This window comes from Chitinophaga sp. RAB17, assembly GCF_052114225.1.
Taxonomy (GTDB): domain Bacteria; phylum Bacteroidota; class Bacteroidia; order Chitinophagales; family Chitinophagaceae; genus Chitinophaga.
In genome coordinates this window covers 1-90766 of record NZ_JBFREI010000021.1, presented here as the reverse complement: position 1 = coordinate 90766, position 90766 = coordinate 1, and the positions used below count along the sequence as shown (strand labels likewise).

Below are 90766 nucleotides of genomic sequence, written 5' to 3'. Positions count from 1 at the left end.
TCTTCCAGTTGATCCATGAAAATAACAGTGCCGGCGTAGTTGAATGCAGGATCAATGGTCGCCTGTGTGATGAATAACGGGGCGCCGCTATCTTCCAGCATATAGCTGATACGGTCTGCCGGATAATCGGGATCCATAGGAAGATAAGCGCCACCTGCCTTTAATATCCCCAGCAGGGCGGCGATCATGTCGGGGCTTCTGTCCAGCAGTACTGCGATAATAGGATTTTTAGCTGTTGGCAGCTGTGTCCTGATAGCAGCAGCTACCTGGTTGACTTTTGTATTTAGTGCTGCATAGGTCATTTGATGGTTGTTCCATACCAATGCAGGTGCATCCGGAAATTTGTTAGCCTGTTCTTCAAATAGCTGATGCAAACATTTATCTGTTGGATAGTGGGCGAATGTATTGTCATTGCCCGTCAGCAACCTCTGTTCTTCCACGGCGGTAAGGATGTTGATGTCCGCCAGTTTTTTGTCGGGTGATGCGGTGATCTGCTGTAGCAGATTTACATAGTGTTGCAGGAGCGCGTGAACAGTTGCCTCATGGAAAAGATCGGTACTGTATTCAAGACTTAATCCAATATGTGGCCCGGTTTTAACACCTTCCATCAGCAGGTCAAACTTGCTGGTGTCGTAAATATCTTCTACGGGGCTGAGGATGGCGTCTGCCAGCTGCAACTGTTCTTCTTCCTCATGCCGGAAAGCAAACATGATATCGAACAGCGGATTGCGGCTCATATCTCTTTTCAGTTCCAGTTGTTCTATCAGGAATTCAAAAGGATACTCCTGATTTTTTAAGGCGTCTACACTGGTTTGTTTTACTTCGGCGAGGAAAGCTTTGAACGTCTTTTGGCCGGAAGGATAAGATCTCAGCACCAGGGTATTGATAAATACGCCCAATACTTTATCCAGTTCGGCCCTGGTACGGCCGGCTACCGGTGTACCGACTACAATATCTTCATTTCCGGAATACTTATATAGTAATACCTTGAAAGCCGCCAGTAATAACTGGTTGATGGTACAATCCAGTTGTGTGCTGCGTGTATGCAATTGTCGGGAGAGGTGTTCCGGCAATGCAAACTGTATTCTTTTCCCATTAAAGGATTTGAGTGCGGGTCTAGGGTAATCAGTTTGTAAAGAGAGCACGGGTGCTTCCTCTGAAAACTGTTGTAGCCAATATTTTTGCTGGTCCTGGATGCTGTCGGAAGCAAGGATATTATTTTGCCATACCGCAAAGTCTTTGTACTGAATGGTTAAAGGCTCAAGACTTCCGCCGTTATAAAGCTGCATCAGTTCTTCCATAAATACGGCAGCAGAAATACCATCAGAGATGATGTGATGCATATCGAAGAGGAACAGTTGTTCTGCATCGCTGAAATCATATACATGGGCTCTCAGCAATGGTGGCGCTGAGAGGTCAAATGGGCGGATGAATGATTGTATCAGCTGCGTTTGTGTTGTTACTGCTGCTTTTGTATAACCAATGTGGAAAGGCATCGCCGCCTGTATGATTTGCACGGGCATGCCATCCCTCATTTCAAAGGCTGTTCTCAGCGCTTCATGTCGTGCGATCAAATCCGTAAAACATTTTTCCAGGCGTTGGATATCGATTCTTCCTTTTACCCTGAATGCGCTTGGTATGTTATAACTGTTTTCTGAACCTTCGATCTGGTGCAGCAGGTATAAGCGTTTTTGGGAAGAGGACTGGGCATAAAACGGTTGAACCGGGGCGGGTTGAATCTGTTCTACCTGCTCTTTTTGATGGGTGTCGATATAGGCAGCCTGTTCTTTTACAGTAGGGTTTTTAAAGAACAGGTTTAATGGCAGGCTTACCTGGAATGTTTTGAAAATTCCGGCTACTGCATTCACCGCTTTCAGCGAGTGGCCACCGAGTTCAAAGAAATGATCATGCAAGCCTACTCTTGGAACGTTCAATAGTTTCGTCCACAACGCTGCCAGTTGTATTTCTGTAGGCGTTACCGGTGCTTCGTAACCGGCAGAAGAAAGGTCTGTTTCTTCAGGAACAGGTAATTGCTTTCTGTCTATTTTTCCGTTGCCGGTCAGCGGGAAATGGGTCATCACCATAAAGAAGGCGGGAACCATATAGTCTGGAAGGAAAGCCGCCAGATGCTTTCTCAGATCCGCTGTTGTTATCTCTTCCTCACTGATCACATAGGCGCATAAATATTTATCGCCGGCAGGATCTTCCCTGTCTATTACCAGCGTGTCTTTTACGGCATCGTGTAACAACAGTTTGTTTTCTATTTCTCCCAGCTCTATGCGGAAGCCCCTTATTTTTACCTGGTGATCTATTCTGCCGAGGTATTCAAAATCGCCACCTGGCAGCATTTTAGCCAGGTCACCGGTGCGGTATAATTTTTCTCCCCCAATATATGGGTGATCAATAAATCGTTCGGCTGTGAGTGCTTCTCTGTTGAGATAACCCCGGGCGAGTCCTGCGCCACCCACACATAATTCTCCTGCCACTCCCTGGGCGACCAGCTGTTGATCCTTATCCAATACCAATAAGGAAAGGGTGGGGATAGGTTTCCCGATATTGCTGGTATTGAGATGGATTTCTTTTTGTGTAATCTCTTTATACGTAACATGCACCGTTGTTTCGGTGATGCCATACATGTTAATCAGCTTGCAGTCAGGGTATTTTTCGGGCCATCCTTTGAGCTTTCCGGGCTTGAGTGCTTCGCCTCCGAATATCACATAGCGTAGGCTCAGATCCGCTGCTGGTTGCTCCATTGCTGCAGCCAGCAGGTGATAGAAAGCGCCAGGTGTTTGATTGAGTACGGTTACCTGTTGTTGTTGTAATAGCTGTAAGAAGTCGTTGGCATTTTGTGCAATGATTTTAGGAACAATGACCAGCTTGCCGCCATAGAGCAAAGCGCCATACATTTCCCATACAGAGAAATCGAAACAATAGGAATGGAAAAGTGTCCAGGTATCTTTTTCAGAGAAGTCGAACAGGTTTTTATCGTTGAATAAAAGTCTGACCACATTCCGGTGTTCAATCATTACGCCTTTAGGCTGACCGGTGGATCCGGAAGTGTAAATGATATAGGCAAGGTCCTGCGGCTGTACGTCAACAGGTATGAAGTCGGTTTCTTCTTCCAGTTGATCCATGAAAATAACAGTGCCGGCGTAGTTGAATGCAGGATCAATGGTCGCCTGTGTGATGAATAACGGGGCGCCGCTATCTTCCAGCATATAGCTGATACGGTCTGCCGGATAATCGGGGTCCATAGGAAGATAAGCGCCACCTGCCTTTAATATTCCCAGCAGGGCGGCGATCATGTCGGGGCTTCTGTCCAGCAGTACCGCGATAATAGGATTTTTAGCTGTTGGCAGCTGTGTCCTGATAGCCGCAGCTACCTGGTTGGCTTTTGTATTCAGTGCTGCATAGGTCATTTGATGGTTGTTCCATACCAATGCAGGTGCATCCGGAAATTTGTTAGCCTGTTCTTCAAATAGCTGATGCAAACATTTATCTGTTGGATAGCGGGCAGACATATTGTTGTTTCCCGTCAGCAGGCGTCGTTTTTCCTCTATTGTGAGGATGTTGATATCTGCCAGTTTTTTGTCGGGCGATGCGCCGATCTGCTGTAACAGATTTACATAATGCTGCAGGAGGGCTTGAGCTGTAGCCTCATTGAAAAGATCGGTACTGTATTCAAGATCCAATTCAATATTGGATCCGGTTTTAACGCCTTCCATCAGCAGGTCAAATTTACTGGTGCCGCAAATATCTTCCACGGGACTGAGGATGGCGTCTGCCAGCTGTAGCTCTTCACCTTCATCATACCGGAAAGCAAACATGACATCGAACAGGGGATTGCGGCTCACATCTCTTTTGAACTCCAGCTGTTCTATCAGGAGCTCAAAAGGATACTCCTGGTTTTTTAAGGCGTCTATACTGGTTTGCTTTACTTCGGCGAGGAAAGCTTTGAACGTCTTTTGGCCGGAAGGATAGGATCTCAGTGCCAGGGTATTGATAAATACGCCCAATACATTGTCCAGTTCTGTCCTGGTACGGCCGGCTACCGGTGTACCGACTACGATATCTTCATTCCCGGAATATTTATATAGCAATACCTTGAAAGCTGCCAGTAGTAACTGGTTGATGGTACAACTCAGTTGTATGCTGCGCGTATGTAGTTGCCGGGAGATGTTTTCCGGTAATGCAAGTGTTATTCTGTTCCCGTTAAAGGATTTTGTTGCCGGTCTTGGGTAGTCAGTTTGTAAAGAGAGCACAGGCGGTTCCTGTGAAAACTGCTGCAGCCAATAGTTTTGCTCCTCCTGCATGCTCTCCGAAGCGAGCATATTATTTTGCCATACGGAAAAATCTTTATACTGAATGGTTAGAGGCTCGAGGCTTTCCCCGTTATAAAGCAGCTCCAGTTCTTCCATAAATACCGCATCAGAAATACCATCAGAGATGATATGATGCATATCGAAGACGAGCAGTTGTTTCGCATCGCCGAAATCATATACATGGGCTCTCAGTAATGGGGGCGCCGACAGATCAAACGGACGGATGAATGATTGTATCAGCTGTGCTTGTGCTGTTGCCGCTGCTTTTGTATAACCAACTCGGAAAGGGGTAGCAGCTTGTATGATTTGCACGGGCATGCCATCCCTCATTTCAAAAGCTGTTCTCAGCGCTTCGTGCCGTGCTATCAAATCCGTAAAGCATTTTTCCAGGCGTTCAATATCAATCCTTCCCTGCACCTGGTAGGCGCTTGGCATATTATAGCTGTTTCCTGCTCCTTCGAGCTGTTGCAACAGGTACAAGCGTTTTTGAGAAGAAGATTGTGGGTAGTAATCTCTTTCCGGGATCTTTACCAGTTCCCGCGTGGTAACAGACTGTTTGTTGTCCAGGAGTGTGGCTACATCTCTTAATATGGCAGCACGGAATACCTCACTGAACACCAGCCGGATACTGGTATGTTTATATACGATGTTAATAAACTGCCCTACTTTCAGGCTATGCCCGCCTAACTGGAAAAAGTTGTCGGTAATGCTCAGATGTGGTATGCCCAGTAAATCCTGCCATATGCTGGCGACTAATTTTTCATGCGCTGTTTTTGGAGCTACATATACCTTGTCCGATTCCGTTATCACGGTATCCAGCAGGGCTCTTTTATCCACTTTTCCATTGATGGTGAGCGGAATATTTTTCACGATGAACATCCTGTCCGGTATCATGAAGTGCGGCAGGGTTTTCCTGAGAAACCTGTACAGTGTGTCTGTTGTCGTGTTATCTTTGGTGACTACGAAGGCATACAATGCTTTTTCATTCCGGCTCAATTCTTTTATCACCACTGCCACATTTTGTATCGCTGTATGAAGGGTGAGCGCTATTTCAATTTCACCGGGTTCTATGCGATGGCCTCTTATTTTCACCTGGTCGTCTGCTCTTCCCAGGTATTCGATATTGCCGTCAGACAGCCAGCGTCCGATGTCTCCGCTGCGATATAGTAGTGTATCCTTTTCAAAAGGAGAGGGGATAAATTTAGTGGCTGTTAATGCCGCATTATTTAAATAGCCTTTTGCCAGGCCTGTTCCGGCAATATAAATTTCACCCGGAACGCCGGCAGGCATCAGTTGTTGTTGCTCATCCAGGATATACACCTGCATGTTGCTGATAGGCTTTCCGACAGGTACATTCCTGCTGATATTTTTTGTTTCCTTGAAAATAGTCGTGCATATACTGCACTCTGTGGGACCATAGGCATTGACGTATTCCTGTTCGTCCCGGAGGTTTAATTCCAGCCGTGGTATGGCAGGTTCGCCGGCGCTGATAAGCACCCTTACTTTAGCTAATGATGCCTTATTAAGATTACGCAGGTAGGAAGGAGGTATTATCAGCGCTGCAATTTCGTTTTCACTCAGGAAATTGGAGAAGCGATCGAAATCAGCAATGACATCTTTTGATGCAGGGTATATGGTGGCGCCGGCATATAACGGCATGAACATTTCCAGCACGGAGCCATCAAAAGACAAAGAAGCAAACAACAGGAAATTTTCAGCAGACTTGATATTAATCTCCTTTAAATATTCCATCACCGTATTCAATGCTCCTGCATGTTTTATCACCGTACCCTTTGGCTGACCGGTAGAGCCACTGGTGTATATAATGTAGCTGGTATCATCGGGCGTATTTACCGGGAGCGGATTAAGCGGGCTTTCTCCGGAATACACTGGTTTGTCGATGTAAAGAAGATCGCCATCGAATGTGGGTGCTTCAATATTGCTTTCAGTCAGCAATAATTTGGTGCCGGAATTTTCCAGCATAAATTTTATTCGTTCTTCCGGATAAGCAGGATCGATAGGGAGATAGGCGGCCCCTGATTTAAGAATGCCCAGGATGGCAATAATCGCATTCGCTGATTTGGGGATGAGGAAGGCGACGATTTCGTTGGGCTTTACTTTATAAGTATTCCGGAGATAATGTGCCAACGTATTGGCTTGTGTGTTCAGACTGGCATAAGTGAGCTGTTGTGTTTCAAATACAACGGCCATATTTTCCGGGTATGAGGCAGCTGTTTTTTCGAATTGCGTCACCATTGTTCCCGGGTATGTTGCGACTCCGCATGGCTGATTAAGCAACGCAGCTTTTGCTGTGGATGTTATCACCGGCACCTGGTCAATAGTTTGCGTGGGTGACTGGATCAGGGTGGCCAACAGCGATTGGAATTGCCCGAGGAACTCATCTGTATAATATTCATCCCAGTGGCCAATATTAAAATCAAAATTTACGGTGACATCTTCTGTCTGTGATTCCCGTATAAATATGGCTAGTGGCGATTTTTCCGCATGATGTGATACAACGGCGGTTGCTGTTTCGAAGTTATTAAACCGGGTATTGTAGTTTACTTTTTCGAAAGAGATGGTAATGTCAAAAAGTGAATGCAAATCCGGTTGTTTGGACTTTGCTATCCTGATGATTTCGTCAATCGGGAATTGCTGATGTACCATGTCCTGCCGGAAAGCATCCCGGATTTGAGGCAGTAGCTGCTCAAAGGTAAGGGAGGAGGCATAACTCATCCGGAAAGGCAGCACGCCTACAAACAGGCCGAGGGTTTCCAGGAATGCGGCATTGTCCCTGTTCCGTACGGGTACACCGATAACGAGATCATTGTTGCGGCTGATTCGTGAGAAATAGGTGTAAAATATGCCCAGGAAAACATGGAAGGTGGTAACATTATTCCGGGAGGCCAGCAAACGTATGCTTTCGTAAAACTGTTTGTCTATCGACACTGATTTCCGGATGCTGCTGATCAGGAACTCCTCTTTTTTGGTGTCCCGGATGCCTGCAGAGAGTTGGGGAGGTACTGTTGAAAACCGCTGTTCCCAATATGTTTTGTCCTGTGTGAATGTGGATGAGTGTGTATACGCCTGATCTGCCCGTACATAGTCGAGATAGGAAAACGTGGTATCAGAAGAAACAGGTGTACCTTCTGACAGCGATTCATATATGGCTGAGAGTTTACTGACCATCAGCGGAATGCTCCAGCCATCCACAATTGTATGGTGCATTTTAATATACCAGCAATAGGAAGTAGCTGATTGTTTTAGCAATGCAAAGGTATACAGCTTGTTTTCAGTGAATGGCAAAGGCGAAACAGATTGCCTGTTCATCCATTCCTGGCAGGCTTTCTGGCTATTTTCATCGTTTGAAAAATCCAGGAAAGAAAAGATGGAGGCATCAGCAGGAACAGTTGGTTTTATCAAAAGCCGGGGTATGCCGTCTATCTCTTCAAATCCGGAGCGGAGTACATCATTTTGCGCAATTAGTATATAGATGGATTTTTCGAATAAACTAACATCTATACTTCCGTGTATGTGCGTATACACACATACATTGTATATGGCGGATTGCAAAAACAGTTTCTGTTCAAACCAGATGGCTCTTTGGTTAGCAGGAAGGGAAAACATATCTAAAAATTTGACACAAGTGACTATAATAGTGTAAATCGGAATTCTAAAAAGTGATAAAAAGTTAAGTCTGAATTAAGTTTAAGAACGATGTTTTTTGTTATTGCTGGCATTCATACAAAGAGGAATTCATATCTCTTATCATTGTTGACATCTGTTTGGGAAGTTGTCACTGATTAAATGGAAAACAAGGTCATTTTGAGTGTTGAATCGCCTTTGATAAAACAACTACTTAACTGTTTAAAACAGGTTATAACCATCACTTTTCAGCAACAGGAATATCATTCAAAGTTATGTTCAGGTACAAAAACAATCCCGGCGGAAGTAATTGTTTTTTGTTTGTCAGTAAACGGTTTATTGCTGAGTTTATTGGCAATGTTCCCGATTAGAGAACAGGGAAAATATACTATAAATGCATTTCACCTCTTTTTATGATGCACAGGCATTTCTACCTAATTTAAAAATTAAATGAGTTAAACAATAAATGCAAAAAAGATTGTAATCCAGCTTACTTAGCTAACTAAGTGTTGGATGGAAAGCAAATAGATAAATAGAACACCACAATATTAATGATTATCAGGTCTGGGCTTCATTTCGTTGTGATTTTTACAGTAAAAGTTTTCAATAATTAGTTGATCCTGCGCTTGGTGGCGTGCCGGGCATAACAAAAATCAACTGCATGTTCCGTGTTAACGAGATATGTTACTACCTGGATAGTATTTCGATTTCTAAATGTAAAATTTTTTGTTGGAAGAAAAAATTGTCTTCATTTCTTTATAAAGTTTTTAACAATGATATATTGATGATCACTGCATTAGTCTTGCAATTTGTGCATAAATATATTTTGAGCGGCATGAATTTTAAATTGTTACAACATCCAAAATGGCGCTTTTACGTTATAGGCGGAATTGTTCTATAGTGCTATATTGCTGCAGTGAAAACACAGGTGTGAGGAATATAGCTTTATAATAAATCCTTTTTACACGGAAATAGAAAAAGGTTACACCAGCACGATCTGAGAAGTGTAACCTTTACGTTGATAATATTTTTTCAATGCATCTCTCTGTGTGGGTTATTGATAGAGGTAGTTCAACGCAATGATATCATTGCTATTAAACGTACGGTTGCCACCATTGGAACAGGCAAGCATCCATGAATCTGCATCGGGTGAACTTGGTGTTCCCGGAATATAAACGGCGCCAACGCCGCCGTCACCTTCATCTATCGGATCACCACCACAACTGTAGGAGCGGTCCATGTAGTCGGTATGACGCATACCAATGCAATGTCCTATTTCATGTTGAATAACGGACCCTACATATTGTACATTAGGATTGCTACCATATGCATCAGGGTGTGTATTCATTTGCACAAGGTTGTACGGATCTCCGTTATCAGTAGGGAAACCAGACGAACCTAACGTGATATAACCACCGCTGGGGCCTTCGTAAAAGCCTTTAATAGTAATATCAGCTGTGCCGCTGGTGATGCGCTGAAATTGTATCCGGAGATTCAGCGCATTGTAACGTTGAATCGCCAGGTCGGTTCCCTGCACAAACGCGGTGCCCAGGTTACTAACCTTTACCTTGATAACACGTGGTAAGCCATATACCGTGTTATCTGTGTTGTATTGTTCCGTTTTGGCTACTCTTACCTTACGGGTAACATCTTTCTTTGAAAGGTCCTTTGTACTCAGGAAAATATCTCCTTCTACAAGGTAGCCATCGTTTACTGCATGTACATTTCTGGTACTGAATCCTTTCGCTTTTATTTGTGCTAAAACAGCGTCAGGAACATTGGGTTTTTCACTACCACTTTGTTTATTATCCTTTTGACATGAAATGACGAAGGATGCTGCCAGAAGGCAGATGAAAAATAATGCTGCTTGATTTTTCATTGATTGAGATTTTGGGTTTTTAGAATATGATCGTGCCTGCATGAAAAAAAGAGATATACGCACAGCTATATGGATAGCCGGTGTCAGGAAAAATTAATGAAAGGAAATGCTCAGTAAGCAATAAAGAAAGCCGATAGGCATATATGCCCGCTAAATGAATCCATCTTTTTTCTGTTGGTGAAATCCAATCCTGTACAGTGATTTGGGTCTACTGTGGGTTACAAAAGTTTACTTAAAGATGATGGTTTAGTCTCTCAGATTTTGTTGTAAATAGTAAGTATCGTTCAGGCAATATTACGGCTTTTGTTTCAGCCACATTTGTGTGGTCGTTAATTTAATGGAATTTTAATGTGCTACTGCAGGATTTTTTTGTCATCAGCTTAATAATAGCGGGTAGGCATCTTTCCTGATTTCATATACAAAATTCAATTTGGAAGCTTCTCCGTAATAGGCAATGTTTTCGGTAGCTATTTTGTTGGCGCCCAATCTGCCAATAGCGATCTGGGAACGGATGTTTTCAGCGCCAATGTGGAAATGCACTTTATCTACATATTGGAAGATGTAGTCCAGCATCAGCTTTTTGACGATGCTGTTGATACCTGTTCCCCAAAATCTGGTACCATAAAAAGTATAGCCGATCAGTATACTTTTCTCCTGCTCATTATAGTCGTAGAAACGGGTGCTGCCTGCTATTTCTCCTGATTTTTTATCTATGATTTTAAATGCACCTTTGCTGAGTATGGCGCCATCAAAATAAGTGAGGAAGACTTCTCTTTTCCAGCGGTCTTTATTGGGATGTTGTTGCCATATTGCTTCGTCAGCAGCTACAGCATACAGCGCGTCAAAGTCGGCTGCTGTTAAGGGTAACATCAGGGCGGTATCATTTTCTAAAATAGGTTGTATGGAGAAATTTATCATCGATAATTTATTTTTTCCGCACAAAATTACAATTAAGCCGTAAGAGCTGAGTAGTCCAGGGGGAATAAAACGGATAGTCCAGTGCTGGTAATGTAGTGTTGCCAAACATACTTACCCGGTCTTATTAAGATGTAAAAATATAGGTAATAACACGGCATCCCCTCAGAAAGAATGGTGAATATGTAAATTTATTGTTACATTCATCTAATCTCAAAAATCTTTCTTTATGTTATGGACTTTACTAATCGGTGGCATTGCAGGATGGCTTGCCGGTAAATTAATGCGTGGTGAAGGGTTTGGTGTGATTGTAGACATCCTTGTGGGGGTTGTTGGCGGTTGGCTGGGAGGCTGGGTGTTTGGCAAACTGGGCATCCATGTGGGAAATGGATTCATTGGCTCCCTGATCGTAGCATTGATAGGATCCGTGATTCTTATCTGGCTCGTACGTCTTATTAAAGGTAGATAGCCTTTTAAAAGATATTTACGGTACAGCACTCACCGGTGTAACACTGGTGAGTGCTGTTATATATTGCTTTACCTCGTACTGATTTCTACTTTACCTCCATTCCTGAACAAATCATTCGGCACAAAATACCCGTTAAGTTGTTGCCCGTTTACTTTGATCCCTGTTAAATTTCTACCTTTCCCCGGTTTCGATATCGTGAGCAATTTACCACCCGCTGTTTTCCATTTCACTTCATCAAAAAGCGGCACCGTGACAATATATTCCGGATCAGTAGCGGAGAACGGATACAATCCTAATGCACTAAATACATACCAGGAAGACATTTCACCTGCATCATCCATGCCGCAGAGCGCAATACCATCATCGCCGATACCGTATAAAGTATTTAAGATGGTATCCAGGATATGCTGGGACTTTTCAGGTTTCCCAACGAAATAATATGCAAAAGGCGCTTCATGATCCGGCTGATTACCATGGCAATACTGACCTATCATTGTTTCCACATTCCGGGCAATATATCGGGAATTCCAGGGAACGGTGAACAGGGAATCCAGTTTGGATTCAAATACTTTTGCACCACCATATAAGGCCACTAAACCGGGCATGTCGTGTGGCGCAAAGAAAGATACCTGCCAGGCGTTGGCTTCTCTATACATGTATTCGTAATAAGGGTATTGCGGATTAAAGGGGGTAATCCAGGAACCATTTTCCAGCCTGCCCCGCATAAACCGGGTAGATGAATCAAATACATTTTTGTAGTTTTTGGACCTGGCCATAAGCATCCTGTAGTTGGCGGTATCTCCCAGCTTTTTGGCAATCTGGGCAACAGAGTAGTCATCATAGGCGTACTCCAGTGTTTTGGACACACCCGCTTTCCCTTTTGTTTCTACGTGAGGATTCGTTACATCCGGATCTGAAATAAACCCTTTTTCAATATACTCCCTGATAAATGGTCTGGCACCGGCTTCTACATTGGCGTTCTTCAGCAGTATTTCATAAGTACCTTTGATATCAAAATTATCAATGCCTCTCAGGTAAGCACCTGCAATAGAGGAGGCGCCGTGATCACCATGGAAAAAAGTAGGGATGAATCCTCTTTTATCTCCCACATCTTTCATGGACTTAATCACATCCAATGTTACCTGCGGGGTGATCAGGCCCAATAGCACATCTTTATTCCGGTAGGTATCCCACAGCGAAGGCTCTGTGTAATAGTTGAAATCAGCTTTCACTACATTATGTTTGGCATCGGTAAATGCGCCGTTTGCATCGCTGCGTAATGCGGGCCATAGGAATGACCGGTACAAACAGGAATAGAGCATTACTTTTTGTTTCTCTGTGCCACCTTTTACCTGTATGGATGACAACAGCGCCTCCCATTTTTTAGTGGCTTCGTTGCGGATGTCGGCAAAAGATTTGCGACCGATTTCTTTCTCCAGGTTTTCCTTTGCATTGGCCATGCTTACGAATGATATGCCTATTTTCACCTCTACAGGCCCGGTACTGCCATCCACTAAATGCACCACGGCATAACCATCGTTGTTACCTTTGTTTTTCAGTTCTAATTTTGCAATGCCCGTGTTCAGGAGTGCATAAAAATAAATTCTTTCTCCCGCCTGCTGATAGCCCTGTACAGCATTGTTACCCGCTTTTTCAATATCCCAGCCGTTGACCCTGTTGTTGGCTTTGGCCAGGTCAAAAAGAATTTGCCGGTCACTATTATTTTTATATTCATATTGGTGATAACCGCATCTTAAGGTAGAAGTAAGATTTACATTCACATTGTAATCATCCAGGTACACCTGGTAAAATCCGGGTGCAGAACTTTCTTTTTTATGGGAGAAGTGTGAACCAAATTTTTCACCCGGATTTGAAACTGGCAGGATAGGAATATTACAAAGATTCCAGTGCCCTTTGTTGGTATGTGTAAAGCCAAAAATGAAGTTATCCTCATATTGGTATCCTGCGCCGGATCCATAGGCTGTTATGGGGCTTAGCTGTACCATAGCATTGGGAAGGGAGCTGCCGGGAAAAGTAAGTCCTGCCCATGATCTCCAGCCCTGTGGTAATTCATACCCTAAAATTTTTGGATCTGTCAGTGGTGCGGTGCCAATAAAAGTATTTACATACTTCGTATAAGCCGTTTTGGTCTGGCTGTTAGCTGTTGCCGCAAACAGCAATAACCATAAAATGTGGAATCCCTTGATAACTTGCTTGTTCATGTTTGGTAAATAGTTTTGTGGCTATCTCAAATATATAAGTACCTTATTGAGTGTCTTACACACACTGTATGTGATTGCTAAACCGATTTAGGAACCGATAAATGTATTCAAAAAAAAGTATTAATCAAAGCTATTATTGTGGAGTGGGATAGGCGTAAAAGCAGGTCCGCAATTATTACCGGAATGATGAACTATCTTGAGCGGGATTTTTTCACCATAATAATAACCCATGAAAAAAGTTTACCAGCCTTTACTGCTACTGTTTTTATCAGCCGGTTTTCTTTCCTGTAATAACAATAACGGTGGTAAAACCACGGAGGCAGCCCAGGAAGCATTGCCTGCTTTTGCGGATTCCCGGAAAGGATTTGTTACCAAATTGACGCAGCACAATAAAATGGATGTGCCGGTACCCCAACCACCGAAGGAGCTGTTTTCCATTGTGGCCTATCCGTCTGATATTGGCAACATGGAAGCCTATCTTGGTAAAATACCGGACAGCGGGAAATTACATCCGGCCATTATCTGGATCAGCGGGGGCTTTGGAAATGATATTGGTGGGGTCTGGGAGGAGGCTGATCCGGAAAATGATCAGACGGCCGGTGCATTCAGGAAAGCGGGTATTGTGATGATGTATCCGGCTCAGAGAGGTGGTAATCGGAATCCGGGGTATGATGAGTCGGGTTTTGGTGAAATTGATGATATACTGGCCGCCGCTGATTTTCTCGCTAAACAGCCCGGGATAGACTCTAATCGTATTTACCTGGGTGGCCATAGTACTGGTGGCACAAAGGTATTGCTCGCAGCGGAATGTAGTAAAAGGTTCAGAGCGGTATTCAGCTTTGGACCGGTACAATCCTATGATAGCTATGGACCGGAGTCCTGTACCTTTAACACGCAGGATAGCAAAGAGTCACTCCTCAGGTCACCGGCTTCCTGGCTTTCCTCATTACAAACGCCGGTATATGTTTTTGAAGGAGATGGACAGGGTAATATTGAGGAGTTACGCGCCATGAAAAAGAAGGCAGCAGCAGGACAAAATAAGTATACCCATTTTTATGAAGTGAAGAACAAGGATCATTTTTCCGCCCTGCAGCCGGTTTGTAAAATTGCTGCACAGAAAATTCTGGAAGATGATAAACCGGGAGCTGTAAATATGGATTTTGAAGAAGAGATCGCAGCTATTCAATAGGTGCACCTGGAGGAGAAGACGTTGAAGGTTGCCTTAAGGTGAGCTTTACGCTGTCGGTAGACATAGGGCACTTTATTTACGGGTAATTTAGTATTAAAAATGGGTAATCCGGTGTTCATCTCCTATTAAAAGAAATCTTATTTTAGGCTATTCATGACCATGAGCAGCAAAGAACAGGATTATTATTCTTTTTGGGCACTGGGAGATCTTGCCGCATTTAAACAGATGATGAAGGCTTTCAGCCCTTCATTAAAGTATTTTGCGTGTAGTATCGTAGGAAATGAAGCAGAAGCGGAAGAGGTGGTAGCAGATGTGTTTATCAAAATATGGCAACAAAGAGTGGACATTACCCCACCTGATAATTTACAATACTATCTTTTTAAAGCTATAAAAAATACCGCTCTTAATTACCTCAAAAGTAATGGCCGCAGAACCACCCACTATGCGGCCTGGGAAGTACAGGTAAGCCGCCATGGCGTCCAAAGTCCGGAAGACATACTCATAAGCAAGGAGCAGCTGGACCATATCCGGTCCGCCATTCAGTCTTTGCCCCCGCGTTGCCGGCAGATTTTCGTACTTGTAAAAGAAGAAGGCTTCACCTATGAGCAGGTAGCCGCCCTGCTCGACCTTTCAAAAGCCACGGTAAATGTACAGATGACGATTGCCCTGAAGAAAATATGGTCGGCACTGGGACCCAGCATCAAATATTCCTACTCCTAATTTTTTTACCCCCGCTTAATTGTTTTCTCTTTTTGAGTTGTCTTATTAGAGAATTGATCAAAAAACTATACTTTCTGTAAATGCCCAAACGGTTATCGGAGCTATTGGCCCTGCACTGGAGCGGAGAAATTTCCGCCGCGGAAAAAGCGGAACTGGATGAATTGTTATTGCAACATCCTGGCGACTGGCTGAAGGCCGGCCAGATGGAACAGCTTTCGTTCAGAAAGGTGTCTGCTTTTGATGAGGAAGATGCGGATAGGCTGGTAGACAGGGTAAGCAGTTTTATAGAAGAGGAAAGCCGGGCGCAGGCATCTGCCAGGCCGGTGGCTGAAAGACGTCGCTTTATGGCCCGCAAATGGCTTGTATCGCTATTAGTCGTTGTTGGTTGTGCCGGCGGGTTACTGACATATTATTACAAACAGTCACCCTTTGCCGGATATAAAATAGTAACAACAGATGCCGGTATGAAAACGAGGATCCGCATGGCAGATGGTAGTACTATTCTGCTCAACGCCGGCAGTACTTTGCGGTATCCGGAAAAAATGGACAAAGCCTTCAGAGAAGTATATCTCACTGGAGAAGCTTATTTCGATATCAAACACGCTGCCAGCCGCCCTTTTATTATACATGCGGAAAAAATGGATGTTCGGGTGCTGGGAACTTCTTTTAATATACGTTCTTATAAAGAGGAAGATTTTGAAGAAACAGCGGTGATCTCCGGAGCGGTAGAAGTAGTGGTAAAAGAAGGGCAACAGGTATTCCGGATAGCACCCAACGAAAAGGTATTGCTGAGAAAGGCGTCTGCAGAAAAAGACACGAAGGGAAATGCCGTGAATACGGCTACCACACAAGGAAACATCGTTATTGAACGTCAGCCATTATCCCCCATTTCATCCACAGACAGCAGCCGGGTGCTGGAAACAGCCTGGATAAACAATCAACTGATATTTCAAAATGAAACATTGTCCGCTATTGTGCAAAGGCTCGAACGCTGGTACGGTGTAAAGATCATCATCCGCGATCCGCAGCTGGCGGCATTAAGATTCTCAGGCCGGGCCGATAATGTGCCCATAGAAAAACTATTAAACATCTTACAGGAAATTCAACCATTCAAATATTCCATCCAGGATGATATAATAACGATTAACTAAACCTACCAATATGAATAACAGGATCATTATTGGGGAGCGACCTCCCTAGCGGGTTTACTATGCCGGATATTTCCAGCCATTGACCACTAAAGCATTCCACATTTATTGAGTCTTAATAAGAACTTTCCAGGTTATGAAAATACCAACGAAGCAAACAACGTTTGAGCTGCCATGTTATGGAAGAAAACTGCTACTAATGTTTAAATTCACCGGCGTGTTGTTGGGGTTATTTCTCCAGGCATCCGCATCAGGATACTCGCAAAACACCATTTCCGTTTCCTTTGTAAAGGCAGATGTAGAAAAGGTTTTCCACTATCTCGAAAGAAAATCGGGGTATACGTTTTACTATAGCAATACTGCCATAGAAAAATTGCCGAAACTCAGTCTGACCATGGAAAAGGCAGATATTCGGGATGTGCTGAATGAAATATCCCATCAAACAGGACTGCACTACGCTATCATGGATAATAACATGGTAGTGTTTAAAAATGCTGCTGACCAGATCCGGACAAAGAAAATCACCGGTAAAGTACTGGATGAAAAAGGACAGCCTTTACCCAATATTACAGTGCAGGTAAAAGGCACTACCACAGGCGCCTTAACCACCACAGATGGTCTGTTCTCGCTGCAGGTGCCCGATAATGCCGTCCTGGTAATATCCGCCATCGGCTTCCTTAAACAGGAAATCACCGTGACCGATCAAACTGCGCTGACAATTATCCTGAAAGAAGATGTAGCCGGCCTGAATGAAGTAGTAGTGGTGGGATACGGTACCCAGGAAAAACATAAACTCACCAGCGCCGTGGCCACCATCTCAGGTGCTGATTTGAATAAACGCGTGGCTACCAACCCTGCTTCGCTGCTCCAGGGGCAGCTGCCGGGTTTACAGGTAACACAGGGCTCCGGTGAGCCCGGAAATGAAAACGTACAACTGCGTATCAGGGGGATCAGTACTTTCAGCGGCGCCGGCAACGACCCATTGGTGGTGATTGATGGACTGCCCGGTAGTCTGAGTGCATTAAACCCCAATGATATCGAATCAGTTTCCGTACTGAAAGATGCGGCTTCCGCCGCCATTTATGGTTCCCGCGGCGCTAATGGTGTGATTGTCGTTAAAACAAAAAAAGGCAAGAATGGCTTCTCGCTTACCTACGGCTATAACCTGGGTATTTCCAAAGCCGCAAAACTGCCGGACATTATTTCCAATTCGGCGGAGTATATGCAACTCTCCAATGAGGCAAGAGCTAACTCCGGGTTAGCTCCGATCTATACCCAGCAACAAATAGACCTGTACAAGAATGCAACAGACCGCGTGAAATATCCCAACCACAACTGGCTGAATGATATTTTCCGCACTGCTTACACACAGAACCATTATCTGAATATGAGCGGTGGTAAAGATAATACCACCTACAGTTTGGGCCTGGGCATCAGCAATCAGCCCGGTGTATTGATCGGGTTCGACTACAAAAAATATACACTTGATCTTGGCCTCAGCTCCAGGGTTAATAAAAGAGTGACTATTGGTACCAATGTACAGATGCGCTATGCCGACAGAAAATATCCTGAAAACGGCGCAGGGGACATGTTCCTCTCCGCGCTGGCACAGTCACCACTCTATCCCGCTTCCAGCGATGGAAAGTGGATCAAAAAAGGCTATTCCAATGAGTTAGGCAATAAGAACCCCGTAGCCATCGTGGGAGAAGATGTGAGGGTGAGAACCAATGATTACTATGCACAGGGTAATTTGTCGCTCGATGTGGATATCGTAGATGGACTGAGATGGGAGAACAGGGCCGGTATGAACTACGACAACTACAAATACAATGATTTCAGACCTACCGTACCTACTTATTATTATAGTGATATGAGTCCTGCCGGGTTGCTGGATGATGGTACACCCGGACTAAGCGTAGGTAATTCAGGTTATATCTATACCGTATATTATTCCCAGTTTACTTATAAGAAGAAATTTGGGGTACACAATCTTTCTGCCCTGGCAGGTTTTCAACAGGAACAGAATAAGGCTGACACCCTGAATGCCAGCCGCACACAGTTTCCCACTAACCTGCTGAGAGAACTGAATGCCGGACCTTCAGAAGGACAGGCCAATAATGGGACCTCCGGTCAATGGGCCATTCGTTCATTTTATGGTAATGCCAACTACGATTATAAAGATAAATACCTGTTTGGCGCCAGTGTTAGATACGATGGTACATCAAGACTCCCGTCAGATACTCGCTGGGGTTTATTCTATTCCTTTTCCGGCGCATGGAGAATGTCGGAAGAAGCATTCCTCAAACAGGCTTCCTGGATCAACGATCTTAAATTACGCGCTTCCTGGGGACAGTTAGGGAATCAGAACATCGGTACATATCCTTATCAGTCTACACTGGACAACAGACCTTATGTATTTGGCTCCAGTGTTAGCACCGGCTTTAACGGCAGCCAGCTGATAGATCCGGGGCTTACCTGGGAAACCACCCGGGTACTCGATCTGGGTATTAACCTGACAGCCTTTGATAACAAACTTACGTTTACCGGCGACTGGTTTAATAAATACACCTTTGATATCCTGCGCACTTCCCAGGTGCCGCTATGGCTGGGCTTAGCGGCGCCCACTGTGAATAATGGCGCCGTGAGAAATAAAGGGTTTGAATTAAATGTACAGTACAATGACCGGATCGGGAAGAATTTCACCTGGTATATAGGCGCCAATTTACAGCGTTATAAAAACGTATTGGAGGAATTTGGTAAAAGACAGATCGATGATCATACGATCCGGGAAGAAGGACATGCCCTGGATGAATATTACATGTATCAATGGGATGGCATTTTCCAGAGTGCAGATGAAATTGCAAAATCACCCAAGCAGCCGGTGGCAGCTACACCGGGTGATCTGAAAATAAAAGATGTGAATGGCGATGGTGTGATTGATGACAAAGACCGTACCTATACAAAAGGAAAGTATCCTTCCTTCCAATATGCGGTGAACCTCGGCGCTTCCTGGAAAAACTTTGATCTGAGTGCGCAATTATATGCATCTGAAGGACAGAAAATCTATGTAAACGGATGGGGTATAGAACCTTTCAGACAAGGATCCGTTCCCACCACCGACTGGCGCAACCGCTGGACACCGGAGCATCCCAGCACCACTATGCCTAAAATTTATGTAGCAGATGGATATCAACCGGTACAGTATTATGCTTCTACCTACTACCTGAAAGATGCTTCCTTTATAAGGCTCAGGAATGTGCAGCTGGGATATAATCTGCCTGCTGCCAAAATTGCCAGGGCAGGTATCAAATCACTGCGGATATTCTTTACGGCAGATAACGTATTTACCATCAGCAAATTCCCGGGCCTTGATCCGGAACGCGTAGGAGACGGTAGCTATGTTACCTATCCGCAAACAAAAACGTACACTTTCGGCGCCATGGTGCAGTTTTAATTTCTTCCTGTTAAATGATTCAGTTATGAAAAAATATCAGCAATACTTACTTTTAATTGCGGGTGCAGCAGTCATGATATTCAGCGGATGTAAGAAAGTGCTGGACGTAATGCCACCTGATAAACTGGCTTCTTCGTTGTTCTGGAAAACACCGGCGGATGCAGATCAGGCACTCACTGGCTTATACAACTATCTCTATGCAAATGGTGGCGGTTATGCTACCTCACAGTTTTCCGTTTTTGCCTGGGATAACTTTACAGATGATTCTTACGGACAATATAATTACGGCGGAGGGAACAATGCACTCATTTCGGGTATTACCCCTCAATCCGGCGATTTTGTAAATGTCTATTATGTAAATAGCTACCAGGCGATCGCTGCTGCCAATTCATTCCTGGCGAATGTTGGAAAAGTACTGACCGGTGATAAGCTCACCCTTTATAAAGGGGAAGCCTATTTCCTCCGGGCATTTAACTACTTCTGGCTGGCACAGCTCTATGGCAATACCGTTATTATCACGGAGGATCCGTTTACCGTGGATTATACCTCTTCCCGCGCCAAATCCAGCAGGGAAGATGTGTTGAAACTGGTGCTGACAGACCTGGATGCTGCCATCGCCGCACTGCCCGATGCTGCTTATCGTGACGGACATGCCGTGAAAGCCACTGCACAGGGATATAAGGTAAGGGTGCTGTTGTTCCAGAAAAAATATGCCGAAGCAGCAGCACTGGCAAAGGAGATCATGACAGCTAATAAATTCGGTCTCAATGGCAGCTATGCCGGCAATTTTTATAAACCGGATCAGAACAACAGTAAGGAAATCCTGTTTTCCGTAAGATACCAGCGCCCGAATATCCTGCACCAGGATGTGGCTATTGCAGTAAACCTGCAACGCTGGAAGGGCGAACAGGGTACACAGGACCTGATCGATGAATATGAAGCAGCAGATGGTAAAGACACGGCTTCTTCCGCTGTATATGTTAAAGGCAAGCCTTATGAAAACAGGGATCCCCGCATGCGGCTCACCTTCTTTTTCCCCGGCGATACCAAAGCACAGGGATGGCCCTTTACCGGTGCATTGTCCGTTGCCACACCTGGCAAAGACAGCTGGACAACCGGTTACTATGCTGTGAAAAAATGGCTAGATCCCAGCCTGGTGGATCCTGATTATGGCACTATAGACGACAACGATTTTGTATTGCTGCGTTATGCAGATATCCTGCTGATGTATGCAGAAGCACAGAATGAAGCAGCAGGGCCGGATGGTACCGTGTATGCGGCCATCAAACTGGTCAGGAACCGGAGCAATATGCCGGATCTTCCTGCGGGATTATCTCAAACGGATATGCGTACACGTATCCGGCATGAAAGACGCGTGGAATTTGCACTGGAAGGGCTCCGTTATTTCGACTTGAGAAGATGGGGGATTGCCACACAAAAACTAAATGGATTTGTGCCTAATCCATTACAACCTACTATTAAAACAAAGTACCAGGATAATTACGAATTCTGGCCTATTCCACAAACGGAAATAGACCGCAATGAACCGCTGCTGTTGCAGAATCCGGGATACTGAGGACCGTGATTAAATAGCAAACGCTGTAAAATAATGAGTCATCATTGTTTTACGGCGTTTGTTGTTTAAGAAAAGAGAAGCCATATTATAATTAAGAAGTCATCCGTCTTTGAAGTATTTTTGCAGACCAAACCGATTGTCTCAAATACATAAAGCCGGAAACTATGAATAAAAGAATAGCGCTGGTGACCTATCAGCAACAGGCACGATATACTGCAGGAGTCACCGTGAATGAAGATGAACAATTGCTGAAATTTCTACAGGAGAAAGGACTCGACATTACTTCTGTTGTCTGGAATGCGCCGGAAATAAACTGGCAGGAATATGATGTGGCCATTATAAAATCACCGTGGGATTATCATGATCAGATTGATACATTCTATGCCTGGTTAAAGACCACGGAGCAAGCTGGTGTCCAGCTATTGAATTCCGCTGAAATGATTGCCTGGAACAGTAACAAAAAATACCTCCTTGAAATAGCTGCCGCCGGATTACCTATCATCCCCAGCAAGCTGATTGAAAAGGGTGAATCACCAGACTGGAAGTCTTTTTTTGGGTTGTGGCATACCGATAAAATTGTGGTGAAACCCTGTGTAAGCGCTGGCGCCAAAAACACGATGCTGCTTACTGTGGAGGGAATCGAAGAAAAACGTGACCAGCTGACTGCCTTATTGCAAATTGAAGATTACCTGGTACAACCCTATCTGAACGAGATTGAGGAAGGAGAGTGGTCCTTTGTTTTTTTCGGTGGAGTGTTTAGCCACTCAGTATTAAAAACACCCAAACAAGGTGATTTCAGGGTACAACATTATCATGGAGGCACCATCAGCACAGTGCCAACTACTGATATATTTATTCATAAAGCCGAAGCCTACGTAGATCATTTTGGGAAAGGCTCGTTATACGTAAGGGTAGACGGCCTTATCAAAGAAGGCGAGTTTTACCTGATGGAACTGGAAATGATTGAACCCTATCTGTTTCTGAGTACTGCGGAAAATGGGTATGAAAATTACTATAAAGCATTGATGACATTACTACAATAGGGCAACTGCAAAAGAGGCGCTTTCCTGATGAAGAAAGTGCCTCTTTTGTATACATCACTTTTTGTTCGTATGCTTTGCTGCATTTCTTTCATTCATCAGGAGTTGTACCATCTCCCGGAGTTGTTTGATTTCTTTATCCTGCTGAATAACATACAGTGTAAGCTCTTCAATTTTCTGCATGTGTTTTTGTTGCATGTCGCCAAGATCCAGTCCATCTTTTTCAACTTCTATGGCGGCAGGTATTCCCGGCAGGTGTTTATCTTTTAAAATCTGTTTTTCCAGTTCCGCCAGTGATGGTAATACATAGTGTTCATCAAAAACAAAATCTGCCCAACCTGTTGTGGTCACTTTTACTCTCATGGCAGTAATAGTTCCCCTGACAGCCAGTTCTGTTTGTGGTTTGGAAGTATTGATACCCACTTTGCCGTCGTCCATGATGGTAAATCTGTTGGCACACATACCACCTGCTGTGCACTCTTTATAATCATAGTTCCAGAATTGGAGACTGTTACCATATCCGGAGCCGGCCATATTGTAAATACTCCATCGCTGGCCTTGTCCGAGTGCAGTTTTGAGTGGATTAATCAACGAAAGATATCCGCCTATCTGGCCGACAGAATCTACCCGGGTGCTTGTCAGGGCACCATTATTAGCCAGTATATTACCGGCTACCTCGAGCCTTTGTGTAGGGGTGGATGTGCCAATACCTATTTTGCCGGTGACTTCGTAAATGGGAGGGTTCTGTTGCGCATGCACAACAAACGGAATTGCTGCAAAGAGCAGGGTTACAAAATATTTCATAGTAGGATGTTTAGTATCACAATGGTACAAAAAAAATGATGATCTCTTTTTATCAAGATGATGATAACTGCATATGCAAAAAAAGTAGCCGTCTAAAAGTGATACAGTTTTCTATTTAGTTGATTTACATTAGGAAGATAATTTTTTCAATACTACCTTCCTGTTTTAAAATCCTATAACCGGATGTTTGACCTTGATAACATGGCGGCAAAAAATGTATTGCATTACATTCATTCGCTCACCCTTTATACAGATAAAAACTGGGAAGTGCTGTATCCGGCACTCAGCATTGTGGAATTCAAAAAAGATGAATACCTGCTGGAAACCGGGAAGGTATGTCAGTCGCTGTTTTATATCAGCAAAGGCTGTTGCAGGGCTTTTTACGATAAAGATGGGAAACATATCAACACCGCTTTCTTTTTTGAAAATGATATAGCCACCAATATCAACAGCTTTGCCCGGGGCGAAGTATCCGCGCATGCTATTCAGGCAATGGAAGCGCTAACCGCGGTGAGGTTTGATAAGCAGCTGTTGTATGCCGCAGCCATCATAGATCCGGATATTGAAACGCTGGGCAGGAAATGCCTGCAGGGGATTGCGGCGAGGCAGGAACAACATGCCGCCATATATAAACTCATGACAGGACTGGAACGATACGAATACATGGAAGAACACTTCCCGGAGGTAGTACAACGGGTATCATTAACACAGTTGTCTTCCTACCTTGGCGTAGCCAGGGAAACGTTGAGCCGTATCCGTGCCCGAAGAGGATAAGGAATGCTTTGTGACGAACGTCACAGATTAATCTCCCGGAATCGCGCGAATTTTACACCACGATAGGAACTTTAAATTTAAAAACATGAGTGTAGCAACAACCACCAACGCAAAAGAAACGGTATTGGCTTTTATTAAGGCATTGAACGATGAAGATTTTACAGCAGCCCGGCAATATCTGCAGGATGATTTTACTTTCACGGGCGTGCTGGGTAGCCGCAACGGGGCAGACACCTACCTGACGGATATGTCGCGTATGAAATTTAAATACACGGTTAAAAAAGCATTTGCAGACGGCCAGGATGTGAGTCTCTACTATGACGTTAATATGGGCGACAAAACCATTTTCTGCAGCGGCTGGTATGAACTGGCAGATAATAAAATCAGTAAATTCCGGGTAATCTTCGACCCCCGCCCGCTGCTGGATAATCCGGCACAGTAAGTATAAATAAGTATTAACAGCGGCAGCTCTTTAAAGGAGCGCCGCTGTTTGTTTTAGCGCCCGGCTGGTTAATTTCTCCATTTATCGCTGAATTATTTTATACTTGTAAAAATAGTGAACAATGAAAGTCAACCTGTTTTTCCGTTGTGGGAAAAAACTACTCTTTGCCGGCATCTGCCTGTTTTCAGGTATCCTTTCCAATGCGCAGTCCCGGAATAATGCATTGCTGTTGGATGGCAACGATAATAATCCTTGTATAGGCATGGACATTATCCGCCGGCAATGGACACTGGAAGCCTGGATTAAAGGGGATGACAACAACTGGAAAGACAAGGAAGCGATTATAGGAGGAGGGGAGTATGCAGAATACCCTAACATTGACAACCTACCCCTGATGCTCAAAAATGGGCATCTGTATTGTGCTAAGGCGAATATTACGGCGCCGGAAGTACTGGATAACAAATGGCACCACGTAGCTGCTACGTGTGACGGTAGCGAAACCAGGTTATATATTGATGGTAAAGAAGCAGGCAGCGCAAAAGTCGCGGTAGATATCCTGCCGGGTGCCATCGGCACTAATGACCAGGACTCCAGCACCTTTGGCGGCACCATTGATGAGGTCCGTATCTGGACCACTGCCCTTGCTCCGGCAACGCTCCGGGAATGGATGTACCAGCCGCTTACTTCCCGTCACCCCAATTTCAGGGCACTGAAAGGATACTATACTTTTGATGATATGGCCGATGATGTTTGCCTGAACCTCGTAGGAAAAGGCCACCAGGCATATCATATGCGGAATACCCGTAAAAAATACAAGGGGAAGCTACCACTGGCCGTTCTGGTGAGAAATGATAACCCGCTATTTGTAACACCCTCCAACAAGCAACAGCTATTTAATGCCGTGACCATTCAAAGTGAGTGGGATGCTGATCAGGGCAGCAAAGGCGATGCAATGCTAAAACTACGTATAGTGGTCAACGGTATCACTGCTCCGCTGAAGTTAACAGCATTGCAACTGGACTTATCGCATGCCTCCACTATCAAAGATGTGGCAGCCGTGCATGTTTATGAGGCGGGGCAAACGCCCCGTACTGCCGCTGGCAAAGAGCTGTTTGGATCTGGAAAAGCGCCGGTCCGGAAAATGATTTTTACTTTGCCTCCGGCAGATGGATATACGCTGAAAGACGGGGTGAATTATTTCCTGGTGACCTTCGATGTGAAGCGGGATGCTATGCCCGGTGATACCCTGCACGCGGCAGTGGCTTCTTTTTCATTGAATGGGGTTAAGTACACACCGGAAGAAGCGCCTTCCAATATTGTGAAAACAGTGGTGGCATCCTCCGCTACTAATCCGCATATCGTGAAGTTATTACAATGGAATATCTGGCATGGTGGTGTACATGTGGGCAACAATGGGCCGAACCGGATCAAAGAACTACTTGTTAAAACAAATGCGGATATTATTTCCATGCAGGAAGCTTATGGTTCCCAGCAGATGTTGCGGGACTCCCTGGGATTCCAGTTGCAAACATCTGCTCCCGGCGCTAACCTGGCTCTTTTCAGCCGGTATCCGCTGGTTGCACATCCCTCCAATGATAAATTTAAATCCAACACTGCTACCATTCAATTACCCGGCAACCGGAAAATACTGATGGGCAACTGGTGGTTGCGATATGCTTATAAACATGAGTATACTGATTTTTATCCCACACCCGGATATAATACGGCTGATTGGGTGGCAGAAGATAGTGAACTGGCGGAAGCGGATGCACGTAAAAATATGGAACAGGACATAGACCCGGTTTGGCAGGCTGATACTACATTACCCGTTATCCTGGCCGGGGATTTTAATTCCGGGAGTCACCTGGATTGGACCGGCAGAGCGGCATTCCTGCATTATGGATATGGCCCGGTGGAATTACCTGTGTCAAAGCTGATGCTGGGAAAAGGTTATGTGGATAGCTACCGCGAACTTCAACCGGATGAAGTCACGCATCCTGCAGGTACCTTTGCCGCTATTTATGGACATCTGCAAACTTCCAGGATAGATTTTATTTACTATAAAGGGCCGCGCATTAAGGCGGTATCTTCCAAAATTATCAGAACAGCTCCAGAGATAGATGATGTATGGGCTTCCGATCATTCGGCAGTATTGACAGTGTTTGAACTGCGGTAGGCAAAAGGAAAAAGGCATAAAGCCAAAAGCTATTGAAGCGAATGATCCGGGCGAATATTATTTTCCGCTTAGATCATTCGCTTCAATAGCTTTTGGCTTTATGCCTTTTGCTTTCCGCTTCTACTAGAAGCCTGGATTATTGGGTAAAAGATTCGGGTTCACGTCCAATTCCTGTTTAGGAACTGGGAACAACAAATTCTTTTCCGCAAAAGTGGCATTAAACACGGTGGTATGTCCGATGAAGTTATCCCAGTTGCCGGTAACATCATTATGTACTTTCCGGGTTCGGATCATATCGAACCACATTTTATTTTCAAAGCACAGTTCGAAGTACCGCTGCAGCCATACTTCCTGTTCAAAAGCGGTTTGCGACATGCCCGCAGGTAAAGGTCCCAATGTCGCACGATCGCGGATCGCCTTCACATATTTAAGGGCATCGGCGTTAGGCCCGCCTTCTGCACGGTTAGACGCTTCTGCATACATCAGGTATACATCGGCGAGGCGATATATGGTAAAGTTAAGATCAGACTTGGCTGTATTTACCACTGCCAGTGAATCAAAGAATTTGTAGATGTACGTATTCTTGAAAGTAACCGTATCGGTGCTGTTCATCTTTCTATACTTGGTATAGAAAAATTGTCTCTCCTGTACACGCTTATCTCCTGCAGGGAATGACTTTATAAACTGAGGGGTAGGATATACGGATCCAAATTCATCAGAATATTTGGAGATGCCTGCATAGTTGGGAATGGTGAGGGGCGTCAGCGGATTGGTTGAAGGTACGGAGGCCGCATACTGCACCTGGAAAATGAATTCACCGATGTTTTTATTCTGCGGATTAATCATATCCGTATAAGTGTTGAAAAGTGTAGCGCCACTGTTGGCGATTACCGCTTTGGAAGCTGCTGCCGACAAGGCATAATACTGATTGCCGCCATTGATAGCTGCACCTGCATAAGTGAGATATACATCAGCCAGCAGGGTTTGTACTAAGCTCATGGTCACACGACCGGTATTGTCTTTCCATGGCAATGTTGATTTTGCCGCTTCTACCAGGTCCGGAATAATGATACTGTCGTAGATGGCTTTGGCAGGCGTACGTGACAGGTTCAGATTGTCGGGGGTAGGTACGGTGGGCACCACTGTTACCTTAGGAACAGCGCCATACAGTCTTACCAGGTAAAAATAATACAGTGCACGCAGCGTCCTGGCGGCAGCCAGCTGGTTAGTAGTAGTGGCAGCGGGTTGTATGGCCTTCGGAATGTTCTGAATGGCCAGGTTACACGCGCCTACACCGAGGTATAAACGTTGCCACCAGGTGTCTACATAAAACGAGGTGATGTTGTAGCTGAGATTCTGGAAGTTGATAAAACCTGTTTGCCCAAGATCACTGTTGGCCTTACCAGTCATAAACTCCATCAGGTTGTAGGTGTTGCCTCCGTAAGAAGAAGGTTGACCCCAGATTAAACCCGGGAGATTCTGATAACAACCATTTGTAAAAGCGGTGGCCACTTTGGGGCTGGTAAGATCAGCATCCGGCGTGAGGAAGTTAGTTGGTTTTTCTTCCAGGAATTTTTTGCAGGAGCAACTGAGCAACACCAGCAACGCGATTAATATATGTTTTGTCGTTTTCATTTTCAGATTTTTTAATTCACTAAAATGATATCACATCAATGGTTAAACGCAAAGCTGCTAAAAGTTAAGGTTTACACCCAGGTTCCACACGCGGGGGCGTGGATAAGGGAAGAAGTCAATGTTCTGAGAGAAGCCAACGTTGGCGCCATAGGTGCTGTTAAATGTATCTACTTCCGGATCGTAACCAGTGTATTTGGTGATCAGGAAAAGGTTTTGCACGCTGGCGTAAATACGGAATTTGGTGATATGACTTCTTTGCATGAAAGCGTCCGGGAACGTATAACCGAGTGTAAAGTTCTGGCCACGGATATAAGAACCATCTTCTACCCACCAGGTATCAAAGTGAGAATCCTGTGTGAATTTATAGCTGCGTACCTGTGCAATGGAGGTGTTCTGGTTATTAGGAGTCCACGCATTTAACACGGTAGCCAGACTGTTTGCCAGTGTTTGACGGTCTTCTGTAGAGTGTTTAAAGGTAGCGGCTGTATTTACACCCTGTACGAAGCGTATATCACAGGTAAGATCCCATCCTTTGTATTTGAAATTAGTACTGAAGGTACCTGTCCACTTAGGATAGGCCCGGCCTATGATGCTATAGGATGGATTGCCATTGGCGTCATAAATATACTTTCTGTCGCCGGGCAGCAGGGAGTGTTTGGCTGCTTCTGCTGCTTCATCAGAGCTGTAGGTGCCCAGCCTGGTCATGCCATAGAAGGAACCAATAGGTTGACCTACCCGCAATACGTTTGTCTGACCCAGGAAGTTTGGTCCGGGGAAGATATCCGCATTACCATCATTGAGGTTTAATATTTTGTTTTTGTTGGAAGCGAAAATGAAATTAGTGGTCCAGGTAAAGTTGGAGTTTTGAATATTCACGGTATTCAGACTTACTTCAAAACCTCTGTTTCTCACAGAGCCTACGTTTTTGTATACATTCGCATTGAACATGCCGGCCGACCATGGAATAGGCGCTGCCAGTAACAGGTCTTTGGTGGTACGGTTGTAGTAATCTACGCTCAGGTTAATACGGCTTTGTAAAACAGACAATTCTATACCTGCATCCACCTGGTTGGATTTTTCCCATTTAAGATTTGGGTTACCGATATAACCGGGTACTAATGTGGGTTGATTGGCACCACTTAACACCGTTTGGTCAGGTCTGTACTGTGCAAAGTTCTGGAACTGACCGATTTCCTGGTTACCGGTAAGTCCGTAGCTGGCGCGGATCTTTAAGTTGTTGATAAATTTGCTGTGTTTCAGCCATTCTTCTTCTGATACACGCCATGCAGCGGCAACAGAAGGGAAGAATGCAAATTGTTTACCCGGACTGAATTTGGAAGAACCATCATATCTGCCGGTAGCGGTAAACAGGTATTTGTTGTGCAGGCTGTAGTTAACACGTCCATAATATGAGTTCATGTCCCAGGGGGTAGTCAGCGAGGTGGCATTGGAACGTACAGATCCTGCTGCCAGGCTATTCCACTGGAAATAATCAGACAGGAAGTTCTGGGTTTCTACGAGGTCATTTTCTCCTGAATATTTGATAAAGGAGAGACCGGCTACTGCATTTAAAGAGCTGTTATTTTTGAACTGTTTGTTATAAGTAAAATAGCTTTCTGACTGCCAGTATTTATTGTAGTCATTGGTAATTCTGGCTACACCACCCTGATCCTGTGACAGGTGAGGTAAATCACCTGCAGAGTAGTAGTTGGCTTTGTTGCTGACCAGGTCATAACCAAAATCTGTTTTAAAATCCAGCTCTTTGGTAATGTGGAACAGCAGGTAAACATTACCCAGTGTATGTTGCTGATTGTTCAGTGTATACCGGTTCTGCGCAATATGTACCGGGTTGGGACCTCCTTCCAGACCGGCAATATCATTATTACCAGCCCAGGTGCCATCAGGATATCTCACAGGTACAATAGGTACTTCTTCTGTTACCATCCTGGCTACGTTCAGGGAGCCGTTACCATCGGAAATCAATCGCTGTTTGCTGGAAATAATATTCAGGCTACCGCCTACTTTCAGCCAGTCTTTTACATCATTGTCAAAGGTGAGCCTGGCAGAATATCTTCTGAACCAGGATTCTGTCATTAAACCATTCTGATTCAGGAAGCCAAGAGAGGCACTGTACAGCATTTTGTCATTACCGCCCTGGAAGTTCAGCTGGTGGCTGGTAGACACGGCTGGTTTGTATACTTCTTTTTCCCAGTTGGTATTATAAATGGGTTTGTCGTTGGCATCAAACAGCAATGGGAAATTCTGATGATTGAGTGCTGCCGGCGGAGCCCAGGTGCCATGTGCCGGGTCAAATTTGGTGGCATTGACAAATGCTTCGTTATATACTTTTACAAATTCATCTGAATTCAGTGTTTTAAGATGTCTGGACAGGGTGCTTACGTTCAGGTCGCCCTGGTAGCTTACCTGGGTAGGGCCGGGTTTACCGCGTTTAGTGGTGATCATGATCACACCATTCGCACCTCTGGCACCATAAATGGCAGTGGAAGATGCGTCTTTCAATACTTCGAGGGAGGCGATATCATTAGGGTTGATGGCATTACCATCCACACCCGCCACTCCATCTACTACATAGAGTGGATCGAGGGAGGAGTTGACAGAGCCGATACCCCTGATACGTACTTTTGCTGCCTGTCCCGGAGCACTGCTGTTAACGTTTACATCCACGCCGGGTACTTTACCCTGCAATGCCTGTGAAATGTTGGGTACTGGTGCATCCATGATCTGTTCTGCCTTGAGAGAGGTGACGGCGCCGGTCAGATCAGATTTTTTTACGGAACCATAACCAATCACCACGAGATCATTCAGCGTATTGGCCTGTTCCGATAATACTACGTTGATAACAGTTTGGTTGCCTACTTTCACTTCTTTCGTAGCAAATCCTGTAAAGGAAAATACGAGGACTGCATTAACATCGGGTACTGTTACTGTGTAGAAGCCTTTGGCGTCTGCGATGGTACCTTTTACGGTACCCTTAATGGCCACCGTAGTATTAGGGATCTCGCTCCCGTCGGCAGCATTGGTGACCTTGCCACTTATTTTAATCTGGGCCATAGCATGCATGGAGAGTAGTATACATGCAAGCACATAAACAAGTTTTGTTTTCATAACAAGTCTTTAGAGATGATGGAATAATAGCCGGTAAATCGTTCGTTTAGTTGATAATGTGCGTGGGATTACAGTGCACATGGAAACCCCACCTTTACAAGTTGATTTAGCGTTGAATCATAGAAATAACAAGTTTTTTGTAATAACAAGTTTTTTAATTCAGATAGATCTGGTTGAATAATGAATAATAAATGAACAGCCGTAATTGTTTACTATCTGTTATTTACCGCCCATTTTGTTGGGTGATAGCATCGGGTAATACGCCTGCTTCTCCTCTGAAATTTCCTGAACCTTTGGGTGTGCCTGTCTTAACGTTGTACCATTCGTTGAAGTCCTGATGAGCAATGACGTAATTCGTCATGGGTTTAAGCTCATCAACAGCTTCGCGTATAAATCCATTTTTTATGAGGGTTTGTATCATTCGGTTGTTAGGCCATATATGGTCGCCTGCGTGTTGATAAACACCCGGATATGGTGACGCCAAAGCCCCGTCCATGCCTTGCAAAATCGTTTTATCACTGAGGGCTAAAAAAAAGAGACCCTTATTGCCGGTAACTGGAAGGTATTGGAATGCCTGGGACTGTACGGTATCCGGTTGGCTGTCTCTAAGAGTAGACGCCCCTGGGACCGTTTGTTGCTTATTTTGAGCATGCGTGTTTTCCGTGAAGAAAACAGGAAGGGTAATACCTGCGATTATGGGAATCAAGTTTTTCATAATGTGGCCCCGGATATTATGTACAAACATAGAAACATTAAAGTATTAATGCAAGAAAAGTTTTTCACAAGTGTGGAATATTCTTTTTAGGCATTAATGAACTGATTATAACACTTATAAATGCCAATTGTTTATTTAATTTGAAAAAATGACATCGATGTCATTTTTTTCTATGACCATACATACATACTAAAATAAGGGGGCTGAAAATTGTTTTTCTAGTTATTTTCCAGTTGCTTTGCAGGCATGAATTTGAGTATAGATCATAAAAATCCTCTACCCCTTCATATTCAGGCTGAAAACCTGTTGAGAAACATGATCAAAGATCCACAATACGCCGGTGGAAAATTTTTACCTAATGAAGTACAGTTAGCAAAACAACTGGCTATTTCCCGATCTACATTGCGTCATGCTTTAAATAAACTTGTATACGAAGGGTTACTGACCCGGAAAAAGGGAGTAGGTACAAAAGTAGCAGAAGCAGCCATCAGCTCTAAATCAAAGAACTGGTTAAGCTTTACGCAGGAAATGACAGCCCGCGGAATTTCTATAAAAAATTTCGAGCTGCATGTTACCTGGGTATTGCCGGATGAAACAATTGCTAACTTTTTTGAAATCAGCCCTTCCAAAAAAGTGCTGAAGCTGGAACGCCTGAGAGGCAAAGCGGAAGGACCTTTCGTTTATTTCATCTCTTATTTCCATCCCCGCGTAGGATTAACAGGAGAAGAAGATTTTAAACGGCCGCTATACGATATCCTCGAGAAAGATTACATGACGATCGCCACTTTATCCAAAGAAGAAATCAGCGCTAAAACGGCCGATAAATTTATTGCCTCCAAACTGGAACTGGAAGCCGGCAGCCCCATTCTTTTCAGGAAACGGTTTGTATACGATCAGGGCGAACGCCCCATTGAATACAACCTGGGCTATTACAGGGCCGACAGCTTTGTGTATACAGTTGAAAGCAGAAGAGACTAGCCTCATTTCTCTTATTGAAGCGTTTTATTTTATGGCGTATGCGTTATCCATTTAACGCCTGCATTTGTTGCGCCCCATAACGTGCTCCTGATACAGCACCAGCAGAGAAGATAGCCTCCATAGCAGCCAACTCCGCAGCAGATAACTTCACTTCCTGTGCAGCTATATTTTGTTCCAGATTTGTTATTCTTGTGGTACCTGGTATGGTAATAATATCCGCTCCCTGTGCCAATACCCAGGCGATTGCCAGCTGCGAAGGGGTACATCCCTTTTGTTGCGCCAGCTCCCGCACTTTTTCTACCAGCAGGAGATTTTTGTTGAAATTATCTCCCTGGAAACGTGGCATATGTACCCGGTAATCTTTTAAATCTTCGGGTGTACGGATAGTGCCACTCAGCAACCCCCTGCTTAAGGGTGAATAGGCCACCAGACCTATACCGTTGGCGCGCAGCATGGGTAATACTTCGGATTCAATATCCCTGCTCCATAAGGAATATTCTATTTGTAATGCAGCAATGGGATGAACCTGATGTGCTCTGTTGATCGTAGCAGCGGATGCTTCCGACAAGCCCACATAACGGATAATACCTTCCTTTACCAGATCGGCCAGTGCCCCCACGGTTTCTTCTATAGGTACCTTCGGATCTACCCTGGCCGGCGTGTACAAATCAATGTAATCTGTTTTCAGTCGCTGCAAGCTATACAATACGGCATTCCGCAAATAATCCGGGCTGGCATTCACCGGACCAAAACCAGGCTGCCCGTTTTTACCCGGTACACGCTGTACGCCCGTTTTAACACTCAGAAATGCTTTATCCCTTTTGCCGCGGATTGCTTTGGCGATCAGTTCTTCATTATGTCCCATCCCGTAAAAATCTGCGGTGTCGAGGAAGTTGGCTCCCAGCTCCAACGCTCTTTCAATGGTGGCGATGGAAGTGCTATCTGCGGTATGTCCGTATACACCGGACATACCCATGCAGCCCAGTCCAATTGCAGTTACGGATGGTCCGCCTTTTCCGAGTTCTCTTGTAAGTGTTTTCATGATCTGTTGTTTTTAACAGCACAAAGATCGTTGACCCAACCCGGGGAAGACTGGACGGATCATCTTAACCACCGGACAAATCCTTTATTTCAGCTGTAAAGGCAGAAACAGTTTTACCTGTCACCTTCCGGAATAACCGGGAAAAGTAATCCGGATCATTGAATCCAAGGTCAAAAGCGATTTCTTTAACAGATCCTTCCGCATAGTATATCTTCCGCTGTGCTTCCAGTATCAGGCGGTTGTTCACAAAAGTTTTGGGAGAAACCCCTGCATAGCGGGTCACTATATTGTACAATGCGGTGGTATTGATGCCCAGTTGCCTGGCAATGGTAGCCACAGGTGGCTGTTCCGGGAGATCCTTTTCTACCATCAGTTTGAAGTCAATATATTTTTTGAGTTTATCATCCATTCTTCCCTGTTCCGGATCCTGCAGGAAATAGGCATGGTTGATTTCTGTGAGCAGGGTATCCAGGTGGGTAAGAATAAGCTGGGCAGGTGTGTCTTTAACGGAGAGATGTTGTGCCAGCATCTTAAAAATCCACTCCAGTCGTTCTGCGGCAGCAGACGAAAAAATAATATGTTGCTGGTGGAGGGGATTTACGAGGAATGGAAATGCCTTTGGTAACATCGACAAACAATGTTGGTCAAAGCTGAGCTTAAAGTATTCCATTGCTTCGGAGGGGGCCTGGCTGGCTGGTGGCAGCTGGTGGATCTGGTGAGGTAACACAAATAAGAGGTGCCGCGGACGGAGGGCATTTTTTTGCAGATCAACCAGGTGGGTAGCGCTTCCTTTCAACAGGAACATGAAGAAGTAATGCGTTTTGCGATGGGGTTGTCTAAACCGTTCTTTCACTTCTTCCGTTAAAAATCCCATTTCGTGGGAGCTAAGGCGGATAGCGAGTTTTTCGTGTTGTTTTAATTCATCCAGGAAATGTGAGATGTCGTTCAGCATCGTTGGAGCAGATAAGTACGATGCAAGATTAAGCATAAAATGTTATCAACAGTACCGGCTTTGGATAAAGCCGGTACTGTGTTGATTATTATGGCTGCGGAGCTGCTGCTACATCTCTGGTAACAACAGGCCATACACCCGGCGCCGGGAAGCTAACGCCTTTGTTGGCGCCTCTTACACCTGCGTCCTGTCCGAAGTAGTACAGTGGCCAGCCTTTATAGGTCAATTGTTTTTTACCAAATACAGTGATGCTGCCAAACAGTGTTTTGTCGAGCGTAGAAGGCACAACGATCTGATCTGTTTCATAAATAGGCCACACTGCATTATTAGAGAAATCTGCTTTTGTGAATTTATTGACATTGAATTTATCAATGCTGAAAGCATAGAGGGTTACACCTTTACCATCGGTGAAGTAGAGTGTTTTACCGGTACCTTCTGTATGGTCCGCCAGGTAGTTTTTACCGTCTGCACCTACCAGCTGTGCATTTACCAGTTGTATGGAGTAGTCTGTTTTGGCTACAAACCACACGTTATTTACTGCTTCTCCTTTAGTTTCCCCTGCGGCCTCGCGCACATTGGCGCCATTTACGTTAGGTGCATAGTAATACAGCGGCCATCCTTTGTAGGTAGTTTGTTTTTTGCCGTCTGTAGTGGTAATGGTGTTGAAATCCTTGATATCTAAACCTGCGCCCAGTGCGGCCTGTGCCAGATTGTCTCCTGCATAATAAATAGGCCATACCGCTGCACATCCGCCACTGCAGTGATTGGCGCCATCGAAGTCGTTGGAGAAATAATAAAGCGAATTACCGTCCACATCGGAGATATGCGCGCCAAGTGTAGCGCTGGTGCTGAGTTGTACTACTGGTTTAGGTGTTGGTTTATCCGGATTATTGTTGTCATTTCCGCCGCAGGCGCTGAAAACCACAATGCCGGCCACAGCTATCCATGAGAATAAGGTGTTTGTTACGCAGTTCATGCTGATTAAAATTTTTGATAATGAAAGATAAATACGCAATTGCCTGCCGTTGGTCAGCAAGGTTTGGCAATCCGGTACGCATCCTTATTCGCAAAAAACAGGGAAAAGGTTGCCGCGGCAGAAAAATAATTTTAGGATGGTCAGGGTAAATCCGGTATAAATTCCAACGCCATTATTTAAAACCGCCCCACTCCCCATAATCCGCTAAATTTGCAGCCATGGTAAACGAAAGCTACTACCTGCAGCAATATGAATCACAGGAAAGCCATACCCGGCTGGTGATGGATGTGATGTCTGTGTACCTGTATCCACTGGAAACATTCACCATTACAGATGCCGTAAACCGGGTAAAAGAAGTGAAGGGGACGGAGATCAGCGTGATACTGAAGCACCTGGTGACCACCGGGCTGGCCATCAAAAATGTAACGGGTAACTACGCGTTGATACCGGAACTGAACTTTTTACTATTTCCGAAAAATATAGGTCAGCCGCAATATGTTGTCCTGAAGGGCAGATCCCGCCATGCTATTCATGTTTTTTATAGTGCGAATGCACGTTTGCAGGACCTGCAACAACTACTCACCGCTTATTTTACCGGCGACCGCTTTTTATTATCTGCTCCTGTGAAAAGGCTGGAGCTGGAACTGGATGAATACCAGCCGTACTTATCCTACCTGTTGTACTTCCCGGCATATGCGGAGCTGTTGCCCTTTTTCAGCCAGGAAAGTGTAAACAGTATGGCTTCCTATGCATTGAAGTATAACCTGCTGAAAATGCCGCCGGTAGCTGAGCTGGAAGCATTTCGTCAGCAATATGCGGTCGGTTTTCCGGAGTTGTCTATCCTGCAGGGGCATTTTAATTTGCCTGCGGAAGATACATCTGCCGATGATTTATACGCCCGGGCAGTCACATTATTGTATAGCGGTGAACCGGAAAAAGCCCTTGCGCAGTTTGAAAAAGGAATCAAACGGCAACGGCAGTACGATAAGAAAAATACCCTGCCTTTATCCCCGGTATTTTCTTTTTATTATGCATTTACATTGGCGGTATTGCCTGGTGAAAAGGTGAACCCGCTGATCACAAAAATAGTAGCCGCCTACGAACGAAAGCTGTTGCCCACTTTTACACCAGCCGTTTGCCTCTTGCATTTTCACGCGGGGCGCAAAGAAAAAGCAGATAACCTGTTATTGATTTTGCTGGAAGGCGGGGAAAGCAAATTGTTGAGCTACCTGGCGGTACTATGTTTGCAGCTGCTGCATCCCAAAAGCAGATTATTACGCACCTTTGGTCCACTGGCAGGCCATCTGCTGAGCCTGGGTATGGAGCGCCACTACCGGCTACTGACCTACGAATATTTATATTTATTTAAGGGAGATGATTACGCAGGTTATGAAAGTCAGTTCCAGGAAGCTGCTGTCATCACCGGTCATCCGCCGGTATTTTCACAGATGGAGCAAACACCTGACTGGGAGCGGTTGCTGAATACATTATTGGGGGCAGATAGCCATCTTACAAAAAAAGAAAAAAATGTAGCGGTCTCCCGGTTAATCTACCTGATAGATTTTGATCACTATAAAATACAACCGGTACTGCAAACTTCGCAGGGAGCAAACACCTGGAGCGCCGGCAGAAATGTGGCATTGAAGAAGCTGAAAGATGGAAAGGCGGAAGCCATGACTGATCAGGACTTTCGTATAGGCAATACCGTACAGAAAGATCATTACTATAATTATGATGGCGAGTCGTTTTCTTTTGCAGAAACCGTATGGCAGGAAATTGCAGGGCATCCGCTTTTATTTTCCGCAGATGATCCCACTATTTCCGTGGAAATTGTAAAAGCACAGCCGGAGCTGAGTGTGAACAAAAACGGTCATGGATATACGTTTAGTGCCAACATAGCCGACTATATCAGTGAAACGGTGTTTGTAAAGGAAACCAATACCCGGCTGAAAGTGATCAGTCTTACTGCCCAGCAGCGGCGGTTGTTGCAAACACTGCAACAGATACCGCTGGTGCCGGCTGCAGGAAAGGATAAACTCATACAGGTATTAAAAAGCATTGGTGCGCATCTGACTATCCATGCGGACATGGGAGATATTGCTGCCAACATCAATAAGCGACCGGGCGACAGCCGTATTGTAATACAGCTGCTGCCACTCGGAGAAGGGCTAAAAGCGGGAATATATGTAAAGCCATTTACGATGGATCCGCCTTATTGCAAGCCAGGTACGGGCGCACATAATATCATTGGCATCAGTAATGGAGAACGCTGGCAGGCCATCCGGGATCTGGCCAAAGAGAAAAGTAATATCACTGCGTTGATGAACCTCATCCAGGGTGCTATTGCACAGGATCTTTCCGATGATACCATCATTTTTGAAGATCCGCTGGACTGCCTGCAACTACTGGAAATCATCAAAGAACACCCGGAGCTTGTGAGGGCAGAATGGCCGGAAGGCGAGCGTTATAAAATCAGCCACCAGGCAGGCTTTTCTCACCTGAGTATTTCACTGAAAGAAAAGGACCACTGGTTTATGTGCGATGGAGATCTGAAGGTAGATGAAACTACTGTGCTGGCGCTGAAAGACTTACTGGATACCACGCGTACCGTTAAGAAAAGATTTATTGCCTTACAGAACGGCGAATACCTGGCACTAACAGCCGACTTACGCAGACGCCTGAACGAAATGTCCAGTGTTGCGAAAATAGACCGTAGTACCGTAAGCATACAACCTTTTGCGGCAACGGTGCTGGACGAATTGCTGGAGCAGGCAGGTAGTGTTACCACAGATGCTGCCTGGAAAGCCTTCTCCCTCAAACGCAGTACTGCCATGGAATTGGTAGTGCCGGTACCAGTTACCCTGCAAACAACGCTGCGGCCCTACCAGGAAGAGGGCTACCGTTGGATGACGCACCTGGCCGCCTGGGGAGCCGGTGCCTGCCTGGCAGATGATATGGGGCTAGGTAAAACCATCCAGGCCATTTCGCTGCTCCTGCACCGGGGGCAGGAAGGTGCTGCGCTGGTCATCTGTCCCGCTTCTGTGGTGAGCAACTGGAGCAATGAAATAAACCGGTTTGCCCCCTCATTGAATGTAATATACCTGCACAATGGTAACAGGGCTGCCCTGGTAAAAGGCGCCGGTTCTTTTGATGTGGTCATTACTACCTATGGTTTGCTGCAGGCAGAAGAGCAGTTGTTATCTTCCGTGAAATGGCCTACCATCGTGCTGGACGAAGCGCATACAATTAAAAACTTCCAGACAAAAACATCTAAAGCTGCTATGTCGCTGCAGGCAGGATTTAAACTCATGCTAACGGGGACGCCTATACAAAATCATATGGGAGAGATCTGGAACCTGTTTAATTTCCTGAATCCCGGGTTACTGGGCACACTGGACCATTTTAATAAACAGTTTGTATTCCCGTCTGTACGCAATCCGGAAAGTACGGTGAAGCAGCATTTGAAAAAGCTGATTGCGCCATTTATCCTGCGTCGTACCAAAACCGGTGTGCTGGATGAGTTGCCACCTAAGACAGAGATCGTGAAGCTGGTGAGTTTGTCGCCGGACGAAGCAGCCTTTTACGAAGCCCTGCGCCGCAAAGCCCTGGAAAATATCAAGGCACAGGAGGGCAGTATGGCACAACAACATATCCGTGCACTGGCAGAGATCAGCCGCCTGAGAATGGCCGCTTGTAACCCGCAAATGGTGGATGCAGAAACAGATATTGCTTCTTCTAAATTAACTGTGTTCCGGGAAATTGTGGAAGAGCTGATCTCCAATAATCACCGGGCGCTGGTGTTCAGTCAGTTTGTAAAACACCTGGACCTCGTGAGGGAAGCGTTGAATGCCATGGGTGTTACTTATCTCTATCTTGATGGCAGCACGCCGATGTCGCAGCGGGATAAGCTGGTGAAAGATTTCCAGGCTGGCAAAGGGCAGTTGTTCCTGATCAGCCTCAAAGCAGGTGGGCTGGGGCTTAATTTAACCGCAGCAGATTATGTGATTCATATGGACCCTTGGTGGAACCCGGCTATTGAAGAGCAGGCCTCCGACCGCGCACATCGTATCGGGCAAACCAGGCCGGTGACTATTTACAGGCTGGTAGCGCAACATACGATTGAAGAAAAAATCATTGAGCTGCATAATAGTAAAAGAGATCTTGCCGATCAGCTGCTCGAAGGCAGTGATCAGTCAGGCAGGTTAAATGCGAAAGAGTTGCTGGAATTGATTGCGGACAGAGATGAGTAGCCAACGATGCCTTAGAAAGGCGAGGGACTGATACTCGTCCAGCCGCCATCAATGATCAGGCTTTGGCCGGTAATATGCCGGGCCATATCTGATACCAGGAAAAGGGCTGCATTGGCAATGTCGAGTGTAAATGCCGGTCGCCCCATTGGTGTTAATGTGGACCAGGTTTTTTCATAGGCAGGATCATCCAGCGTACGTTCTGTGAGCGTAGCACCGGGTGCAATAGTGTTCACCGTAATTTTATAGGGAGATAGTTCTATCACTAAATTTTTAGCGAGCATTTCAAGCGCGGCTTTACTCATGCCGTAGGCGGCCAGGTCCTTATGTGCCTGATGGCCGGTAACAGAAGACATGAACAGGATGGCGCCGCCCAGTTCCTGTTGTTTCATCCTGTTGGCGGCTGTTTGTGCGAGGAAGAAAGTACCACCCAGGTTTACCTGCATGACCCGGGAAAAAGCGGCGGGTGTATAAGTAAAGAAATCGCCAAACAGGGTGATGCCTGCATTGGCAATGACAATATCGATGCTGCCGTAGCGGGTAACGGCAACATTGACCATTTTTTGTATGAAGCTTACATCGCTGGAATCACCCGGCATGGCAATGCAAATACCTTTATCGCTGGTGATGGTATCGGCGGCGTTGTTAGCCAGCGTTTCATCGATATCGTTCAGTATTACGATGGCGCCTCTTTGTACCAGTTGTTTGCATATTTCAAATCCAATCCCCTGGCCTGCGCCGGTAACGATAGCTACTTTATTTTCGAATTGCATAACGGGTGTTTTGCGCGTTTTATTAATGGGAATCCCTGGTAACTTCGCTGCCGGAGCTACCTTTCAGGAAATCGAGGTCCGCGCCCAAATGGGCTTGTTCTACATGCTGTTGGTACAGCTGCACATACCCGCGGGTAGATTGCGGATATACTGCTTTCCAGGATGCTTTTCTGCTGTCAATTTCCGCCGGTGTAATGTCTGCATGGAGGCGGCGGTTATGCACATCCAGCGTAATCATATCTCCATCGCGGATAACGGCGAGGGTGCCACCGGTAGCAGCTTCCGGCGATACGTGCAGTACGACGGTGCCAAACCCGGTGCCGCTCATGCGTCCGTCGGAGATGCGTACCATGTCGGTAACGCCTTTCGCCAACAGTTTGGCCGGCAAGCCCAGGTTGCCTACTTCCGGCATGCCGGGGTAGCCTTTAGGGCCTACATTTTTAAGCACCAGGATACTGTTTTCATCTACTTCCAGTGCAGGATCATCGATCCGTTTTTTATAATCGTCAATGTCCTCAAATACGACTGCTTTGCCGGTATGTTGCATCAGATGCGGGCTGGCAGCAGAGGGTTTGATCACCGCACCCTGTTCACAGATGTTTCCTTTTAGCACCACGATACCGGAAACGGCGTTGAAGGGACTGTCCAGCGGGGAAATAACTTCTTTATTATAGCTGACTGCATTTGCATAATTGGCGCCGATGGTTTTGCCGTTGGCAGTGATACAATCCTTGTGCAGATGATCGAGCAGGATGTTGATCACGGCCGGAAGTCCACCGGCATAGTAAAGATCTTCCATAAAATAACTCCCCGATGGTTGCAGGTTAGCAATCAGCGGGATGTTGGCGGAAAAGGTATCCATGTCCTGCAGGTTCAGTTCTACCCCAATGCGTCCGGCTATGGCCAGCAGGTGAATAACAAAGTTGGTAGAGCCACCTATGGCGGCATTTACGCGAATGGCATTTTCAAAGGCTTCCCTGGTAAGGATATCTGACAAACGCCTGTTTTCGCGCACCATTTTCACGATTTCAGCGCCGGAGAGTTGAGCCAGCACTTTGCGAGCAGCGTCCGGTGCGGGAATAGCGGCGTTTTGTGGCAGGGAAAGCCCGAGGGATTCTACCATACAGGCCATCGTGGAGGCGGTACCCATTACCGCGCAGTGACCGTCGCTGCGGCACATGCCGGCTTCTGCCAGCATGAGTTCTTCGTTGGTCATCCGGCCGGCTCTTACATCTTCACTGAACCGCCAGATATCACTGGTGCCGATCTGATGGCCCCGGTGTCTGCCGGTGAGCATAGCACCACCGGAAACAACAATCGTGGGTATATTCACACTGCAGGCGCCCATTACCAACGCCGGCGTGGTTTTATCACAACCGCATAATAATACCACCCCATCCAGCGGGTTAGCGCGGATGGATTCTTCCACATCCATACTTACCAGGTTGCGGTATAGCATCGCTGTGGGCTTGATCAGCGTTTCACCGAGCGACATCACCGGGAACTCCAGCGGATAACCGCCGGCCTCCAGTACGCCACGCTTTACAGCTTCGGCCAGCTCCCTGAAATGTGAGTTACAAGGTGTGAGCTCCGACCAGGTATTACAAATGCCGATAATGGGTTTTCCTTCCAGCTCATGAGCGGGGATGCCCTGCTTTTTCAGCCAGGCGCGGTAAATAAAACCGTCTTTGCCTCCACGGGCAAACCAATGACTACTTCTGAGTGAGTGTTCCTGCTGCATAACGGGAAAGGATATAGAATAAGATACAATTATTTACGGATTCCGAAATTTACGCATTTTGAATTTGTAATGCAATGCCAAAGCAGGGCATCCGGGAGATATGACTATTCCGCTTTTGCCACCTTACTACCCGCAGAGATACCGTTTTCATTAATCGCCACAATGGAATAATAGTAAGGCTGCTGTTTATCCATTCCTTTAAAGTAATACTCGTTGGCATTATGCACCATTATACAACCATATAATTTATCCGGTGCAGTACCGAAGTAGATGTTATAAGCATAGGCATTGTCTACTGGTTGCCATTTAATCCAGGCACTGCGTTTATCCTTCTCCGTGCGTAGCACTATGAATGACTTTACGGTGTCCGGCGTTTGGCCGTTGCCGTTACCAAATACGCGCAATCCGCTGATGGCAAATTTTCCTCCTGGCATATGTATATTTTCCAATCTAACATACCTGGCTTTTACCGGCTTCGGTAAAGCAATGTAGTCGTGGGGCACATCCGTTTTATTCTGACTTTTATCTGCCAGTACCTGCCATCTTTTTCCATCTGTTGAATAACGGAGTATATACTGATGATAGATATCCAGCTGTTTGCCCATGAAAGGAGCATCCTGATCGGCGTAGTTGATCTGTATGGCGTTTACGGTACTTACGGCGCCCAGATCGCTTTGTATCCATTCGCCCTTGTTGCCGGTAGCAGCGCTCCAATAGGTTTTAATGTTTTCGTCCACTGCATTGTCAGGGAGATAGCCTCCGAGTGTGGACGATACGGTTACTGGTTTATTATAATTCAACAGCATCCAACCGGTAAAGGAGGGGTCCATGCGGAAGTCAGTATGTCCGTTTACGTTAGTATCGCGTGGAATACGGTGTGGATAATCTCCGAAGGCGGTGTTACTATATAGCACATCGTCTTTATCAAAACCTGCGGGCCACAGGCCCAGTCTTCTTTCAAAACTGTTTTTTACAGATATCACGGTAGTGGATACATGCCACCAGTTGCCGCTGGTATCCTGGAAGGTGCTCCCGTGACCGGCGCCACGGGCGAATCCTCCTGGTTTAAAGGAAAAAGGATTATGCGCCTGCGGAATAAAAGGCCCCAGCGGATGACCACTCACTACCACGCCATCGGCGTAGCCACTGAATTCTGTTCCCGGTGCTCCATATTGCAGGTAATATTTTCCATTATGTTTAGTCATCCAGGCGCCCTCTATAAACGGATCCAGGAAAGTGTTATCCATGTATTCGCCAAATCGTTGCCAGCCGTATCGTTCATCGTTCAGGAGGTATAACTCTTTCCTGGCGCCTTTCAGTTGCAATGTTGTCCTGTCCACTTCTCCGCCATAAAGCGGATAACTGTTACTGCTGCCATTGTATTGGTACAGTCTTCCATCGTCATCCAGGAAAAAATCGGGATCCCAGCCTCCTGCTGCGAATGAGTCTACCGCCGTTTTCCACTGATTGCCTTTGGGGTTGGTACTCATCCAGATCGGGAAATCACTGGTATAGGTAGAGCCAAATACCATCATCGTATCGCCCATCACCCAAACTGCCGGCGCACATAATTCATCGTATACATGATGCCAGGGCTGCAGGAATTTACGGGAAATGAAATGCCACTGCGTAAGGTCATTGCTCCACCAGTAACCCCATTGATTGGTAGAAAAAAGATAGTAATCGCCTTTGTATGTAACGATGACAGGATCGGCAGTAGCCCTGTGTTTTCCCCATTCCGTAAAATTAGGAATGGGGCAGTAGCCATAGTCAATATTCATCGGGTTGCAATAGGTGGTTTGTGCGTATAGCCATTCCTGTGATAGCAGACATATTACCAATAGCAGAAGGTATGCTCTCATATATTTATTTTAATTGCGGACTAGTAAAATCCAGTTTTTTTAATCCGGTTTGTATTTCCGGGCAGCTCATAAAAAGCTGCCACAACAAACCGCTGCGGTAATTCTCTATCATCGCAATGATCGGCCCCTGGTCAATGGCCAGGTGTGAGGAAGCGTACCATTGCTGTGTTTCATTAAAAGCATCTGTAAACCCGTATTGGCGCCATATTTTTTTCCCCAGTTTGTAATAAAAGTATTTCAGTGCCTGCATGGAATATTCCGGTGTGTAAGGAAATGCAGATAAGGCAGCACTAGGAGTAATGGTACCAAAGTCGTTTTCCGGTGAGTGTGCATTGTAGCCATCATAGGTATCGCTGGCGGTGAGTCCCCAGCAATCAGCACTATAGCCTTTAAACCCCTTTGGGTTACGTATGCAGTATTCCCGGTTGATCCGTGTATGGTTGGTACTCTGTTCCCAATAGTCGGCGTAACGATCTTTTAATCCGCGGGGATCAAGTCCCAGGAAGGAATAATGTGAAAAGAAAAGCGGGCCGCCAAAATCAGATCCCAGCGGCAACCGTATTCCGAAAAATTCTTTGCCGTTGAGGAAAGATCTGCCGCTGGCCCATCCCTGATGATACACACTCGCTTTCACGGGATAGGTGGGGGAAGATGCTGCCAGCACATATGTCAGGAGGCATTCGTTCCATCCCTTGATTTCATGGTTCATACTCCATCCGTTGTTGGGACTCCAATGCCAGTACAATACACTTCGCCCATCACGTGTATACCAGTCCCATTCTACTTCCTGCCAGGTAGCGTTGATTTTATCACGTAGTTCTTTTTCGCGGGGTGTATTACGGTCAAAGTATTGCCGCGCGGTTAAGAGTCCTTCAAACAGAAAGGAAGTTTCTACGAGGTCGCCGCCATCATCTTTCCTGCTGAAGGGGATGGTTTTTCCTGTGCGGCCGTTGAGCCAGTGAGGAAATACGCCGTGATAGTGATCTGCTTTCCGTAAAAAATCAATGATGGTCAGGAGCCTGTTCAGCGCTGCTTCGCGGGTAATCCATTGACGAGAGGTGGCTACGACGATGGCCATTACGCCAAAGCCGGTGCCACTGGTGGTCACTACGTTATCGCCATCATCGTGCGCGCTGTTACTACTACGGTCCCGGACCATACCTGAAACGGGATGACCGAAGTCCCAGAAGTAGCGGAAGGTTTGTTGTTGCACCAGTTCCAGCAATGCCGTATCAGAAAGGCCCTGCCGGATGGCAGACCTGTTGGGTGTTTGCTGTTGTGCCTGCGCGTGATACGCGAACAGGCACAACAGGATAATATATTTTAATGATTGCATTCTTTGCAGTTTATGGTCCTTAATATCCTGGATTTTGTGTCAGTTTGCCTGCGCTCACGTCTATTTCATTTTGCGGCACCGGCCATACTTCGTTTTTACCACGTACAAAGCCCAGTGGTCCGAGTACCTCTGGTGCACGTCCCTGACGGATCACATCAAAATAGCGGTCGTTCTCCATCGCGAGCTCCACCCGTCTTTCACGCCAGATAGCATTGCGTAAGGCTACTTTTTCTGTTACGGTTACATCGGGTAATATACCGGTTAAACCATTTCTGGCGCGTAGTCTTACGGCATTGAGGGAAGAAAGGGCTTGTGTGGCATTTCCCAGTTCATTGGCGGCTTCAGCGTTCATCAGTAGTACTTCTGCATAACGGATGACACGGATGTTTTGATCGGCGCCTTCTTTATAACCACTGACGAAAAGTTTAAAAGGTACATATGATTTCTGGTTAAACCGGGGATTTACACCAACAGGTGAAACCGTATCTTTTTCCGGCGTGATTTCGCCACGGAAGATGATGGTGGCATCACGTCTGGGATCACCAGGTTCATAGGCATTGACGAGGTTAACGGTAGGGACATTAAAACCCCAGCCGCCGCCTACCTGTTCTTTTACACCCTGTATCTGGGAGTATTGAGAATTGGAGGCATCTGCATTTCCGGGAATCAGTTGTGCCTGTATTTCAAAAACAGATTCAGGTGCATTTTCATTCGGAATACGGAATAGCTGTTCATAATTTGGGAAGAGCGTATATCCCAGTTGCATCACCTGGTTCGTATAGTTAAGTACATCAGACCATTTCTTTTGGTACATCGCCACTTTAGCATGTAACGATAATGCTGCTCCTTTGGTAGCGCGTCCTTTGTCGGCAGCCGGATAGCTGACAGGCAGTACGGTTGCAGCTTCCGTGAGGTCCTGTTCAATAGCCGTCCATACTTCTGCTGCGGGTGTTCTGGCGATATTGTATTCATCCGGTGTTTTTGGAAGATGTAACCGTAGCGGAACATCACCAAACGCGCGCACCAGCCTGAAATTGGCATAGGCCCTTACGAACTTAGCCTCGGCAAGGTAGCGGGTTTTCAGGGCGGCGTCCATGTTAATATTGGGGATGTTATCTATCACCTGGTTACAGAAATTAACTTCCTGGTACTGTCCCTGCCAGAACTCCAGGATCTGTCCTTCTGTGGGAGAGGCGCTGAAATTGTCGAAGTTGGTGAGGAAGCTGGCATCAGAAGGTGTGCTGCCTTTTTCTGTATCATCAGCACCCAGACTTTCGATGGCGAGTGCAGCGAAGCCTACCTGTTTCCATTCACGGAGATTGGCGTATATGGCATTCACACCTTTGGTCGCATCTGCTTCTGACTGCCAGAATTGTTGGCTGGGCTGCTGACCCTGTGGTGGCACATCCAGGAAACTTTTTCCGCAACCGGCTGCCATCGCTAAGAGGACCGGCATCAAGTAAACGGCTATACGCAATTGGTAATATATGTGGTTATTTTTCATGATCGTAGTGATTTGGTTAGAATGTGACGTTTACACCGAAATTATAGGTGGCGTATAATGGGTACACACTGTTGTCGATGCCAACGTTGTTAGGTGTGCCACCAATTTCAGGTGAAAATCCGCGATACCTGAAAAAGTTAAAGGCATTCTGCGCATTCAGGTACAGCCGGAGATTTTTCATCTTCCATCTGTTGATCAGCTCAGTTGGAAAACGGTAACCTAGCTGAATGTTCCTGATCCGGAAGTAACCGCCGCTTTCTACAAAGAAGGAGCTGGGCAGATAGTTTTGCCTGCCACCGATGAAGGCGGAAGGATAGGTGTTGGATGTACCTTCCCCGTGCCAGCGCTTATCATAAAAATCCTTTGTGAAGTTCTCATTGCCAAAGCGTAATCCAATGTTGGCGTTATATACGTCTACATCTGCCACACCCTGGAAGTCAACTGCCAGATCAAACTGTTTATAAGAAAAATAAGTATTGATGCCATAGGTATATTTCGGGTTTGGATTACCCAGTGCTACCCGATCATTAAAATCTATTTTTCCATCCGGTGTGCCATGTGAGCCGCTCACATCGCGGTATTTAAAGTCTCCGGCCCTGGCATTCGGCTGGGCAGAGGCTGCGGCTTCCGCATCGGTCTGAAAAATTCCATCTACCTGGTAACCAAAAAACTGGCCTATGGGCTGACCTACAAGGGTACGTGTTCCCAGCGCTCCTCCTGTGGCAGCGCCACCGCCGCCATAAATAGGATTATTACCACTTTCAACAGACAGCACCTTATTGTTATTGATACCCAGGTTGGCGCCGATCGAATAACTGAAATCTTTATTGCCAGGTTCATCTTTCCAGTTTACCGTAAATTCCCAACCCCGGTTCCTGATATTGGCCTGATTGGTAATGATAGTGCTGGATTGGGTACCTACCGATCCGGGGAAGGGCACATTAAAGATGGCCCGTTGTGTTTCCCGGTTATAAAAGCCTGCCTCCACATATAACCTGTTTTGTAATACGCTGGCTTCGAGGCCTACATCGGTACCTACTGCTCTTTCCCAATATGTTACCGGTGCCACAACAGAATTGATACTGGCGCCCGTGTTGATGATGCCACCGAAAATAGCCGTCAGGTAGGGGTCCTGGGCTACCCTTAGCACAGATACGTTGGAAGGAATAGAAGCATTCCCGATTTTACCCCAGCTGGCACGCAGTTTCAGGTTGTCAAAGATGTTTGTATTTTTCAGAAAAGGTTCCTGGCTGATCACCCATCCGGCACCTATGGAGGGGAAATATCCCCATCGCTGGTCACCGAAGAATTTGGAAGAGCCATCTGCACGAATGGACGCGGTCAGCAGGTATTTATTTTTGTACGCATAATTCAAACGGCCAAAATAGGAAGCCACGGTGTAAAGATCTCCTTCATCTTTCACCTCTCTTCCGTCGGCATTCCCCAGTCGAAGATAGCGGTCTCCTTCGCTGTTATTGGGTACATTCTGTGCGGAAGCAATGAGTTTATAGAGCTTATATTGCTGGGCCGACTGACCGGCGAGTACACGCAAATCATGATCGCCGAATTTGTTTTCGTATGTCAATGTATTTTCCACGATCCAGTTGGTACGGTCGGTAGCCGTACGCATTAATGTACTGACATTATTCCGCTGTACAACGGTAGCGGCATACGCCGGTGTATAATTGCGGATAATACTATCGCCATATTCGCCACCGGCGCTTGCATGAAAAGTAAAATGTTTCGCAAAGCGCAGATCCGCATACACGCTTCCTGTAACTACATGTCTTTTCGAGGTTTGGTCGTAGAAGTCCAGCGTTACCTGCGGGTTGTTGGCCGCGCCACTACCCAGATTATATTTACTGGGATCACCGTAAGAGCCATCGGGATTATGCACCGGCACTATGGGTGCGGAATTGTATAATTGTCCGAAAATGGCATCGGGCACATCATTGGAATTATATACAGCGGCAGTCACGGTATAACCTATTCTCAACGGCTCAAATACCTGAAAGTCGTTTTGTAGTCTTGCGGTTACCCTGGTAAAATCATTTGTTTTTACGATGCCTTCCTGTTTAAGGTAACCCACAGAAAAACTATAGGTAGATTTTTCTGTACCTCCACTGATAGATAACTGGTGATTGGTGATCATGGCATTTCGCAGCTCCTGGTCATACCAGTTGGTGCCTTCGCCGAATTCATCCGGATTCAGCAGGTTGGGTTGATTATTCTGTTTACTTAGTTCATTGATGAGGATGGCATATTCATGGCCATTGGCCATTTTTACTTTGTTGGTAACACGTTGGAATCCGACAAAACCATTGTAGTTAACTGCCGGTTTGCCTGCTTTCCCTTTTTTGGTAGTGATGAGTACTACGCCATTGGCGGCCCGGATACCATAAATGGCTTCACTGGATGCATCTTTCAGGATACTCATATTTTCGATATCTCCCGGGTTTAAAAAGCTGATATCATCATACCAGACACCGTCTATTACGTAGAGTGGATTGGGGCTGCCATAGATGGTACCGGCGCCCCGGATTTTAATATTGGGTGCTGCACCGGGCTTGCCGCTGTTAGTGATCTGCACACCGGCGACTTTTCCCTGTAAACCGCTGATGGCGTTCGGGGCAGGTTGTTTGGATATTTCTTCTCCTTTTACCTGCGAAATGGCTCCGGTAATATCCACTTTACGTTGTACACCATAACCTACTACCACTACCTGTTCTACCTGGGTAACAGATTCAGACAGGGCAATATCGATGACCGTTTGATTGCCAACAGGCACTTCTTTATTGGTATATCCAATGAACGTGGCTACCAGCGTAGCATTGGATGGAGCTAAAATGCTGTAGGTGCCATCGTCCCTGGTGACTGTTCCGCGGGTGCTGCCTTTTACTGCGATCGTTACTCCAGGTAAGGGCGAACCGGAGCTGCCTCCTGTAACCTTACCGCTGATTTTTATGTCCTGCGATTGTGCTGCAGTCGTTTGTAGCAGGATTAGGAAGAACGACAAAAAAAGGAGGATGGCTGCGCGCATTTTCTTGTGGGCATACAAATTGCGTTCAATGCCGGTTAACGTTTTTTTCATACGTAGAAATTAAAATGTAAAGGCAATAACATTGCTGCTGCTGTTGAGGAGCAAGTTGTTTGGGTTTTTTCCAGGTGAATAATACACTATCTGTTGGCCTTAAGAGCTGTTGTAAACAGGTGCTATCATATACAGGCGTTTAACAATGATGTAAAAACGAGCCTTCCGTGCTGCCCGTTAGAAATAGGTCTTAACTTTTGTATTGAGTTTTCTGTAAAGGGTTATAATAGGATTACACTAAAAATACGTTAATAACGTTTACATGGAAAATTAGAAATGCTGTCGGTTAGCACCATATGCTGTGCCAGTTATTTAATATGTAGTAAAATAAGATAGTGACCACCCAATTACAGGGGTCTTTGTACATTTATAACGCTGGCCAGGTAATACAAAATTTTTTTGCCATCTAAATATGCTCGTATGAAACCCCATTTTTTTTCTCTTCTGATAGCTGGTATCATTGGTTTATTACCACTTCATGCACAAATACCGGCAACAACCGCCAAAATGAATGCCTTCGTTAGTGGGCTGATGAGTAAGATGACCCTGGAAGAAAAGATTGGTCAACTGAACCTGCTTACGCCCGGAGGAGGTGTGGCTACTGGCGCTGTGGTGAGTGCAGATGTAGAAACAAAGATCAGCAAAGGTCAGGTAGGTGGCTTATTTGGGGTAATTGGTGTGGAAAAAATCCGTAAGGCGCAGCAACTTGCTGTGAGCAGGAGCCGGCTCAAAATTCCATTGTTGTTTGGATCAGATGTGATCCACGGATATAAAACCACTTTTCCCATTCCGCTTGGATTATCCTGTAGCTGGGATATGGCGTTGATTGAACATAGTGCGCGCCTGGCAGGGATAGAAGCCAGTGCCGACGGATTATGCTGGGTATATTCGCCTATGGTGGATATTGCCCGTGATCCACGTTGGGGACGGGTAGCAGAAGGCTCAGGAGAAGATGTTTACCTGGGTTCAAAAATTGCGGCAGCTATGGTGCGGGGCTACCAGGGAGATGATCTTGCCGCTAATAATACCGTGATGGCCTGTGTGAAACATTTTGCCTTATATGGTGCAGCAGAAGCCGGAAGGGATTATAATACCACTGATATGAGCCGCATTAAAATGTATGAATATTATCTCCCCCCATACAAGGCAGCTATTGACGCAGGCGCTGGTAGTGTAATGACATCATTCAATGAAATTGACGGCATTCCCGCTACTGCCAATAAATGGCTGATGACAGACCTGCTGCGGAAACAGTGGGGATTTAAAGGTTTTGTGGTAACAGATTATACTGCTATCAATGAAATGATGGCACATGGTATGGGAAATCTGCAAACGGTATCGGCGCTGGCATTGAATGCCGGTGTAGATATGGATATGGTAGGAGAGGGTTATCTCACTACATTACCACTATCACTGCAGCAACACAAGGTCACACAACGACAGATTGATGATGCCTGCCGCCGTATCCTGGAGGCCAAATACAAACTTGGATTGTTTGAAGATCCTTACCGTTACTGTGATGACAACCGCGCGGGGCAGGAAATTTTAAGTGCAGATAAGAAAAAGGCTGCCAGGGAGTTGGGCGCCCGTTCCTGCGTATTACTGAAAAATAGTCAACAGGTACTTCCGCTGAAGAAATCGGGCACTATTGCGCTGATAGGACCGCTGGCCAATAACAAAAATAATATGCTGGGTACCTGGGCGGTGAATGGCGATCCGCAGGCTGCCGTGCCTATACTGGAGGGTATAAAAAGTGCAGTAGGTAACAGTGCGAAAATATTATTCGCCAAAGGCGCCAACATTAGTGATGATAGCGTTTTTGCCAAGAAAGTAAATGTATTTGGCGAGCGGATTGATATTGATCCCGCATCCGCGGAGCAGCTCCGGGCGGAGGCAGTAGCTACGGCCAATAAGGCCGACGTAATTGTGGCGGTGGTAGGAGAAGCATCGGAGATGAGCGGCGAAGCAGCCAGCAGATCCGACATAGGATTGCCGGGAAGTCAGCAGCAATTATTACGTGCATTGGCGCAAACCGGTAAGCCCCTGGTAGTGGTATTAATGAGTGGTCGTCCATTAACACTGACTACTGAAAATGATCTGGCTACCGCCCTGCTGGAGGTATGGTTCCCGGGTATAGAAGCTGGCAATGCAGTAGCCGATTTACTATTCGGTCATTATAATCCGTCAGGGAAATTGACTATGAGCTTTCCCCGCAATGTTGGGCAGATTCCCATTTATTATAATCACAAAAATACCGGCCGCCCTCAGGGAGATGGTCCTACTGAAAAGTTTCATTCCAACTACCTGGATGTAGCCAACGATCCGCTGTTTCCTTTTGGATATGGTTTGAGCTATACCTCCTTTAAATATGACCACCTGAAATTGGATAAGGCAACAGTTGGTCTTAAAGACAAAATGGACGTTTCTTTTACCCTCACTAATACCGGCGCTTATGCCGGTGAAGAAATCGTGCAGTTATACCTCCGGGATAAAGAAGCTACGATAGCAAGGCCCGTAAAGGAATTAAAGGATTTTAAAAAGATCCGGCTGGAACCTGGAGAAAATAAAACGATTCATTTTACGGTGGATAAAGAAAAACTTTCTTATTTCAACAGCAACCTGCAATGGATGGCGGATCCGGGTATGTTTGAAATAATGATTGGCTCTTCATCCGCTGATATACGTCTGAAAAGTGAATTTGAGCTTCGGTAAAATGGAGTGATTGAATTTCTAATGCCATATAAAAGCAGTGAGATTTGTTAATCCCTTCTTTCTCTACATGATAACTAGGTTATCATTTAACAGATGTTTATCACACACAGCGATAAAAGTTCAGATTTTATTATGGAATTTTAACGGCATTGCATCTGTACCCAACAACCTGTATTTAACCACAATGAAAAAAATTATAGGATTTATCCTTTGTCTGCTCACAACGCAACTCTGTCTGGCACAGCAGGCTGCCGTAAAAGGAAATGTGGTAGACACCCTTAATCGCGTTCAATTATCACACTCGGTAATCGCCCTTCTCGATGCCAAAGATTCTATACTAGTCAAGTTTACACGAAGTGACGAAAAAGGCCACTTTGAGCTAAAGGGCATTCCGGCAGGCAACTATGTGTTGCTGATTAGTTATCCTGCCTTCGCAGACTACGTAGAGCCTTTAACGTTATCTGACACTTCACTGGTGCATCTGGATAAAATTATGCTTACGCAGCGATCCCGGTTGTTGCAGGAAGTAGTCATCCAACAGAAGGTAGCCGCTATCAAAATGAAAGGAGATACCACCGAATTTAATGCGGCCAGCTTCAAAACAGAAGCCAATGCCTCTGTGGAAGACCTGCTGAAAAAGCTGCCTGGTATGCAGGTAGATAATAAAGGACAGATCACTGCAAAGGGTGAAACCGTGAAAAAAGTATTGGTAGATGGAGAAGAATTTTTTGGAGATGATCCTACGCTGGTCACCAAAAATCTGCGGGCAGACATGGTCGATAAAGTACAGTTGTACGACAAGAAAAGTGATCAGTCTAATTTTACCGGGGTTGATGACGGAGAAAAAACCAAGACAATTAATATTCAGCTGAAGGAAGATAAGAAACGGGGCTATTTCGGTAAACTGGCTGCAGGCGCAGGAGATCAGGGTTTCCATAACAGTGAGGCCATGGTAAATGTATTCAGAGGCAAACAAAAACTGGCGGCGTTTGGGATTGTGTCCAACACCGGCAAGGTGGGTTTGAACTGGGGGGACCGGGAGAAGTTCGGATCCGGTGGTGGTGAATTGTCGGTTAATGATGACGGTGACTTTGAGTTCAGCGATGACGGAGGTGAGCCTGACAGCTGGGCGGGACGATACCAGGGTAATGGGTATCCGCTGGTGCAGACCGGTGGCTTACACTATGGCAATAAATGGGATAGGGACCGGCAGAACGTAAATGCCAACTACAAGATCATGAAATTGTTTGTGGATGGCAGCAGGAACACCGTTTCACAGGACTTATTGAAAGACACTACTTACTACAATAATTCTTCTGAGCAGTTTAGAAATAGTATTCTTCGTAACCGCCTGAGTGGGAGTTATGAAAACCAGATTGACTCCAGCTCTTCTATCAAGCTAATGGTAGACGGTGGACTGGATCATAAAATATCCAGCACATTCAATACTGCCGAAGTATTGGCGAATAAGGATATGGTTAATAACAGTCAGCGGAAAACGTCTTCGGTGTTTGATATTGGAGGGGTGAACTCCAGTATCTTATGGCGCAAGAAACTGAAGAAAAAAGGACGTACCGTTTCTGTGTTTTTTGCAGAGAATTATAACCGTACCAATGGAGAAGGGTTGTTGGATGCGCAAACCAACTTCTATAAGATGGGGCGTGTAGATTCGGTACAAAATACCGATCAGCGTAAGACAACGAATAATGAAGCCATCAGTATCAATAGTAACATTACCTATACAGAGCCATTGTCAAAAAGTTCATCACTGGTGATTAATTACGGTATTAATTTAGATAACAACCATTCCAATAAACTTTCCTTTAACCAGAACAGCGAAGGGAAATATGTCATGATGGATTCGCTGTACAGTAATGATTATGCATTTAATATTCTTACCCATAAGGGCGGTTTGAGCTACGCCTATACGAAGAAAAAAGTGCGCATTAATATCGGTAGTAATGTGGGACTGACCAGCTTTCAACAAAAGGATATGTTCAGGGATCATCAGCGGGATCGCAGTTTCGTTAACTGGTATCCGAGGGCTCTCCTCCGGTATAATATAACCCCGCAGCGCCGCTTATCATTCACCTATAACGGCTCTACGCAGCAGCCGGGCATCAACCAGCTGCAACCGATCCTGGTAAATGATGATCCGGTGAATGTGGTGATAGGGAACCCGAATCTGAAACCTTCTTTTAATAATAACTTTGATGCCAACTTCTCCGATTATAAGGTCATGACGAACCGCGGTATCTGGGTGAACATGAGCTATTCGACTACCAGTAATGCGATCAGTGACCGTAGTATACTGGATGCAAACGGTAAAAGAACCACACAGGCCGTTAACGTAAATGGTAATAGTAGTGCCAGGTTCTATTCAAATTTTAACTGGAAGATTGTGCCGCTGGATCTGAGAATAGGTACCGGGGTAAATGGAAGTCTCAACAGGAATGTGAACTACGTGAACGACGTATATAACGTGACAAAATCCGGGAACGTTGGTTTAAATTTATTTGCATCCAAAGAGAAGGAAAAGAAATACGAGGTATATCTGGATGCCAGCGCTAATTACAATAGCAGTGTATCTTCTGTGCAAAATACGCTGCGTACCAATTACTGGACTTATAATCTCAATCCCAGTACAAATATCCACCTGCCACTGAAGTTTCAGTTGCATGCAGATATGAACTGCATGATCCGTCAGAAAACGCCGGTATTTACCAGTAATAACAGCGTTGCTATCGTCAATGCATCTGTTGCGAAAAAATTTGGAAAGAAAGAATTGGTAGAGATCAATTTTTCCATGAGTGATATCCTGAATCAGAACATAGGATTTGAAAGATCGGTATCTACCAACAGGATTACGCAGTCTACCTATAGTACTATTGGCCGCTATGGCCTGCTGTCTTTTATCTGGAATTTTAACAAATTAGGCGCTGCAGCGCCCAAAGAATAGTTGCTATGAAAAACATTTGTAAGAAAATAAGTCTACTCACCCTCCTCATCGTATCTGCTTTGACGATGCAGGCGCAGCATACTATTTTTCTGCAGCAGGGACGTATTGAATATGAGAAGCGGTTGAACATGCATGCCAGGATGAACCAGATGAGCAATGGTGAAGAGGGATCCTGGATGGATGGTTTGAAAAAGGGGATGGATCAATACCAGGTCACCTATTTCGATTATTCGTTTGCCAACAATACTACTTTGTATAAGCCGGGAAGGGAAAATGAAACGGCCAATAAGAATCCTTTCTGGGGGGAGGGGCCTGCAGAAGAGAACGTGGTGTATTCCAGACTGGATAGTATGCAAAGTATTTCACAGAAGAAAGTATTTGAGCAATTGTTTGTGGTGAAGGATACTATCCGCCCCATCCGTTGGAAGATTACGGATGAAACCCGTAAAATAGCCGGGTTTGATTGCCGGCGGGCCAACGCCGTTATCATGGATTCCATTTATGTGGTGGCATTTTATACCGATGCCATTGTTACACCGGGAGGGCCGGAGTCGTTCAGTGGACTGCCGGGAATGATTCTGGGGGTAGCGTTGCCGCATGAGCATATTACCTGGTTTGCGATCAAAGTACTGGTAGATGATATTAAAGAAGGTGCCCTAAAGCCACCGGTCAAGGGAAAGGAGGTCAATAATAAGGAGCTGAATACCACTATCAGTAAAAGCATCGGTAAGTGGGGGAATTGGGGAAAGGCATATATTAAAGCGATTTTGTTATAATTGCAGCTGATAGCTGATCATTTAATGCAACGGATACACAACATAAGAGCGCTTTATTCCCCTGTTCAGCCTTGTGTGAAGCAGGCGGCAGGGGAGGTGGTGTACCGGGAGTTTTTACCGGATGTAAGGTTGCAGGATTTTATTTATTGTTACTGGCAGCTGAAAACCGAATATCCGTTAACGGCGCCTTATCATTACCGCGTAGTGGCTGATGGCTGCATAGATATCTTTTTTGAGCTGCATGACCCGCAGCATCCTGTTGTAATGGGTTTCAGTGATACCTATACGGAATTCCCGCTGGGCCCCACGTTTAACTATGCAGGCATCCGTTTTCTGCCTGGCATGTTTCCGCAGTTGTATAGGGTAAATGCCGCTGAATTGGCCCATCAGGAGGCCCTTTTGGAAGATGTAGCCCCTGTGGGGTACCATTTTCTGAGAGAAGGACTACCTGGACATCCAACGGTAACGGCCATAAAATCGATGCTGGATAAGCACTTCCTGGTACTTCTCTCAAAAACTGATATTCATGCAGACAGCAGGTTCTATGAATCCATAGACCTTATCCTGCGTACATCGGGTGCGGTGAGCATAGAAAAGGAGGTCCCCCAGGGTATCAGTTCGCGGCAGTTGCGGCGTTTGTTTGCTGAATATATCGGTGACACCCCTAAAGCTTTCAGTAACGTAGTCCGGTTTCAGCAGATTTTACAATCTTCTCCTGAAGTGCTGAAAAACAGGTTGTACCTGGACGCCGGCTACTATGACCAGGCGCATTTCATTAAGGCATTTAAGCGCCTGTACGGCCTTACGCCATCCCAGGTCTTCGAAAAATAACTTTGTCCGATTTTTACAATGTTGGCGCCTGCGCGGATAATAACTTTGCTGTCATAAAATTTCAAGGAAATGAAACGATGGCTGTTATTACTGACTTTTTCTTTTTTTATATCCCATCTTTATTCACAAACAAAACCGGTTAAGATGAAATTGAATGCGGGCATCATTACTTCGAAAATAGCGGAGAGTAAAAAGTTTTATACAGATATATTAGGCTTTGGGGTTACGTTTGAAAACGACTTTTACCTGTTGTTGCATACCCCGGATAAGTCTTCTGCTATTAGTTTTTTATTGCCGGAACATGCTTCTCAGCAGCCTTTGTTCAGGTCTGCCTTTAATGGGAAAGGGGTATACCTGACCATAGAGGTAGAGAACGTAGACGAGTGGTATCAGCAGTTAAAAGCCAAAGGAGCGCATATTGTGATCGATATCCGTAATGAGCCGTGGGGAGACCGGCATTTCGCTATACAGGACCCTAATGGGGTAGGAATAGACCTGGTGACCTATTCACAGCCATAAGGTGCGTTAACATAATTTTAAGATAAAGAAATCATAAAAAGGAGCCGGTTGGCACCAAAGAGGAATCATTTTTGTTTTATGCCAGGTAACTAAAAATTTTAACCATGGCAAAGCTAAGCAAGGACACAGTAAAACAAGAAATTCAGGAACTGGCCATCGGTAACTATAAAAGTTATCCTGCCGATTATGAAGAAGCGCCGGCAGCGGTTTCGGAGAACATCCAGTCATTGGCAAAGGGTTACTGGGACAGCCGCGAGTTCAAAGAAGTAGCGCGTGATGAGCGGTTAGGAATAGACCTGGAAGACTATAAGCACTGGACAAAAGAGGCGTATGATGCCTTTATGGAAGCCAATCATCAATCTATGAATTGATTCCACCACACATTATTATTACAAGGATAGCCCCGGCACCCACGTGCCGGGGCATTTTTTTGTAATCTGCAACTATTTGAGGAAGCTGGTTGTTTAACTATAACGGTGGATTCACTGCCATATAAATGTAGTGGGCACTACACCTGCTTGGTGATTTAAATCTGCATCTACACCTCTTTTGAGCTGGTGTTCGTAACCCCCTGATTGCATTGGGCCAGTGGCTGAACCTGCCATTAATCCTAAAATTTCAGCGCATGAAAAAGTTTGTATGTTTGTTGGTGATCCTGGGTGCCGCCTGGCGGTTGTGTGCTCAGAGTGCCCCTATTGCGGCGGTTGTTATACAGGATGAGGACCTGGTGACACAAATCTTTGGCAAGAATAAAGAGTCGCTCCTGGATGATTTATTGCAGATATCTCCGGTAGAAATGCAGGCGTTTCAGTCCACTTTCCTGGAGTATGAAACGGAAAAAAGCCCCTGGTTAGCGGAGCGTATTGCTTTACTGAGGATGTATAATGAAGAGTTTTCTTCTCTTGACGAGCGTAAAATGAATTCGCTTACCAGGCAAATCATTAACAACGACCTTGAATTCGGACGTTTACAAATGCGCTATTTCAGGCGGATGAATAAGCTGTTGGGAGCTACCAGGGCAGCCAAATTCTTCCAGCTGGACAATTACCTGGAGCAGTCGTCCCGCGTATTTTTACAAAACAAGCTACCATTTATTAAGGAGCTGGAAACAGGCAGGCAGGCGTTTTCGCACGACAGCAAGCCGCTTACCAGCAGGTAGCCATGGGTGCTATACCGCTTCTTCTATAAAGTCTTCGCTACGTGGAATGGCTTTGAATTTTTCGAGCAAATCTGCCGGGAGTCCGGTAAGCTTACGTTTACGGGTATCTATCCATGCCCCGTCTACGAGTACGGTAGCGGATTTGGTACCATCTCCCCGGAAAATTTCATGTTTAATGGACCAGCGGGAGGCATCTGTTCTGCACTTTGTCAGTTCGCAGGTGACCTGTACTTTGTCGTTGGCGCCAATTTCCCGGTGATAGAAGAGTTCTTCGCGGAAGAGGATGGGGCCTATTTGTAGTTGTACGAAATGGGCAGCATCGAGGCCTATTTTATCCAGCATGGTTAACCGTGCCTGGGCGGCAAAGTCGGCATAGGCCGAATGCCGCAGGTGCATGTTCGCGTCTATCTGTGACCATAATACGGGTCCTTCAAAGAATATGTTCATCTTTAAATTTACGAAAAAGCCACATAAAATAATCGTGGAAGGGCGTCGCATATAATAGAAATATCTACCTATAACGACTATACGTAAAAATAATCGGCCGGGAATACCTGTCAGGGAAGCGGCTGTTAACGAAATTTTTCAACAAAAAAAAGTAAAACAAATTTTTTTAGAAACATTTCCTTTTATACTTTCGCAGCCTGGAGAGTTGGCAGAGCGGTCGATTGCGGCAGTCTTGAAAACTGTTGACTGTAACAGGTCCCGGGGTTCGAATCCCTGACTCTCCGCAAAAAGCGAAACAAAATTCAATATTGGATTTTGTTTCGCTTTTTCATTTTTAAGATGGTGTGTATCAGGTGTTTTCAATTTGAAGAGTGGGTTCGATAGAGATGTTTTGTATCAGGATTTTTCCGGATCATCATTTCTGACAGCCTTCTTGTTTTTGCTTATCTGTATCGCGTTTTATATCCTTAACTGCTTTTAAATTGTACACAGTTGATACTGATTGATTGACAACATTGCCAATCAGCATATCAGCAGTTAATATTGGGTTGGTGCTAAGTATTAGTTTTAGTAGTTTCCTCTTCTCAGGAAGGCTTGACTTTTCTAGTACTATGCTTAATTGGGAGAGCTCGAGAATAAGCTCATATTGAGTCTTTGTCTGGATTTTATGCCTTTTAGCAACGTTTTGTAATTCAATCCCCATTGTACTAATTCTCTTTTCACAATCTTTTTTTATTAAGAATTACTACTATATTAGCATTTTTAGAAAACTAATTGATAGTTCAGATCAATATGAAAAATAAAGCAGTAAAACTGTTTTATGATATGTAAAGGTCAGTTAACTGCAATCAGAAGAGACTGGATAGCTAATCCAAAATAAAGTAAAAATAATAAATGAAAATATTTTTAAATTTCATAGTTCTATTTCTGACATTTTTCAATTGTCTAGCCCAACAAACAAAAAAAGTAAAAACGGAAGATTTAAAAAGTATCTATAACATTAAAGATCATGTTTCTGTAAAGACCAGAGACGGAGCTACACTATCTTTAATGGTTGTAAGAAAAAAAGGGGATAAAAATCCTAAACCTGTAATACTTCAATCTACTATTTATGTTAGAGATACAGGCAGAGATATTGCATCACTAAAGAAATCTGTAGATAATGGTTATGTTGGTGTTATTGCATATGCAAGAGGAAAAAGATTTAGTCCGGACAAAATATTTCCATACGAAAATGACGCAAATGATACTTACGATGTTATTGATTGGATCAGTAAGCAAAAATGGTGCAACGGAAGTATTGGTATGTATGGCGGCAGTTATAATGGATTTACACAATGGGCCGCTTGCAAAACCCTACACCCTGCCCTTAAAACAATTGTACCTTCAGTAGCGGCACGGCCAGGCCAAGGGTTGCCTGTAGAAAATAATATTTTCGTAAACCCAAATTACGAATGGTCATTTTACGTTGGGAATAATAAATATCTAGACACTATAGCCGGAAATGACAGACAGCGTTTCAGAAAAATGCAAAACAAATGGTGGGAAACAGGAGTTGCCTACAAAAAATTAGACAGCATAGATGGTGTTCCTAACAAATGGTTTCAACGATGGATAAGCCATCCATCTTTCGATAGTTATTGGCAAAAAATGACGCCATATAAAAAAGATTTTGCACAAATAAAAATTCCGGTTTTGGCGTTTGACGGTTATTATAACGATGGACAAAGCTCAGGTTTGTACTATCTAAGAGAGCTTCAAAAGTATAGTCCGGAAACACCTGTTTATCTTATCATTGGACCTTACGGACATTTTGGTACGCAAAGAGGCGGAGAACCTGTTTTATATGAATACGAGGTAGATCCAGTTGCGTTGTTCGATATCAATAAAATTACCTATCAATGGTTTGACTATATTCTAAAAAATGGCACTAAACCGGAAATTCTAAAAGACAAAATTAACTATGAGGTAATGGGGGCCAATGAATGGCGAAGTGCTCCATCGATTGATAAAATGAATGATAGTTTTTTAACGCTATATTTGACCGATGATAAGTCTGGTAGATTCTATTCTTTGAATCCAAAGAAACCCGTTGAAAAAAGTTATTTATCACAAGAAGTTGATTTTGCAGACAGAGAGAAAACAAATAACGATTATTATCCTGAACCCATTATTCGTAAAGAAATTGATACAGCTAACGGATTTAATTTTATTAGTGAACCTTTAAAAGAACCAATTTTAATAAATGGCTCTTTTTTAGGAGAAATCAAAGCAAGTATCAATAAAAGGGATATGGATATTGGCGTGACATTATATGAGGTAATGCCAAATGGAGAGTATTTCCATTTATCTTATTTTATTGGACGGGCAAGTTATTCAACTGATATTACAAAAAGAAAATTGCTAAAACCAAATGAAATTGAAACTATTCCATTCTCTAATACGCATTTGGTAAGCAAACGATTAAGTAAAGGGAGTCGATTATTAATTTATCTAAATGTAAATAAAAACCCGTTTTCTGAACTAAATTATGGGACAGGAAAAACCGTATCTGAAGAAACGATAAAAGATGCCCAAGAGCCATTAAAAGTTAAATGGTACAATGATAGTTTTGTGAAAATTCCTATATTAAGAAACTGATTACTTAACATTGTTTGCTATCTATCAAATTGTAAGATCAGCCTTTCGATCGCCACCGATCTACGTTTAAAGATGAGTTTTTGATATATTTTAAGGAACTTGCTGCTGAAGGAATCACAGGCAACAACATCAAAAAAATTACCCTGCTTTTAAATTCAAAGAAATAGCCAGGTAAGGAATAGCACAGCAATAGGATTACGACAGGATGTATAGGTATTTGCGACAATTGGATGGGCAATTTTCCCGATTGTTTTTTTTGATCTTTGTGTATGCAAGGGATTAGGAGTTCATTGAAATTTTCAATGACTTGATCATAGCCTTAATAAATAATCGGTGGCATTTAGTGTACCAATTTATTGGAAGACAAATACATTAATGATTTATGCAACAATACAATATTAACTGGTTGAAATTTAGTGTGGGAGTTATCATTAGCCTGGTGCTTTCGCTAAGTGTTCATATTGTAATGCTCCAGGGCATGAATATAGCCTTTCCTGATTTTACAGTTATTACCGCACCTTACAAATTCTTCACTCGCGTGGTTTCAGTCCTGGGTTTGATGTTTTTCTGGGAATTGGCTGATAAGAAAGTGGGAGGAGTTATTGCAAAAAAATGGGCCTTGCTGTTTATTATTGATGCTATGTTAACAGAAAGCCTTTTTAGGGGACCATTTATGAACGGTTATTGCAGCCATTCGATAGGCTTTATGTTGATAAAAAATATCCCAAACTTACTGGCGATAGCTGTAATGTGTGGACTAATAGTTTTCTCCGCTCCCAGGCTAACTAATTTTTTTCTTAAATTTTGGGTTGCAGCTGCCATAGCTGCTATTTTCATGTTTGTTGCGAGTCCATTACTTACAGCAGCCTGGAAGCCGGTAATGAACCTGATCGCTCACCTTGCACCTACAGATGAATGGTGTAAATTGCCTTATGGTCCCGATGTGCTCATACCTTCCTATATCAGCTTTATTGAACCTGTTATGGCTTGCATGATAATGGCTATTCTAACCTGGGATAAACTTTCACCAACAAGATGGTTAAAGTATTTGCTGTTCACTTTAATAATATTAGCTATAAAAAATCAATTGTTTATGCCGATATTTTACGCAATATTGGGCAAAGACAATCTTATAATAAATCTGGCAAGCGAGGGACAATTTACTCTGGAAGTTATTATTTTAGCCATAACTACTGGTTTTACCTTTGAGTGGAGCTTAAAAAGATAGAATAGGTCAGGATTTTTTTGGACGCACGGACAAACATTTAATTTATTTATTGGAATAGAGGATGGATGCGCGAAAGGTACTTAATGTTTAATGTAAAAGGATTGACTAAAAGCACCATTAGCGGCTATATCCCATGCTTCTACCCTAACCCATGTCCTGTTGCTCAGTTTAGTTTTAAACTGTAGCAACTGAGATCCAAAAGCCTGCGTTTTTGTGAGATCGATCTTTTCCCTATATACTTTAGCTCCATCGCCTGATATTATTTCTACAAAATTCATTGGAAAGGTCCAGCTTAGTTTAAGCTTAATATTTGCAAAACCAGCATTATCGAGTTGTAATGTTTCACCTGAGCGTTTCCCGTTTATAGTTAATTCAGGAATTAACACCTCTCCTGTGCTTCCAAAAAACTTACCTTGCTGCATCGTATTTACTACCGGGTACCATCCATTGTTAAACTTTGGCAATGAATCCATCATCAGGTAGTTGACATTTAAATGTGCGTACATCTCATTTTCCGGAGTAATAGTAAAAAGATCTGCTTCGGTAATAACAGTTTTCTTAAGGTTCCAGTTATTCATGTCGTCCATCAGGTCCAATACCCGCTTACCAAGTTTTGGTTCAGACAAATCAGCAGGCATAGCCTTCCAGGCAGCGCCCATAAAATGATCCGATTTAAAGAAGGTTTCGTCCTTATATTCATCCGGTGCATTAACAGACCCCTTTGTGCGGGCATGTGCTGTCCATGCAAGTCCGTTTTCGTCTTCAAGAAGTTTCAGCATGTCATTTTTATCACCAATATGATAAATCTTGCCATATTGAGGGTGGTTTTCACTGAAAGGAGCATCTTTTTTACGCGACATAATCCAATAAACAGGCCTGGGGAAAATTGCCAGCCAATGACCACCAAAAAATTCATTGGGCTCCTCTCCAGGCAGTAAAAGAAGTTTGTTATCGGAAAGTCGTTTACATTGCTCAAAAAGTGCGTGTAACTCCTTTAAACGGGTTTCATCCGGGCCTTTGGGATGTGCGGTATAATGAAACTCGGCCAGATGCACAATGTCTATCCCGGTTTTTTTAAATACCTTAACGAAATCCGGAACTTCGGGAATTGGCTTATTCGCCAATACAACCTGCATAATAAACTCATTGTGAAAATGGCTCGACATGGTTTTATAGCCTGGTAGCTTCACATAGCTATCGTTGTGCGTAAATTTCTTCACCTCAGTAAAGGCGGTATTTTCATCTTCGGCACTCAGCAGGCAAAAGAAATTTAAACGTTGCCTGCTACCAGGAGGCGCATTAAACCACGGAACATACCTTCTGTCGCCCTCTAAATCCTGACGAATTCCAATACCAAATCCATCGGTCATTCCTCTATACTTGTTACCAAACCAGGTAAATTTGAGATTAAAGGCTTCATCCAATGGATAAAAGGACTGATGCGGTGCCGGAAATATTGCCAGTGCTCCTTCTTTTCCCTTTGCTGCTATCGTACGGTATTTTACAGCAAGGTTTTTTGAAGTATCAGCAGTAATTACAGTTTCCGTTTGCAGGCTATCTCTGGTATTAATCCAGGCGATCTTTTTCCAGGTCTCTGACCTGTTAATCAGACCTGCATCATATACAATTGCAGTCGAATCTATTTGGGTCGACATCACTGCGGCTATGTTAAATAACGGACTACCGTTGTAAAATGTAATTTCAAGATTACCCGAGAAACGATCTGCTTTTAAAGAAGAAATAGTAACTACAGTGCGACTACCTACCGTCTTCACCGTCGCTGCAGATTTTTCCAGCTCTACATTATAGGTCTTATATTTTTTCTGTGGAACTTTATCAAAGAATATGTTCCAGCCATTTTGTGATATTAAATCCCTTTTACCGATAGTAAGCAGAAAGGTAGGATCAAGATCCGTTGAAACCAGCTTAGCGTTCCTGGCAGCGCCAATAATCAGACGGCTAAACAATGGTTTCCCATTTTCCATATTAAGATCAACCTGCCCATAATTATTGTTTCCCGCAGGCCAGGCTATTTTCAGGATACTTTTGCCATAGGTCACCGTTACTCCCGATTTACGGTTAAATTTCTGAGTGTTTACCTGAGATATCTGGGCCCAACCAGTGCTTACATCAGACAAATAAATGAGTATAACTATTATTAATCGTTTATACATATTCCTAATTTACATTTGGGTATAATCAAAATAAATCAATATGAATTTGATTAATTAAAGAATATGTCTCAATGTTTCATCAATATGTATCAATTTTTGAGGTGATTGATCTAGCTACATTCCATTGACGCTAAAAACGGGCCTTTTTATCCCAGCGCTTATGATAATTAGAGTTTGGCCTTTGCATCATTTAATATTGACAGCAGTTGAGTAATATCCCCATCCTTCATAAAGACATAGGACTTCTCATCAAATCGCTCTAGTTTTAAAAAGGTGGACCATTCTTTTTTTGAATAAAAGCAGCCTGCCTGGAAGCCGCCGCGGCTTCTATATTGAATTTCGGTATATACTTCTGGTGTCGTCGGTATTATCTTGTCTTTTATAATGTTCAAGGATTTAATTAGTGCGTCAACTTCGTCCATATCAAGCATGCCTATTTTGGTATCAGATGAATATGTTCCGGAATAAGCATATTCAAAACGTACTGCCCTGGTAGTTTCTCCGCCAATCAGGTCCGTAAATTGGGCAACTTGAATCTGGCAGCCCCCCAGGGAGCCCACATCCATAAATTGTTTTTGTATTAGAGAACCAGATTTGTTTGAAAAAAGCTCTGCTTTGCTTTTTTGTTCTTTTAAATCTGTATCGGGTTTCGCTGTTTGAGAACAGGCCGAATAAAATGGGGTAATAATTATCAGAATTAAAATGACTTTTTTCATAGATGAATATTTTTTGATCAACGTAATAACATTTGAATTTGATGAATAACCGCGGTGGGAACAACTGTGAACGTTATCTGAAATAATTTATTTCCTCGAATATTTATGGAGTTTATATGATTAGTAGGCTGCTATATGCTCTGGCATGTTTATACCTGAACTTTTTCTGAATCATACCATTCAACCGTCTTATGAAGTATTTCTTCGAATTTAAAGATGTCATCGATCGTTAAAATCTCTGTCCTCGTTTCTTTTTTTTGCTCATCCAAAGTGCCAATGTATTTTCGCGAACCGTTAAAATACAATCTGCATATCGTTTTTCGGTTATTATTATCCAGTAGGATGGCGAAATAGGATTGGGCGTCCCGATAGGCTATTCTGGCCGGTTTTATTTTTTGTCGCAGAATTGTTTTTACAATCATATAGCCTTCTTTTTCCTCTTCGGTTGTTTCAATCAATGAGCCCTTTTCCTCGATATCTGTTTTTGCTATTTCCTTCTCAGCATCGGTCGGCTCAGCCTCATTTTCCTTTTTCAGCGCAGATTTAAGCCTTTCAGTTATCAGGTCATTGATGTATTGTTGTATTGACTTTTTAGTAAGTGCGCCGAACTGCTCAACAATTTTTGAAGTTAGCATCCCCCTGTATATCTGTTTGGTAAAGAGTTTAATCAACCCTTCAGACGGGTTTTGAAACTCAATATTTATCAAGGTTTTCAGCTCATTCATGTATTTGAGCTCACTCGCAGTAGTTTGAATGTTTTCCAGGTTGAAATATGACTTGTGAAATTTCTTTAATTCTTCAACCTGGTTATCTTTTATATCTGTAACATTAAATTCAAAGAATGGCTTATCATCCATTTTATTCTGCTCCGTAAGATCTGTATAAAACCGGTAAATTATTCCATTGGACAATAGGCCGAATTTAGCGGTTGTTGTATGGAAATACCGGAAAAGCTGAGAATTGTGCGGATCCAGGCTTTCTCCCCAATGCTTGCATTCAATGAGTATAGAAGGCTTGCCTTCTTTCATGATCGCATAGTCAACTTTCTCACCCTTCTTAATCCCGATATCCGCAATGAACTCCGGCATTACTTCGAAAGGGTCAAATACATCATAGCCCAGGACTTTAATGAAGGGCATGATAAAAGCATTCTTGGTAGCTTCTTCTGTCTGAATCTGGTTTTTAAGCTTTTCGACTTTGTCGCCGAAGAGTTTGATTTCATCTTTAAAATCCATGGGAATTTTTTTGATATTGATGTTGTCAGAAATTTTATCATTCAAATCCTTTTCCAAGCGCATCAAGCCGCCGCATCTGTAAGTTCATATGGTGCAATACCACCTTTTCGTAATCATTTGACGTGTCGCCCAGCTTGCTGAATAGTACCAGCATCTCTATAAACAGGAAGAATAAAACCCAAAGGATCCAGAAACACAATGCAACGTAAGATGTGGATAACATCTGCTTCATGATTGTTAGCTCATCCAAAAATCCTGTACTCGCTTTCATTTCCTTTTCAAGTGCAGGTTTGATGTCGAGTAATTCGTTTTCCTTTAGTGATTTTTGTTGCCGGATAGCACCAATAGTAGAGTCCAGGGACGGCAGCAATGCTATTTTGGGATTTGGCACCAGTGTAGATGCCACAACAACATCACTTATCGTTTTCCAGCTGATCGTATCCTTCCCTGATGATGTTACTGTTTTTACAGGCACCCGTTTTGTTGCTGTTTGTGTGGTTGTGGCAGTTGTGGTGGAGCGTTTACTGATATCTTCAACGTAATTATCTTTTTCCCGCTCTTTTTTACTAATCGTTGTGTCCAGTGCGGCAATCTGCTTTCTTAATTCTTCAGTTTTCGAGGGTAACATCTTGTCTACTTTTTCTGAGACGTAGGAAATCTTCGCGATCTCAATATCTTTTTCGAACAAGATCTGATCGATGATCACAGCACCCAGAATAGACATCATGACAGCCAGACAACCCCTGAAAATTAATAGCAGCCGGCTCGGATTGATGGATAAGATGATCTGCTTTTCAATCTGTACAATGATTACGGTGGAGAGAAGTCCCGCCAGCATGCAACCCGGGAGGCTGAGTGACAGGTAGCGATGCGCAAAAGTAAAACCTATAAAAAACCACAGAATGCAAACGATCAGCATGGCTGCGGTATACTTCTTCACGGATTTAAAAGCAGCTTCGCTGCAGTTTCGCAGGATATTGTAGTTGTATCCGGTTATGAAGCAACCGAAACGGACCCATAGATGTTTCATAACGCTCAATTTTAAAAGTTTTTGTTCAGAATGATATGACTGGAAATTGCAGCAAGGCCATTCCTGAATCCGCGCGTATAGCTGATAATGATGCCATGCCCAACGCCCTCGTTAATCTTCGCCTGCTCTTCGATCTCTTTGACCTGGTTGATATGGCTTTCGGCAATTTCCTTCTTGATGGTCAGCTCTTCCACCGTATCTATCATTCCGCTCCTGCTCCGGCTTGAGATGTGGAAATTGATTTGCCGGATAAAGTCTTCGTAAAACGTTTTTACCTTTCGGATAGATCTTTCCAGATCATTCTTCAACGCGATCACATTTTGGTCCAGATGGGTTGCATCCGGATTTATCAACGCATCATTATATCCTTTGGATTCATAATTCTTGTCGAGGAAATCGTATAAAAGATGTATTCCACCATTGAATGGCGTAACCGATTTTCCTTCAGGTGGCTCTTTTTCCGGTGCGTCCTTTTCAATGAAAGTAGTTTCCGGAATATCGGGTATTGCGTTTTCAATGGCCATTGTATGGGTGTGCCCATTTTGGCGTTGCCGGTTGAAAATATCAAATAAGCTCATACATATTTTATTAAATAGTGATGGTCGGCACTTTATATTTATTATGCCCTTTGTTATGACAGGATTCGCAAAGCGTGATGAGTAAATGGCCGGGGTACTCCCAGGGAAGCCTGAACTTCTGTTCGTTTGCTATAAAGTGGTATTGCCGGTGATGCACCTGCAAATCTTTATTGCTGCGGCAATGTACGCACTGATGCATGTCGCGGTGCAGTATTTCCTTTCGTTTAGCCTTCCAGTTGGGATGAAATAAAAGGGCGCCATAGCTGCCATGAGATGTAGTGTTCAGGAAACTCTGCCCGGGAGGTTTTGCCGGAGGCGATTTTGCAGGAATATCTTCCTGGATATACCTGCTATAAAATTGGTCTCCTTTAAACTGTAAATATTTATACGGCGCATCGATTGGAGTTGTCATAATAACAGAGGTTGGAGTTTATTGAAATATAATTCCGGTTGCAGCCAATTTATTGCTCCCACTTACAAAGGGTTCTGGTCTCCATTGCTTTTTCAAGGGGAATGCTGATGATTCGATGCTTACAATTACTTAGTCCACGGCACTTCGGATTATAATGATACCTTGTAGCATTTTTGCTATCGCAGATATACACCGTTATTTGGTTGCAGTGAACATAACTTATAAGCAGCCAGGCATATAGGAGTTTCATGGCTCGATCGATTCAGAAGACATGGGGTTACAAAAGAATTGACAGGATCGTTTAACTTGTATGGCATGAATTACAACAAGTAAAACAGCCATTCGATCGTGGATAATGTTTCTTTGCTCTACGAACGGCTTCCTGGCAAGTTTCAAATTCTCCCAAATACATTCGGCTATATATCATAGAAACGTAGGGACAGGTACCGAGGTGAACTTCATGATCGCCGTTTAGCTGGGCGTTGTTGTTTACATAATACTTTTGTTTCATAGTGTTATTTTTAATTTATGAAACAAAAATAGATTTCATTCATCGCCTTTTTTTATGGGAAACCGTAATCAGACTTTTTCTATTGAATATTTTTTGAGATGTTTATATAACACCTAAATCCTTGAAGTAAACCACCAGTTGCTCATTTTTGGTAAAACCCAATGCATCTTTCATCTGATTGAGCTTTTTTTCTATGCTGCTGAGGCCAGATGGTTTTATCCCGATACCTTGAAGATGCGCAGGTATGTCTTTCTGTAGCATTCCCTGCGAAAGCAGCGTAATGATCGTGATATCAAATTCCGAAAATGAGTAGGTATTCTTTTTGTTGATCAACTGTCTGATATGACGCGGAAAGTAGCGCCGGTGTTGGGCTATTTCATTGATGGCCTCTTTAAGCTCCCGGGCGTCGTTCCTGGCTTTGCGTACAAAGCCATCGATCTCATATTTGTTGTAAAGTTGGTCAATAGCTGCTGGCCTGTTTTCAGCCGAGAAGATCAGGATATTCAGGTCGGGCTGTACTTCCCTGGCGGCGGTAATCAGATCCATACCGCCAGATAGTACCTGCCTATGACCATCGGGGTCGAAAGACAAATCTGTAATAAGGAGATCGAAAGAGCTTTCTGCTTTAACGGCTTGTATTATTTTATTCAAAGCGTCATCGCAATAATAGGCATATGCTATATCCATGATGGATAGTTCTTCCAGCGTTTTCTGCACAGAAATATTGGCGCTTTCGTGATCTTCGGCAATAAGTACCTTTGTAATCATGAGGAATGAGCTATTGGGAAAGAAATGTGAATTTTTAATCCTTTAGGAGGATGTTCAAATGTATATTGCCCGCCAATTCTTTTAATACGGTTTCCCGTATTCTGCAGTCCGTTGCCATACTTAACTTGCGGGGAAATACCGATGCCATTATCGGTATAGAGAATTTGAACCTGGTTTTTTTGACATTCGAATTTTATCATCACAGCATCAGCCTGGCTATGTTTTTTCATATTAATCATCAATTCCTGCAGAATATGTTCAACTTCCTGCTGTATCTGGACATCGATACGGTTCCAGAGCGTAGGACCATTGCCGAAGATCAGGACCTTGATACGCTCGGATCCAAAGGACGTCAGCAAATCGTCAATTTGAACATAAAAAGGAACCTTTGAGATAGTGGGGTTTTCGTACGAGATATCGCGGGATCGCTCATACAGTACATCAATCTTATCTATCAGTTCCTCCTTGTCTACAGACGCTTTATACTCGAGGTCTGTCATGATGCGGTATAAGCCATTTGCTACTACGTCATGCACTTTCTGGGAGGTTTTAAGCTGATGTTCCTGTATCGCCTGCCGGGATGCAAATTCTATCTGTTGCCGGCGCCTGTGGTACCGGAGGATTAAAACAATTCCGGAGATAATGAAAAACAGGATGGTTAGTGCCAGAATGAACCATTGGACTACCAGTTGTGTTTTCTTTTGTGCATTATCCTTTTGCAGCTGAAGATTGTCTGCTTTACTTTTCGCGGTTTCGTACCGGATTAATGCGAATTGGTTCTTGGCTGCGTTCTTAGCCGTTTGGATGCTATCTGTCAGGTATTGGTAACGGATAAAATAAGGTTTCAGCAGATTGGTGGGGCTAAGTGTAATAAGTTTTGAAAGCGTTTCCACTTCGTCATCCGGGCTATTCATTTCCCTGGTGACTTCGTATCTTTTCCTGGCATAATAAAGCGCTGAATCAGGAGAGGAGAGTGAATAATAGTCCGACAGATGCGTGTAGCTGGCATTGAGTCCCCTGATGTCGTTTGAATCCTTACGGATTTGCAATGCTTGTTGCAACTCTGCTGCGGCGGGATAAGAGGAATCTTTTAACCATTTAGTTCTGGCATAGTTGGAAAGTACCCGGGCATATTCTTTTTTCTTGTCCTTACTTTTATTCAGCAAGGATTTATATAAATCGATCGCCTGGTCATAGTTGCCTTTCTTCTCGTAAGTAAGGGCTATGCTATTTAAGGCAATGTTCTGGTCGTTGGGCTGCTTTAGATATTTGAGTGCTTTGTGATAGTAGTCGATAGCAGCGTCATAGTTTTTAAGATTAAGACAGATATTGCCCAGCTCATGGTAGTTTGAACTGAGGCAGTTCCGGTCATCTTTTTTGTGTTCATCGAGATAAGTAAGGGATTTCAACAGGCTTTCCTGTCCCCCATAATGGTCTCCCTCATATGCCTGGATGATACCCATATAAGTATAGGCCGTTGCAATAGCCAAACTGTCTTTAGCACCCGTTGCAACGAGATTAAAATAATAAAAGGCAGAGTCGTTATTTTTATTGAAAAATGATTCTCCTTTTTCGAATGTGGGTGTAAAAACAGGCTGGGGTAACTCCCTGTTGGACGTACAGGCCAAAAGACTTCCGAGGAGTATGGTCAGGATGATGCTTGAGGGGCGCACGAAGGATTATTTATCTTAAAAGTATCGAATTTCTCAATTGCGATGAATTATTATTAATGGGTAACCAAAAAAGTGAGGCAAGAACTTTCTTGCCTCACGGAGATTATATGTTAGGGTCGTCTTGGAGGAATTGTTCCGGTTTCGCCGCCGGTATCATCCAAAGTAGTGACCTGTTCGCCATTATTATGATTACCGTTATTGGAATGGCTGGGGCATAAGAATGCCAGAAGAAAGCTAAATATGATGTGAAACATAGTTTTAATTTTTGAGTGTTTTAGAAATAGGCTGCCGGTTGCCGGGCAGCCGGCAGCGGAGTTTGAGTCAGTGAGGAAGCGCTTCTTTCTTTTTTTGGGAAGGGTGGGCGTGGATTACAGAAGCTGATGATCGCTTCCCAAGCCGGTAACCGGCTTCCGCTTTCTTTGCCCGGGGGTGAATCAGTTCTGTACAGAGTACCTCTTAGCTAAGGAGGCATTACCTGATTGCAAAACGAAGATAGGATGAGGTAAGAGGTTGATTAACAAGTAATTCCAATAAATCCGGTAATTCCCTGTATTCCGTTTGTAATTCCGGGAATGCGGGTTTAATTCCGATTATTCAGTTCTATAATCTCACTTATGGCGACACTTTTTCCTGACTACCAGCAAATGATTATGCAGGCATATGAGCGAAAGAAGGTAAACAATACGCTACCTCACGGCCTGATGCACCTCAAACCCGCGAAACTCAAAGAAGAATGCCTGAAGAGATGCACGAAAGATGTAAACAAGCGAGATGAAAAGATCATTAGGGATTTCTGTGGGGATTTGAATGATGCAAGAACCTGTTATGCTATTATTCAGCGATGCGAGACGGATAAATTCAGACCTTTGGTGAATTATCTGAAAGAGAAATCAGGAAGTACGGATGAGAAGAATATCGAGCTCCTGGCCTGGCTAATTGACTTTTCTGGCAGGCCCTGGGAATTAGGGAAAACGGTTGCTGGTGATGAGGATATAAATGAAGACCCGGCGTTAAATGATCCCAGCCCGGCAAAAGGAGACCTGGTAGCGGTACCAGATTCCTCTGCTAATTCACCCGCAACGGGCATTGATACACCAGCCGGAAATCCGGTAATTCCGGAAATTCCAATAATTCCGGTCAGGTTTGTTGGTTCAATTGGAAAGGAAAGTGGAGGTGTTAGCCCAGCGGAAACCGGTAAGCAGGAAAAGGTAAGGGGGAAATCTGTCAAAACACTGGCCGCCGCGGTGATGTTGTCGCTGGTATTGGGTACAGGGGGCATGTGGTGGTGGAAGGATAAAAATCAGACGCCGCGCTCGGGGTACTGCATGTATTGGCTGGAAGATCATTACGAGCCTATAGCCTGTAACCAGAAAATATCTAATGCAAGGGTTATCGCGTTAGATACCATGAGGTTGAAAAATTTAAGGAAGATAACCAGGCCGGACACCATTACTTACCAGGCTATAGGAAAGGTCTGGTACTCTAAAATTGCCGGGAAATTTGAATTCTATACCTCAGGTGGAGAGCACCCCGTGGTTTTTGGTCGTGAGCTGAGGCCAATCACCATCTATATTATCGATAAATACATCCGCTCGGGTATAATTACGAATTAATACCAGGTGGGCCATTGCAGTTATTAAGAAATTACCTGAACAGTTTTGTAGATGATTGTTGATCTCAAAAAAGGTGCTATCATAGTGATGCCTTTTTATGGATCTTCTCCAGAAAGGATGTGAAATAATACTACTGATCAAATACATTTTTCCTCCATTCTATAAAGATTCCAGCATCTTCAGCATGATGTATTTGAGAAAGTATTAGATAGAAACGATATCTTTATTAATCGTTCAACATCATTTCGCAACCAATCTAATCTATATGAAAAGCTGGTTTTTGCTATCCGTTTTCTTAGTTTTTCTTGTTGCCTGCCAACCGCATACAAATGAAAAACCCTTCATTGCTATTGAAGGAATCGACTCGACCATTCAGCCGGGCGATAATTTTTATAATTATGTAAATTTGAAATGGTATGATACCGCACAAATACCACCCAGCCAGTCGGGCGTAGGTGCATACCGGTTTATGAACTATCAGCAACGTCTCAAGTTACAGGGGATCCTTGATAGCGTATCAAAAAGCAACAATCCCCCCGGCAGCCTTGAACAAAAGATCGGTGATTTTTTTGCTTCCGGAATGGATACCAATGTCATCAATCAGCGTGGCTTTGAGCCACTCAAAGCCGGGTTGCAGCGGATCAATGCCATTACCAGTGTTGCTGATATGCTTACATTCATGGCGGAAGAAACCAAATTGTCAAACATCTTCCTTATTGATTTTCAAGTTTCACCTGATCAGGAAAACAGCAGCATGAATATGGGGCATGTTTATCAAACTGGTATCGGCATGCCTGACAGGGATTATTACTTTAAGACTGACACCGCCACCGTTGCTATACAGCAGGCATATAAAAAATACCTCGCAGATCTTTTTACGCTGACTGGAAGCGATACTGCGCTGGCGCAAAAAAATGCAGCACTTGTTTACAATATCCAAAAGCAGCTGGCAGCATCACATAAAACCAATGTTGAGCTGCGGGATATAAAAGCCAATTTCCATAAAGTAGGGCTGGCCGCTTTAAATAAGCAACAGCCCAATATCGGTTGGACAACTTTCTTCCAACATCTGGGTGCTAACATAGATTCATTGGATGTAGGCCAACCAGGTTATTATGACAAATTGAACACACTCCTCAAATCGATCCCGCTCGGGGATTGGAAAGTATACCTGAGCGCAAATTATATCAGTACCTATGCAGAATATCTCAGCAAACCCTTTGTGAATTCATCCTTTGAATATAATAAAGTCCTTACTGGACAGGCCATGCAAAAAACACGCGGCGAGACCATGTCAAGCGTGGTAGATAACTATCTTGGGCAGGCATTGGGACAATTATATACGAAGCTATATTTCCCGGAGTCGGCCAAAACACGGATGCTGGAGCTTGTGAATAACCTGCAGAAGGCGTTCTCCAATAGGGTGGACAAACTGGACTGGATGAGTGACAGCACGAAGCAAAAAGCCAAGGTGAAATTATTTGCTATCACCAAAAAGATCGGATACCCGGATAAGTGGCGTGAATACAACAATGTAAATATTGTGAGGAATAAATATTTTGAAAATGTGGTATCGGCGGCCGCGAACAACTTCCAATACAACCTCGCCAAATTGGGGAAGCCGGTTGACAAGACGGAGTGGTTCACTACACCTTCCACAGTGACAGCTTATAACAATCCTTCCGCCAATGAGATTGTGTTCCCCGCCGGAATTCTGCAGCCTCCCTACTTTGACAACAACGCTGACGATGCGCTTAACTATGGTGGCATTGGCATGGTGATCGGGCATGAAATGACGCATACGTTTGACGATCAGGGTGCCCAGTTTGATAAAGACGGTAACGTAAAAAACTGGTGGACACCTGAAGACTATACAAAGTTTAAGGCCAAAACACAACAGGTCATTGACCTGTACAGTACGTTCACCGTACTGGATAGCATTCATATAAAAGGTGCGCTTACAGTAGGAGAAAACACCGCGGATATCAGCGGAATTGCTGTAGCATATGATGCTTTTAAAATGACCAAACAAGGACAGGATACAACGAGGATCGGAGGCTTTACACCTGATCAGCGATTTTTCTTTTCAGTGGCCAGGATCTGGCGGGTGAAAATGAAAGACGAATACCTGCGCTACTGGGTTAATAACGATCCCCATTCTCCACCCATATGGCGTGTAAATGGCCCATTAATGAACATCCCCGCTTTTTACTCCGCTTTTAATGTAAAATCCGGAGAAAGGATGTACCTGGACGAAAATAAGCGGATCAGGATATGGTAAGGTGCGGAGGTCATTTACCTTTTCATAATACAATAAAATCCATGATTTTCGGAAGAATGAGGGGTTTCTAAAAACCTTCGGGCATAATATAAATTGCTGTTGGACACAATATTTTGACGTCCTCCCTGATAAGGGAGATATAATAAAAAATAGCGGACGTCCATCAGAAATACTTGCATTAAGCGCAATCCCGGAATCCGGAATTGCGCTTAATGCAAGTATTTGTGTTTAATTATTTTGCGATCTCATTGAATCCGAGCGAACCTGATAGTTCGCGGTAAGCGTCAGTTTCCTTTTGCAATTTATCAAGCACTTGTTCCGCTGTAGCAACAGCATCAGCACCTGCAAGAAAACGTTTGGGTGGATTAGTTGCATCGACAATTGTAATTAGTGCCTGGGCAAGTTTAGCCGGGTCGCCTGTTTGTTGTCCATTTGCGCCCTTCCAAAATTCCAGTTGTTGTTTTCTGCCATCATCGTAATCGTCAATCGTATTTTCAGTATACTTTGTAGATTCTTCGGTTAGTAATTCGGTGCGAAAAAAACCAGGGTTAACGATGGTTGTTCTGATGCCGAATTGCTCCACCTCTGTTTGCAATGACTCCATCCAGCCCTCGAGTCCAAATTTTGAAGCTGAGTAAGCAGAGCAGAAGGTGTAGCCTGTCAGTCCTGCTGTCGAAGATATGGTTACAATATGACCTGAACGGTACTTGCGCATTACAGGTAGAACTGCCTTGGTTACTTTCATTGGTCCGAATAAGCTGGTTGCTAACTGGCCTTCGATTTCTTCCATAGAAAGTTCTTCGAAGTAACCGGCATTGAAATTGGCGGCGTTGTTTACCAACACATCTATCTTACCAAACTTGTTCATTCCGGCTTGAACTGCAGCTTGAGCGTCCGCAACATTGGTGATATCAAGCTTCACTACCAACAGGTTCTTATGATCGCCAATTGCCTTAAGCACCCTTTCAGGATTACGGCCTGTAGCAATAACCTGGTGTCCCGCATTCAATGCGGCTTTCGTAATATCAACGCCCATGCCGCGCCCAGCGCCGGTAATGAGCCATACTTTATTTGTCATGACTTGATTTTACAGGTTAATTATTTATAACTATTGTATTGCTTGTCTGTAACGGGCTCCAGCCAGACAGTTTCGCCTTTTTCCCTGCCGGTTATTGCTACCTGGACAAATTTGCTATCTGGACTTGCGCCATGCCAATGAGGAATACCTGGTGGACATTTTATAGCATCACCTTTACGAAGTATTTTTTTGGGTTGTCCCTTTTCCTGATAGTACCCTATGCCATCGATAGCCAATAATATTTGCCCTGCCGGATGCGTATGCCATTTGCTTCTGCCACCTGGCTCAAAGGTTACACTCCCAACAGAATTCTGGTTTAGGCTGTCAGCCTGTATTAAGTTTTCCAGCCATACGGTTCCGGTAAAGTTATCATTGGTTACCTGTTTCCCTTTCGCAAATAGGGTTGATGCTTGTGATTCGGATGGAGAGATACGTGCCGACTTATTATGCTCATTACAAGATAATAAAACTGCTCCAATAAGAAATAGGACGGTTATATTTTTAATTATCGTCATTTTAAAAGAGGTTGGATTTATAAAATTCAAGCAATTTATTTACGGCCTGAGATACATATTCTGGTTTCCAGTAGGTTTGTATATGGGTAGCGCCGTCAATCAGAAAAAGTTCTTTACTTGCATTGGTTGCTTTTTTGAAAGCCTCATCAGTCATATATTTTGTATCTGCTTTGCTTCCGGCTATCATTAGTAAGGGCTGGTTGATTAAATCCATGTTGGTAGCAGCATCCCAGGTCATTAAGTCGGGAAGACTACTCATGGTGTATAGAAAGGTTGAATTTGGATGGGCGTGGGTCCGATAATAGTACTCATATCCTTCACGATATAGATCGGTTGTGGTTTTAGCGATTTCTTCATCTGTAATATCCGCCACACCAGCATAGATTATTTTGCCACCTGCGGCTTCCTGCGCACGTGCATCTGAAGCTTGTTTTAAACGTTGTTGAATGGTATTTAACTGGGAATTCTGAAAGCCATTACGTCTTACTTCACCTGAATTAAACATACTCAAAGTAGCCACCGCCTTAAAACGTTTATCACCCTGTGCTGCCTTTAAAGTATAACCACCGCCACCACAGATACCTAAAATACCCAAACGGTTCGCATCCACTCCGGCATACCGGGTAATAAAGTCGGCCATACCATGGATATCTTCGATTCTGTTTGCAGGTTTATCGATATGACGGGGCTGTCCGCCACTTGCTCCCTGATAGGCAGCATCGGCGACAATAGTGATATAACCCGATTCCGCCAAACGTTGTGCATATAGTCCAGCTGTTTGCTCTTTAATGCCACCGTTGGGATGAGCGACCACTACTGCCGGATATTTTTTTGAAGCATCATAATCAGCTGGTGTATAAATATTGGCAGCGATATCAATCCCGTTTAGTTTATAACTTACCGGATGGATATTCACTTTTCCCGGAACATTTTCTGTAATGGCTCCTTCATACACCAGCGTAAAGGGGTTTGCCTGATATCCCTTCTGAGTAGATTGGGCCTTTGTTATATTCGTTGCTGTTATTGATGTTGTTAATGCGATTATTATTGGCAATTTTTTCATCTTCTGTATCTTTTTAATTTTACTTCCTGCTTTTCAGGACACCATCCAAAACATGCTGTGCTGCTATAGCTTCCTTTTTGCCGATGGTCCGTTTGATGATCCCGATGAATTGTTGTAACTGCGGCGGCTTTAAGCCCACATTCAAACAAATATTCAAGTGCGAACTTAACATGGGCTCCACTCCGCCAATACTGCTGAGTACAGATATGGTCACCAACTCTCTTTCTGAATAAGTCAGCACATCCCGTTCAAAAATATCAGCGAAAAGATGCTCTTTCAGAAAGATCTCAATTTCAGGAGCAAATGCCGCATACCCGCTTTTCGGTGTGGGCTCCGGTGCGCCGGTTAACTGTTCCAATATTGCCTTACCGCGATCATACTTCGTGCGTTCGTCTTTGATAGGTGTGGCTTCGGCTCCCATGCTATCATGTATCCCTTTGGCTTTTCGCTCATCCAATACAGTCATAAAAGTCTGTAATCCACGAAGGCTACGTGGAAACCCTGCATAGGCATATATATGAATGAGAACTTCCCTGATCTGGTTAACCGTTAGTCCTGCTTTAAGTCCTTCATTCAGTGAGATTTTTAGCTTAGTAAGATCGCCTTTCGCCGTAAGAGCAGCAATACCAATAATGCTTTGTTCCCCTGGACTTAAGGTCATTTTTTCATTCGGATTGCTCTGTGCCTTAAGCGCAAAGGGAATAGCACTTAATGTAAAAGTCAATCCGATGATTACTATAAATGCTTTCATTTAATGATTGTTGGCGGCGGGGGGTGCCAGTAGTTTAGTAAATGATAAGGAACCCAATTTCCAGCTTCCATTTTGTTTAATATACACTTCCGTTACCATGAAAGGATTGGTTACTTCGTTTCCTCCAACAACGGCCAACAGATCAATTCTATTTAAAACAATGGCTGTGTGATCAATGACCTGCACAGAAACTTCATGAACGTCTGCTTTCTTGTACCAGATCCCCCCGCTTTTGATTACCCTCAGTTCCTGTTCCTTTCCCCATGAGCCGCCCATGTGGACAAACACCGATTTTTCGTGAAACAGGCTATCCAAACCAGTAGTATTTTTATCTGCCATCCACTGCCACTTTTCTTTGGAAAGGTTAATAATTTCCTGGTCAGCAGAAGTACTTTGTGCAAAGGACCATTGTGTAGTCATAAGGATTAAAAACAGACCGATAGTTAATGCTTTCATGCAGATAATATTTATAGATTTTGAAGGTTATACAAATTTCCTAATACCCGGTGTTCTTTAGGTATACAGATTACGGGGATTACTACCAATATTACTTATCCAGGCCTTTTTCCTTTAACCATTTCGATAATTCGTCAGCGACCTGTATGTTGTTCAAGTCAGAAAAAGGGAAATGTGTATTGCCTTTGATGCCGATTTCCGGTAGGTGTACTACCGTTGCATTGCCTCCATGTTTATTGATGGTGGCTGCCCAGATTCCTGCCATTTCAAGTCCCGAACGCCAATGGTCTTTATTCCATACATTAGTGGGCTCCTTAGCGATGTTATCGCCATAGTAAATCACAATGGGTATTTGGGTGAGTTTAAGGAAATCAGCTAAGGGTATTTCCACGCCTTTCAGGTCACCGAAAAGTCCCGCTGACTTTATAGGTTCAGGTAGTTCTCCTTTGGGAAACAGGAAGCCGCTGTACGGTTCGTAGGCGACAATAGCTTTTACTTTATTATTCCTGATGGCAGTTAGCCAGCCTGGACCACCTCCCTGTGAATGGGTAACCAGGATGCCTTCACCGATCTTATCAAATAAAGCGGAAACAGCATTTGAAATGATGCCACCATCGAAACTTCCGGTATTGGGGGTCATTTGCCTGAAAAACTGTTCCAGGGAAGCGGAGTCTTTGGGAAACTGGACGCCTGGAAAATATGCAGGATAATTTCCGATCCGGAATTGTGTAAACCAAAACTGCTCATCAGCAGTAGGTGCAATCGTTGCAGCGACAGTACTCTTCCCGGCATCGCCACGTCTGGGCTGGTCGAGCAGATAAACGCCAAAACGGCGTCTGAGGAAAATAGTCTGAAAACCTTCTCTTCCATCAGGGGTAGATTCCCATGTTTTTTTGGACTGACCGGCGCCATGAAGAAAAACCATGGGGTATTTGCGGGCTTTTACCGGTATTTGATAAAAGGCATAGGCATGATCTCCGTGAAAGGTTTGTCCCTGAGGTTTCAACGCATTACTGAGATCGAAGGCGCCGGGTTCAGTACTTGTCGTTCCTCCAACAGCAAAGCTACCCTGACTGGCAATAACTAACGGAGACTTTTTGTTTTGGGCACTAAGCGATATGGCGGTTGCAAATAATATTGTCAATACACCCGGATATTTCATGAATTTCTTATTCATCTGCTATTTTTTAGATGCTGATCGAGCCATTGATGATCTAATAGTTTTTATTTCCCTACTCTGTTTTGCAATGCCTCTGGATATCTTGCTCCCTGGATGGATATCTTTGAAGCCGCGTTGCCTATCTGCTGTATGTCTTCCATAGATAAGTCAATGGTAGCAGCATGAATGTTCTCTTGCAGGCGATGCAATTTTGTGGTTCCGGGAATGGGTACAATCCATGGCTTTTGAGCCAGCAACCATGCCAGGGCTATTTGTGCGGGTGTGGCATCCTTTTGCACAGCTATCGATTTTAATAAATCCACCAGTGCCTGATTTGCTTTTCTGTTTTCTTCCGAGAAACGGGGTACAATATTTCTGAAATCCGTAGGATCGAATTTTGTGGTTTCATCGATTGCCCCGGTTAAAAAGCCCTTCCCGAGTGGGCTGAAAGGTACAAACCCAATCCCCAGCTCTTCCAGTGTGGGAATGATTTCCTTTTCCGGTTCACGGAAGAATAGAGAATATTCACTTTGAAGTGCAGTAACAGGTTGTACCGCATGTGCTTTTCTGATTGTTTCTATACCTGCTTCTGATAAACCCCAATGCCTTATTTTTCCTTCATTGATCAGCTCCTTGATGGTTCCGGCAACATCTTCGATAGGTATCTTTGGGTCAACCCGGTGCTGATAAAACAAATCAATGTAATCTGTTCCAAGTCTTTTCATAGATGCTTCTGCGACAGCTCTTATCCTTGCAGGACTGCTGTCTAATCCCTTTTTGGAGTCACCATCCTGAAAGCCAAATTTAGTTGCTATCACTACTTTTTCCCGGAATGGTGAAAGTGCTTCTCCCAATAATTCTTCGTTGGTGAATGGGCCATAGCATTCGGCGGTATCAAAAAAGCTTACACCTGCATCAAATGCTGTTCTTATTAGATTAATGGCTTCCTGTTTATCTGTTGCCGGCCCATATCCAAAGCTTAAACCCATACAACCTAAACCCAGTGCGGATACTTCCAATCCGCTATTTCCTAATTTTCTTTCTGGTATCATTTTATATCTTTTTTTGGGGTTATATATTTAGTTTGCGTTCACTCAGCCATTTTACCATGGCAGGGTCTCTATGGTCAAAGAACAGGCTGGCAGCTGTATCTAAAGAGGCGATGGTTTGCAGATCTTCCCTGGAAAGTTCAAAATCAAAAACGTTGAAATTTTCTTCCATTCTTTCTTTACGAACCGATTTGGGAATAGCGACAATACCTCTTTGGGTTAACCAACGAAGAATTACCTGCGCTACACTTTTATTGTATTTGTTTCCAATAGAGACTAAGATCTCATTCTGGAAAATGTTATTTTTCCCTTCTGCAAAAGGCCCCCAGGATTGAATTTGTACCTTGTTTTCTTCCAAAAACTTTTGCGTTTCAATCTGTTGGTGGAACGGGTGTGTTTCAATCTGGTTAATGGCAGGTGTAAAACCGCTGTTTACAATTAAATCTATGATACGGTCGGGGTGAAAATTGGCTACACCTATGGCTTTTATTTTTCCCTCCTGATACAATTCCTGCATGGCTCTCCAGGAGCCGTAGATATCTCCATAAGGCTGGTGTATAAGATATAGGTCCAGGTAGTCCAATTGCAACCTTTCCAAAGACCGTTGAAATGCCGCTTTTGTTTTTTCATAGCCGGTATCCTGTACCCATAGCTTGGTAGTAATAAACAATTCCTGTCTGCCTATACCACTGTTTTTTATAGCACTACCCACAGCGGCCTCATTCAGGTAGGAAGCGGCGGTATCAATTAATCGGTAACCTGTTTCAATAGCCTCTATAACGACCCTCTCACACTCAGCTTTATCGGGAATTTGAAAGACACCAAATCCAAGGATGGGCATTTCTATTCCATTGTTTAATTTAACTGTTGTCATTTCTTATTTATTTTAAAAATTCTTACTATAAGCATTGGTATTACAAATGTCCGCCATCTTAAGGCGTGAATGAGTATACCAATTACTGATTCTGCTACCATTTTTACTTATTGGGACTCACCTGATGTTGTAGTTACATCCTAATGTTTAATTTTGTTTTAGAAATAACAAAAGTTATAAAGTCATGGAACAGGCATATAATTTTGATACCGTAAACCAATACAATACTTTCAATAACCATGAGACATTACATCCTTTGGTTAGTATCATCGATTTTTCCAAAGCGAAGGAAAGAACGGGTTCCCGCATGACTTTTGGTCTTTATTGCATTTTCCTTAAAGAAGTGAAATGCGGGGATCTTAAATATGGCTGTAATTATTATGATTATGAGAAGGGGACACTGGTCTTTATTTCACCGGGACAGGTGCTGGAGGTGGAAAATAAGGTTGATTACTACCAGCCTGTGGGACATGCGTTAGTTTTTCATCCTGATTTAATAAAAGGCACCCCTCTGGCTAAAACACTGCATGAGTATAGCTTTTTCAGTTACAATACCAATGAGGCATTACATTTAGCTGAAAAGGAAAGGAAAATCGTTTTTGATTGCTTTTCCAAGATTGAATATGAATTAGGCCAAACGGTTGATAAGCACAGCAAAAAACTGATAGCTTCCAATATTGAATTGTTCCTGAACTACTGTGACCGGTTTTATGATCGTCAGTTTATCACCCGGGAAAATGTTAATAAGGGAATACTGGAGAAATTTGAAGAATCGTTGAATGGCTATTTTATATCCGAGAAACCTTACAGCATTGGACTGCCTTCCGTCGCCTACTTTGCAGAGGAGCTTCATTTGTCGCCAAATTATTTCGGCGACCTGATCAAAAAAGAAACAGGCAAATCTGCACAGGAATACATTCAGAATAAAATCATTGATATTGCCAAGAATAAGATTTTTGATAGCAGTAAGACAATCAACGAGATCGCATATGAGTTAGGCTTTAAATATCCCCAGCACTTTAGCCGTTTATTCAAAAGCCGTGTAGGTTATACCCCTAATGAATACAGGTCTTTGAATTAACATGATTAAGCGAAGGGTATTTAGATAATCTAAAAATAATCACTGGTCGTTGATTGTTTATGTGATTTTCAAAACATCTGGAAAAGTTAAAGGTGGTATAGGAGGGCGATTGGTGTCCCGGAATCTCCGCAAAGAGCGATACGAAATTCATGATTGGGTTTTGTGTCGCTTTTTCATTATAGGTTGGTGTTTATCAGATGGAGTTCGATTACTGTGTGGTACATAGGCTGATATACTGTCCAGCACCGCTATGAAAGTATTCCTTTTAGGATGGTGCTTACGGCTCATATTAAATTGTCGTATTCAATATTTCAAACTACTAGCGGATGCACCCTCCTGCACACAAAAATCAATCATATTTAAACTACTTTTCACTCAACGCTCAATAATTGATTTCTTTTCCGATATACTCGTCTTATGTCGCCCGGATCTTTCCTTTTCTTATTGGCAATATTAAGTAGCATTGAAATAAGACAAAAAATATACATGTTCAATCACATACAGGATAAAGTGGTACACTTTGAGTAGCAGTATTACCGCAGGGAAAATTGCGTATTTATACGGGTTAAAGATGAACTTCGAATAACTACCTTTAATTTGATTTTAATTGACTTTGTACTGTACTTAAAATCTGATGTCTTATGTCCTCTATATTCTTACGCAGTAAAAGGCTTGTATTATGAAGGAAAACCTTTCCAACTTGAATAAGCATATTAATGTTTCTTTTGATAAAATTCTTGTAGACCTGGTTAAAATTGAAGAACAACAGGACAAGGAACGTCATAAAATTGCTACGCAGAAATCGGCTTCTGTAAATGTAGGCTCATCCAAATTCACGATAGTACAAAAATTGGAGGCATTAAAAAGTCAGAGGAAGCAATTTTCCGATATAGTAACCAAGGTTGATGAGGAACAGGAGTTACAATGGGTGCATTTAGTTCAGGAGGGTGGGGGGACCCTAGGTATTTCGTTGGTAGGCTTTGTTTTTGTATTGGAGTATCTGGGTATAAGATTTTTAAGGCTAGCCGGGACGAGCGCGGGTGCAATCAATACGATGTTTCTGGCTGCTATCGGAAACAAAGAAGACCCGAAGACGCCGGAATTATATGATATGATGATCGACGAAAAAAGGTTTAATATGAAGCGTTTTGTAGACGCCAAGAATCCAGTCGTTCGTTGGTTGATCTTCTCGTTAGGAAAGGGAATGGGATTGTTATCGAATTTATCGGTGTCTTTTTTAGCGCTGTTGATTATGATTCTTTTGCCATTACCACTAATCAGTTTTTTGGGGAGGGAAGGTCGTGTGGTCTATTTACTAGCCTTGCTTCTTTTTATCGTGGCGGCTACATTTATATTTATCTTATTCTTCCGGCTTAGCAAATACAATTTTGGAATAAATCCTGGTGTCAGGTTCAAAGAGTTTGTAAAAAATGAGCTCGCTGAATATGGGGTAAATTCTACCGAAGATCTTTACAGGAAGGCTAAAGGCGATGGCACATTCAAGTTAGATAGCTCTGGTGAATATCGGGCATTTCTTTATTCGGATGATCCAATATCTGGTTCCAAGAGTATCACTGTGTCATTACGTAGGGGCGGGGGCGAATCCGATATGACCACCAATACCCTGAGTGTTGACTATAATAAAATTAAATACGATATTTCTCTTGTTGCTACAGATATTGCTAATAAGTGTAAAATTATTCTTCCGAAGGATGCTTATCTGTATTTTGAAGGAGTAAAAGATATTAATCCGGCTGAATTTGTCCGGGCATCAATGGCCATTCCCATATTTTTTGAGCCACAATTCTTTCCGGACAAACCTGTAAATGGGAACCCTGGGACGGTTATAGATAAAGTTCTCAAAAAGCGGTGGTGGCCTGTCAAAGGGATGGGCGCGGATCAGGTTGAAGATAAAGGAATTTTAATTGACGGGGGATCGCTTTCCAACTTTCCTATTAATTTATTCCACGAAGCAAAGATCAAATGGCCTAGATTACCGGTAATTGGAGTAAGAATAATGGATGCAAAGCCATCGCCCGACTATGTGGTTACAAAGCGGATGTCTTTAGGGTATTTTCTAGGAAGTATAATTAATACACTTAGGGGTAATGAAGATAATGCCTTTATAGCCGCTAATCCTTTTTATAAAAAATTCTGTATTGCAGAAATTAAAGCTTATCAAACAAAGGTAAATTGGCTGAATTTTGATTTAACCTCGGAACAGAAAAATGCATTGTTTATGAAAGGTGTTGAGGCTGCTTTGAAATATTTAGAAAACTTCGATTGGGACAGTTATAAAGCAGAGAGGGCGAAGTTATGAATAACTGATTTTGGAACTGCTACCTTTGATTGGACAGGGAGTTAAGCTTTTTTTAAAACTTTGAAGACAATGAATAAAGAATAAAGAATTATGATAAGTATTTAATTATTAGTTGGTACTATAATGAAACTGAGTATTCAATTCATTCCATAAATAGAAAAAGGTCAGATTACATCTATTGCTGAAGATATAATCTGACCTTTTGCTATTAAAGCTAACTGGCTCCGGTTATGGATACTTTTGAATATTGAAAATGTGTTACGATTCCAGCCGGTGTTTCATATTGTTCAGGCTTTCTGCAATGTCGTTACCGATGATTTTATCCATATCCATAAACAGAAGGAGCAGATTAACGGGCCAGTTCATCCCACTGTTATATACCCAGGTCAGTTTTGTTGAATTTGGCGACAGGGCTTTCACGGCCATATATCCGTTGGCGGTAAAAGCCATAAAGCGAATCTCAAAATCAACTCTTTCGCCAGCTGTTATTTTTTTAGTTTCAAATTCACCTTTACCTGTTTTACTGTTGCTGCTTTCAAAGGTTAGTATAGCACCCGGGAATCCATCGGGTTCACCTTTATAGCTGATTTTTGTATTGGGGTCAAGCGACAACCATTTGTTGTATTCAGGTTGATTCTTTAAGTATCTGACGTAATTAAAAACAGTATCCGCAGATCGGTTGATGGTAATTTCACGGGTTAATGTATACTTGTTTTTGGAAAACATGGCAATAACCAGGGCTACAGCGACAATGGCAATTATGACAACTATTATTTTTATGATCATTTTCATTAGTGTTTACATTTTTTATTTTAATTGTTTAAAACGCTATCTGGATTGCTGATTGTCGAAATTGATCATCCATTGAATGCCAAATTTATCACGACACATTCCAAAGTAGGCTCCCCAGAATGTTTTATTTAATGGCATGTCTATTTTTCCTGCTGCAGAAAGTGCCCCAAACAAGCGATCTGCTTCCTGTTCATTTTCTGTATGCATACAGATGTGGAAATTGTTTCCTGCATTAAAAGGTATCTCCATTGAATCCAGCACATCAGAAGCCATAATGCTGATATGATCTGAAATCTGTAATGTAATGTGGATGAGTTTTTCCCGGTCTTCGGGCGACATTTTTTTTCCACTGTCCAGGCTTTTATAATGCTGAATATTTTTGAATTCACCACCGAAAACTGACTTGTAAAAATTAAATGCCTCTTGGGCATTGCCCATAAAATGGAGGTAGGTATTCGTGCCAATCATAATGAAGGAAGAATTAATTGATTTAATTGTTTCACAAAGATAAATGCATTTCACCAAGGTGGTGACGGGTGAATGCGACATAGTATAGAGGGTGAATGCGACAATTATAATTTCTATTTTTGCTGAATGATCCAGATATCTATACTCACCATAAAGCGTGCGGTTTTAGCTGCTATTACTGATGCCCATGATGTGTTTACCTATACCAACAGTTTACTGAAACAGATGGGAAAGCCTGAACTATTTAGGATTTCCCTGGTGGGGCTGGGAGAGGAGGTGCAATTGAACGACGGCTTGTTTACCATCAGGCCGGATGGCCAGATTCATAAAGAGCAGCAACATGATCTGATTGTGATTCCGCCTATGTCGGGAGATATGATTAGTGCTACGTATTTAAATAAGGATTATGTGGGCTGGATAGCTGATCAGTATAAAAATGGGGCAGAAGTCGCCAGCTTTTGTGTAGGCGCATTTTTACTGGCCTTTAGTGGATTACTTAAGAATAAACAATGCAGCACACACTGGGATTATGCGAACGAATTTAGAAGTTATTATCCCGCAGTTCAGCTGGTGGAAGATAAAATTTTTACGGCTGACAAAGGGCTTTATTCCAGCGGTGGCAACAATGCCTACTGGAGCCTGCTTTTATATCTTATAGAAAAGTTTACAGACAGGCAGACCGCCATACAAGTTGCCAAGCATTTCGTAGTGGACATTAACAAGGTGAATCAAACCCCGTTTGTCGTGTTTAAAGGGTTTAAAAAACATGATGATGAACTGATCAAAGAAATCCAGACTTATATTGAACAAAATTTTACAGATAAAATAACCGTTACTGACCTGGCCGGAAAATATCACGTAGCAAAAAGAACTTTTGAGCGCAGGTTCCTGAAGGCAACCCATCTTACAGTTGCTGAATATGTACAGCGCATCAAGATAGAAGCGGCCAGGAAACTTTTGGAAACGGGGCGCAGGTCTGTTTCCGAGGTAATGGAGGCAGTGGGATATACGGATACGCAGAGTTTCCGGGACGCCTTTAAGAAGATCACAGATCTTACACCTATTGCCTACAGAGATAAGTATAATATCCCATCATTATAGTCAACATTACCTTTTCAGTATGTAGGTTCCGTCTATGCTATGCTTAGCACCCGCTTAGGACCTATAGAAACGCTGCAGGAGAGGTGGACTTGATGCGGGGGTGAGTTCCGGATGTATAACCGGGATGAAATTGCATCAGCAGACGGATGGAGGTGAGAACCGGCCATAGGAGGGCTGCTTCAGTGCCAGGCTGTAGCTGCGGAAAGAAATATATTATTCAAAGGAAGCAGGCATAAAAGGTTTATTCATCAAAATATCTCCGGAGGCAGAATGGCTTTATTCCAATTGAATGACAGCTGGATATGCGTGTGTATAGGTAAGTTTGGGAAGCAATCTTGTCCGCTTGGGGTAAGTACGTTTTTTAGCATATTGGGGTACCTGTGGCGCTGCTACCGCAATAATATCGGCGGCCATATATTGTTTGCCGCGCGATGGGCCATCGCTGTACATCGCTCTTACCTGGAAAACCACTACCAGTGAACCTTTACCAGGTACCTCCAGTGAAACATTTGTTTCCTGGAAAGTGGTATCGGGGGCTATGATGAGCGTTACCGTTTCGCTACCTGCCACCTGGCGTGATGTAAAATCAATACGCGTGGCGATCACTTTTACTTCCAGGGCAGCAATGCCTTTATACCCGGCTATGGTTTGTGCGGGAATATTTAATATTCCGTTACTCAAGAGGCGGGGAGCCACCGCAAAGAAGCGATCTACTCCGGTATGCTGATTGAAGCGGAAGCCAGTGATGGCTTCGTGATGATCACCGGCAGCAATGAGTAGCTTGTTGAGCCGATTGATGTGTCCGCTGTCACAGTGGATATCCAGGTGGGGGTAGAAAGCATGCCGGATAAAAGCACCTTTCCTGCTGGCGATACCAAAGCGCCTGGATGCGCGGCGGGTAGCAGCCGTTTGCTGCACGCTTTCCGGCATGGAGCGCAGGAAGTAGTTGCCATTGCGCTTATACCCAATGAGAGGACCGAGTTTTCCCGTAAAGGGAATGACAGACATTTGTTTTGCCATGGGAGATTATTTTGATTACTATAA

65 protein-coding genes and 1 tRNA gene are annotated in these 90766 nt (G+C 43.9%); 27 read left to right on the top strand and 39 right to left on the bottom strand.

The window, feature by feature from the left end; all coding sequences use genetic code 11:
* The 3 genes from AB4Z08_RS34900 to AB4Z08_RS34890 all read right to left on the bottom strand — a co-directional run.
* The coding region (locus AB4Z08_RS34900) for an amino acid adenylation domain-containing protein (RefSeq protein WP_441578411.1) at positions 1–7949 on the bottom strand (7949 nt) is incomplete at its 3' end.
* Positions 7950–9021: 1072 nt separating this feature from the next.
* The gene (locus AB4Z08_RS34895) at positions 9022–9846 is read right to left on the bottom strand and encodes a M57 family metalloprotease (protein ID WP_441578410.1); all 825 of its coding nucleotides are present in this window, start codon (positions 9844–9846) and stop codon (positions 9022–9024) included.
* A 375-nt stretch (positions 9847–10221) separates the two neighbouring features.
* Entirely contained in the window at positions 10222–10764 is a 543-nt protein-coding gene (locus tag AB4Z08_RS34890) for a GNAT family N-acetyltransferase (protein WP_441578409.1), read from the bottom strand.
* 226 nt (positions 10765–10990) lie between these two features.
* Here AB4Z08_RS34890 and AB4Z08_RS34885 point away from each other — a divergent pair, with 226 nt between their 5' ends.
* On the top strand, positions 10991–11230 hold the full coding sequence (locus tag AB4Z08_RS34885) for a GlsB/YeaQ/YmgE family stress response membrane protein (RefSeq protein ID WP_441578408.1): 240 nt from the start codon (positions 10991–10993) through the stop codon (positions 11228–11230).
* Positions 11231–11298: 68 nt separating this feature from the next.
* On the opposite strand, the gene AB4Z08_RS34880 is transcribed toward AB4Z08_RS34885, so the two are convergent.
* A complete protein-coding gene (locus tag AB4Z08_RS34880) occupies positions 11299–13452 on the bottom strand; it encodes a GH92 family glycosyl hydrolase (RefSeq protein WP_441578407.1) in 2154 nt (717 codons plus the stop codon).
* Between the two features lie 229 nt (positions 13453–13681).
* Between AB4Z08_RS34880 and AB4Z08_RS34875 the strand changes: the two genes are divergently transcribed.
* The 6 genes from AB4Z08_RS34875 to AB4Z08_RS34850 all read left to right on the top strand — a co-directional run bounded on the left by AB4Z08_RS34875 (position 13682) and on the right by AB4Z08_RS34850 (position 22582).
* The gene (locus AB4Z08_RS34875; protein WP_441578406.1) at positions 13682–14641 is read left to right on the top strand and encodes an alpha/beta hydrolase family protein; all 960 of its coding nucleotides are present in this window, start codon (positions 13682–13684) and stop codon (positions 14639–14641) included.
* A 159-nt stretch (positions 14642–14800) separates the two neighbouring features.
* Positions 14801–15361 carry an RNA polymerase sigma-70 factor gene (locus AB4Z08_RS34870; RefSeq protein WP_441578405.1) on the top strand — a complete coding sequence of 187 codons (561 nt, stop codon included), beginning with the start codon at positions 14801–14803 and terminating at the stop codon, positions 15359–15361.
* A gap of 80 nt (positions 15362–15441) precedes the next feature.
* A complete protein-coding gene (locus tag AB4Z08_RS34865) occupies positions 15442–16512 on the top strand; it encodes a FecR family protein (RefSeq protein ID WP_441578404.1) in 1071 nt (356 codons plus the stop codon).
* A 196-nt stretch (positions 16513–16708) separates the two neighbouring features.
* Positions 16709–19963, top strand: coding sequence for a SusC/RagA family TonB-linked outer membrane protein (locus tag AB4Z08_RS34860; RefSeq protein WP_441578403.1), 3255 nt, complete (start codon positions 16709–16711; stop codon positions 19961–19963).
* 25 nt (positions 19964–19988) lie between these two features.
* A complete protein-coding gene (locus AB4Z08_RS34855; protein ID WP_441578402.1) occupies positions 19989–21539 on the top strand; it encodes a RagB/SusD family nutrient uptake outer membrane protein in 1551 nt (516 codons plus the stop codon).
* A 164-nt stretch (positions 21540–21703) separates the two neighbouring features.
* Positions 21704–22582 carry an ATP-grasp domain-containing protein gene (locus tag AB4Z08_RS34850; RefSeq protein WP_441578401.1) on the top strand — a complete coding sequence of 293 codons (879 nt, stop codon included), beginning with the start codon at positions 21704–21706 and terminating at the stop codon, positions 22580–22582.
* A gap of 54 nt (positions 22583–22636) precedes the next feature.
* On the opposite strand, the gene AB4Z08_RS34845 is transcribed toward AB4Z08_RS34850, so the two are convergent.
* Complete coding sequence (locus tag AB4Z08_RS34845; RefSeq protein WP_441578400.1) at positions 22637–23383, bottom strand: hypothetical protein; 747 nt, start codon at positions 23381–23383, stop codon at positions 22637–22639.
* A gap of 183 nt (positions 23384–23566) precedes the next feature.
* On the opposite strand from AB4Z08_RS34845, the gene AB4Z08_RS34840 reads away from it, so the two are divergent.
* The 3 genes from AB4Z08_RS34840 (at position 23567) to AB4Z08_RS34830 (ending at position 26775) form a co-directional block, all read left to right on the top strand.
* Complete coding sequence (locus tag AB4Z08_RS34840) at positions 23567–24157, top strand: Crp/Fnr family transcriptional regulator (RefSeq protein WP_441578399.1); 591 nt, start codon at positions 23567–23569, stop codon at positions 24155–24157.
* A gap of 85 nt (positions 24158–24242) precedes the next feature.
* The gene (locus AB4Z08_RS34835) at positions 24243–24599 is read left to right on the top strand and encodes a nuclear transport factor 2 family protein (RefSeq protein ID WP_441578398.1); all 357 of its coding nucleotides are present in this window, start codon (positions 24243–24245) and stop codon (positions 24597–24599) included.
* 121 nt (positions 24600–24720) lie between these two features.
* Positions 24721–26775 carry a LamG-like jellyroll fold domain-containing protein gene (locus AB4Z08_RS34830; protein ID WP_441578397.1) on the top strand — a complete coding sequence of 685 codons (2055 nt, stop codon included), beginning with the start codon at positions 24721–24723 and terminating at the stop codon, positions 26773–26775.
* Positions 26776–26898: 123 nt separating this feature from the next.
* Here AB4Z08_RS34830 and AB4Z08_RS34825 read toward each other — a convergent pair whose 3' ends face one another.
* The 3 genes from AB4Z08_RS34825 to AB4Z08_RS34815 form a co-directional block, all read right to left on the bottom strand.
* Positions 26899–28410, bottom strand: a complete 1512-nt coding sequence (locus tag AB4Z08_RS34825; protein ID WP_441578396.1) for a RagB/SusD family nutrient uptake outer membrane protein — start codon at positions 28408–28410, stop codon at positions 26899–26901.
* Positions 28411–28467: 57 nt separating this feature from the next.
* Entirely contained in the window at positions 28468–31536 is a 3069-nt protein-coding gene (locus AB4Z08_RS34820) for a SusC/RagA family TonB-linked outer membrane protein (protein WP_441578395.1), read from the bottom strand.
* A 223-nt stretch (positions 31537–31759) separates the two neighbouring features.
* Positions 31760–32251, bottom strand: a complete 492-nt coding sequence (locus AB4Z08_RS34815; RefSeq protein ID WP_441578394.1) for a hypothetical protein — start codon at positions 32249–32251, stop codon at positions 31760–31762.
* 246 nt (positions 32252–32497) lie between these two features.
* On the opposite strand from AB4Z08_RS34815, the gene AB4Z08_RS34810 reads away from it, so the two are divergent.
* Positions 32498–33229 carry a GntR family transcriptional regulator gene (locus tag AB4Z08_RS34810; RefSeq protein ID WP_441578393.1) on the top strand — a complete coding sequence of 244 codons (732 nt, stop codon included), beginning with the start codon at positions 32498–32500 and terminating at the stop codon, positions 33227–33229.
* 43 nt (positions 33230–33272) lie between these two features.
* Here the strand turns inward: AB4Z08_RS34810 and AB4Z08_RS34805 are convergent, their stop codons facing one another.
* From AB4Z08_RS34805 to AB4Z08_RS34795, 3 genes are all read right to left on the bottom strand, one after another.
* On the bottom strand, positions 33273–34271 hold the full coding sequence (locus AB4Z08_RS34805) for an aldo/keto reductase (RefSeq protein WP_441578392.1): 999 nt from the start codon (positions 34269–34271) through the stop codon (positions 33273–33275).
* Between the two features lie 64 nt (positions 34272–34335).
* A complete protein-coding gene (locus tag AB4Z08_RS34800; protein ID WP_441578391.1) occupies positions 34336–35223 on the bottom strand; it encodes a helix-turn-helix domain-containing protein in 888 nt (295 codons plus the stop codon).
* Between the two features lie 88 nt (positions 35224–35311).
* Positions 35312–36199, bottom strand: coding sequence for a COG4315 family predicted lipoprotein (locus AB4Z08_RS34795; protein WP_441578390.1), 888 nt, complete (start codon positions 36197–36199; stop codon positions 35312–35314).
* Positions 36200–36417: 218 nt separating this feature from the next.
* On the opposite strand from AB4Z08_RS34795, the gene AB4Z08_RS34790 reads away from it, so the two are divergent.
* Entirely contained in the window at positions 36418–40449 is a 4032-nt protein-coding gene (locus tag AB4Z08_RS34790) for a DEAD/DEAH box helicase (RefSeq protein ID WP_441578389.1), read from the top strand.
* Positions 40450–40460: 11 nt separating this feature from the next.
* Here the strand turns inward: AB4Z08_RS34790 and AB4Z08_RS34785 are convergent, their stop codons facing one another.
* The 6 genes from AB4Z08_RS34785 to AB4Z08_RS34760 all read right to left on the bottom strand — a co-directional run bounded on the left by AB4Z08_RS34785 (position 40461) and on the right by AB4Z08_RS34760 (position 50753).
* Positions 40461–41219, bottom strand: a complete 759-nt coding sequence (locus AB4Z08_RS34785) for an SDR family NAD(P)-dependent oxidoreductase (protein ID WP_441578388.1) — start codon at positions 41217–41219, stop codon at positions 40461–40463.
* 22 nt (positions 41220–41241) lie between these two features.
* On the bottom strand, positions 41242–42960 hold the full coding sequence (locus AB4Z08_RS34780; protein WP_441578387.1) for an IlvD/Edd family dehydratase: 1719 nt from the start codon (positions 42958–42960) through the stop codon (positions 41242–41244).
* A 104-nt stretch (positions 42961–43064) separates the two neighbouring features.
* The gene (locus tag AB4Z08_RS34775; RefSeq protein ID WP_441578386.1) at positions 43065–44822 is read right to left on the bottom strand and encodes a family 43 glycosylhydrolase; all 1758 of its coding nucleotides are present in this window, start codon (positions 44820–44822) and stop codon (positions 43065–43067) included.
* 4 nt (positions 44823–44826) lie between these two features.
* A complete protein-coding gene (locus tag AB4Z08_RS34770; protein WP_441578385.1) occupies positions 44827–46158 on the bottom strand; it encodes a glucoamylase family protein in 1332 nt (443 codons plus the stop codon).
* A 19-nt stretch (positions 46159–46177) separates the two neighbouring features.
* Positions 46178–47662 carry a RagB/SusD family nutrient uptake outer membrane protein gene (locus tag AB4Z08_RS34765; protein ID WP_441578384.1) on the bottom strand — a complete coding sequence of 495 codons (1485 nt, stop codon included), beginning with the start codon at positions 47660–47662 and terminating at the stop codon, positions 46178–46180.
* 16 nt (positions 47663–47678) lie between these two features.
* Positions 47679–50753, bottom strand: a complete 3075-nt coding sequence (locus AB4Z08_RS34760; protein ID WP_441578383.1) for a SusC/RagA family TonB-linked outer membrane protein — start codon at positions 50751–50753, stop codon at positions 47679–47681.
* Positions 50754–51173: 420 nt separating this feature from the next.
* On the opposite strand from AB4Z08_RS34760, the gene bglX reads away from it, so the two are divergent.
* The 7 genes from bglX (at position 51174) to AB4Z08_RS34725 (ending at position 59709) form a co-directional block, all read left to right on the top strand.
* Positions 51174–53465, top strand: coding sequence for a beta-glucosidase BglX (gene bglX, locus AB4Z08_RS34755; protein ID WP_441578382.1), 2292 nt, complete (start codon positions 51174–51176; stop codon positions 53463–53465).
* Between the two features lie 184 nt (positions 53466–53649).
* The gene (locus tag AB4Z08_RS34750) at positions 53650–56424 is read left to right on the top strand and encodes an outer membrane beta-barrel family protein (protein WP_441578381.1); all 2775 of its coding nucleotides are present in this window, start codon (positions 53650–53652) and stop codon (positions 56422–56424) included.
* Positions 56425–56429: 5 nt separating this feature from the next.
* Positions 56430–57200, top strand: a complete 771-nt coding sequence (locus tag AB4Z08_RS34745) for a GLPGLI family protein (RefSeq protein ID WP_441578380.1) — start codon at positions 56430–56432, stop codon at positions 57198–57200.
* Between the two features lie 24 nt (positions 57201–57224).
* Entirely contained in the window at positions 57225–58031 is an 807-nt protein-coding gene (locus AB4Z08_RS34740) for an AraC family transcriptional regulator (protein WP_441578379.1), read from the top strand.
* 144 nt (positions 58032–58175) lie between these two features.
* Positions 58176–58550, top strand: a complete 375-nt coding sequence (locus AB4Z08_RS34735; RefSeq protein WP_441578378.1) for a VOC family protein — start codon at positions 58176–58178, stop codon at positions 58548–58550.
* Between the two features lie 104 nt (positions 58551–58654).
* On the top strand, positions 58655–58921 hold the full coding sequence (locus AB4Z08_RS34730; RefSeq protein ID WP_441578377.1) for a hypothetical protein: 267 nt from the start codon (positions 58655–58657) through the stop codon (positions 58919–58921).
* Positions 58922–59175: 254 nt separating this feature from the next.
* Entirely contained in the window at positions 59176–59709 is a 534-nt protein-coding gene (locus AB4Z08_RS34725; protein ID WP_441578376.1) for a hypothetical protein, read from the top strand.
* A gap of 9 nt (positions 59710–59718) precedes the next feature.
* Here AB4Z08_RS34725 and AB4Z08_RS34720 read toward each other — a convergent pair whose 3' ends face one another.
* Positions 59719–60156, bottom strand: coding sequence for an acyl-CoA thioesterase (locus tag AB4Z08_RS34720; protein WP_441578375.1), 438 nt, complete (start codon positions 60154–60156; stop codon positions 59719–59721).
* A 199-nt stretch (positions 60157–60355) separates the two neighbouring features.
* On the opposite strand from AB4Z08_RS34720, the gene AB4Z08_RS34715 reads away from it, so the two are divergent.
* Positions 60356–60440: transfer RNA gene (locus tag AB4Z08_RS34715), tRNA-Ser, on the top strand.
* Positions 60441–60571: 131 nt separating this feature from the next.
* Here AB4Z08_RS34715 and AB4Z08_RS34710 read toward each other — a convergent pair.
* The gene (locus AB4Z08_RS34710; RefSeq protein WP_441578374.1) at positions 60572–60859 is read right to left on the bottom strand and encodes a hypothetical protein; all 288 of its coding nucleotides are present in this window, start codon (positions 60857–60859) and stop codon (positions 60572–60574) included.
* A 191-nt stretch (positions 60860–61050) separates the two neighbouring features.
* Here AB4Z08_RS34710 and AB4Z08_RS34705 point away from each other — a divergent pair, with 191 nt between their 5' ends.
* Complete coding sequence (locus AB4Z08_RS34705; RefSeq protein WP_441578373.1) at positions 61051–62796, top strand: CocE/NonD family hydrolase; 1746 nt, start codon at positions 61051–61053, stop codon at positions 62794–62796.
* Positions 62797–63178: 382 nt separating this feature from the next.
* Positions 63179–64024 (top strand): hypothetical protein, encoded by an 846-nt coding sequence (locus AB4Z08_RS34700; protein ID WP_441578372.1) that lies wholly within the window; start codon positions 63179–63181, stop codon positions 64022–64024.
* 80 nt (positions 64025–64104) lie between these two features.
* On the opposite strand, the gene AB4Z08_RS34695 is transcribed toward AB4Z08_RS34700, so the two are convergent.
* From AB4Z08_RS34695 to AB4Z08_RS34655, 9 genes are all read right to left on the bottom strand, one after another.
* Complete coding sequence (locus tag AB4Z08_RS34695) at positions 64105–66009, bottom strand: hypothetical protein (RefSeq protein ID WP_441578371.1); 1905 nt, start codon at positions 66007–66009, stop codon at positions 64105–64107.
* A gap of 356 nt (positions 66010–66365) precedes the next feature.
* Positions 66366–66914 carry a hypothetical protein gene (locus AB4Z08_RS34690; protein WP_441578370.1) on the bottom strand — a complete coding sequence of 183 codons (549 nt, stop codon included), beginning with the start codon at positions 66912–66914 and terminating at the stop codon, positions 66366–66368.
* Positions 66915–67063: 149 nt separating this feature from the next.
* The gene (locus AB4Z08_RS34685; protein ID WP_441578369.1) at positions 67064–68149 is read right to left on the bottom strand and encodes a type I restriction endonuclease; all 1086 of its coding nucleotides are present in this window, start codon (positions 68147–68149) and stop codon (positions 67064–67066) included.
* 37 nt (positions 68150–68186) lie between these two features.
* The gene (locus AB4Z08_RS34680) at positions 68187–69179 is read right to left on the bottom strand and encodes a DUF4407 domain-containing protein (protein ID WP_441578368.1); all 993 of its coding nucleotides are present in this window, start codon (positions 69177–69179) and stop codon (positions 68187–68189) included.
* Positions 69180–69190: 11 nt separating this feature from the next.
* On the bottom strand, positions 69191–69757 hold the full coding sequence (locus tag AB4Z08_RS34675; RefSeq protein WP_441578367.1) for a hypothetical protein: 567 nt from the start codon (positions 69755–69757) through the stop codon (positions 69191–69193).
* Positions 69758–69767: 10 nt separating this feature from the next.
* Positions 69768–70169 (bottom strand): HNH endonuclease, encoded by a 402-nt coding sequence (locus AB4Z08_RS34670; protein ID WP_441578366.1) that lies wholly within the window; start codon positions 70167–70169, stop codon positions 69768–69770.
* A 613-nt stretch (positions 70170–70782) separates the two neighbouring features.
* Positions 70783–71448, bottom strand: coding sequence for a response regulator (locus AB4Z08_RS34665; RefSeq protein ID WP_441578365.1), 666 nt, complete (start codon positions 71446–71448; stop codon positions 70783–70785).
* On the bottom strand, positions 71445–73121 hold the full coding sequence (locus AB4Z08_RS34660; protein ID WP_441578364.1) for an ATP-binding protein: 1677 nt from the start codon (positions 73119–73121) through the stop codon (positions 71445–71447). The genes AB4Z08_RS34665 and AB4Z08_RS34660 overlap by 4 nt, the downstream gene beginning before the upstream one ends.
* 110 nt (positions 73122–73231) lie before the next feature.
* A complete protein-coding gene (locus AB4Z08_RS34655; protein ID WP_441578363.1) occupies positions 73232–73375 on the bottom strand; it encodes a hypothetical protein in 144 nt (47 codons plus the stop codon).
* A gap of 360 nt (positions 73376–73735) precedes the next feature.
* Here AB4Z08_RS34655 and AB4Z08_RS34650 point away from each other — a divergent pair, with 360 nt between their 5' ends.
* Both AB4Z08_RS34650 and AB4Z08_RS34645 read left to right on the top strand, forming a co-directional pair.
* Positions 73736–74734 (top strand): hypothetical protein, encoded by a 999-nt coding sequence (locus AB4Z08_RS34650; protein ID WP_441578362.1) that lies wholly within the window; start codon positions 73736–73738, stop codon positions 74732–74734.
* Positions 74735–74999: 265 nt separating this feature from the next.
* On the top strand, positions 75000–77015 hold the full coding sequence (locus AB4Z08_RS34645; RefSeq protein WP_441578361.1) for a M13 family metallopeptidase: 2016 nt from the start codon (positions 75000–75002) through the stop codon (positions 77013–77015).
* A gap of 232 nt (positions 77016–77247) precedes the next feature.
* Here the strand turns inward: AB4Z08_RS34645 and AB4Z08_RS34640 are convergent, their stop codons facing one another.
* The 8 genes from AB4Z08_RS34640 to AB4Z08_RS34605 all read right to left on the bottom strand — a co-directional run bounded on the left by AB4Z08_RS34640 (position 77248) and on the right by AB4Z08_RS34605 (position 83960).
* On the bottom strand, positions 77248–78093 hold the full coding sequence (locus AB4Z08_RS34640) for an SDR family NAD(P)-dependent oxidoreductase (RefSeq protein WP_441578360.1): 846 nt from the start codon (positions 78091–78093) through the stop codon (positions 77248–77250).
* Positions 78094–78113: 20 nt separating this feature from the next.
* Entirely contained in the window at positions 78114–78608 is a 495-nt protein-coding gene (locus tag AB4Z08_RS34635; RefSeq protein ID WP_441578359.1) for a cupin domain-containing protein, read from the bottom strand.
* A 1-nt stretch (position 78609) separates the two neighbouring features.
* Entirely contained in the window at positions 78610–79671 is a 1062-nt protein-coding gene (locus tag AB4Z08_RS34630) for an alpha/beta hydrolase (protein ID WP_441578358.1), read from the bottom strand.
* 19 nt (positions 79672–79690) lie between these two features.
* Entirely contained in the window at positions 79691–80422 is a 732-nt protein-coding gene (locus tag AB4Z08_RS34625) for a carboxymuconolactone decarboxylase family protein (RefSeq protein ID WP_441578357.1), read from the bottom strand.
* Positions 80423–80878 (bottom strand): nuclear transport factor 2 family protein, encoded by a 456-nt coding sequence (locus tag AB4Z08_RS34620; RefSeq protein ID WP_441578356.1) that lies wholly within the window; start codon positions 80876–80878, stop codon positions 80423–80425.
* A gap of 91 nt (positions 80879–80969) precedes the next feature.
* On the bottom strand, positions 80970–82055 hold the full coding sequence (locus tag AB4Z08_RS34615) for an alpha/beta hydrolase (protein WP_441578355.1): 1086 nt from the start codon (positions 82053–82055) through the stop codon (positions 80970–80972).
* 47 nt (positions 82056–82102) lie between these two features.
* Complete coding sequence (locus AB4Z08_RS34610) at positions 82103–83089, bottom strand: aldo/keto reductase (RefSeq protein ID WP_441578354.1); 987 nt, start codon at positions 83087–83089, stop codon at positions 82103–82105.
* Between the two features lie 19 nt (positions 83090–83108).
* Positions 83109–83960, bottom strand: coding sequence for an aldo/keto reductase (locus AB4Z08_RS34605; RefSeq protein ID WP_441578353.1), 852 nt, complete (start codon positions 83958–83960; stop codon positions 83109–83111).
* Positions 83961–84144: 184 nt separating this feature from the next.
* Between AB4Z08_RS34605 and AB4Z08_RS34600 the strand changes: the two genes are divergently transcribed.
* Both AB4Z08_RS34600 and AB4Z08_RS34595 read left to right on the top strand, forming a co-directional pair.
* The gene (locus tag AB4Z08_RS34600; protein ID WP_441578352.1) at positions 84145–85041 is read left to right on the top strand and encodes a helix-turn-helix domain-containing protein; all 897 of its coding nucleotides are present in this window, start codon (positions 84145–84147) and stop codon (positions 85039–85041) included.
* Between the two features lie 679 nt (positions 85042–85720).
* Entirely contained in the window at positions 85721–87361 is a 1641-nt protein-coding gene (locus tag AB4Z08_RS34595; protein WP_441578351.1) for a patatin-like phospholipase family protein, read from the top strand.
* Between the two features lie 258 nt (positions 87362–87619).
* Here AB4Z08_RS34595 and AB4Z08_RS34590 read toward each other — a convergent pair whose 3' ends face one another.
* Both AB4Z08_RS34590 and AB4Z08_RS34585 read right to left on the bottom strand, forming a co-directional pair.
* Positions 87620–88153, bottom strand: coding sequence for an SRPBCC family protein (locus AB4Z08_RS34590; RefSeq protein WP_441578350.1), 534 nt, complete (start codon positions 88151–88153; stop codon positions 87620–87622).
* A 36-nt stretch (positions 88154–88189) separates the two neighbouring features.
* Entirely contained in the window at positions 88190–88621 is a 432-nt protein-coding gene (locus AB4Z08_RS34585) for a VOC family protein (protein ID WP_441578349.1), read from the bottom strand.
* Between the two features lie 126 nt (positions 88622–88747).
* On the opposite strand from AB4Z08_RS34585, the gene AB4Z08_RS34580 reads away from it, so the two are divergent.
* Positions 88748–89722 (top strand): GlxA family transcriptional regulator, encoded by a 975-nt coding sequence (locus AB4Z08_RS34580; RefSeq protein WP_441578348.1) that lies wholly within the window; start codon positions 88748–88750, stop codon positions 89720–89722.
* A gap of 276 nt (positions 89723–89998) precedes the next feature.
* On the opposite strand, the gene AB4Z08_RS34575 is transcribed toward AB4Z08_RS34580, so the two are convergent.
* Positions 89999–90742 (bottom strand): hypothetical protein, encoded by a 744-nt coding sequence (locus tag AB4Z08_RS34575; protein WP_441578347.1) that lies wholly within the window; start codon positions 90740–90742, stop codon positions 89999–90001.
* Between the last annotated feature and the right edge of the window lie 24 nt (positions 90743–90766).

Excerpts from the sequence above, each read along its gene's own strand:
- AB4Z08_RS34830 (WP_441578397.1), top strand. The coding sequence starts at position 24,721 with ATGAAAGTCAACCTGTTTTTCCGTTGTGGGAAAAAACTACTCTTTGCC.
- AB4Z08_RS34725 (WP_441578376.1), top strand. The coding sequence starts at position 59,176 with ATGAAAAAGTTTGTATGTTTGTTGGTGATCCTGGGTGCCGCCTGGCGG.
- AB4Z08_RS34845 (WP_441578400.1), bottom strand. The coding sequence starts at position 23,383 with ATGAAATATTTTGTAACCCTGCTCTTTGCAGCAATTCCGTTTGTTGTG.
- AB4Z08_RS34680 (WP_441578368.1), bottom strand. The coding sequence starts at position 69,179 with ATGAAACATCTATGGGTCCGTTTCGGTTGCTTCATAACCGGATACAAC.
- AB4Z08_RS34875 (WP_441578406.1), top strand. The coding sequence starts at position 13,682 with ATGAAAAAAGTTTACCAGCCTTTACTGCTACTGTTTTTATCAGCCGGT.
- AB4Z08_RS34685 (WP_441578369.1), bottom strand. The coding sequence starts at position 68,149 with ATGGATTTTAAAGATGAAATCAAACTCTTCGGCGACAAAGTCGAAAAG.
- AB4Z08_RS34730 (WP_441578377.1), top strand. The coding sequence starts at position 58,655 with ATGGCAAAGCTAAGCAAGGACACAGTAAAACAAGAAATTCAGGAACTG.
- AB4Z08_RS34620 (WP_441578356.1), bottom strand. The coding sequence starts at position 80,878 with ATGAAAGCATTAACTATCGGTCTGTTTTTAATCCTTATGACTACACAA.
- AB4Z08_RS34605 (WP_441578353.1), bottom strand. The coding sequence starts at position 83,960 with ATGACAACAGTTAAATTAAACAATGGAATAGAAATGCCCATCCTTGGA.
- AB4Z08_RS34645 (WP_441578361.1), top strand. The coding sequence starts at position 75,000 with ATGAAAAGCTGGTTTTTGCTATCCGTTTTCTTAGTTTTTCTTGTTGCC.
- AB4Z08_RS34710 (WP_441578374.1), bottom strand. The coding sequence starts at position 60,859 with ATGGGGATTGAATTACAAAACGTTGCTAAAAGGCATAAAATCCAGACA.
- AB4Z08_RS34735 (WP_441578378.1), top strand. The coding sequence starts at position 58,176 with ATGAAATTGAATGCGGGCATCATTACTTCGAAAATAGCGGAGAGTAAA.
- AB4Z08_RS34670 (WP_441578366.1), bottom strand. The coding sequence starts at position 70,169 with ATGACAACTCCAATCGATGCGCCGTATAAATATTTACAGTTTAAAGGA.
- AB4Z08_RS34580 (WP_441578348.1), top strand. The coding sequence starts at position 88,748 with ATGATCCAGATATCTATACTCACCATAAAGCGTGCGGTTTTAGCTGCT.
- AB4Z08_RS34810 (WP_441578393.1), top strand. The coding sequence starts at position 32,498 with ATGAATTTGAGTATAGATCATAAAAATCCTCTACCCCTTCATATTCAG.
- AB4Z08_RS34890 (WP_441578409.1), bottom strand. The coding sequence starts at position 10,764 with ATGATAAATTTCTCCATACAACCTATTTTAGAAAATGATACCGCCCTG.
- AB4Z08_RS34585 (WP_441578349.1), bottom strand. The coding sequence starts at position 88,621 with ATGATTGGCACGAATACCTACCTCCATTTTATGGGCAATGCCCAAGAG.
- AB4Z08_RS34885 (WP_441578408.1), top strand. The coding sequence starts at position 10,991 with ATGTTATGGACTTTACTAATCGGTGGCATTGCAGGATGGCTTGCCGGT.
- AB4Z08_RS34595 (WP_441578351.1), top strand. The coding sequence starts at position 85,721 with ATGAAGGAAAACCTTTCCAACTTGAATAAGCATATTAATGTTTCTTTT.
- AB4Z08_RS34760 (WP_441578383.1), bottom strand. The coding sequence starts at position 50,753 with ATGAAAAAAACGTTAACCGGCATTGAACGCAATTTGTATGCCCACAAG.
- AB4Z08_RS34635 (WP_441578359.1), bottom strand. The coding sequence starts at position 78,608 with ATGACGATAATTAAAAATATAACCGTCCTATTTCTTATTGGAGCAGTT.
- AB4Z08_RS34880 (WP_441578407.1), bottom strand. The coding sequence starts at position 13,452 with ATGAACAAGCAAGTTATCAAGGGATTCCACATTTTATGGTTATTGCTG.
- AB4Z08_RS34665 (WP_441578365.1), bottom strand. The coding sequence starts at position 71,448 with ATGATTACAAAGGTACTTATTGCCGAAGATCACGAAAGCGCCAATATT.
- AB4Z08_RS34625 (WP_441578357.1), bottom strand. The coding sequence starts at position 80,422 with ATGAAAGCATTTATAGTAATCATCGGATTGACTTTTACATTAAGTGCT.
- AB4Z08_RS34675 (WP_441578367.1), bottom strand. The coding sequence starts at position 69,757 with ATGAGCTTATTTGATATTTTCAACCGGCAACGCCAAAATGGGCACACC.
- AB4Z08_RS34745 (WP_441578380.1), top strand. The coding sequence starts at position 56,430 with ATGAAAAACATTTGTAAGAAAATAAGTCTACTCACCCTCCTCATCGTA.
- AB4Z08_RS34750 (WP_441578381.1), top strand. The coding sequence starts at position 53,650 with ATGAAAAAAATTATAGGATTTATCCTTTGTCTGCTCACAACGCAACTC.
- AB4Z08_RS34795 (WP_441578390.1), bottom strand. The coding sequence starts at position 36,199 with ATGAACTGCGTAACAAACACCTTATTCTCATGGATAGCTGTGGCCGGC.
- AB4Z08_RS34700 (WP_441578372.1), top strand. The coding sequence starts at position 63,179 with ATGCAACAATACAATATTAACTGGTTGAAATTTAGTGTGGGAGTTATC.
- AB4Z08_RS34785 (WP_441578388.1), bottom strand. The coding sequence starts at position 41,219 with ATGCAATTCGAAAATAAAGTAGCTATCGTTACCGGCGCAGGCCAGGGG.
- AB4Z08_RS34775 (WP_441578386.1), bottom strand. The coding sequence starts at position 44,822 with ATGAGAGCATACCTTCTGCTATTGGTAATATGTCTGCTATCACAGGAA.
- AB4Z08_RS34840 (WP_441578399.1), top strand. The coding sequence starts at position 23,567 with ATGTTTGACCTTGATAACATGGCGGCAAAAAATGTATTGCATTACATT.
- AB4Z08_RS34640 (WP_441578360.1), bottom strand. The coding sequence starts at position 78,093 with ATGACAAATAAAGTATGGCTCATTACCGGCGCTGGGCGCGGCATGGGC.
- AB4Z08_RS34650 (WP_441578362.1), top strand. The coding sequence starts at position 73,736 with ATGGCGACACTTTTTCCTGACTACCAGCAAATGATTATGCAGGCATAT.
- AB4Z08_RS34835 (WP_441578398.1), top strand. The coding sequence starts at position 24,243 with ATGAGTGTAGCAACAACCACCAACGCAAAAGAAACGGTATTGGCTTTT.
- AB4Z08_RS34610 (WP_441578354.1), bottom strand. The coding sequence starts at position 83,089 with ATGATACCAGAAAGAAAATTAGGAAATAGCGGATTGGAAGTATCCGCA.
- bglX (WP_441578382.1), top strand. The coding sequence starts at position 51,174 with ATGAAACCCCATTTTTTTTCTCTTCTGATAGCTGGTATCATTGGTTTA.
- AB4Z08_RS34800 (WP_441578391.1), bottom strand. The coding sequence starts at position 35,223 with ATGCTGAACGACATCTCACATTTCCTGGATGAATTAAAACAACACGAA.
- AB4Z08_RS34780 (WP_441578387.1), bottom strand. The coding sequence starts at position 42,960 with ATGCAGCAGGAACACTCACTCAGAAGTAGTCATTGGTTTGCCCGTGGA.
- AB4Z08_RS34600 (WP_441578352.1), top strand. The coding sequence starts at position 84,145 with ATGGAACAGGCATATAATTTTGATACCGTAAACCAATACAATACTTTC.
- AB4Z08_RS34770 (WP_441578385.1), bottom strand. The coding sequence starts at position 46,158 with ATGCAATCATTAAAATATATTATCCTGTTGTGCCTGTTCGCGTATCAC.
- AB4Z08_RS34615 (WP_441578355.1), bottom strand. The coding sequence starts at position 82,055 with ATGAATAAGAAATTCATGAAATATCCGGGTGTATTGACAATATTATTT.
- AB4Z08_RS34815 (WP_441578394.1), bottom strand. The coding sequence starts at position 32,251 with ATGAAAAACTTGATTCCCATAATCGCAGGTATTACCCTTCCTGTTTTC.
- AB4Z08_RS34630 (WP_441578358.1), bottom strand. The coding sequence starts at position 79,671 with ATGAAAAAATTGCCAATAATAATCGCATTAACAACATCAATAACAGCA.
- AB4Z08_RS34720 (WP_441578375.1), bottom strand. The coding sequence starts at position 60,156 with ATGAACATATTCTTTGAAGGACCCGTATTATGGTCACAGATAGACGCG.
- AB4Z08_RS34865 (WP_441578404.1), top strand. The coding sequence starts at position 15,442 with ATGCCCAAACGGTTATCGGAGCTATTGGCCCTGCACTGGAGCGGAGAA.
- AB4Z08_RS34590 (WP_441578350.1), bottom strand. The coding sequence starts at position 88,153 with ATGAAAATGATCATAAAAATAATAGTTGTCATAATTGCCATTGTCGCT.
- AB4Z08_RS34855 (WP_441578402.1), top strand. The coding sequence starts at position 19,989 with ATGAAAAAATATCAGCAATACTTACTTTTAATTGCGGGTGCAGCAGTC.
- AB4Z08_RS34805 (WP_441578392.1), bottom strand. The coding sequence starts at position 34,271 with ATGAAAACACTTACAAGAGAACTCGGAAAAGGCGGACCATCCGTAACT.
- AB4Z08_RS34860 (WP_441578403.1), top strand. The coding sequence starts at position 16,709 with ATGTTTAAATTCACCGGCGTGTTGTTGGGGTTATTTCTCCAGGCATCC.
- AB4Z08_RS34690 (WP_441578370.1), bottom strand. The coding sequence starts at position 66,914 with ATGAAAAAAGTCATTTTAATTCTGATAATTATTACCCCATTTTATTCG.
- AB4Z08_RS34655 (WP_441578363.1), bottom strand. The coding sequence starts at position 73,375 with ATGTTTCACATCATATTTAGCTTTCTTCTGGCATTCTTATGCCCCAGC.
- AB4Z08_RS34740 (WP_441578379.1), top strand. The coding sequence starts at position 57,225 with ATGCAACGGATACACAACATAAGAGCGCTTTATTCCCCTGTTCAGCCT.
- AB4Z08_RS34895 (WP_441578410.1), bottom strand. The coding sequence starts at position 9,846 with ATGAAAAATCAAGCAGCATTATTTTTCATCTGCCTTCTGGCAGCATCC.
- AB4Z08_RS34575 (WP_441578347.1), bottom strand. The coding sequence starts at position 90,742 with ATGGCAAAACAAATGTCTGTCATTCCCTTTACGGGAAAACTCGGTCCT.
- AB4Z08_RS34850 (WP_441578401.1), top strand. The coding sequence starts at position 21,704 with ATGAATAAAAGAATAGCGCTGGTGACCTATCAGCAACAGGCACGATAT.
- AB4Z08_RS34825 (WP_441578396.1), bottom strand. The coding sequence starts at position 28,410 with ATGAAAACGACAAAACATATATTAATCGCGTTGCTGGTGTTGCTCAGT.
- AB4Z08_RS34790 (WP_441578389.1), top strand. The coding sequence starts at position 36,418 with ATGGTAAACGAAAGCTACTACCTGCAGCAATATGAATCACAGGAAAGC.
- AB4Z08_RS34695 (WP_441578371.1), bottom strand. The coding sequence starts at position 66,009 with ATGGAAAATGGGAAACCATTGTTTAGCCGTCTGATTATTGGCGCTGCC.
- AB4Z08_RS34870 (WP_441578405.1), top strand. The coding sequence starts at position 14,801 with ATGAGCAGCAAAGAACAGGATTATTATTCTTTTTGGGCACTGGGAGAT.
- AB4Z08_RS34820 (WP_441578395.1), bottom strand. The coding sequence starts at position 31,536 with ATGAAAACAAAACTTGTTTATGTGCTTGCATGTATACTACTCTCCATG.
- AB4Z08_RS34765 (WP_441578384.1), bottom strand. The coding sequence starts at position 47,662 with ATGAAAAATAACCACATATATTACCAATTGCGTATAGCCGTTTACTTG.
- AB4Z08_RS34705 (WP_441578373.1), top strand. The coding sequence starts at position 61,051 with ATGAAAATATTTTTAAATTTCATAGTTCTATTTCTGACATTTTTCAAT.